The organism is Cupriavidus sp. D39 (assembly GCF_026627925.1).
GTDB classification, from domain to species: domain Bacteria; phylum Pseudomonadota; class Gammaproteobacteria; order Burkholderiales; family Burkholderiaceae; genus Cupriavidus; species Cupriavidus ulmosensis.
Map to the genome: position 1 here is coordinate 736,638 of NZ_JAPNLE010000009.1, position 112,366 is coordinate 849,003.

Sequence of the window (112,366 nt, forward strand, 5' to 3'; positions counted from 1 at the left end):
AATCAGCAGGGTATCGGTCGGGTTCAGCGCGCTGGCCGGAACAATGTCCGGCGCATAGAGGAACTTGCGCGCATTGGCCCCACTGCCGCCAAGTGAGGCCAGCAGCGTGACGGTCCAGTTTGCCGGAGAGGCGTCGCCGACGTTGATGCGCCAGATATTGGCCCCGGTATCGGCCCCGTAGATGCGGTCGATATAGCCGTCCCGGTCGGAATCGTACAGTGCGACACTGGCGGGTATGGCGTAGGCCATCGCGGAAACCGTGCTGTGGTCAACCTGCCAAAGTATCGAGCCGTCCCTTGCATTGAGGATCATCACTCCTCGTCCCACGCTGGCGGTGCCTTGCAGAGCCGTGTCATTCGCGACGTGGTCGTTGCCCATGCCGAAGATCAGGACTGGATCTGCCGAGGCCCGCAATCTGGCTACACGTAGCTCGGACCAGGTGTCACCCATTTCCTTGAATGCGGTTTCCGCACTGCTGTGTTTCCACAACAGCTTTGGCGCGATCGGGTTGCTGACGTCCAACGCGTAGAGATACGGGCCGCCGCGACGCATGCTCAGAAAGAGATAGGCCTTATCGTTACGTGTGTAGTCGATCGTGCCGTCGCCAGCGGATGAGTAGGTGTAGACCGTGGCCGAGCCATCGATAAAATAGGGCTTGGGGCTAGACGAGGAGATTGTCGGGAAATGGTTGTACATCCGGCTGAATTGAGGGAAATGCTCGGACGCGATGAAACTCCACAGTTCGCTGCCGCCGGCCGTTCCCTGGCCGCCCTTGACCGCATGCAGCATCCCATCGTTGGCGCCGTAGAAGACCACCACGTCGTCGGCGCTCCGGTTGTAGTTGATTACCGCGGGGCGGGAATGCAGTACGTCGCCGTGGGAAAAACCGCGGATATTGTAGATAGGCGGGCTTTTCGGATTGACCACCGGCGGGTCGTCAGGCAAGTTCGTGGTGCTATCTGTCTTGCTATTGCCCCCGCGCACCCAATTAATGACCGGCTCGGCAAGATCCGTGCTTTGCAGGCCAAGCATCGTGTTGACGATCGACGCATTGCCAGTGCTGAACAGCGTTCCGGACAGATACGAGCCGGCGCCACAGCTACTGGTGCAGGTGTAGACGTTGCGGCTCGCCTGACTGCTTGCGAAGGTGGTGCGCAGGTATTGACCTGCCCCTCCCTTTTCCACCAAATCGCCGTCCGGTGAATCGGAGTTGCCGCCCAGGCCCTGCGAGTTCACATAATAGTTCGGATCCCAGAAGGTCGAAGCCTTGGTCCAGAAGCTGACAACACTCGGGTTGACGAAGCCCGTGGTCTTGTTCTCCACTGTGGCGCCAAGGCTGTCGGCCAGGAACACGACGGGCGGCGAGACCGAGGTATCGGCGCTCAACTGGTATTGCTTCAGGTTACCGACCCAGTTCGGCCTGGCATCGGCATCGGGCCGGAACATGCCCAGATAGACCTGGTTTTGGTAGGTGCCGCGCACGCTCACCGAGACCGGTAGCGATACCGAGGCGAACACGGAGTTCACCGCCTGGATCCGGCTCAGGATATCGTTCAGTGCCGTCGTTATCGCTGCCTGGCTGCCGGCCTGGAAATAATCGCCACCGCCGTTTCGGGCCATATTCTTCATCATGGCCGTGAAACCGGCATTCGGCTGTGCATTGTAAGTGTCGATGGTGTAGGTGGTAACCGACCCGATGACGGCAGCGGCGCTTCCCGCACCCAGGTCAGGGCGCAGGTGCAGGAAACGGGCCCACGCTGATGGAACATCGGGCGAAGATGAGTATTTGTATTTTGTGAGCGTCGTCGACGCCGGATCCGTGGCGCCTGGCGTGGGCGGCAGCCCCCTCTTACATTGTTGCCAATAAAAATGACGTAGGACTTCGCGCAGCCAGTACCGATCGGGCCGTTGTAGCCCGATCCGTTCGCGGAACCCTTGTAGGCGAATCCACTGGACATGCCCTTGGCATAGGCGGTCAGCTTGTCCTGGTTGGTGCCTGCGTTGCCAGCGTAGTCGGCAAGTGGGTCCATCCCGGCCCAACTGGCCGAAGCGCCGGTGAAGTAGAGCCAGGTCTCATAGAGTGCGTTGGCATAATCGCCACAGTTCTGGCAAACTTTCTCGTCGCTTTGGTTGGGATTGATGCTGCTCACGATAGCCTGAAACGCCAAGCTATTGGCCTGCACACTCAGATCGCGCACGCCGAAGCGCACATAGGCGCCATCCACCTTGCTGCCTAGGTTGGTGAACATCATCAGACCGATATTGGCCTGCTGCTTAAGGCCTGCGACAAACTGCTGGATGGCCGCCAGCTCCGCACCGCCCTGGGTTGAAGTGGCCCATTGTTGAGAGTTTCTTGCCCAGTTCGGGGTATTGTCCAGGATGATGAGGATATTCGGCGCCGGCGATTTTACCCCTGGCGGCTGATTGTAGATAAAGGTGTCGTCTGAATAATCAATGCTGGCGCCGTTGGCTGTGGAGAGCACGGCCAAGGCGGCCGTGATCATCAGCCGTAGTAGTTTCAGGATGGTCACGATGGCCCCGAGTTCTGTGTGCTGCGAGTCACGGACAGGTCGCCGTTGAAGCCATACGCACCTTGGCGCCCTGGTGCACGGTAACAGTGGTGCCGGTGCGGTTATCGGTTGCCACCGCGCTGATGTCCCAGTAGGTGTCTTGCGGCGCCGACGCGGCGAAGTCAACACTGTAACCATCCGCGGCGACCATCTGCAGACAGACGGGTGCGGCGGTCTGGACCGTATAGTCCGCCACGCCGTCGTTATTGATATCGATACTGAAACTCTGCGCGATGGGCGTGGCGAAACTGCTCACGGTGCCCATCACCTTCTCGATCGCTTGTCGCGCTGCCGCAGTGGCCTCGTTCTTGACTTGCTGGTTGCCCACGATCCTCAGATTCAAGTTACCCAAGCGAACCGCCGAGACTGCCAGCAGGCTCAACACGACGAGCATGACCAACCCTACCAGCAGGCTCACGCCCGCCTCTTTACCGCTACGACGATTGGGGCGGCGCAGCCTGTTCATTCCCGCCTGCTGCTCAGATTGATGACCTGCACGGTGCCGGTATAAACGTGGCGCTTGAACTTATCCGAGAAGGGCCCGACCGAGCCGGACACGCCCATATTGAATGTCCTGGCTGACAAGGTGCTGTCGACAAAGCTCGATGCCTCCGTGTTGCGTGCCAACAGGCTGACATGCACCGTCATCACATTGGGCCAGTCGGCCAGCGCGGGCGCGGTGACAAACGGTGTAGCTGGCACGCCCGTGCCGGTGGCATCGATGCCGTAGTCCAGTTGCAGGTTCTGGATGCCGTCCACCAACGGCGTCGTGACAAAACCGGTGATGCCGGCCACGGCCGCGATCTCCAGCCGCTTGAGCGTCGGCACCGGCTTGCCGCCGTCCGCGCCGGCGGTGCAGGTGGTAGCGCCGGCGGCAAAGCGGTTACAAGGGCTGACGAAGTAGATGCGCTCGATATAGCGGCGCAACGCGGCCGGTGTCACCCCGTCCTTTTGCACCAGAGTGTACGTGGACGCAGCGCTGCGCAGCGCAGCCATGTTTGTCAGCGAAATTCAGTACAGGTTCGCGATCTGCAGTGTTGTGCTGACCACGCGCCGCAGAGCCTCGTCGCCGTACAGCCCCTTGCCGCAGCCCAGCCCGGCGGTCGGGGCCGCCGTCTTCCCTTTACCCTGCCAAGCCACACTTACCAGATAAATACCCGAGGCCGCGTCGAAGCTGACACAGCCGCGCGCGCCAATCATGGCGCCAGAATTTCCTGCGCTACTGCTCTCTGCAGCGCCGGCAAGCAGATTGCTCCAGGCAGCGAGGTCACTGTTGGCCAGGGTGTAGGCCTGGACCGTGCCGAGCGCACAGGGGAGCGCCGCCGCCGCCCCGGTTCCGAGATAAGGAAGACCATTGACGGTATCCGTGGTAACCGCATAGCAGCCTGCGGCCGAGCGATTGGCGTTGATGCGCTCGACCATGTCCTGCAACAGGATCAAGGCCTGCGCGCGCTGATAGGACTCAATCTCCGCGCGCTGGCTTGCTAGCAGCAAGCCCACTGGACCAAGCAGGCCTACCAACAGCACGATCAGCGTGACTAGCGCCTCGATCAGGCCGAAGCCCGCTTGGCTGCGATGGGGGAGCGGCCGGCGCATCAGCAGCTCCCGGCCAGGCTGCTCGCCAGCCCGCTCAGGTCGACGTTGACGCAGCGCGGCGATGCTGTACTGCCCGCCGCACTGATGCCGAAGGGATTGACCGCGGCAACTAGGCGGCCGCTACCGTTATAGACAACCGCGCCAGCCGGGCCGATGATGGTCACGCCGGGCAGTGCCTCGTGCTGGCTGAGCGTGGCAGCACCAGTGCTGACGGTCCAGCCGTATTGCCAGCCGCCCGATGCCTGTGCGATGGTGACGCTGTTATTTCGCTTGATCGCCTCGCTGCGCGCATATGTTAGCGTTGAGGCAATATCGTAGGAGGCCGCGCGGATCCGCTGGCCCAGGACAAAGTCGCGAAAATACGGCGTTGCGACCGCCATCAGGATGGCGGCAATCGTCACGGTGGCCATCAGCTCGATCAGGGTAAATCCGTTGACCAAGGTATGCTGCAAGCCCAGGGCGTCTGGTCGGCGGGGCATGTTGCGCGCGTCCATGATGCGCCCTTACCAGCAGTCGGCCACCGAGCCGGTGCCGCTCATGCCCTTGGTGCCAGCCTGGTTCACGGTAAGGTTCTGGCACTTGGTGTCGCTGGCAGCCTGCGCGCCGATGGGCGTGGCGGTAACGGTATAGCTAGGCGGTACCGCGACATTGTTGGCGGTTACCGTTACCGTGTAGTTCTTCGCTACCTCGGTCGGGAGGGTGGCGTAGCCGAGCGTTGCCATGGTGGTGGCATACTGGCGCGCGTCGAGACTGTACTGCTCCTGCTGGCTGGCAACCGCTAGAATGAAACTCTCGGCTGCGGAGCGATTGCTCCGGATCACGTATTGCGTATAGGACGGATATGCAATAGCCGCAAGGATCCCGACGATGACCACCGTGATCAGCAATTCCGTCAACGTGAAGCCACGAGGAAGGCCTGCCGCGCCTGCAGGCGCGGCAGCCGCCACCTTTCTTGCACGCCTCGCAGCAAACGGCCACATAGGCACCCCTGCTACCCGCCGGCAAGACCGACCCATGATTGTTTCCACCCTAACGAGGTTTTTCTTCGGAAACTATTCTTCTATTCACCCTACATCTTCAAGATTGACCCCTACTCCTTGCGTAACTCTGCGTAACTCTGCGTAGGCTGCTTTCTCCTTGGACGTACGTGCCGCACTGGTAACGCAATCCAGCCGCTTCCCATTGCCGATCACACCGCGCATAAATGCTGCGTCTGTCGGGTGAGACATCGTTGAAGAGATGCAGGCGACCCGATTTTGGACCGCCTGCCAATCTGACGATGGCCCACGGGGATGAGTCCATGTACAGCAGTATCGGCGAAGTGATTCGGTGCGCCACCCAACGTTGTGGGGGTAACGTAAAGCTGGTAATTTATTCCTTCCACTATAAGGCGAGCGGAACATTTTGCATTTAACAAGAACGTATTCTTGTATTTTTTACTAACAGACGCGCAATGAATATTCACATGCGCGTCATAATTCATTGCGCACATTGCATTGATGTGCCAAATCGATGTTATTTATGTTCCAATATGGTGCAACGATAGATATGATTCCAATTTCATTCCCTACCAAATGGTGGATCGCCAGCCAATCAGCGTGGTATATGCTTTCTTATGGGGTCACAATAGGTCCATCTTTGGCCTAGTAGGCGAACCGAAAAGCTCGGTCGCCTTTCTTTTTTATATTCAGCATACTGGACCACGCCAGGGGCAATCGTGGCGCGAGATCGCCTCCAAGACCTGTCAAAGCTGAGTCATCTGGCTTGGCGGGCCACTGGCGTTTCGCGCAGTTCGCGATCGCCACCCGCATCAATCAGCACTTCGACGCACGGACCGCTTTGTTAGCCACTTGCGTCCACCTTCCGCATAGAAGTCACCGTACCGATCAATCTATCCGATCCAGACCATGCTGCGAAGTGCATAGAACCACCAAACAGATGCAACGTCTTCTGCGATCACTCCCTTAGAGAGGATCGTCGACACAACTTAGTGACAGCGACCTGATGACTTCGTGGACATGAAATTCATTGATTTCGCAAAGTCCAAACCACTTGCAAGGAGAACTGCATGTTCAAGCATTTTCTGTTGCCGGTTGATGGCTCGCCACTATCTGATAGCACGTTCCAAAAGGTCATCACATTTGCCCAAGAAACGGATGCCAGAATGACAGTGCTTCATTGCGGCTCCCACGCCTTCCCGGTCGGAGCGCCAGCGCCCATCAAAGATCGCCTCGCGCAGGACGCGCAGCATCATGCCGACAGGTACCTCAAGGGGGTAGTAAGGAAGGCGAGCGCAGCTGGGATCAAATGTGAAACGGCCTACGTCAACAGCGATCGAATCGTAAAAGTCATCATGGCGACCGCCGAGGAAAGAGGGTGTGACCTAATCCTCATTGCGCCTCATGGACGGTGGGGTGTGCAGCCGCACACAATTGAGAGCCTAAGGGAGAGCATCCTGTCAGTCAGCGATATCTCGCTGGTGGTCGTCTAAGAGCCACCCCTTTCAAGGTGACGAAAGTTCAGGCACCCTCTGGTTTTATCAACTCGGAATCGGAGGCAATGGCGTGGCATTGGAGGCAGTGATGGAACGCTTTCTCGAGCACAGCCCGGTCACAGTGATGGCGCGCCTGGCGAGGCAACGGGGGGCTTGCAGCAGAAAACAGACCGAAACACAGATCACGAACTGGAAGCGGGTCGGCGGCCGAGATGTCCCTATTCAGGTCCTGGCAGACGAAGCCAACCGGAGATCGTCCGAACTGTTCGTGCGATAGCTGGGCATCCAGTATGAAGATATTCAGCCACAGCGATTGGATCGGCGATAACGCACTGCGCATCAAGGCGATTGCCGATACACCGGGTGCGTTAGTCTACGTCTTTGTCGGCGAGGCGGAACGCAAGGCGAAGGCCGGCGCGTCAATCAAGCTGCTGCCGGTGGACGGTATCGAGGCAACCAGCCAGAACGTGCGCCCGGGCAGCTTTCCCATTTCCCGCCCTCTCACGCTGATCACCCCCAGACTGCCAAAAGGGCTGACCAAGACGCTGAGCTTTGCAGGCTCAGGTCGGCGATACGGTCATCGCGGTCGAAGTAGGCATCGGACGGCAAGGGCGGAATCCGGTGATGGTTTCTAGCAGGAGGCATCCTGAGACACCACCCCACCGAAGAATGGGGCATGAAGAGTCTCAGCTGTTTCCGATTGCGAGCCGGCCGCCACCACGACAAAACCCGCTAGCAGCTTCGTCATGCTCCACTACCCAACTCGCTGGCCAGACGGTATGCCTGTCTGCTTGATCTTGGTTGACGACGGATGCACATTTCCCCGGTCCGCTGCGGCGTGGTCGGTCCGCGATCCGGCGTGCCGTGGTAGCATCACCGCTACAGGCCTCACCTACCGGTCGACTGGGAGGAAAGGATGCGTAAAGAAGACTCTCATGAGGATGCGCCAGCGTTGAATCTCGACGCACGGGCGATTCCCGCGGCGGATGCGATGCCGTCGTTTCCGGTTGCTGACGACGAGCTGGAGCGCTTGCGCTCCCTGTACAGCACGGGCTACCTTGAGGCGCCCCCCGATCCACGGTTCGGCGCCTTTACTCGACTTGCTGCCCGTATGTACGATGCGCCGATGTCTGCTATTTCGCTGATCGCGGGGGAGCGCGCATTGACCCTTTCCGCCGTGGGGGTGCCGCAGGGAATGAGTACGCCACGTGAAGATTCCTTTTGCGCTCGTTGCAGTTTGAGGCCAGGTGGCGTGATGATCGTAGAGGATGCTTCTCGACATCCCGACTTCGAAAGTAATCCTCTCGTGACGGGTCCCTTTGGCTTTCGCTTTTACGCAGGCGTCGCTTTGAAGGACACAGAGGGTCGAGCGCTAGGTGTGCTATGCGTGATCGACACCAAACCGCGGTCTATGTCCGAGCAGGACCTGGGCCCTCTGCAGGATCTTGCGATCGGCATATCGGCGATCATCCAACGCGATCAAATGCTCTCCTATGGAGCGAATCACGAGCTTGTAACCGGGTTGCCCAATCGCCAAGCATTGCGTTTCTACCTCTCGCAAAAACTGGACCAATATCGTATTGGAGGCTCCTGCCCGGTGCTGGCACATATTGACATAGATGAATTCAACAAATTGCGCGACTCATCGGATCACCGTGACATCGATGTGCTACTAAGGCAATTCGCCGATCGTCTTAGCCTGGCTTTTCCAGGTGCTGACATGCTCGCCCACTTCGGAGCGGATGAGTTTGCCGCATTGCTGCCCGTGACGGAGTCGGTGGATACACTAAGTTTGCTACTGAAGCACGCGGTGGAAACGCTTCACGAACCATATCTTGTGAACGGGACGAGTGTGGTCCTCGAAGTAACTATAGGGCTGGCCATTGCTTCCTTCCGACAGCTTAGCGTTGACGGCTTGTTACGGAATGCAAATATCGCTAGATGCAGTGTTGAATTTAACTCGCGCGAAAAATGGCGAATATATTCACCATCGATCGATACGCGTGTGGCTATTGAGAGTTCCCTTCCACAGTTGAATCTCAAAAATGCCCTTCGATTCGGTGAGCTATCACTCGCCTATCAACCGATCGTCATCGTTCCAGAACGAAGGATCACGAGCTTGGAAGTGTTGTTGCGATGGAATCATCCGCAACTCGGCCCAATCCCACCTGCGGAATTTATTCCACTGGCAGAAAGAAACGGAATGATTGTCCCCATTGGAATGTGGGCACTGCGCGAAGCTTGCCGGGAAGCTACTGGCTGGTCGAGCGACGTCAAAGTATCGGTGAATATTTCACCGTTGCAGATTACTTCTGATCTGCCGGAGCATGTATCAGAGATCCTTGCGGACAGCGGCTTGCAGCCCGAGCGGTTGATACTCGAAGTGACTGAGACGACTTTGCTTGAGCCTTCTGAAGGCAATGTTGAGATACTTAAAAAGCTACGTAATCTTGGCGTACAGATCGCGCTGGACGATTTCGGGACAGGCTTTTCTTCGCTGAATTATTTGTTACGATTTTCATTTGACGAGATTAAAATCGATCGCACGTTCGTAAGCGGCGTTCTCGGTCGGCATGAGAGTCAGACTATCGTGCATGCTGTCATTGATATTGGGCGATCGCTAGGGATTCCAGTTGTGGCAGAAGGAGTTGAGACTGCAGAGCAATTGGCATGGTTGATTGATAACGGATGTGACCAGGTACAGGGGTATTTTTGGGGAGGCCGATGCCGCGTGAGGCCGTCTTTGGTCTCGTGGGCGGCCGCGCCGTAGCCGTATGATTGCCTCGATGCCCGCCAAGTCAGTCAGTTCGTGGCCAATCCCTCTGGCATTTGACCATCCAGCGCGCGGATGATCGCCACGAGCTTGTCACTCAGCGCCGACAGGCGCGGATCGGCTACCGACCACCTGCCGTTGTCGCAAGCAGCTGCCGAGACCGCACCGCTGGGCTGGTCCCATGACATCACGCCGTAGTGGCGACCGGTCAGGTAGTGGTCCCCGAGCTCGCGCCGCATACCAGGGCGCGGGTCCGCCACGGCATAGGCGCCCTGGCCTGTGTCGCTGCGCGCGATCACGGTGGCGGTCGGCTCGTCGAAGCGAGTAACGCGGTACTTGCCGGCGCCCAGGAAGCCGGTCGACGCACGCGGGTCCTGCACGCACTGGCCGGTGCCGTGGGCGCTGGTGACGGCGCCGGCGGCCTAGTCCCACGGCACGATCCGGAAATTCGTTGTTATGCTTGGCCGGCCCGGGGTGGCGCGGGTCGGCCACGCTGAACTTCCCGTTCGTCGGCAGCGACTCGCCAGCCACAGTGCCTGCCGGCTCGTGCCAGTCGATCACGCCCAGATGGCCGGATAGGCTGGATATCATGCATGTCCCATACAAAGGAGCCTCTGCCATGGCCATGGATCTACTTGGTGGGCAGGTCGATCTAGCCGTCATGGTCTTGTCATCAGCACTCCCGCACATCGTAGCTGGCCGGGTCATCGCTTACGGCGTCACGACCGCTCGTCGCGCTACGGTTGCGCCCGCCGTACCAGCCTTGGCAGAAAATCCAACAATGAAAGGCGTCGACATGGACGTCTGGTTCGGACTCATGGCGCCAGCGGCAACGTCCTCCGCTGTGCTTGCACGACTCAACACTGAGATGATGGCGGTACTGGCTACGCCCGGGGTCGTGAGCACGTTGGCGGATGCCGGTGTGGAAATCGCGACGGGTAATCCAACGACGTTCTCATCGTTTGTGCGGTACCGGACTAACCAATACCGAGCCATTGTCCATCTAGCTGGAATCGAGGTAGTGCGCTGATATAGGCAGCACGTGTGACCACCCTTCGCCGACCCGATGGAATCACCGATTGGTTGCCTGCACGCCTGCATCCGCAAGGCGTGCAGACTTCAACTCATGGCGCTTGGCACAGCACCCAACTTGGCCAGCGAAACACATCGGGAAAATGTCGTCGCTCTTAAAGCATCTGTTGATTCGCGCTGCGCCACCTCGACGCTCGCACAGATTTCATATGGGTAGATTACGGCTCCCCAGCATTTTGCTGACCTCCATCGCATGTGCGGTGCCCCACTCGCATAGCGGCGCGAGAGCCTTTGCCAGCGTCAGCCCGAATGCTGTCAGCGAATACTCGACTCGCGGCGGAATCTCCTTGTAGTCGACGCGGTGGACAAGACCATCCATCTCCAACTCTTTCAACTGCTGGCTCAGCATCTTGTGGCTGACCGCTCCGATCAGTCGCCTCAATTCACCATAGCGTCGCGTGTCGTGAGCGAGGTGAAAGAGGATCAGGGGCTTCCATTTCCCCCGATCACGGCCAGCGCCGCGTCGAGCCCGCACGTGAACAGATCTGTCTTCATGCATCACCTTCCTGGTACTTACCAAAAAGTGCATACTAGCTAAAAGTAGAGTAAAGTTCTACCATGCCTGTCCACGATTTATGTTTTGCAAGGAGTACGTAATGGGCAGACTGACGGGCAAAGTCGCACTGGTGACCGGCGGCAATAGCGGAATTGGACTGGCCACCGCGAGGCGCTTCGTTGAGGAAGGTGCCTTTGTGTTCATCACAGGTCGCCGCCAGTCCGAGTTGGACAAGGCCGCGACGCTCATCGGGCACGACGTGCGGGTCCTTCAGGGTGACGTCACAAAGCTTGATGATCTCGACCGAATTTTTGCCGCAGTGCATGCGGAAAAAGGACGCCTCGACGTGCTGTTTGCGAACGCGGGATTAGGCTCGTTTGCACCGCTCGGAGAGATCACGGAGGCTCAATTCGATCTGACATTCGATGTCAATGTAAAAGGAACGCTGTTCACGGTACAGAAGGCGTTGTCGCTGATGAACGCTGGGGGGTCGATCATCCTGACCGGGTCGACGACAGGCTCGAAAGGGACGCCGGCCTTCAGCGTCTACAGCGCAACGAAAGCGGCCATCCGCAATTTCGCACGCAGTTGGGCGCTTGATCTGAAGGGCTCCGGAATCCGCGTGAACGTATTGTCGCCAGGCGCGACGGCGACGCCGGGCCTCATGGAAACGCTGGTCTCGGGTGCTCAACTGGATGCGTTGCTCGGCCTGTTGAAAGAGCAGACGCCGCTCGGACGCATCGCGAACCCTGATGAAACGGCCGCAGTGGCACTGTTTCTTGCGTCGGACGAGAGCAGTTTTATGACCGGCAGCGAAGTGTTTGTTGATGGAGGTCTCGCGCAAGTTTAATCGCGACTGAGCGCCACAGATATTCATTCGGCAGTGGCCGATACGCTATTCCTGGCGCTCATAAGCAGCATCTCTCCACATCGGACGAGCTACTGCTGCTTCAGTACTTCGCCGTTTAGACAGAGCGGATCGGAAATTCTTGGCCGGACTCGCTCGTTGTTTTGCACGTAATGTGTCGTCATTCCTGTCGACCATCCGCCACACCGTTTTCGTCCACGACGCACGCAGCGTGGTGAGCAAGGCTAAAGTTCGAACGACCGCTGCGGAACTCTTCGCAGTCATTGTGGCCGATGCGGGCGACCGTCTGAAAGGGGTCGGGGGACTAAACCGCTCGCACGGTAACCCTCCGGCGAAGCGCCAAGTGACTTAACCGCCAGCGCTGGTTCCTATGTTGAGGACCGAGGCAATTCGCCTCGAGCCTCGACAGGAGGACAGCCATGTCAGTCGCCACGCCTGCCATCAGCCCGCTACGCCAGCGCATGATCGAAGACATGCGGATGCGCAAGCTTGCGGACAAGTCTCAGAGCCAATACATCCACGCCGTGTGCCAGTTCACGGCCTTTCTCGGCCGCTCTCCCCACACGGCCAGCATCGAGGACCTACGGCGCTATCAACTCCATCTGGTCGATCACGGCATTTCCCCGGTTTCCCTCAATGCCGCGATCATGGCCTCGATGACTTTGCCGACCCTGTGGTTGCCTTCTTTGGTCCAGAACGTCCGAAGACGGTTCGCCTTTGAAGTGCCCTCTTCCATATAGGGGTAATCGTACTTTCCGTGCAAAATCTGGCGGTGAGGCAATAATTATCCTTACAAATCAAAGTGTTAAGAAACCATCAAATTCACCAGCTTGCATCCTTTCGATGCAAAATTTGGCGCCAGCCTTGCCAGCCTTGCCGGCCTTGCCGGCAAACGCAGCCCTCGAACCCTCGAACAATGCAGAAAGGCGCGCTGCATGTTTGTGTGCGATAGAGCACATGTGCCTAGTCGCCAGCGCGGACGAAGTATTTCGTGAACAACCGCTCGGCCTCGCCTAGGCCCTCGTCGGTTAGCCACACCGATTTCGCCCGGTTCACCGGATCCCCGATGAGCCCCTTCTCGTGCAGGCGGTTCAATGCGTCCCAGTCAAAGCTCCTCCAGGCACGATTTTCCCCGCACAAATTTAGGTAACGACTCGCTGCCCCTTACCGCGCCAGGCGTCGACCGTCGCCTGCATGCGCTGCGTGTTCCATGCGATGACCAGGTTTGTCAGTAGCGTCAAGGAGCCAGAAATCGCGATCATTTCGTCACGACGACGGCCTCGCTCCGGCGCGACCTTACCCGTGTATGTCGTACGCTGGAGCTCGTGCACCGACTCATCGCGACTGAGTAGCGCATGCAGTTCTCGGCGAAACTCAACATTGCTGAAATAGTCGCACAGGAACAGGGTACGCAGCAGCTTGCCAAGCTGTTCCGCCGCCCGATAAATCGGATCCCCTTGGGCTGCGCTGCCGAATCGCTGCAACGCGACGACAGCGCTGACACGCCCTGACTTGATTGATGCAACGAGCCGTAGCAGCCCGTCCCAGCCGTCGCGAATGGGCTTCAGTGAGATACCATGATCCACTATGGGAGCAAGATCTTTGGCCATCTCCATACCCCGTGGCAGATAGAGCTTGCGCTCCGACAAGTTGCGTAGCCGCGGGCATAGATCGAAGCCGAGCAGCTTCGATACGGCCATCCCCACGTTTGTATACCCATGCGTATCAACGGCAAGCGCGAGCAGGCCGCCATCTTCTCGCGTGTCGGTGCGCTGATGGCACACGGCACCGAGATCGATGCAAAAGGCGTTGCCGCCATGATTCAACAAGTCGATGCTGCGGCGATTTCGAGCACAATGCGTGTGCTCGAGATGTCGGGCCGGCTGTCGCGCGCCAACGCGCGCGTGGTTGAGTTTCAACGTACACACCCCATCACAGAGTTGTGGGGAACTGGGCAGCGAGCCTCGAGCGACTCGATGAGCCTGGATACTTCACCTCATCTGTTTTACGCTCGTGTCGTTGTGGCGCACTGTCCCTTCAATTGCGACCCCCGCCTGGCGCTCGTTAAGGACGATGGGCTGGTTGTAAACGATGCCGTGCTGGTCTAGGACGTGCGTGTAGATACCGACTGCATGGGTGCGCCTGCGCGGATCCATAGAGCGAAACAAGTTCGTTGGCATCGCGTGCCTTCCGCGCCAGCAGTACTTCGCTAAAGCCCGTGCGGACATCCACCTCCATCATCACATCCGCAAACTGAGCTGTGCCGATCGCCTTGAACAGCAGGTCTCGTGTGCGCCTCGGTATCCCGTCCGTCGGTAGCGCCTCAAGTGCCGAGAGGTGCAGAGCGCCATCCCTGCCGATTGTCACGCGGCCGGCTTCGCGAGCCTCCTCCAGCGCCGCGAGGCCGGCCTTCAGGTTCTCCGTCAATCGCTCGATAAAGGGCTCCGCCGTAGCTGGTAGACCCAATAACGATAGGTGCCGACCTCGCTCCGACTCCCAATCTGACGGCGGAATCAGCATCTGGTCACGCTCACGAAAGGACAGACTGTGGTTGATCCAAACCGACCCGCGGCGCAGATCTTTGCGCAAGCTCGTGATCGCGGCGGCTTCCAGAGCGCGCAGTGCACGCTTGCGATCGTCGCAGTCGACCATGGCGCGCCAGTTGGCACTAATCGGCACTCCGTGGTCAATGGGCAACTCCGTCGCGCCGCTATCGTGCAGCCTGGCGATAAGCTCGAGTTGCTGCAGGCTTGGTTCTGTGTCCCGGCCCGAGAATTCCAGTTCACATAGGGGTGCAAGGAGACTACGGATGCGCCGGTAATCATCAGTCAGCGTTTCGCGCACGCTGGCTGCATGGCTGGCGGGAGGTTTGTCCGGTAGCTCCCCAAGCAGTGTTCCAATCTCTGCAAGTCGGGCCTCAGCCGGGCGCGTGTTGTCACGAACGAGCGCTTTGATCACGACCAGTTGTTGTCGATATTCAATTGCCGATCGAGCCTGTTTCGTTGTGGTCTTGTTGTAGGCGTGCCGAACCAGATCGGAAACGCGGCGCCCTGTTTGATAGAGCAGCGAATCGGTCAACTCGAGCAGCGTCACGCGCAGGAAAAATACCAGCTCAAGAGTGCGCGTCGTTACCTTGAGCTCGCGAGTCTTCACCGGACGGCGCGCCTGAATTCGCTGTGCCCAGGCACCGGAACGTGTCAATGACTTTGCGTCACCTGGCCTCATGAATTTACTGTGCCGGGCTGTGGTGTGTTTGGGGTAATGGCCTCCGATGGCGGCGGGTTGATCCAGACTGCTGTGGGCAGCCGCGGTGGTTCAGGGCGATGCCCTTTAAACCTGTTTGGGGACGCCCTGAATGCTGTGTCGAGTGCTGCCTGACGGGTGAGGTGCAACTCCTGGGCGAGCCCATAATGAACGCTGTGCGGCGTCATGAATCCGATGCCCGAGTGCCGATGCACGGTGTTGTACCAGGCGAAGAATGCCTGGCAGTGGGCGCGCGCATCCTCAATGCAGCCGAAGCGCGCGGGGAAGTCCGGACGGTACTTCATCGTCTTGAACTGCGACTCCGAGAAGGGATTATCGTCAGATACGTGAGGCCGGCTGTGGCTTTTAGTAATGTCCAGGTCGACCAGCAACGCGGCCACCGGTTTAGAGCGCATGCTGGCACCGCGATCGGCATGAAGCGTGAGCACGCCGGGGGCGATATCGTGGCGTGCCACGCTGTCGGCGATGAGCTGTTCAGCGAGCTCCGCGCTCTCGCGCCCGGCGATCAACCAGCCCACGACATGGCGGCTGAAGATGTCCAGGATGACGTAGAGGTGGAAGCACGTCCACCTGGCTGGCCCTTTGAGTTTGGTGATGTCCCACGACCACACCTGGTTAGGCGCGCGCGCCAGCAACTCAGGCCTGACGTAGGCCGGATGGACAAGCTGGTTGCGTCGCTCGCGCGAGCCGCCATTGGTTGCCAGCAACCGGTACATGGTGCGCACCGAGCCCAGGTAGCGGCCTTCGTCGAGCAACGTGGCGTGTATCGCCGCCGGCGCGGTGTCGGCGAAGCGCTCGCTGTTAAGGGTGTCCAGCAGCACCTGGTTTTCCAGGGCATCCAGAGCCAACGGTGGCCGGGGCCTGGCAGTGGACCGTGGCAGTGGACCGATGAAGGCCATGCGACGCAGGTGGGCCCGCTGCCGGGCAGGCGTGCCGCGCGGCACGCCCAGGGCATGGCAGGCCGCGCTCGCGCCCAGGGCCGGAGTGAGCTCTTGCACAGCCGCCATTACGGCTTGTCGGTGTCGTCGTCGATCGGATTGCCCAGCAAGGCTGCAAGTTTTTTTGGACGTCGATCACCAGCAGCGCCTTGTCGAGTCGCCTCCTGAGATTATCGCGCTCGCGCGTGAGCTGCGCGATGTGCCGCGCCTCGGCCCGAGTCTCGTCGAATTTGGGTCCGCGCTTTTGTGGGGCAAGGGCAGCCAGTTCGGCAGCCTCGCGCTGGCGCCGCCACGTGCTCAAGGATGACGAGTACACGCCTTCATGGCGCATCAGCGCGCCGATCTCTCCGGGCTTGGTGCAGCGGTCAGCCGCCTCCAGTATGCGGCGCTTGTCGGCGTTGGAAAATTGCCTGCGCCGAGCGCGAGCAACGACCTCTGAATCGGTGCCGGACGCTGACGCCAGCGTCGCCGATCCGGGCGCCTCTTCAGTCGCCCTACGGGCTCCTTGCGTTGCGCCCGGATCGGACACATTTCTGACGGCGGCCATCGTTGCCTTGGATGAATTGTTGACGGTCATACCTACCTCGTTGCTCACTAATCTATCAGGGATAAGTGACGCACGTCATATTGGCACGGGGGCACGCTGCTTGTCGATCGGCACGGTGTCCAGCGTCCATGTGTGTACCCCGATCTCCTTGAGAAACCGAATCTTCTCCAGCGTTTCCGTGAGCGTCGTCGGACTGTGTCGGGCCGGCGGCGTCTTGAGCCAGTCGAGAACGGTCATGCCTGCGGCGTCGTGTTGGCTCGATAGTGCTGCGTCGGCGCGCCTCAGTTGCGCCTCAGGGACGGTCGCCTCGATCAGGGCGAGAGTGTTGCGCACGATCTCAGCCCAGACCGATCGTCCGAGATCCCGCAACGTCCGGTCGGCGGGAATCAGAATCCTTCGTTCGTACAGCCAGCAGTTCGTGTGCTGGAGCAATTCGTCGAGCGTGAGCGATTCCTTGGCATCCAGGCGCATCCATGCTTCGAGGTCCGCCCACTGGTCCGGTCCGATCGACTTCAAGCCCAGATACCCGCAGGCCCAGATCAGGTGGTCATAAAGCGTCTTGTACCGGCGATATAGAGTCCGCAGCGATGCGATCGTCGGCGTCGGTAGGCCGAGCCGCTGGCCGACATAGTGCAGCAACTGGCGAGGCAGCGTACCGACCTGGCCGAGGCTATGCCCACTTGCGCGCAGAAATACCAGTTGGATGGCCGCCCCAGCGCGCCGATCGGGCCGAAAGCGCTCATTGATCGCCGCGACGTCGCTGTCAGTCAGTGCGAAGTACCGCTCCACATCGAATTCCGACAGCCGCATCGGCAACCGGTCACTTCCCACATAGCGAAATCCCAAGCCCGGCATCTCTTGCCCCCATCGAGATGGCGCGATCCGAATCGCGGGCAGATATGTTACGCCCTCCTCTCATTCGCAGCGGCCAACAGGTGTGGGCTTGTCGGAAAGTGTTGTCGACAAAGGCTTTCGGGGAAACCGCCAGAATTTGCACGAAAAGTACGATTACCCCAAGAAGGGGCGATGGACGTGGGCAGCGAGACATCTCGAAAGCCCAGCGTCCCACCCGGCGTGATAGATCCTTGCTACTCGCCGACTGCGGCGATCCAAGGAGGTTAGTAAAGACCGCGCCTAGTGCGCCGCATTTGCGTTAACAGACTCCGTCGCTCTGCCGGATAGATCGTCTCGCTGATTTCAAGAATCTCGTTTCGGATATTCTTATAGTGGCGAACAATACGCAGGCCAGCCGAATTCTCGTCAACCTTGAGTGCCTGACTCGTAGGTTTGTCGATCAGCACGGCATCTGCAATCTGTACCAGATCGGTAATCCCCTCGTTGCATGCGGTTTCGATGATCGAACTGATCAAGGTCTGCGGGCGCGCTAGGACTTCCTCGCGAATCGCTGCAAAGCGCGCATCCACGTAGAAGTTCGCGATCGCCAAGACCTTGCCATCGCGTGCATCAACACGCGTGCCACCGAACAACAACCATCGGCTTCCCGGAGGCGCGTGCAGCCGCCGCGCGGTACTGCGGTCGAGCAATACCTCCTTGACGGATTCAATCTCTCGACGCTCGTTCGCGGCGATGCGCACGAGGTCGTCCACGGATGCCACCACCTGAACGTAGGGAGAGGAAGCATCCATGCTCTCGACCCGAGTTCCAACCGACTTCTTGCGTGACACGTAACCACGCTCCTGCAGAATGTCCAGCGCCGCGCGAACCGTCTGCCGACTCACACCATATTGCTGTGCCAAGTCCACCTCCGTGGGAAGCAGGCTTCCCACGGCATAACGACGGCTTGTGATTTCCTCGGTCAGCTTTCGCGCGAGGTCAATATACCGCGACGAGGCAGTGGCGGGCTTTGGCATCTATGGCAGTTAACAGTGCGTGCTATTTAACGGATTAGCTCCAGACGAAGTCAGGCGAAGAATTGCTCCAGAGCAGACGGAGGGACCGCCATACCGGTCGCCTTTGCCTTTTCGAGGACGATCCAGAAGTAACGGTATGTCGCTCGATCATGCAACTCGCCATTATACTGGGTTGGGCCCCAATCCGCCTTCTGGGCGGCAAGCAAGATCGCCGCGGCATCGTTGACCTCATCAAAGTCGGGCTGCATCGCTTCGACAATGGGCTTGATCTGCGCGGGATAGATGCTCCACATCCGCAGGAACCCAAACTCGCTACGAGCACGCGCAGCATCCTGACGTACCACGTGGGCGTCCTTCAGGTTCAGGCAAACATTGTGGGCGGGTACCACGCCGTTTGCCAGCGCTGCCGCTGCGACCTCCGCCTTTGCCCGCGCGATCAGGCGGTGCTCGAACTGGCCGGGGCTACGCATCTGCGAGGCAGCGATCGCTCCGTGGTGGCCACTCACGAAGTCCATTAGGCCAAAGTCAAGGACTTCAAGATTGGGAATGGTCGCGATCTGAGCCACGTCGCGCAGCGCACCATGGGTTTCGATTAGGATGTGCAGCGGGATGGCGCGGTCGAGGCGGAGACGCTTGGCCGTCGCCTGGATATAGGCAGCGGTGCCCTGCAACTTGCTCGTAGGACGTGGCCTTCGGGATGGTGATATAGGCAATCTCGCGGCCGCACTTCGACAGGAGGATGTCCACATCCTCCTTGCAGGACGCATGCGAGGGATCGTGAATGCGGGCGCCGATCTTCTTGTGAACGTTCTGCGCTGACGCTACAAGCTCCGCCACCATTTCCGCGTGAGCGACCTCCTCGCCTGCTCGGGCGCCATCCTCGCAGTCTGCCGTGATGTCAAATATAGGGCCGTACTCGATCTGCAGCGCCAGCGCTTTGTCGATGAGCTTTCGGCTGCCCGCGAAGTGCTCGCAGGCAGAAAGGACCGGGAATGCCTTTTCGCCAGCAAAGAGTGCTTTCTTGGGGTGTATCAGTTTTTCCATGAGATTCCTTTCAATTCAATGTTGCTTACGTGGAATAACGACGGTGTAGTCGAGATCGAGAATGACGTCCTTGGAGTACGTCGCCTTGCCGGTGCCGGCCTCTGGAGCCACTATGGCATCGGCCCCTCCAACGTTCTTGGCTCCGATGGTGCGGAGGCGGAGCGCGCCGACGCCGGCATCAAGGGGATAGGTGTCAACGACCTCCGTCATGCATGAAAGCGTGTCGCCTGAGTACACGGGCGACACATGGCTGCCTGCGTTGATCGCGAGCATGCCGAGGCTGTTTTCCAGGCCGTCGTATGCGAGTGCGCGGCAGATTGACATCACGTGGCCACCGTAGACGAGGCGCTTGCCTGCAGGACTCAGTGCCATCAACTGAGCGTCGAAGTGGGCCTTCGCGTTGTTCTGATAGAGCCTTGCGGCGATGCTGTGATCGCTCTCATTTACGGTCATCGAGCTCGGGTGCTCGATTCGTTCGCCTTTTTTGTAGTCCTCCCATAGATCACCGAAGCCGGTAACCGCAGTAACTTGACTGGGTCGTGAGTAGGCTGGGGTTTCAAGCCTCTCAGGCTCGACAAAGGGAGGAAGCTCCGGTAGTTCGGCCAAGGCCGCCGCGGGCTGCCCTGCCTCGCGCTTATGAACCATAACCCAGCGGACGTACGAAAGCACTTCGATCCCATGCTGGTTCTTGGCCGTGGAACGTACGTAGACCACCCCGCTCTTGCCGTTGGAGTTCTCCTTCTTCGCCAGCACTAGGCTGGCAACGGACAGGGTGTCACCTGCGAAAACGGGGGCGAGAAACCGTCCATCCGCATAACCGAGGTTTGCTACCGCATTTAGCGAGAGTTCCGGAACTGTCTTACCGAACACAATATTGAAGACCAGTAGATCTTCGATGGGCGCGCCCGAGAGGCCCAGCACCTTCGCAGTTGTCGATGCAGTATTCAGCGCCGATCGGCTGCCGGTCAGTCCAATGTAAAGCGCGCGTTCGCCCTCACCAATCGTTCGAGGCACACCGTGCTGAAAGGACTGCCCCACACGGAAATCCTCAAAAAAGTTGCCACTCCTGCTCTTCGACATGCCGCTGACCTCCTTTGCTCTCGTTTGATCAGAAAAATCTTGTAGGTACGTACATAGTATATGTATGATTCCATCACGGTCAAGAACTGGCGCAAAATACGCGACTTTTGTGGCTATTAACCGTCAACCACCATGGCAACGCCGTGAAATTAGGTACGTACTAAGGAGACTCGATGTTCAGTTCTGGCGCACTGTCCGATGTGAAGGTGATAGACCTCACGCAAATGCTCGCTGGCCCCTTCTGCACCCAAGTTCTCGCCGACCAAGGTGCTCGGATCGTCAAGGTCGAACCCATAAACGGCGAGGGCATGCGACGCACCGGCCCATTTCTTGCTGATGACAAGCTCCGCTCGTTCGGCGGCTATTTCCAGAGTGTCAACCGCAACAAGGCATCGATTGCCCTAGACCTGAAGAATCCGGAAGGCCGAGAAGTGCTCAAGGAACTCGTCGCCACTGCGGACGTGGTGGTGGAAAACTTTCGCGGTGGCGTGATGGAGCGCTTGGGCCTGTCCTATGAGGAGTTGGCCAAGATTAACCCGGCGTTGGTTTACGCAACGGTGCGTGGCTTTGGCGATAGGCGTAGCGGGGAGAGCCCTTACTATGAGTGGCCGGCATACGACGTAGTCGCGCAGGCCATGGGTGGCATCATGGGAATCACCGGACCGTCCCCTGAGCAGCCTACCAAGATCGGGCCCGGCGTTGGCGATACGGTGCCAGCGCTAATGCTGGCGATCGGCATACTCTCGGCCGTGCACCATGCACGCAGGACAGGAGAAGGACAGTTTGTCGACGTGTCGATGGTCGACTGTATCCTGGCGCTGACGGAGCGCATCGTCTATCAACACTCCTATGAAGGACACAGCCCGGTCCCCGAGGGCAACAAGCATCCGCTTCTTTGCCCTTTCGGCCTTTTCCGCGCCAAGGACGGCTGGGTTTCAATCGCTTGCGCCACTGACGAACTGTGGCGTGAACTGGCGCATGCATTCGGACGTGCGGATCTTGCCGAGTCAGCAGAATGTGCCACCAACGCAGCCCGAGTGCGGAACGCTGGTCTCGTCATCCAGTCGCTGGAAGAGTTCACCCGCCAAAAGACCAAGGACGAACTCAAAGTCATTCTGGGCGGAAGGGTTCCCTTCGGTCCAGTCTACACAGCAGATGACGTGTTCCACGACGAGCACTTCCGAAGCAGAGACATGCTGGTGGAGATTGATCACCCGGGTAGCCAACAGCGAGTAACGATCACAGGTGTGCCGATCAAGCTGAGCAAAACCCCTGGTGGCATTGGCCGTCGTGCGCCAACGGTAGGTGAGGATACCGACGCGATCCTTCGAGAAATCGGCATGTCTTCAGACAGGATCGAGCGACTGCGCAAGTCTGGAGCGGTGGCCGGCGCGTGAACTACGCATCATGCACACAGTCGGCATCATCGTCGCTAGGACAAAGCGCACTGATATTGGCTTCGACATTCGCCCCGGCACGACGCTGACACGCATCCAACTGGTCAGCCCGCTTTAGTGCTTTCTGACCTAACACTTCCTAAAAGATCATGACGAACCACCATCCGTTCATAGCGCGCAGCTCCCTTACCGTTCTCGCAGCAGCCCTTGCACTCGCCGACTATGCCAATGCGGCACCATACCCTGAGCGAGCCGTCACCTGGGTTGTACCGTTTTCGGCCGGAGGCCCGGCCGACGTTCTCGCGCGCAACATTGCAGCGAAGGTCGCTGAAAACCTGGGGCAACCAATTGTCATCGACAATACCGGCGGCGCAGGTGGCACCATCGGTGCTGCGAAAGTAGCGAAGTCCAAGAACGACGGGTACACATTTCTTCTGGGACATGTTGGCCAGATGGCAGCCGCGCCGTATCTGTACAAGAAGCTTCCATATGACCCGATCAAGGACTTTGAGCCGGTCTTCCGGCTTCCCTACACCCCCTTGATTCTCCTGGTGGGCGTAAATTCGCCTTTCAAGAACGTCGAACAGTTGATCGCCGCGGCGAAAGCCAAGCCGGGCAGCATCAATTTCGGCAATGCGGGAGTTGGCTCGACTTCTCACTTGGTTGCAGCCCTCTTCGCCCAGCAGGCAGGCATCAACATCACGTCCATTTCCTATAAGGGTGCAGGTCCTGCCATGGTCGACGTCGTGTCCGGGCGGATCGATGCTATGTTTGACCAGAGCAATTCGTCCCTGCCGCAGGTAACTGCAGGGCGGGCGCGTGCGCTCGCGCAGTCGGGAGCCAAGCGCATGCCGCAGTTCTCTGCTGTTCCGACGGTCTCGGAGTCGACAATACCCCATTTCGCTGCAGTCACCTGGTACGGCCTTTACGCTCCTCACGGTACACCAGTGGCTGCCCTCGCTACCATGAACACTGCTTATCGAAAGGCCATCGGCGATTCTTCCTTGCGCGACCGTCTCTCCAAGCAAGGCGTGCAGCTCCTGCAGGACGAAGAATACTCCGCCGCAGCGCTAAAGAAACTCAATGCCGACGAGCTCGTTCGTTGGAAGGATGTGATCACCCAGACTAGGATCACGGCCGAGTGAGTCTAAAGATGACACTCAGAGCTCAGTATGAATCGGGGTCACCGGTGCCGCTGCGGGATTCGGTGCTTTCGGATGGGTCTGCACTTCGTTCGCAAAGGGCAAGAGCCTTTGCCTCGGTCATCCTGACGGACACGGAGCTCGAGATTTGGAAGCGCCCAGGTCACTGCATGGGATGGGGCGCCCGGTCGCGCGTGTCAAGGTATCGGAATAGGCGGTCGCGATGTCCGCAAAGCTGGAGGGAAAATACGAGAATAGACATGCCGGGCCATCTGCGCTCACTACTGTTCGTACCTGCCGATAGCGACAGGAAGCTGGAGGCGTCCTTGCGCTCCGGCGCGGACGCGCTGGTGTACGACCTCGAAGAGGTTGTACCCGAAGAAGGCAAGGCGGACGCGAGAAAAGCGGCTTTCCGCTTTTCTCGCGACACATCGGGAGTCGACGGCGGCCTCGTTCTTTGTGCGTATCGACGGCCTGTCCACGGCCCACGTTCTAGAGGACCTTGCCACCGTCGTGCGCCACTGCCTGGAGGCCATCGTTTGCTCGATGGCCGGCAGCAGACCGGCCTCATCGCCATGGCGACGGACACATCGGAGGGCGTGTCAGGCCTGCCGTCGTACCGCAATGCCCAGTTACGGGTTCGTGCGCGGATGTGGGGCGCGGACGACCTGGATGCGTTTTCGTCGCATGCCGGGCGGGACCTTACCCCGCCATTCTCCGTTGCGCGAACGCTGTGCCTGCTGGCGGCCGCGCAGGCTGGCGTCGACGCGATCGACGCTGTCAGCACCAAGCCTGGCGACGAGGAGCAGAGCGTGGCAGAGGTCGCCCAGGCGCGACGCGATGGGTTCGCCGCCAAAGCGGCGGGGCTGCAAAGCCCCCACTGAAGCCCAAGCAACCATGCCCTGTCTCCCCTGCTGGCCGCTGGCCGTCATGCTGGCCAGGCACAGCTGGCGAACCTACCGGCGCGGCCACATCACCCTGCGCGATGGCCGCCGCCGGGACCTCGCGACGGTACCGATTCGCTTCTGGATCGACGTCGCAGGCAGCCTCGTCCTGGCGATTGCGCTGGCCGCGGCGGGCTCAACCCCGCAGGCTGATTCGCAAAGAGGACGGAGATCGCATGGCGACGCGTCAGCGGCACGCGTCATGACGAAGCCCATGAAGGCATCTTGCAATTTTCCACAGTGGCAAACGAGTTGACGTCGCTTTGGCACGCTCTCCGGAACGATTCCGACTAGCGGGCGGCAGGTCTGCCCGGTTGACATCGGGCTGGGCGGCTGCGGTTCCAGAGGCGCGGTGGAATGCGGTCGATCTCGGCGTTGACCCACGACTCGAGCTTCCCTTCCGCGTCCGGGTGGTGGTCGGTGAACTTGCCGTGCTTCGCCAGCACCTCGGCGCGCATGGCCTCGTGCTCGGCTTCCACGCCCGACTCCGTGTACCAGCGCGCGGCGAACTTGTGGAGAGCCGCCTTCTTCTTCCCCCGGCGTATTCAATCCGGATCGGACTGCCGTCGGCGGCGTCGTAGATCGAGGCCACCTTCTGCTTGGCGAGGTAGACGTCGGCTTCGAGGCCGTATCCGTCGTAGCCGATGAACGTCTTGATGTCCTTCAGCGTATACGCTGGGGCTGCAGCGGGGGTCGTGTTCTTCGCTGTCATCGTCTGGTTCCCCTGCGGGACCGGAGGCCTTTGGCGGGGGTGGGTTGCGGAAAAATTATCCAAACCGGTTCGGTCCGAGAAGGCGCGAAGCCGGATATGTGCCATTCCAGACTGGGATTAATATCGGCGCTGACTGCCTACCCTCGGCCAACACGAACCAGCGCCCGGCACCTCCCATTAACCGGGCGCCGTTAAACTGAAGATGGCAAACTCCGGGGCGGCGTTTAGCCAGTACCGATCGATCACCCAGCCCGCCGATACGGCCAGTGCGCTGAACGACTCGACGCTGAATTTGTGTGAGCTTTCGGTGTGCAGTCGCTCACCGGCCTTGAAAGCGAAGCCGCGGCCAGCAACGTGTACCAGCTGATCGATCCGGCTTACCAGATGCATCTCCATGCGCTGCAACTGCGCGTTCCATATCGCATGGTGATCAAACGCGTCCAGATCGAAGTCGCCATGCAACTCACGGTTGATGCGAGCCAGCAAATTCTTGTTGAAGCGGGCGGTTACGCTCATCGAATCGTCATACGCCGCTACCAGCATCGCGGGATCCTTGATCATGTCCACGCCGATGATCAGCTGGGCTTTTGCGCCAAGCAGACTCCGCACTGAGCGCAGAAACCACATCGCCTCTTGCGGCGTGAAGTTGCCGATCGTCGAGCCGGGGAAGAACCCCACGCGTGGTGCGCGGCCAACGTGTGCCGGCAAGGCCACGGCACGGGTGAAGTCGTCGGCCAGCGGCGCAACCTGAAGCGCCGGGTAGTCGCGGGAGATGCGCTCGGCAGCCTGATGCAGGGCGTCGGGACTAATGTCGATGGGCACATACGTGCCGATCTGCGGCGCTGCATCGAGGATCAGGCGTGTCTTGTCACTAGCGCCGCTACCGAATTCGACCAGCACCGCCTCGGCTGCAATACCCGACACAAGTTCGTGCGCCACGCTTTGGAGCAACGCTGTCTCGGCCCGCGTCACGTAGTACTCGGGCGTCACGCAGATTTCCTCGAACAGAGCCGAACCCGCCTCGTCGTAGAAATACTTTGGCGGGGTCGTCTTCGGATGCACCGAGAGGCCAGCGATGATGTCTGCCTCGAATCCATCGGCTTCCACGTCTGCCTTTGGCCCGGGCTCCAGATCGCGCGCAAGGCGCAGCCCGGAAAACATCCAGCGTTGCCCGGGGCGGAAGAAATTCCGGTAACTGTGTCGTGCGTGGCCTGGCGATGTGACACTCGCGCCGCCGCGCAGCACCATCTGCCCGACCATGAACTTGCCGTTGTACTCGCCGACTGCATCGGCCGATGCGCGAAACCCCGGGTACGCACCATACGCGCTTTGCGTCCATTGCCACGCGACATCCTCGGCCTGCTCAAGCAGACCCGCACCTGCTGCGGCTTCCCACTCGGCTTCGGTCGGCAGCCGTGCGCCGGCCCAATTGGCGAAAGCGACCGCTTCGTAATAGCTTATGTGTGTGACAGCGGCGTCGGGGTCGATGCCACGAAGGCCGCCGAGCGTTATCGCTCGCCAATCCGTGCCGTTTGCTGCGCGCTCCCAGTAAAGGGAGCTTCCCACTGCTCAGCTTGAACTAGCGCCCAGCCATCGGACAGCCATAGAGCAGCGCGGGTGTACCCGCCGTCGTTCATGAACCGTAGCCACTGGCGATTCGTGACCAGGCGATCACCGATTTCGAATGGCTCGATCCACGTTTTATGGCGAGGCCGTTCGTTGTCGAACGCGAACTTTGACGCGTCGTCGCCAAGATCGCGCAAGCCGCCGGCATGGAACCTGAATCGGCCCGGGCGGCCGGATTCGTCCGCAGGCCAATCGGCCTGATATGTGGGTTTAAGTGGCGACTGCGCGAACAGATGAAGGACATCCATTAGCAGCAGTTCCTGATGCTGCTCTTCATGCGCGATTCCGAGCAGGACGAGCGGCTCGAGATCAGACGCCGGCTCCGCAGCCAACAGCCTGGCCATGTGCGTATCGACGTGCCGCCGATACGCATCGATCTGCTGGCTGGTCGGGCGCGTCAGCAGCCCTCTGTGCCGCCGGGGCTGGCGCGGACCCAATGCCTCGTAGTAGGAGTTGAAGAGGTACGCATAGTTTGGATCGAACACCTCGTAACCAGGCAGGTGCTCGACGAGCACAAAGGTTTCGAAGAACCAGGTGGTATGCGCAAGGTGCCACTTCACCGGACTCGCGTCTGGCATCGACTGGGCCACCCTGTCCTCGTCCCCGAGCGGTGCGACGAGACGGTCGGTATAGGCACGAACGCGCCTGAAGCGCGCCTGCAAATCTGCAGAGGCGTCAGCGACCGATCGCTTGAACGTCTCCCCAGACTCGGACGGGTAGATGCGTGCTTCTCTGGAAGAGTTGTTCTGGCTCATGCTTTTGTTCACAGGATTTCAAACACGCTGTAGACGGGTCCGTACACGAACCGATGGCCCACACCGACCGCGATGACCTGGTTCAACCACGCATACTTTCCGGCCGGCGCCTCGAACATGGGGTTGATCCGGAAGTAGTAGCTTGCAGGGTCGACTTCTTCGCCCTTCTCCAGCCGCTGTATGACTTCAGTGGCACCGCGGCGGATACCGCGGTAAGACATCGTGATGTTGGTGCCGTCGTCGGTTTGGAGGAGCAGACGCACGTCGAGCATGGTGCTTCCGTCACTGCGCACTGTTTGCCAGTCGCTCCCGCCGTCCAGCACATTGCCAGACACTCGCTCGCCGGCGAACGTCCCCGATGGCACGATGCCTGCGCGTCGAAACGGGCCCGGCGTGTCGCCGACGACAACCATCGGCTTGACGTCCAGGCGCATGACGAACAGCGGCCGCGTTTGTACGCGCGTGAGCGGTGCAGGGAGATCCTTAAAAAGGGGGGGACATCGTATTCACCATTGCCGTTGATGGCATGGGCTCGGGTCCCACGCCAGTCATTTGAGGTTCCAACCGGGGCAAGAATTTGCCGCGATGGGGCTGCTGCGTGCTTGCGCCTACTTCAGCGGTGAGAAGTCCGTCGGGCGCATGATCCGCGACTCCATGCTCACCAAGATGTCTAGCGCCTTTACCTTGTGACCGAATTCCTGCCAGCGGCTGTCGGCGGCCATCCTGTCCCGACGCGCAAGCCGATCGTCAAATCCTTTGTAGGCCCAGATATGGACGATCTGGCTGATGTCGCCAATTTCAGTCACGAAGAATCCAATCAGGTCGCCGAGGAATTCCTGCTGTAGCGCCAGCCCCTCGCTCTTGTACAAAGCGAGCCAATCGGCGCCACGCAGCGGCTTGAAGGTGTAGGTTCGGATTTCGTAGAGCATTGGATATCTCACCTGGTGGTCAGAAGATCGCTGCGCCGTTCGTGAATTCCTCGATTGCATCGATCCGGTCGGTGTAGAAAGCAAGGTGATCCCTGATCGGTGCGACAGCCGCGAATGGGTCTTCGTAAGTCCAGACCGCATTGACCGAGCGCTCGCCGCCGATCGGGATCGAGAAGTATGCGCAGTCGCCCTTGTAGGGGCAATAGGTGATGTGGTCGTACCTCTCGAGGAGCGTCATGTCCACATCCTTCCTCGGGATATACAGGACGGCCGGGTAGCCGCCCTCGCGAAGCGTCAACGCGTCGCATGCATCTGCGATGACTTGGCCGGCTAGCGTTACCACCACGCGAGACGGGTTGTGCTCGATGGTGATCGGATGATCGGCATCCGGAACCTTGACGGTCCGGGTTGCGGCGGTGGCGTTGTTTAACATGAAAACTCTCCTTTGGATTGACGCGTCGGCCTACGGCCCCGCTTCCCCCTCTACCCCTGCGTAGCCCTGGAAAGCCCCGCCTCTCAGACCAAAATGTCTATGCCACGGCCACCATCGCAGTGATGTCGGCAACGGAGAAGCGATCACCGGCCACGAATGGGACTTGTTCCAGTCGGGCATCGAGATCGGCGAACAAATTCTCCACCCGCAGCTTGCTGCGCTCCGCCAGTTCAGGGATCTGCTCGTAGTCGTGGGGGCCAGCGATCGCGCGGCCTTTGAGACCTGGCGCGGCATTGCGGATTGCCTCCATGACCGCGGCGAAGCCTTCTAATTCGGTGCGCCGATCCCACATCGCCACCAGCGCCTTTTCCTTTGCCGTGTCACCGAGTAGGGGTGATTTCGGGTGAATTTCTTCGATGTACCTGCAGATCGCCGGCACTTCGCCGATTGCCGTACCGTCCTCCAGCACCAACGTCGGCACGACCCCGCGAGGGTAGATCGCCCGATATGGCTCGGAATGCTGCTCGCCCTTGCTTAGATCGACGGGAACGAGTGGTATTGACAACCCCTTCTCTGCGAGGAAGATGCGCACGCGTCGTGAGTTGGGTGAGGAAGCTGTGTGGTGGAATCTGATCAGGTCGGAGGTCATAGTTGATTTCCTTTATTGAGAATCGAGATGCTCCCGGGGCGGAGGTCGGGACCTGCGTTTTCGGAGCGCGTGGGAAGTGCAGGTTCGGTGGAATGCAGGCTCACATTCGCTGCATCAAGAGCAGCGCGATCGTTGCGAGGCTGAGCAAGGCGATCACGCCGGCGCCAAGGTCGACCGCCAGGCCTAGTCCCTCGTGCGTGGCCACGACGCACAGGCCGAGGGCGACCACGCCTAGCGAGAGATAGCCGAACAAATAAAGCGTCGAGAGCACTCCGCCGCGGTGTTGCGCATGGGTCAAGTCATTGATCAAGGTGAGACCACCCAGAAAAAGCATGGCATAGCCGATGCCCGCCATCGTCGTGGCCGCCAGGAATATCCACAGTCCGTGCCAAGCCGTGGACAGAGCCAGCAATGCCATGCCGGCCGCTGACGCGAGTGCGCCCAAGGTCATGGCAAGGCCAGGGTTTAGCCTACGCGCCACAATCCCGAGCACGCCAGACGTGACGGCGAACAACGCCAGCGCGGCGCCGTTGACCAGGGCATTCGGTGACCCCACCAAGTCACGGGCTACCTGGGCCCCGAGCGACAAGATCAACACGCCATGCGTATATGCAGTGGTCACTGCGAGCGCCGCAACTGCAAACGCGGGCCGCAAGGCGCAGGGGATGGACGGCGCCCTGGGGCGCCACTTGCAAGCCACCGGCTCACCCGCGCGACGAGGCAAGTGCCAGGCCGCGGCGAAAAGCAGTGCTATGAGGACAAACAGCACCCAGAAGCTGAGATGCAGCGGCCATGGCGCGTATTGCGTCAGCGCACCGCCTACCAGCAGCGCGGCCGCGAAACCGAAAGCTTGTGCAGCCGCCATAACGGATGCGGCGCGCTTCCCCTGCCCCTCCGAGTTGAACTCCACCATCGCAGCCGTCGAGGCGCCCGCGCTGAGGCCAACGCCGATGCCCATCAGGGCGCGACCAGCGAACAGCCACGACACGCTCGGTGCAATGGCAAACAGCAGCACACCGAGCAACGACGCGCCCAGCTCGAGCAACATCGTCGCTCGACGGCCAAAATGGTCGGAGAGATCACCGAATGCAATCAGGACAATCACTACGACGATCGGATAGACGGCGAATATCCCGGTGGTCACCGTGTGGGTCAGTTGCCACTGCTCGGCATACAGCCGATAGGTCATGGCGGGCGCCGCGCTGGTCCATAGCGTATGTGCGACCACCCCCGCCGACACCCAGAAACTGGTCCGTGGCCCCAGCTCGAATGGCCGAGAGCCGTCCGCAGGATGGTTCGACATCTGGCGCTCGATGGTCACGAAGCGGTCTTGCCGCCGTTGACTCGGATGATCTGGCCCGTAATGAAGGTCGCCTTGCCGGATGCGATGAACACGATGGCATCGGCGATTTCCTCGGGAGTTCCCGCGCGCTTCAGGGGAACACTCGCGAGGAAGGCGGCTTTCCTGTCGGCCGAGCCGGTGAGCCGGTCGAGCATGGCAGTCTGAACCGGACCCGGGGCAATGGCGTTGACCCGCACACCGGATGCCGCGCCCTCAAGCGCGGCCGATTTGGTCAGGCCCTCCACCGCGTGCTTGCTGGCGGTGTAGAGGGATGCGTTCGCCGCGCCACGCTCACCCATCGTCGATGAGATATTGACGATGCTACCGCTGCCTTGCGCGAGCATCGCACGCATCTCATGCTTCACGCAGAGCAATGTGCCTAGCACGTTGGTATCGAAAGTGGCTGCGTAGTTCTCGGGAGTCAGTTCCGTTACTGGTGCGAACTGGCCTTCAGTGCCGGCGGCGTTGACTGCCATGTCGAGTCGACCAAAGCGCGCGACAGTGTTATCGACCAGGCTGCTGACTTCGTCCTCATGACGTACGTCGGACTTGAGAAATTGCGTCTCTGCACCAAGCTTTTGAAGTTCAGCAACCAGCTTCTGGCCTTCTTCATCGTGCCGTCCGGAGACGACGACGAATGCGCCGTCACGAGCGAAAGCCAGCGCGGTAGCGCGGCCTATGCCGGTCAGTGCGCCTGTAATGAGGACAACGGGATGTGTGGACATTACTTTCTCCTGGACGGGCGCGCCCGCCATGCTGAGACAGAAACTTCAACCTGCGGTCTTGCCACCATCGACGGTGACGATCTGGCCAGTCATGAAGGACGACGCTTCGGAGGCAAGGAAGAGTACGGCGCTGGCGATGTCGCCCGGCTTGCCGACGCGGCCCAGCGGTACGGTAGCGGCCAGCGCGGCCTTGTTCTCGGGGGTGCCGGTAAAGTGGTCCAGCATGCCGGTGTCGACGGGGCCGGGGGCAACAGCGTTGACGCGCACGCCCGTGGTTGCGACTTCCAGCGCGGCCGATTTGGTGAAGCCCTCGACTGCATGCTTGCTGCCGACATAGACGGAAGCGTAGGCCGCCCCTTCATGACCGTAGGTCGAGGAGATGTTGATGATGCTGCCGCTCTTTTGGGCAGTCATCACGCGCAGTTCGTGCTTGAGGCTCAGCAGCGTGCCCAGCACGTTTGTGTCGAAGGTGGCGGCGTAGCTCTCGGCGGTCTGGTTGACAACCAGCCCCGGCTGCCCTTCCGTGCCGGCGTTGTTCACGGCCACATCGAGACGGCCGAAGCGGGCCACGGTCTGATCGACCAGGTCGCGAACCTGATCGTCGTGGCGGACGTCGGCCTGGATGAAGACGACCTCGGCACCAAGTTGCTGAAGCTCGGTTTCGAGTGCCTGCCTTCGGCCTGCCGGCGGCCAGAGACAACCAGATGAGCACCATTCCTGGCAAAGGCCAGAGCGGTGGAGCGGCCGATGCCGGTCAGGGCTCCGGTAATGAGGACTACGGGCTTGGTCATGATTCAAAAACTCCGGTGCGATATGATCTGCGGGGTATGGGAATGCGCCTTGCACTAAGATCCGAGGGCGGACAGGAGCCCCCCAATACGCTGCCACGCGGGAGAATCTACAGTCTCGCGACAAAATTGGAAAAGACTTTAAAAGCAGACTCACATACCTCCCAGGCATGGGGGTCGCGATACATGTACAATGGAACTTCGACACCTTCGGTATCTCATAGCGGTCGCCGAGACAGGTAGCCTGACGGTGGCGGCCGAGCGACGGCTGCACACCTCACAGCCATCACTGAGTCGGCAGATCCGAGACCTGGAAAATCAGGTCGGGGTCGAACTATTGAGCCGCAGCGCACGCGGCGTGGAGCTGACCGCAGCGGGCAAGGCTTTTATCGATCACGCGCGGCTGGCCCTTAGCCAGGTGGACGCTGCAGTCGAAGCGGCCCGCAGGGCCGCGCAACCAGCCAAGCAGCGGTTTGCGCTTGGGTTCCTCACCGGGCAGGAAATGACCTGGCTGCCCGAGGCCATGCACATCCTTTGCGACGAATTGTGCAATGTCGATGTCACTGTTTCCAGCGACTACTCGCCGGACCTTGCTGAAGGACTTGCACGGGGCAAGCTGGACCTGGCGCTCCTGCGCGTCGAGCCGGGCTTCGATCTCGCTTACAGGGTCGTGAGCCAGGAACCGCTTGTGGTGCTTATGCCCAGCGATCATCCGCTGACGTCACGCGACGCTATCCGCCCACAAGAGCTTATTGGCGAGCCCTTCATTGCCATGGCGAACAAGGCCAAGGTGCTACACGCGGTGATCGACGACTACCTTGATCGCTCGGGTGTTCAGATCAAGCCGACGCAAAGTGTTGACAACCCTGCGATGGTCATGTCGTTGGTGGCCTCTACACGAGGCTTGACGCTGATCCCAGCCTATGTCGAAAATCTGATGCCCCTTTCGGTAGTCAGCCGCCCCCTTGCTGGTGAGGTGCCGACGATCGACCTCGTCGTTGGCTACAGCAAGGCGAACCGTTCCCCCATCCTGAAGCTGTTCCTGTCCCGGCTGGATGAACTGATTGCTCGCGTATCAATGCGGTGACCGACAGCAAAGGCCAGGGGCAATCTCTCAAATGTCGGCCTCGGCGGCCTTCTTGAGCAGGAATTCAATAAATAGTCGGGTGCGCGCGGGAAGCTGCTTGCCGAAGCCATGCAGCGCATAAGCGGGAATGCGGGTCAGCGCGTGCTGGGGCAGGATCTGGACCAGATCTCCTGCGGCGAGGTCCTCCGCGACGGTCACCCGCAGCAGATAGGCAATGCCAGCGCCGGCAAGCGCGGCACGGCGTATGGAACCGCTGTCGTCCGTATCGAAGCGGCTCTCCAACAATAGCGTCGTTCCATCGGCGAATGCAACAGGCCATGGTTTGCCTCCCACGGCGTAACGAAGGCCCGTGTGTGACGCCAATTCCTCGACGGTTCGCGGTAAACCATGTTTTCGGATGTAGCTCGGAGAAGCCACCATCACCCAGTTCAAGTCGGTGATCTTGCGGCTGATCAGTTCGCTGTCGTTGAGCGCGCCCATCCGTACGGCGACGTCGTAGCCTTCGCGGATGATATCCACGAAACGATCGGTCACCTGGAGCTCGATCTTCACGTCAGGGTAATGCGCGAGAAACTCGGCGGCCCAGCAGGCGATGAGCATGCGCCCGAACTCCTGAGGAGCCGATACGCGCAGCAGGCCCTGAACGCTGGCGGCTCCCACCGCGATATCGTCTGCCTCGTCTATAGCTCGCAGCAAGGGGGCCACTCGCTCGTAATAGGCCTGGCCCTCGGCGGTCAGACTGAGCGTACGCGTCGAGCGCTGGAAAAGTCGTACACCCAGTCGACTCTCCAGCCGCGCCACGCTCTTTGATACCGCAGACTGGCTAGACCCGAGCACGCGGCTACCTGCGCTGAAGGATCCTTCTTCAGCCGTTCGAACAAACGCAACCAGGCCGGTGGTCTTTTCCAGGATTGTCGTCAACTTACCCTCCGAAGCGTCACATGGTCTTGATATGGCGAGCCCGATTGCCCACCATACCATCCCCTGGCTCGGCCGTTACCCAGATCTAGACGACTGTGAGACCCGCCACGACACGGGACGCTTCTCTCGGATCGACGCCGCGATGCTCGGGGTCTTGTTCATCGGAGCCGCCTCTTACACCAGGCTTTGCCGCTCGGCCTAGCGCCGCCCGGCCCGCCATGAGTTCCTGCGCGACCTCGGCCACCCGTTCACCGAGTAGAAACGCAGTGCGAATGTCGGACGATGGGGGCGCGACGTCGCCGCCTTGGTCCATGTTGGCCTGCGCCGCCATACCCAAGGTGTAGCTGTCGCGGTTGAGGATATCCTCGTTGGTATAGGAGCGATTATTACCATAGTTCAGGCCAAGATTTACCCAGTGCATCTGGTGCTGGGCGGCAAAAGTCACCAGTTGGACGAGAGAATTTTGCTTGTCGCCGCCACGCGATGCACCATTGGTGAAGCCCGCCGCGATCTTATTGGCCCAGCGCTTTTCGACATACTGCAGATGCGACGTCGCATCCATAAAGGCTTTAAAGGGTGCGGACAGACTGCCCATGTAGGTTGGTGCCCCCATGATGATGGCATCTGCGTTGTCGAGCAGGCTCCAATCGAGGTGCGCCTCTTCGGCTTTGACGAGATCAACGGCAACACCGTTTACGCTGGCTGCGCCCTGGGCCACCGCCTGGGCGACTTTCACGGTATGTCCGTATCCGCTGTGATAGAGCACGGCCACTTTAGTGGAATATGACATCTGAACCTCCCAATTCATCTTTGAACGGTCGCGGATGCGCCGTGAACTCATGGTAGGTTGAAGCGTCGGTCCCAGTTACCCCCCAGCGTAATGGCACTCATGCCCATTGTTCGCAAATTACCCCGGAAGCCTGAGTCATTTGTAGGTGCCTGCTGTGCCCACTCAAGTTGGCCGCAAAGAATCTTTGGACTCTGTCTCTGCGGCATCGCAGCAGCAGCCCTCTTCCGGAGACGCATGCTGCCGCTGCTCGATCACTCGAATTCGCTGCTCGAGATCGGTCACGTTGCAGGCTTGCGCAAGGTACTCATTGATCTCGCTGATGCACAGCGAATCGCGTGTGCTCGCGAACCAACTGGACAGCCTCGGAAAGAGGCATTGCAGCGCTTGCGCCCGGCGAGCGGCGAGATGCGGATTCGGGATGAATACGGACCCGAAGGCTTCCTCCGGCGTGCTGCTGCGAACCGCGGTGTTCTTGCGCGTTGACGGGGTGGTCGGCGTCGAAGACTGGCGCCGGAAAAGGCCGGTCAGCTTATTCAGTGTCCAACTAAGCATGGTTGACTCCAGATTTCGGACTGGGCAAATCTCCCCGCCCGAACAACCTTGCCGGCGTCCTCACGCCGACCGGCAGCGACCGCACCGCCAGGAAGAATCTAGAGATTCACGACCCGAAAGAAAAAGACTTTGTAGGCCGGTGGGCATACCTTCCGGGCATGGGGCAGCTCTGGCGTTGAGGCACCTTCGCTATTCCCGAGTCGTGGTCGGAAAGGGCGACCTATGGAACCAGCTTCATTTCACGCAGCCGCAGGAGTTGTCGGCGAAGACTGTCATGCGTGTCGATGACTTCGGTAAAGCCGGCTTGGGTCAGCTTGATCGTGCTGAGGACGATGTCTTCCTCCCAATTCAGGCACGCGTCAAGGAATCCCCAGTTTGCGATCTGCTCGTATGGCGTGTGGACCAGTTCGTATTTATCAACAAGCCTTTCCCACACTGGCTTCATGGACTCCATTTGCGTGGCGAGATTCATTGGCTGCGGCTCGCCCGTCTCCATGCCATAGACCTCTGAGATCACGCCCCACATATGACGCCAGCGGAACGAGTCACCGTTGGTGATGTTGAACACCTGATTGCGCGCGCCTTCGGCATCCAGAGCCCAGAGCGAAGCGCGGCCGGACAACTGGGCATCCATGGTTTGATGCAATGCCGACCATGTGCCCCAACTCCCCGGGAAGCGGAGCGGAGCGCCGAGTTCCCTGCAGATGGCGGCAAAGGTGGCGAGCCCGGTCACCAGATTCATGGGCGAGGCGATGCTGGGGCCAAATACCATGTGTGGGCGAAGCACCGTCCAGGTCGCACCGTGGCGCTCCGCCCACTCAGCCAAAAGATCCTCCTGCTGGTGATAGAAGATGGGTGCAGCGAGGCGGGGGTCGCCCTCTCGAGCCGGAGTCTTCATCGAACCCAGGTGGAAACCATAAGATTTGGCGCCGCCCATCAATACAACGTTACCCACCGGCACATCTCGAGCCGAGAGCGCTTCGAGGGTGTTTTGCAGGATCGCGATGTTGGCGTTGATCGACTTTTCCATGCTGCCGCCATCGACATAGGCCGCGAACGCCAGGTCGATCTTCCCGTCGATGCCCGCCAACGCGGCACGCGTAGCGTTGCCATCAAGCAGGTCGACAGACAGGCTGAGCGGAGCTTGGTGGCCGGCAAAATGGTGCGAGGGAGGGGCGCGGCGAGCGGCGGTGATGACCCGCCGCCCTGAATCTGCGAGAGCGGCGTCGGTGATGCCCGTGCCGAGTACACCGTAGGCGCCGGTGATGAGCAGGTTGCGCGGTACAGCTTCGTTGGTTCTCATTAGGGAAATCCTTGAATATCAGGGAGATAGCCGCTGTTTAAACGGAGCGTGCCATCAGCCTATGCCCCATGAGGTTCGTCAGCTACGGGGTACCTGGAACAGCAGCTATGCCTGAATGTCGTCGTGCCTGACGGCAAAGCCGGAGACGGCAACCGTTCAACTGCTGGACGTGGCGGACTTCTTGAGCGGAAATTCAATAAATGATCGGGAGCCGGGAATCTACCTGCCGAAGGCGTGCAGCGCATAAGCGGGAATGCGGATCAAGAGCGCTGCAGGCACGCTCGCCGGTGGCTCGATCTCGGACATCTTTGTCCCATATATTCGGAACCCCAGCCTCTTTTTAGTATTCGGATCTGTCCATACACTCTCCTCAAGGAAAGCCTGCTGTTCACCGAAATTCATCGGCAACTCATCCTCGAGGAAATCATGTTCAGACTTCATTCCCCCGTCAAAGTAGGTCCCTACGAACTCTCCCACCGCGTGGTGCTGGCGCCGCTCACCCGCATGCGCGCCGAGGAAGGTGCGCGGCCCGGCCCGCTGATGGCCGAGTACTACGCCCAGCGCGCTTCCGCAGGCGGCTTACTGATCAGCGAATGTGCCATCGCCGCACGCAACGGCAACGGCTACCTCGGAGCACCTGGCCTGTACGACGACATCCAGATTCCCGGCTGGAAGCTGGTGACCGACGCCGTGCACGCCAAAGGCGGCCGCATCTTCCTGCAGCTCTACCATGCCGGGCGCCAGTCCAACAGCCAGTTGCAGCCGAACGGCGCTCAGCCGGCGGCGCCATCGGCAGTCCCGCATGGCGGGGTCGCCTACACCGAATCGGGCTGGGTTCCGAACACACCGAGCCGCGCGCTGACCCTCCCGGAGATCGCCGATTTGATCGAGAGCTTCCGCACAGCAGCCATCCGCGGCAAGCAGGCCGGCTTCGACGGCGTTGAAATGCACGCCGCCAATGGCTACCTGTTCGATCAGTTCCTGCAGGACGGGAGCAACAAGCGCACCGATATCTACGGCGGCTCGTTCGAGAACCGGGCCCGCTTCCTGATCGAGGTCACCCAGGCCGTCATCTCGGTTTGGGGTAGCGAACGCGTGGCTGTGCGCCTCGGCCCCAGCGGCACCTGGGGCGATATGTCCGACAGCAACCCGGAAGGACTGTTCACCTACGTGGCGCAGGAATTAGCCGGGCTCAACCTGGCATACCTGCACCTGATCGAGCCACGTGTGTTTGGCAATGTCGACGATGAGAGCAAAGACCCGAACCCGGTCGCGGCACAGCTGATTCGCAAGCATTACAAGGGCACTATCATCGCCGCCGGCGGATTCAAGGGCCACACCGCGGAAGCCGTTCTGCAGGCGGGTGACGCCGATCTCGTCGCATTCGGTCGCGACTTCATCGCCAATCCCGATCTGCCCGCGCGCCTGCGCCACAAGCTGCCACTGAATCCGTACGACCGTCAAACCTTTTTTGGCGGCACAGAAGTCGGTTACACCGACTATCCGTTCTATCGCAACGACATGGTATCCGCGTAAACGAAGCATCCCTTCAATATCATCGGCGGGGAAATCGGAATCCCCGACCTTAAATTGGTCAAGTTTACGGCGAGCGACTTCAAACAGGTCCTTCTTGGCTCCGGGTTCGCCGAGGGCGCGGCCAACGACTACGTCGAGATGTTCGATACTCTCGACAAGGGCCTACTGTTCGAGCACATTCAAGAAACCAAGCCCAAAATGGCGGGGCTTTCCATCGAGGCGTTCGCAAAGCAGTTCGCCACTGCCTATCGCTAGAACGTTATACCTGCTCTGGCTATCCCCAAGGCAGGTATCGCTGGCCGGCCACTGTACACCCATCGCTCTCATCAATGATGACGCCATGAGAAATCGAACATGATCAAAGTCAGCGTGATGTACGCCAATGAGCTTGGTGCCCGTTTTGATCACACTTATTATCGCGACAAGCATATGCCGCTGGTACAGGCGCGCCTGGGTGATGCCTGCAAATACTACACGATAGACAAGGGGCATTTCAGCCGCCAACGCCGGCAATACCGCCGCCTATGTGGCGATGTGTCATATCTTCAGTGTCATATCTTCAGTGAGTCGGTCGAAGCCTTCGAGACTGGGCTCGGACCTCATGCTGAAGAATTCAACGCAGCCATGCGAAGAGCATGGCTGCCTTCGACTTCACCATGGGCCCCGCGGCGCAGTAGCTTGCTCGTGTCTAGATCTGCAAATTCCGGCTGATATAGTCGAAAAAACACGCAGCTTGGGTGAGGCGTAACGGCTCGCCGGCCGCAAGAGCCATAAGGTAACGATCTGGTCTATGAAATCATCGAGTACGATCTGCAACGCACCACTCGCCAGCGCATCCCGCACCAGGAAGGTTGGCAGGAAGGCCAAGCCCTTATCCTGAAGTGCCAGAAAACCCAGGACTTCAATCGTGTTGCTGACGAAGGTTTGCGGCAGTTCCGGTTCCGCTTCCGAGGCAGCGAGCTGGAATGGCCAGCGTTCCAGCTTGCCGGTAGCTGGAAATCTATGTAGCAAACAGGCGTGCCGAACGAGTTCGGACGGATGTGCGGGGACGCCCTGCCGCTGGAGGTAGCCGGGCGAGGCGACCAGCACCTGGCCGCAGGAACCCAGACGGCGCGACACCAGTCTTGAGTCGTGCTGCTCGCCCGTGCGAATGACCGCATCGAAGCCCTCCTCTACGACATCCACCATCCGATCGGAGAGATCGACATCCAGCTCGATTTCTGGGTATTGCGCCATGAAGCCGTCCAGCGCCGGTATGATCAACCCTGACAATTGCGGCGTGCTGATCCGTAGCCTGCCGCGCGGACTGCGGGCGGCATCAGACAGTTCGGCCACCGCCGCTTCGGCTTCGCCCAGGATGCGGCGGCATCGCTCCAGGAACAAGGAACCTTCGGCCGTAAGCGTGATGCTGCGCGTGCTGCGGTGAAACAGCTGCACCCCCAGGCGCTCCTCGGTGCGCGCGACGCTCTTGCCGACAGCTGAAGACGATACGCCGAGCAGCCGTCCCGCCTCCGTAAAACTGCGGGTTTCCGCCACCTGCACAAACGTCGAAATCCCACTGAGGCTATCCATTAGACTTCCGGACACCCGGTCCAAAGCCGTGCAAACAGAACACGCTTGAATCGATTTACCGGCTCGGGGCTTCTCCGCACTTTCGCCACCAGGAATGCGCCTTGAAGCGACGACAAAACGAATCCCGCAAGGTCTTCGATATCAGTGTCGGGAGGAAGCTCACCTGCCTCCACAGCCGCCCAAAGGCAGTAGGCAATGGATCTCTCATCGTCGGCGAATGCTCGTACCACTCGATCGACGATTTCATCGCTGTGTTCGTTGGCTTCTGCGCTGATGTTTCCACAGAGGCAGCCATCACACATTTGATTCTGGTTGAGAAAGTCGCGAGCGCTGTCGATGTAGGCAGACAGCCTGTCGAGCGGGCGCAACTGGTCATTGAGCAAAGTTGCTTGCACCTCCGCTTCTGAGCGGCTTCTATAGCGCTCCAACACCTCCAAACCGAAAGCGTCCTTGGAAGGAAAGTGGTTGGTAAATGATCCCAAAGGCACACCTGCAGCGGTTGCTATGTCCCGAACACTGGTCGCAGACAACCCGTGCTTATGAACCACCCGCGCGCCCTCAATAAGGAGCTTTTCCCTGTTGTTGAGCCTATTCATTAGCCTAATTTAGTCGTACATCTTTTTGATATCAAACTCGGGGGCTTGCTCTACGCTCCCCAACGCACTTTTGAGCCAGAGGGTTATAAGGGCTTGCACGGGCGTTGAGCGAGCGTGGTTTGGCCGACGCGCGCCTCACGCGTCGCATCCATGAGAGTTTCGAACTCAGTGACCGAACCCTACGGCAGCCCGCGGACTTGCATGACCTGCGGGCTGCCAGCGAGTCATGCGTAGCCCGGCTGAACCAGCCCACCAACCTGCAAGCCCGACGCAGGCACTGTATGCCGCCCAATGACGATTCGACAAGACTGGAAAACCACATCGCCCCGACCCACCTCTAGCATGCGTTCAAAGCAGACGCGCCAACCAGACCAGAAGCGGGTCACAGACTTCATCTACATCTCGACGGCCGAGGGCTGGTCAAACGCAGCTGCAGTAATGGACCTCTATTCACGTCGCGATGTTGGCCGGGCCATGACCGGAACGCTAGCCTACTCCAGTTTGAACAACGCTTAAAGGGGCAAGCAAAGCGTCCTGGAAACTGCCGGAAGCTCTCATCAAATCCTGCAAGCCAAGCCGCGCGTGGCGCGACTTGCTTCTTCTCGAGAAGACTGATCTGTTCAGCGCAGCCCTAACCCCCGCTTAGACAGCGCTATGCCCGCCATCAACGTTAAGGCTATGGCCAGTAATAAACCTAGCTTCGTCCGAGGCGATGAACACGATTCCATCGGCGACCTCCTCCGAACGACCAAGTCGAGCAAGCGGTACTCCCTCGACGAGGATTGCCTTGTTCTCGTCTGTGCCGGTGAAGCGGGTTAACATCCCGGTGTCGGTGGGACCAGGAGAAACGCAGTTCACACGAATCCCAGAGCTCGCGAGTTCAAGCGCAGCGGATTTTGTGATCCCTTCTACCGCATGCTTAGCGGCAACATAGACCGACGCGAATGCTGCTCCCTTGTGACCATAGGTCGACGAGATGTTGATAATGTTGCCCTTGTTGTTGCCACCGTTGGCTTGCATCGCAAGGATTTCGTGCTTCATACTGAGCAGCACGCCAACGACATTCGTGTCGAACGTTGCAGCAACACTTTCCGCAGTCTGGTCTGTAATCGGCCCAACTTGCCCTTCGGTCGCGGCATTGTTCACAGCAATGTCCAGTTTGCCAAATCGTGTAATCATCTTTGCCACCAGGTTCTTCACTTCCTCTTCATTCCGAACATCCGCGTGGATGTATTCGGCCTCTGCGCCTATTTTTTTGAGCTCGTGTGCAAGCGCGTAGCCTGCCTCCTCACGCCGGCCAGACACAACCACTCGCGCCCCTTTTCTAGCGAAAGCGAATGCGGCCGCTCGGCCGATGCCTGTAAGGGCTCCCGTGATGAGAACGACTTGGTTTTTCATTTTAGTTCCTTATATCTGACTAGGTTACATGTATGAACGTACAGCGTGAAATACGAGGAGCCACGATACGTACATCCAACAACGGGATTCCCGGGCGGTGCGAAGTAACCGGTTACGAATCATCCGCTGCTGGGTTTCTGAGAGGTGGCATTGCAATGGGTCACATGGCTACATCGTTATAGAAAGGCAGGTCGGAATAGCCGCGACGATCTCCGCCGTAAAAATAATCACGATCGTAATTGGCAATCGGTAGCCCTCGCTGAAGACGTTTAACCCATTTCCTTATACAGAAGTCATGACTCTTCCCGCAGTGCTTGAATGGTGAGGGCCGCGTCCATGGTTCGCTGCATACCGATCCAGATCGTCTTAGCGCCGGGCTCGCCATCGCTCTTGCGCCCAAGGAACCCACCCAGGGAAGCAACCAGCCGAATCATCTGATTGAGCGTGACCGGTGTCTTCGGGCGAGCTTTCTTGGCAAGCACGTATGCTCCCCGAATTTCGTCGGCGTCGAAGAACACGGACGCATCCAGATCCGGGCAGGTTCTGCCCAACCGCATCAAGCGGGCAATGCGCCACGCCACCACCATATACAACGCCAAGGCCCGCTCCACACGATCCATGTGCGATAGCTGTAGCGCTTCGACCTTGCAGCCAGTCTTCAGGACATGGAAGAACATCTCAATCTCCCACCTGGCCCGATACCATTCAACCAGCTCGATGACCGCATCGGCATCCTGTGCTTCACGGTTCGTCAACAGCCGCCAAACCACTGGCTTGACGCCTGCGGGCGCTCCGATCTCCCTTGCCTCTACACAGGTGAGCTCCGCGCCGACCAGACCCGGCAGCTTCACACGTTTTGCGCGTAGCTCCTGTTTGACCTCGCGCGCCTTCTGGCCTGCACGCCCCGGCAAGATAAAGGTGATTTCCCCAAGTACCGGGCTGGCTCCGACGCTATCCCACAACTTGCCGCCCTCGGCAAGGTTGCGGTTGTGTTGGCTGCGGATCAGCCAGTCGGCCGGCCGGCCAAGTTCCTGGGCGCGCGCCATCAACTCGGCGATATCACCCTCGCGGTCCGTCACATACACCAGCCGCGTCTGGGGCAATAGCACGGCTTGCTCCGCAACCCGTTCATACCCTTCAATCCAGCGTACGCTTTCCTTGATCCCGCCGCGGTTTCCGTCGGCGTCCTTTGGCTCGCGAGCCCACATCCAGGCATCGATCACCCCAAGCGGTTCACGGTCAGGCGTCACCGCGTAGGTCGGATGCAAAAACATGCCCCGCTGGGCTTCGTAGCTCAGCGGCCCCAGCCCCTCCATTTCCTGCCCATTGAAGTTCAGCTCGGTCGAATCAGCGATGCACAGCACCACCGGAAACTGCGCGGCCCTCGCTGCAGTGCGCTCCCAATGGGGCTGCATCACGTCCCGCCAGTCGATCTGCTCATTGCCGAGAAACCGATACGCCCCAATGGTTTGCGACCAGTCATCGCATGCGCCAGGGATGCTCGCCGTAGGCATGGCCGCAAACCGCTTGAGCAACTCCTTGGCGCGCCGATCCCGCCGCGGATCACCAAGATCCAGACTCTCAAATTCCTCGTCCACCCATGCCCCCGACTCGTTGCCCATTGCAGCCTGAAAATGCAAGAGTAAACGCGAGTCTGGCGAAGTTAACAACCCCTTACGTCGAAATTTCCGCGGCCTCAGGCTCCATGCCCCGCTGCGGGGACGGTCCTACTTCTGTATAAGGAGATGCGTTTAACCAGGTCGGGATTTGATGTGAAATAGCGACCAAATGCCACGGCATCGGCGTCTCCGCGCTCTAGGATTTCATTTGCCGTATCGCTAACAAAGCCACCCGCAGCGATGATCGGACCACGGAAAATCTTGCGCAAAGATGCCGCAGCAACAGGCGCTTGAGTGCTCGGATCCTCGTTGTCATGGTCGCCGACAATGCGCGGCTCGATGATGTGCAAATAGGCTAGATTGAAACGATTCAGTTGTTCAGCAACATAACCAAATATCGCTTGCGGATTGCTATCCAAAACATCACCGTGCTTGCCACTTGGCGAAATGCGAACCGCGACGCGGTCGCCGCCCCAAACATCGACAATCGCCTCGACTATTTCAATTAGAAAACGTGCCCTATTCTCTACCGAACCACCGTACGCGTCGGTTCGTTTGTTAACGCCATCGAGGAGAAACTGATCGATCAAGTAACCGTTCGCGGCATGTAACTCGACACCATCAACTCCAGCAGCCTTAGCGTTCTTTGCCCCTCTGCGGAACTGGTCGACAAGGCCGGGAATTTCCTCAATCCCAATCTCTCGATGCGGTGACGCCCGGAAAACGCCCCTGGGTGTGATAGCGACACCGTTGAAAGGCACTACCGATGGCGCCAAGGGTGTTGCGCCGTCCGTAAGATCTATGTGGGCCATACGGCCGCCGTGCCATAACTGGGTAAAGAAGACGCCACCTTTCTGGTGCACCGCGTCAGCCACTCTTTTCCAGCCGGCAGTCTGCTCGTCAGACCAGATGCCAGGGCTGCGGTAATAGACGCGGCCCCCGATTCCGACAGCCGGTCCTTCCGAGATGAGAAGACCGCCAGGAGTGGCCCGCTGTGAATAATATTCGACCATCAGATCACCGGGGACATCCCCATCGTCCGATCGCATTCGGGTCATAGGCGCGTGCACCACACGATGGGACAGGTTAATAGCACCGAGTTTTACGGGAGAGAAGAGTTTTGTCATGTTGCAGCGCAGCGATGCGCGAATGAGTAGATCGGCCCGCGCCCTCATTTTTGAAGTCGCTGGCCGGCCTCGCTCTGGCTAGATACACCCCAGGAAACGACTGAGGTACGACGTAGTGATTTGGCCCCTAGAAATACGGTGTACGTCCATCTTTTACGTAGGCGATGACGCGATCAACATCGACTCGCCATGTGGCCAATGTAGGCGTCCGTAGCGCACATGGAAAATACTTTGTAAGCTGGGGGTATACCTTTCAGGCATGGAATGGCTATGGAATTGAGGCATTTACGGTATTTCGTTGCCGTGGTCGAGGAAGGCAGCCTGACGACGGCCGCCGAGCTCCGGCTGCACATCTCCCAGCCTTCGCTGAGCCGGCAGATTCGCGACCTGGAGTATCAGGTCGGGGCCGAGTTGCTGTCTCGCAGCGTTCATGGCGTCGAGCTCACCGCCGCAGGCAAGGCCTTTCTGGACCATGCCCGTCTGGCGCTGGCGCAGGTGGATGCCGCGGTGGAAGCGGCGCGCAGGGCCACGCAGCCCGCAAGGACGACGTTCGCCATCGGCTTCCAGACCGGTCACGAGATGAACTGGCTGCCGCGGGCCATGTATGTGCTGCGCGACGAACTGGAGAACATCCAGGTCACGGTATCGAGCGACTATTCGCCAGACCTCGCCGAGGCGCTCGTCCGCGGCCGGCTCGACGTGGCCTTCCTGCGCGCTGAGCCGGCCTTCGACCTGGACTACGAGGTGGTGGACCACGAACCGCTGATCGTCCTGATGCCGAGCGACCATCGCCTCACCAGCCGCAAAGCGATTCACCCGCGGGAATTCATCGGCGAGATCTTCATCGGCGGTTCGAACAAAGCCACATTGCTGCGCGCCGTGACCGAGGACTATCTGCGCCGCTCCGGCCTGGACATCAAACTGGATCATGGGGTGGACAACATGGCTATGGCCATTTCCCTAGTTGCGTCGACCCGCGGGTTGGCGCTGATGCCCGCCTATGCGAAGAATCTGCTGCCGCAGTCCGTGGTCAGCCGTCCGCTGGAGGGCGAAGGGCCAACGATCGATCTGGCCGTGGGTTACAGCAAGGCGAACACTTCGCCGATTCTCAAGCTGTTCCTCTCCAGGCTTGAAGAGCTGCGGGCACCGATGCCCGAAAAGGAGAATTGAATGCTTGCGGCCGGCATCAATCGAGCCCCTTTGCGACGAAGTCTGCCTGATCGGCCCTTTGCCCTCGTTGCCGCCCGGGCCCCGGCCTTGCAGGATCTCGCCCGCCAAAAAGTTGCACGAATTCGAAGGCGTTTATCGCATCGGCATCAACGCACTGCGGCGAAATTCGGTCGAAGGCAATTGGCTCATCCTTAAGCGCAGCGGCGGTCGGGAGCGCGTCTGGCATCCGGATGCCGCCGATGAATTTCCTTGGTCATCGACGGCGTTTCCACATTCCGGGCGATAGGAATTCTGCCGGTTTGTAAAGGTATAGAGTCTTTCGATTGCGGCGAGGGGATGCGCCGGCCGTTAAAGGCCTTGCCCGCCGCGGTCAGCTTCACGCCGTGCGCGCTGCGGCTCAATCGCGAGCCGGCATGCCTGCGAGGTATGACCGCCAGCTTATAAAGTCTTTTCCAATTTTGTCACGAGATCGTAGATTGTTTCTCCCGGCCGCGCATTGGGGGCGTCCCCGTCCAGGCCGGGATCTTGGTGCCGGCTCCCCTCCCCACACCCCGCAAATCATATCGAACGGAGCTGTTGAATCATGACCAAGCCCGTAGTCCTCCTCACCGGAGCGCTGACCGGCATCGGCCGCGTCACCGCTCTGCCTTTGCCAAGAATGGTGCCCATCTCGTCGTTTCCAGGCGCCGGCAGGCCGAAGGCAAGGCCCTCGAAACCGAGCTTCAGCAACTCGGTGCCGAGGTCGCCTTCATCCGGGCCGACGTCCGCCACGACGATCAGGTTCGCGATCTAGTCGATCAGACCGTGGCCCGCTTCGGCCGCTTCGACGTGGCCGTCAACATCGCCGGCACGGAGGGCCAGTCTGGACCAGTGACGGAACTGACTCCCGAGACGATGCGGCCACTTTCGACACCAACGTGCTCCGCACATTTCTCAGGGTGAAGCACGAGATGCGCGTGATGCTCGAGTGCCCCGACCGATGCGGAACAAACGAAATGTCGTCATCGACCTATCCCTTCCAGGGATAAATCCAATCGATCTCCGGGCTCCCGTCAACTACTCGACCTGTGCGTTTCCACGTGTTCAGAAAGAGCAGCTTTGCGTCCGATCAGCGGACCGGCAGAATCGCGGCGACCGCCGCTCTGCCGTAGTGGCTCCCGTGAACCGCCCTACCCAGTCTGCCGTCATTGCCACCTATGAACTTCTCCCGGTTTTTCATCGACCGTCCCGTCTTCGCCGGCGTGCTTTCCGCGCTGATCTTTCTAATCGGTGCGATCGCCATGTTCCGGCTTCCTGTGTCGGAATATCCAGAGGTGGTGCCGCCGGCGGTGGTTGTCAAGGCACAGTTCCCAGGGGCCAATCCGAAGGTCATCGCCGAGACAGTGGCCACGCCGCTAGAAGAGCAGATCAACGGTGTCGAGGACATGCTCTACATGTCCTCGCAGTCGAATAGCGACGGCCAATTGACATTGACCGTCACATTCAAACTGGGCACGGACCCCGACAAAGCACAACAGCTTGTCCAGAATCGAGTAGCACAGGCCGAGCCACGCCTGCCCGAAGATGTCCGCCGACTCGGTGTTACGACCGTCAAGAGCGCCCCGGATCTGACCATGGTCATCCATCTGGTGTCGCCAAACAACCGATACGACACGACATATCTACGCAATTACGCGCTAATCAATGTCAAGGACAGGCTTGCACGGATACCCGGCGTTGGCCAAGTGCTGCTACTGGGCTCAGGCGACTATTCCATGCGCGTCTGGCTCGATCCGGCCAAGACCGCTGAGCGGGGACTCACGGCAAGCGACGTCGTCAAGGCCATTCGAGAACAGAACGTACAGGTAGCCGCCGGCGTGATCGGCGCATCGCCATCGACCCCTGACAACGATCTCCAGCTGTCGGTAAACGCGCAGGGGAGACTGAACACAGTCGAGGAGTTCGGTGCGATCGTGGTTCGGACTTCGGCTACGGGGGCAGTGACATCCTTACGAGATATCTCCAGGATTGAATTGGGTGCCTCCGAATACAACGTTCGGTCGTTGCTCGACAACAAGCCCGCAGTCGCATTGCTCATCTCGCAGGCGCCTGGATCGAATTCGATCAACATTTCGGACGCTGCACGCGAAATCATGAAGGATGCCAAAGCCGGTTTCCAGGATGATATCGATTACAAAATCGTCTACGATCCCACCGAGTTCGTCCGTCACAGCATCAATGCCGTTGTGCACACGCTATTCGAGGCGATCGCGCTCGTTGTCCTGGTCGTGATTCTGTTCCTTCAGACCTGGCGCGCGTCGATCATCCCGTTGCTGGCTGTGCCGGTGTCGATCGTCGGAACGTTCGGGTTGATGCATCTGTTCGGCTTCTCGATTAACGCGCTTTCCTTATTCGGTCTCGTGCTCGCGATCGGTATCGTGGTGGACGATGCAATCGTGGTGGTCGAGAACGTCGAACGCAACATCGCGGACGGCCTTGCGCCAAAACAGGCTACGTACAAGGCGATGGAAGAGGTCAGCAGTCCCATCATCGCAATCGCGCTCACCCTCATCGCTGTCTTCGTCCCGCTAGCGTTCATGACTGGGCTGACGGGCCAGTTCTACAAGCAGTTCGCACTGACCATCTCGATTTCAACAGTCATCTCGGCGGTCAACTCGCTAACGCTCTCGCCGGCGCTTTCCGCACTCCTGTTGCGCGGCCATGATGTCCCGAAGGACCGGTTGTCGCGCGGGATGGACCGCGTTCTGGGCGGCTTCTTCCGCCGCTTTAACCGATTCTTCGCACGCAGCTCCGATCGTTACGCACGTGGCGTCAAGGGCGTGGTCGCCCGCAAGACCACCGCATTCGGTGTTTACGTGCTCATGCTCGGATTGACCTGGGCAATGTTTCAGCTCGTCCCCAAGGGCTTCGTAACCGCTCAGGACAAACAGCATCTTGTGGCCTTCACTCGCCTGCCGGCAGGCGCCACGTTGGACCGCACCGAGGACGTCATCCGGCGCATGTCCGCGATTGCGCTAAAGCATCCCGATGTCGAGGCGGCGGTGGCGTTCCCCGGCCTCTCCATCAACGGGCTGACCAACAGCCCGAACTCGGGGGTGCTATTCGTCACGCTAAAACCTTTCAGCGAGCGCAGCCGCGATGACCAGACCAGCTTCGCGATCGGACGAGAACTAACCCGGCGCTATGGCGAGGTCCGCGATGCGCTCATCGGGGTAGTGCCCCCTCCCCGGTGAGACTCGGTACAATCGGGGGCTTCAAGATGATGATCGAGGACCGAGCCGCGCTCGGTTACGAGGCTCTATTCAACGCCACGGCGGCATTCACTGCTGCGGCGCGGACCCGGCCCGAGCTCGCAGGCCTCTTCAGTAACTACCAGGTCAATGTCCCTCAACTCGATGTTAGCCTTGATCGTGTCAAGGCGAAGCAGGTCGGTGTAGCGGTTACCGACGTATTCGATACTCTGCAGACTTATCTCGGCTCAGCCTACGTGAATGACTTCAACCAATTTGGTCGAACCTATAAGGTAAGGGTCCAAGCTGATGCCAGCTACCGCACTCGCGCCGAGGATATTCAGCAACTCAAGACCCGCAGTCTCTCCGGCGAGATGGTGCCGCTATCTTCCCTTGTTCGTGTGCAACAAGGATTCGGTCCGGATAGTGTAGTCCGGTATAACGGCTTCACCGCTGCAGATATGAATGGTGGCGCGGCGCCGGGCTACTCGTCCGGGCAGGCCCGCGACGCGGCCGAACAGGTCGCATTGGAAACATTGCCCAAGGGCATAAAGTTTGAATGGACCGAACTGACCTATCAGGACATTCTGGCCGGCAACACCGGGCTTTGGATATTTCCGCTATGTGTACTTCTGGTCTTCCTGGTCCTCGCGGCACAATATGAAAGCCTGACGTTGCCATTGGCGGTCATCCTGATCGTGCCGATGAGCCTCCTGGCCGCGATGACGGGCGTGTGGCTCACGAAAGGCGACAACAACATCTTCACCCAGATTGGCTGCATCGTGTTGGTTGGGCTGTCGGCGAAGAACGCAATCCTGATCATTGAGTTTGCCTGGGAACTGGAGCATGAGGGTCGCACGATCGTGGAGGCGGCAATCGAGGCCAGCCGACTGCGGCTGCGCCCGATACTAATGACGTCCTTCGCATTCGTGATGGGCGTTCTGCCACTGGTCACCTCGCACGGTGCAGGCGCAGAGATGCGCCGGGCCATGGGCGTAGCGGTGTTCGCTGGAATGATTGGAGTTACCGTCTTCGGATTGATACTGACGCCTGTCTTCTACGTGATCTTCCGGAAGCTGGCGACGCTCAGCTTCCGAGGTACGCAAGCCCAGCATCTTGCCTCCGGGCAAACCGGACCAGCGGGCACGCCATGATCCTTCTGCCAAGCTCGTCGTCGAAAGCACTCCTTGGCGCCGCCTCCTGCGGGCCTACGCCCATGATCCATGACGCGAACGCGATGCCAGAGCGGGCTAACGACTCCATTCCGAATCAGACAGCCAGGACCCTTTTTATCGGGCGCTACCTGGAAGTCGTCGCCTCTAGCCAGTCGCCACGACGTCACCCGCGGCTTCCTCGCCGCTGAATCGGTTGCCTCCATGGGCTCGGACACGCACTTTTATCATCCGGACGATGGCCACGGGCTTCTCAGAGACCCGTTTAAGGCCATCGTGGCGCCACGCGTAATCGGATGGATCTCAAGCCACGACGCCGAGGGACGGCCAAATCTCGCTCCATACCCACCATGCTGCTGACCCGCCTGCTCCATGTTTGCCACCACTTCCCCGGCTTTGTGTATGAAAGCGCTCGCTTGTGTCGGGCGTCCTACACCATCGAGATCGATGTGCGTCTGCGGCGAGGACCCAGACCGCACTGCTCGGGCTGCGGCCACCGTCCGCCTCGTCGGTGACGATCGCCCGGAACGATTGCCCGGAGTCCTGCGCCCGGTAGAGCGCAATCCTCCGAGTCAGGCACTCGTTGATCCAGATCTTCTGCCCCCCGGACATGACAGCGAAGTTCTGGCGCTGGCATTTCAATCGCGACGTGGTTTTTTAGCGGACCTGATATGACCGAAAGAAGGCTGCGAGGTGATTCAGCGCGTAGGTAAAGGCAGCGCAAAGCACGCGTTCCACCCGACCGCATGCCGCCGGGCGGAACGCCATCCCTTGTGCCACCGGCTTCCTGCTTCAGAAGCATGGCGCCATGCGCACAAGGTCTTTCTCGGCCAGCCGGCCTGCTGCTACATTTAGCCGCAATGCAGCCGACACGAACCGGATGTATCGGGCGGACACCGGACTCGCGTGCCACGGCGCGTCGGATACATTGATCTCACCTTTACTCGCATCAGGTCGCATGACGACCAAGGTTCTTGCCAAGCCATCCCGCACGCGGCGTCCGCTACTAATCCCGGTATGGAATGACACATATCCGATTCGGAGTCTTCTCGAAGCGGGACGGAATAGATAAATTCTCCACTAACGCATCCAGTTAAGAGGCTCTCATGTCACGCATTATCAAGTTCGCAAAACCCGGTGGCCCGGAAGTTCTCGAATTCATCGAGACGCAGGTACCGGCTCCCGGTCCGGCTGAAGTTAGAGAAAAACGGACAGTTCGGCAAGATCGTCGTGACGGTGTGACGGTGTGACGGTGTGACGGCGGATGAGGCGCAAGTGCACCCCATCTAACCCCACGAACACTCACCGGCAAGCACGCCTGTGAGGCATGTTCGCCAACCTGCAAAGCCTTGTTGGTGCATAAGTTACTCATCAAGGCCTGCCCACGTTGACGGGCCAACGTAAAGTACGTCACATCATGGGTACTTGGAAGTGCCAACAACCGGCATGTCTCGGCCCCCGCTCGAAACCTCTCATCATTGGAGCTCCTAATGTTCTCGACCGACGAGCAACCCAAGCGTTTCTGCGAAAGTCATGGAAAAAAGATGGCGTATGTCGATGTGGGCGACGGGAAGCCGGTAGTTTTCCTCCACGGAAACCCGACGTCGTCTTACATCTGGAGGAACGTGATACCTCACGTGGCGCCCTACGCACGCTGCATTGCGCCGGACCTAATTGGCATGGGCGACTCCGAAAAGCTCGAAGAAGGCGGTGCCGATCGATACAGCTTTGTGGAGCACCGGCGTTTCCTTGATTCGTTCCTGGAAAGCGTCGATGCCGCTCATGAAGTGGTTATGGTCGCGCAAGATTGGGGTGGCGCGCTTGCCATGGACTGGGCACGGCGACATGCCCGCGACATACGCGGCATCGCGTACATGGAGACCATGGTGCGCACCAGGACATGGGATGAAATGGATCCGATCGTCCGCGGCACGTTCGAACGATTGCGGTCTTCGGAAGGCGAGGATATGGTGTTGCGCGACAATGTCTTTATCGAAAAGCTACTTCCCGCCCGCATGTTGCGCGAGCTTACGGAAGCCGAAATGAACGTGTACAGGCGGCCCTATCTTCGCGCCGGAGACGATCGACTGCCTACCTTGACGTTCCCTCGTGAGATACCGGTTGACGGGAAGCCGGAACTGGTGGCCCGAGTTGTCAGTGACTATTCGCGGTGGATGGCCGAGGCAGACGTTCCGAAGCTGTTCATCAACGGCGAACCGGGTGGCGTCCTCGTCGGAGAAATGCGGGATCTGTGCCGCACCTGGAATAACCAGGAGGAAGTAACCGTACGAGGCAGCCACTTCCTGCAGGAGGATTCCCCTCACGAGATCGGGATCGCGATAGCAGAGTGGCTCCGGAAATTGCCTTAGAACTCGTTTCAAAATGAAGACTCCCCGCGCCGAAGGGTGCGCCAGCAAATGAGGTAGCAAGCCAGCTTGAGGAAAGCTTCGTGAATGTCAGCTCGCTACCCGAAAGCACTGGGCGAAGAGCTGCGGCAAGCTTGTCAATAAAAGGGCAGAATTTGATAGGCAGTCCGGGGCGAGCCAGCGATATGCTTCAACACGGAAACCGCCGTATGACGACACCTGGTCGCCGATCCGCGGATGAATGGTAAGGACAGGGATAGATGTTGAGCTACACGGTTTCAATCTACGATATGATTTTTCATACTCATATCGCTATGAGTATGAGTATGAGAATCCTTTCCGTGTCGGTCTTGGCGCTGGAGGGGACGAAAGGATGCTCGACGAATTGCTCAGATTAGCGCCATCCAGATTAGTGAGCGTGACGGATCCCCTATATATACAGGGGTCCAAATCGTAGCTAGCTCATAAAATTTTGGCGGTTCACGGAGCGAGGGTATTTCGCGGGTTCATCTTTGCCTTTCGTGCGGACGGATGTGTTTTCGTCCAATGCGTCTATTATCTTTTTCGAGTTAATGCGAAATAATCAACCAGGCCCCCATGGAGAAAAATGAGCAAGAAGGCAGAACGCGATGAGCAAAGCTGATTCCGTTGCTAATAACACGCCTGAGCAGTTTGACTACATCATCGTTGGTGCAGGATCCGCCGGATGTGTACTTGCCAACCGGCTTTCAGCTGATCCAGCGCGCTCGGTGTTGTTGCTCGAGGCCGGACCGGACGTCGAAACCTTCTGGGTTCGAGCGCCGGCCGGGTTGCCATTTCTGTTCCAGAACTCGAATCTGAACTGGAAATCTTCCAGCGAACCCGTGGCGAACCTTTGTGGCCGTGAGATCTATTGGCCGCGAGGCAAAATCGTAGGCGGCTCAAGCGCCATCAATGGTATGCAGCACGTGCGTGGAAACGCTCTTGACTACGACGATTGGGCCGCCGCGGGCAACGACGGATGGGCTTACGCGGACGTGCTGCCGTACTTCAAGCGCATGGAGAATAATCTGGATGGCGGTGACGGGTGGCGCGGCGTTGGCGGCCCCCTTCAAGTTTCTCGTGGCTCTTACCGGCATCCAGTCACCCGACAATTCGTCGACGCGGTGGCCGCGTTGGGAGTTCCCCTCAACCCGGATTTCAACGGACGGCAGCAAGAAGGCGTGGGTTACAGCCAGTTCACTATCGCGCGCGGCGTACGATCCTCCGCCGCTCGTTCCTACTTGGCTCCGGCGCGTGCGAGGCCAAACATGGTGGTGCGCGATCGTTGTCTGGCCCATCACCTGCTGTTGGTTGGCGGCGAAGTGGTTGGTGTGTTGTATGAACGCGATGGCGCGTTGTTTCGCGCCTTTGCGGCGCGCGAGACTTTGATTAGCTGCGGCGCCGTTGGGAGCCCGCAGCTGCTGATGCTGTCCGGTATTGGACCCGCTGATGAACTGCGCGTACGCGGGCTGTCGATTCAAGCAGACTTGCCTGGGGTCGGCAAGAATCTGCAGGACCATTTGGCCGTCAACGTCGGTTACGAAGTAAAAGCGGGTATGTCCATGAATGCGGCGCTCTCGGGCTGGCGCAAATACATGCGCGGCGTACAGTACCTGGTGACGCGTGGTGGCCCGCTAGCAATGGGCACTTCTCACGCGCTAGCGTTCGTGCGTACTCGCGCCGACCTCGACAGGCCAGACGTACAGATCAGTTTCCGGCCATGGAGCTTCACCTTCGAAAGCTCGAAGCTACGTGTGCACCCGTATCCCGGCATACAAATCGCCTCCCTGCAGTTGCGCCCTCGCTCGCGAGGCTCGGTGGCATTAAATGGGACGTCTGCGCGAGATGCGCCCGCGATTCGACCGAACTATCTTAGCGACCCCGAAGATGTTCAATGCGCTCTGCGGGCCTTACAGTTCGCCCGCGATATTTCATGTACCGCCCCGCTGCGCGATTCCATCGTGCGCGAACACTTGCTCGATGCCGAAGACCGTACCGAAGAGCGAACCATCGAGTTTCTGAGGCGCACCGCGCAGTCGCTATACCACCCAGTAGGCACGTGCAAGATGGGATGTGACGCGGATGCAGTCGTCGACAGTCGCCTGCGAGTGCGCGGCATACGACGGCTGCGAGTCGTCGACGCTTCTGTCATGCCGACTCTTGTCGGCGGCAACACCAACGGGCCGACCATAATGATCGCGGAGAAAGCGGCAGATTTGATCCGTGAAGACGAGATGCTCGGCTAATTGAAATCTGAATGCGGAGATTTAGATCGTGAGACATGAGCAGCACTTCATTAACGGTATGTCCGTCCCTGCGGGCACCTCGCAATATCTGGACGTTTTTAACCCCGCCACTGGCGAAAAGACCGCCACTGTGGCACGGGGTAATGCTCAAGACGTTGATATGGCTGTCGAATCGAGTAAACGTGCGCTGCCCGGCTGGCGGGACGTACGTCCTGCGGAGCGCGGCCGCGTGCTCACCCGCATGGCAGCGCTCATCCGCACGTTCGCAGGCGAATGGGGCGATCTGGAAAGCGAGGAGACGGGCAAGCCACCGACGCAGGTAGCAATAGAAATGGAGAATACCGCCCAGTATTTCGAGTTCTATGGCGGCTTGGTCAACGCACTTCAGGGCGAGACAATTGATCTGGGGGCTGGATACCATTCGTACACACTGCGTGAACCGTACGGCGTGGTCGCCACGATCCTTCCATGGAACTTGCCGCTGAACCAGGCTGCTCGCGCGATCGCGCCCGCGCTGGCATCCGGAAATACTGTAGTGGCCAAGCCTTCCGAGGTGACGTCCACAACCCTGTTACGTCTGGCACGGATGGCCATCGAGCAATGCGGCTTGCCGCCTGGAGTGCTCAATGTGGTGACTGGTACTGGACCGGAGGTCGGTGCAGCGCTGGTCGAACATCACGATGTGCGCAAAGTGGCTTTCACCGGCTCAGTACGTGGAGGGCGTGAGGTGGCACGCGTCGCTGCGGAGCGGCTTATACCGCTGACACTTGAATTGGGCGGCAAGTCTCCCGACGTGGTATTCGCTGACGCAGACCTGGCTCAGGCCGTGCCTGGAGCCCTGCGCGGCTTCGTCTTTAACGCAGGGCAGGCGTGTGTGGCCGGGACAAGGGTGCTTGTACAGCGGTCCATTCACGACGCATTCGTTGAAGCCATGATCGATGCGATGCGAAATCTCAAAATTGGCAGTGGCCCCGATGCGTCGATCGGGCCAATGACGACCCGTCACCAGTACGACAAGGTGCGAGAATATTTTGAGGTGGCGCATAACGAGGGTGCTGTCGCGGCTGCTGGTGGAACGCTTCCCCAGGCACCTGAGTTACAAGGCGGTTGGTATGTGACACCGACTCTTTACACCGGCGTAACCAACAAGATGCGCATCGCTCGGGAAGAGGTCTTTGGTCCGGTTGCATGTGTCATCCCGTTCGACGACGAAGAGGAGGCTGTCGCTATTGCCAATGATTCGGACTTCGGCCTTGCCGCTGGCATTTGGACAAGGGATCTCGCGCGCGCCCATCGGGTAGCTGCGCGGCTTGAAGCAGGACAAATTTACGTCAATGAGTATATGGCGGGTGGTGTCGAGACACCGCTGGGCGGGTACAAACTCAGTGGATACGGGCGCGAGAAAGGTGTTGAGGCCCTGTACAACTATACGCAAGTCAAGTGCGTAACCGTGCGGTTGTAACCGGGTATTCTGGTGGAAAGCTGCGTTTGCACTCGGTGGAAGTGGCATTCCACCAATCTGGCGGAAGGAGTGCGCCGCTACAGCAACCGGAGTAGAGACTGACTGCAGCTTTCCGCTGCTCCGGCGGCTCGCGCTTTCATGATGTGTGATGGAGTTGGTGACGCACCTCGTTATGAGACGGCGTCGCCGTTTGGTGCCCTGACTGCAGCAGCATGTCGAGTTCGGCGCCATGATCGTCGACCGCCCGCCACAGCAGGTAGGGCTCGCCGCGCAGCGTCACGAACATCTCGTCGAGATGCCACGTGCTGCCTGGCTTGCGCTGTGCGGCTTTCACACGATGCGCGAACCCCGCGCCAAATTTATCGCGCCAGCGTGCGGATCGTCTCGTAGCTGACGATTACGCCGCGATCGAACAGCAATTCCTCGATGTCGCGCAGGCTGAGGTGGAAACGGAAATACCAGCGCACCGCACAACTGATGACGACGGCGGGGAAACGGCGACCGTGATAGAGCGAGTTCTTCTTCATCGCGCCATCTTACGCGACCTCCCCAACGTGACAGTGCCGGAAGAAGGCAGCAGCTGCCAGGATGGACCACGGACCCACATCAAAGACGGCGGAAACGCCCCCAACTATTGCCGCCACAGTAACGCAAATGAAGAACCCGGAGAGAGTGACGATCTCCAACAGGAACGACAGCAGCCCGATGCCCGCCCACACGGTGAAATTCATACACCCCCTACCGTTGCATATTTTGTTTTTCCTGTTTTCATGGTAATTACGGCGAGCAAGGACCAGTTTGATGTCAAACAAGTAAGTGAAGATTCCTGCGGCTGCCAAGGAAGAATGAATGATCGTGATCGTGCCGCGGGCAGCGTGGGATGACTGGCTGACCTGCCGGGAATCAGTGTCCGTCTTTGAGTAATGCGTCTTGTTGCTGCGCTTGCGGTCCTTGAAGTTACCGCCTCCGTCGTGGTTCTCGCCATCCTTGCGTACAAAGCTCTTTTGGCCGGCTCAGAGCTGTTCCGCTGGTTTATCGGTCTGTCCAACGCGACGACTCGCCTTCGGGCTTTCATTGCCTGACGAGCTTGCAGCTTTGCTGTTCGATGCGCCCGCCAGCCCTAGATTGCGTGACGCAGGCGTCAGGACACCACCCCGCTCCCGTCTGCCATCAGCATCTCCCCTCGCCGCTCCACAATCATCCCATACGCTTGCGGCTGCCGGTGTGCATCGAAGTTGAACGTGGTGCGCTTGTAGACCTCGCAGAAATCCAAGTCGCAGCGGGCGATGGCGACCTCGTCGCCCTTGGTGATGCAGTTGGCCAGCACTTCACCGGAGGGCGCGATGATGCAGCTGCCACCAATGCCGTCCACGCCCTCTTCCATCCCCGCCTTGGCCACGCCGACCACCCAGGTGCCATTCTGGTAGGCGCCGGCCTGCATGGAGAGCTGATTGTGGAAAAGCGAGAGGTCGTCGTGCTGCGGCGCTGGCGCATTGTGCACGGGCGTGTTGTAGCCGATCAGCACCATCTCCACGCCTTGCAGGCCCATCACCCGATAGGTTTCGGCCCAACGGCGATCGTTGCAGATGGCCATGCCGATCTTGCCGCCAAAAGCGTGGGTCACGCCGAAATGGTTGCCGGGCGTGAAGTAGCGCTTTTCCAGATGCTGGAAGCGGCGCCACGGTTCGTGCTCGCGATGGCCGGGCAGGTGCACCTTACGGTATTTGCCGACAATCTCGCCCTGGCGGTTGACGAGGATGGAGGTGTTGTAGCGCACCGCCTTGCCTTGTTCGCTGGCGAGTTCAGCGTAGCCGAGGTAGAAGCCCACGCCCAGCTCGCGCGAAAGATCGAACAGCGGCTGCGTGGCGGCGCTGGGCATCTCGCGCTCGAAGAAGCTGTTGATCTCCTCGTCGCTCTCCATATACCAGCGCGGGAAGAAGGTGGTGAGCGCCAGCTCGGGGTAGACGATCAGGTGCGAGCCGCAGGCATGGGCTTCGCGCATCAGGTCGCACAGGCGCTTGACCACTTGCTGGCGGCTGTCGGCGCGGGCGATGGGGCCGAGCTGGCCGATGGCGATATTCACAATACGGGACACGGGTAACTCCAGGATGCTTTCAGCGTAGTGGTTCAGGCTAGCGGCAGGGGCATGGCGTCGATCACGGCCGGTTGGCGAGTTTGAGCACCACCTGCAGCAGGATCTGCGCGCCGTCGACAAGGTCGTCCGGCTCGGTAAACTCGCGCACGTTGTGGCTCAGACCTTTCACGCTGGGCACGAAGATCATGCCGGCGGGGCAGACGCGGGCGAGCATTTGCGCGTCGTGACCGGCGCCGCTGGGCATGCGCATATGGGTGAAGCCGAGCGCTGCGGTTTCCTGCTCGACCAGGTCGATCACCATGGGATCGAATGCCACCGGCTCGAAACGTGCCAGGCGGCGATGGCTAAGAGATAGGGCTTCCGTCTCGCAGGTTTGCTCGGCAAAGGCGAGGACATCGGCTTCGGCCTGGGCGAGCAGCCGTTCATCGGTATTGCGCAGGTCTACGGTGAAGACGGCGCGATTGGGGATGACGTTGATCAGATTCGGCTCGAAGCGCATGGCGCCCACGGTGGCGATCTGCCGGCCGCCGTAGCGCAGCGCCAGGTCGTGCACGAAATTGGCGATGCGCACGGCGGCGTAGCCGGCGTCGTGCCGCAGCTCCATGGGCGTGGTGCCGGCGTGGTTGGATACGCCGTCGACCGTGAACTCGGTCCAGGAGATCCCCTGCACCCCTTCCACCACGCCAACCTGCAGGCCGCGCAGATCTAGCACCGGGCCTTGCTCGATATGCAGTTCCACGAAACTGTCGACGCGCGGCTTGCCTACGGGCGTCTGGCCGTCATAGCCGATGCGCCGCAGCTCGGCGCCCACCGTGACGCCATCGATGCCGGTAGTGGCCAGCGCGCCTTCCAGCGGCATGCCGCCCACATAGACCAGCGAGCCCATCATGTCCGGATGAAAGCGCGCACCCTCTTCATTGGTGAAAAAGGCGACGGCGATGGGACGACGAGGACGCAGGCCGGCGTCACGCAGCGTGGCGACCACTTCCAGGCCGGCCAGCACCCCGTAGTTGCCGTCGTAGCGGCCGCCGGTGCGCACGGTGTCAATGTGCGAGCCGATCATGACGGGGGCAGGTCTTCGCTGCCGGGATACACGGCCACGCCGTTGCCGATGGCGTCGATGGTGACGGTCATGCCCAGCGCCTGCATACGCGCCACCGTCCAGTTGCGGCCGAGTTCGTCGGCATCGGTCAGCGCCAGGCGGCACACGCCGCCCCCTTCGATGGCACCGAGTTGCGCGAGATCGTCCAGGCTTTGCAGCAGGCGCTCGCCGCGAATGCGCGGCGCGGGCTCCGCCTTTGGTGCGCTCTGCCCGCTCATGCCGCGGCTCCGGCGCGCACCGCGTCCGCACTGCGGCCAACCAGTTCGGCATACAGCGCGGAATCGGTGTCGGCTTCGCTGCAGATAAACAGCAGCCGGCTCTGGCGGTTGAGCCCGAGCGCCGCACAGGCCTGCGGGTCTTGCATGGCGGCGATGGCAGCGGCCAGCCCGGCAACGGCGGATTCGCCGGCCACGATCACGGGATCGTCGCCTTGTGGCTGGGCCAGCAAGCGCATGACTGCCACCGCCGACTCGTCATCGACTGTGCAGAACGCGTCGGCGCCCTGGGCGAGGATTTCCCAGGCGAGCAGCGAGACTTCGCCGCAGGCCAGGCCCGCCATCAGCGTGTCCAGTTCGCCGGTGACGGTGGTGACCTTGCCGGCGCGCGCGCTTTGCATCAGGCAATCCGCCTTGTCGGGTTCCACCACGGTGAAAACGGGGCGCTGCTTGTCCTTGCCGTTCTCGCGTTCCCAAAAGTAACCGCAGACGGCGGCGGCAAATCCGCCCACGCCGGCCTGGATGAACACATGCGTGGGCCACGCCGGCAGGGCATTCACGGCTTCGTCCACCATCAGTTGGTAGCCTTGCATCACATCGCGCGGCACATCCATGTAGCCGGGGTAGGAGGTGTCGGAAATCACGTACCAGCCGTTGGTGCGGGCATCGGCATCGGCTTGCTGCACGGCCTGGTCGTAGTTGCCGGTGGTGCGTACCACCTGGGCGCCGAAGCGTTCGATGGCGGTCTTGCGCCCGTCGCTGACGGTGGCGTGGATATAGATCTCACAGTGGCAGCCGAACAGCTGGGCGCCCCAGGCCACGGAGCGGCCGTGATTGCCGTCGGTGGCGCAGGTCACGGTGAGTTCGGCGCACATGCTGCGCAGCTCCGGCGTACCCAGGTCAGCGATGCTTAGCTCGCGGCCGATCCGGTGCCCGATTTCGCGGCACAGCAGGCGCCCCACGGCATACGCGCCGCCGAGCGCCTTGAAGCTGCCCAGCCCGAAGCGCGAGCCTTCGTCCTTGTAGTGGATCTGGCCGACGCCTAGCGCGGCCGCCAGGTTCGGCAGGGCTTTCAGCGGCGTGGGCTGGTAGCCCTCCCAGGCGGAGATCTCGCGGCGGGCGGCGGCCAGGGCCGGCTCGCTCAGGATGGCGACTCGATGTGCACCATAGGGTTCCGCGCGGCTCAGTGCCGGATTGGGGAGAAGATCGAGCGAGAGGTTGGGGAGCGTGGTCATGCGTGTGTCTTGGTCCAGTCAGAATGCGTTGTTGCGTGATGTTGATGACGGCGCTGCGTGCCGGTCAATCTCAGTGGCCGGTCTCCAGGTCCCCGAGCACGTCGTGCGCGCGCTCCACGCGGGCCATGCGTGCGCGCGAGCGTTTGCGGTAGCGGCCTGCCATGGCGGTGGCGAGGTAGTTCACGAGGCTGACGGCGCCCACGTAGGAATCGAAGACCTGGCCGCCGTGGTGCGAGCAGCGCAGCACGGCGTCGGCCTTGGCGGCCAGCGTGGAAACTGGGGCATCGCTGAGCAGGATGAGTTTGGCGCCGGCCTCCCGGGCCAGTGTCACCATGCCGTTCAGGCGCTTCGCACGGCGTCGGAAGTCCACCACCAGCAGTACGTCCTTGCTGTCGATTTCGGCCACCAGTTCGGCATCCTTGCCCGCTTGCTCATTGAGCAGGTACACCTCGGGGCGCACCTGCGAGAGCAGCGCATTGGCATAGAAAGCCAGCATGAAGCCGTTGCGATAACCCACCACCCACACGCGGCGCGCGTTGGCCAGTTGGGTAAGCGTGGTCTCCAGCGCGCGCTCGCTGAGTTGTTCCGGCAGGCTGGCGAGCCGGCGGCTGTCGAGCTGCACGTGCGCCTCTAGCCGAGCCACGACCGATTGCGCGCCCCGCGACTCGGGCGGCAGCCCGTCGTGTTCCATCAGGTACAGCGGCGATTGCTCGGACACCTGGTCCCGCAGCGATTGTCGGAAGGCGCTGAAGTCCGCATAGCCGAGGCGGCGGAAGAAGCGCGCCGCGCTCGCCTTGGAGACGCTCGCCAGCTCCGCCAGCTCAGTGGCCGAGTAGCTGAGCAGGTCTTTCTGCCGCATGAGCAGCACGTCGGCCAGCTTCTTGTCCACTGAAGAGAGTTCGCCGTAGCACTGATGGATTTGCGCTTCCAGCGCGGGTTGAATGGCCATGTCGGGTCCGTACCTCCGTTCCGCTTGCCCGCACCAAAGTAGTCCGGGCCTGCACAATGATGAAACTTAGATTTCATGTATTGGTGCATGTGAAACCTATGTTTCAGTATTGGCGGTCTTTCATGCAAGGGCAATGCCAAGTCAGTGGCGCTATCGGGGAGGCGTTCGCTAAGTGTTTGATTTCAAGGCAACGTCGTCGAAAAAATCTCATCGCGTTCGCCCGCGCAGCCGGCATCGCCAACAGTGGCACACAACTTGCCTTTCAGTCCCGCGTGTTCCCCGACCGACTGATAAAGGTGTTTTTATGAAACGCAGACAGTTCACCGCCATCGCCAGCCTGATCGCAGGCGCCGCACTCATCGCCATGGCACCCGCCAAAGCTGACGATTCCCTAAGCGCCGTGATGGGCAAGAAGTCGATTGCGATCGGCATCCCGACCGACTTCGCGCCGTATGGCTTCATGGGCACAGACCTGAAGCCGCAGGGCCTGGACGTGGCCGTGGCGCAGATGATCGCCGACAAGCTCGGCGTCAAGGCCGATCTCGTCCCCGTGAGCACGCCGAACCGCATCCCTTACCTGCAGACCAAGAAGATCGACCTGATCGTCTCGGCACTGGGCAAGAACGCCGAGCGCGCCAAGGTGATCGATTTCACGATTGCGTATGCGCCCTTCTACCAGGCGGTGTTTGGTCCGAAGGCAATGAGCATCAAGAGCTTTGCCGATCTTGGCGGCAAGACCATCGCGGTCACGCGCGGCACCATCCAGGACGATGTGCTGCAGCAAGTGGCGCCTCCCACGCTGAAGATCCAGCGCTTTGAGGACGACAACTCCACCGTGGCCGCCTTCGTCTCGCAGCAAACGCAACTGCTGGCCACCGGCGCGGCCGTGGCTGCCGCGGCGATTGCGAAGAACCCCAAGGTGGAGGCCGAGTACAAACTGCTCCTCAAGGATTCGCCCAACTTCATCGGCGTGCGCAAGGGCGAAACCGCGCTGCTGGAGAAGGTCAACGAGATTCTGCGCAAGGCAAAGGAGGATGGCACGCTCAATGGCTACGCGCAGCGCTGGCTCGGCCGCGGCATGGGCGATTTGCCGGACTGATTGCAAACGGGTAAACGGATCGCATCGTTTCCGGACCCGTGCGCGGGCCCCATGTTGCTAGCGCACCGGCCTGCCTCGCAGGCCAGTCCCGCCGAAGACAAAAAACTCTCTAGCTGCACTGCATGATCTCATTCGACTTTGCGCCGGTTCTCTCGCAATGGCCCATGCTGCTGCGTGGCCTGTTTCTGACGATTCTCCTGACGGCGTTCTCCGCGGCCTTCGGCACGCTGGTCGGCATCGGCTGCGCCTGGGCGCGCATCCATGGCACGGCATGGCTGCGCGCGCTGGTGGGCGGCTATGTGGAGGCAATCCGCAATACGCCGTACATCATCCAGCTGTTCTTTATCTTCTTCGGCCTGCCTTCGATCGGCGTGCGGATGCCGGCGGAAGTGGCGTGCGTGCTGTCGATGACGCTGAACCTCGGCGCCTATGCGTGCGAGATCATCCGGGCCGGGCTGGAGTCCACCCCGCGCGGGCAGATCGAAGCCGCGCAGAGCCTGGCGCTCAACCGCTGGCAGATCTTTACGCGCGTGGTGCTGCCGCCTTCACTGTCGCGCGTGTGGCCGGCGCTGGTGAGCCAGGTCATCATCGTGATGCTGGGATCGGCGGTGTGCAGCCAGATCTCCACCGAAGAGCTTTCTACGCGGCCAATATGATCGCCAGCCGCACGTTCCGCAATTTTGAAGCCTATATCGTCGCCACCTGCGTCTACCTGGGCCTGGCCGTGGTGCTGCGTGAGATCCTGAACTGGGTCGGTCCGCGCTTCATCTTTGGCCGCTGAGATCGGGAGGCATACACCATGGTCGACTTTTCCCTGTGGGACATTTTTCGCAACCTGCTGCTGGCGCTGCGCTGGACAGTGGGGCTGTCGCTGATCGCCTTCGCCGGTGGCAGCGTCGTCGGCATGCTGCTGCTGGTTGCGCGCATTGCGCGCTTGCCGGGCGCCGTGCGCGGCGTGGCGCTTTACGTGCAACTGTTCCAGGGCATTCCGCTGCTGATGCAGTTGTTCCTGTTCTACTTCGGGCTGGCGTTGCTGGGCGTCGAGACCTCGGCGCTGTTCGCGGCAGCACTGTGCCTCACGCTGTATGCAAGCGCCTATCTCACCGAGATCTGGCGTGGTTGCATCAACGCCATTCCCAAGGGCCAGTGGGAGGCCTCCGCCAGCCTGGCGATGAATCTGCGCGAGCAGCTTCAGCACGTGATCCTGCCGCAGGCCACGCGCATCGCGGTGGCGCCCACGGTGGGATTCCTGGTGCAAGTGATTAAGGGCACCGCGCTGGCCTCGGTGATCGGCTTCGTGGAAGTCACCAAGGCTGGCCAGATGATTTCCAACGCCACCTTCCAGCCCTTCCTGGCTTACGGATGCGTCGCGCTGCTGTACTTCGCCCTGTGTTTGCCGTTGTCGCTGTGGAGCCGCCGCCTTGAGCGCCGCCTGCAGCCCAAGCATTGAGCCCGTCATCCCATGTTCAAGCAAATCGAAACCACCAAGCCCTTTGCCCTCGTCGATATCCAGGGCCTGCGCAAGCGCTTCGGCGCCAACGAAGTGCTCAAGGGCATCGACTTGCAGATCGGGCGCCGCGAGGTGGTCTGCATCATCGGCCGCAGCGGCTCGGGCAAGAGCACCTTGCTCCGCTGCATCAACGGGCTGGAAGGCTTCGATGAAGGCGCGCTCAGCGTGGATGGCCAGGCACTGCGCCATGGCGACGCCCGCGCCATGCGCGACCTGCGCCAGAACGTTGGCATGATCTTCCAGAACTTCAACCTGTTCCCGCACCTGAGCGCCGGGCAGAACGTGATGCTGGCGCCTACGCTGGTGAAGGACACACCCAAGTCCGAGGCCGGTAAGCGAGCACAAGCACTGCTCGAGCGCGTGGGCCTTGGCGACAAGTTCCACAGCTTCCCCGACCAGCTATCCGGCGGGCAACAACAACGCGTGGCAATCGCCCGCGCGCTGGCCATGGACCCCGCCGTGCTGCTGTGCGATGAAGTCACCTCAGCACTCGATCCGGAGCTGGTCGGCGAAGTGCTAAGCGTGGTGGAAGGCCTTGCAGCGGAAGGCATGACCTTGGTAATGGTTACGCATGAGATGAACTTCGCCCGCAAGGTCAGCGACCGAGTGGTCTTCATGCATCACGGGAAAGTGCATGAGATGGGCTCACCGGAGGAAATTTTCGGGGAGCCGAAGACGCCGGAACTGAAGCAGTTCCTTTCGGGGCTGAATGGTTGAGCGCGTGCCGATCCAGTGCCGGCCTATTGAGACTTGCATAAATGCTGACATCGCCACGTTCGCGCGGGTCAACCGACCAGGCATTTCGAGTGCGCGCATGGCGGTGGAGATATGCGCCGGATCCCAACTCCGAAATCATCGCAGCAACGCTCTTTGCATCGAGATCCGTGCCGTGCGAGGGCAGTGCGGCGTACAGCGAACGAGCTCACGCGCGTCTCGCGCCCTGCGTGCAAGTAGCACTTCGCTGATACCGATGCAGGCGGCTACCTCCATGATCATGTCGGCAAACTGGACGGTACCAATCTCCTTGAACATCGTAAGCGGCCAGCGAACCCGTCTTGACGGTGATGATCGCAGCGGCTAGGTGGCGCTGGTAGCCGGCTTCCAGCGATGTGGTAGCGATTCGGCAATGTTACTGGGGGTAATCGTACCTTTCGTGTCAAATCTGGCGGTAGTTGCGCGCAGAACCGCCTGGCAGCAAGGCTCTGCGGCTTGACAAGAGTGACGGAGAGCCCGGTGCCAAAATGATCTGGATTGGCATGCAGCGAGCCGCCTTTATGATTCAGGCGCTGCGGGGCGGGGAATCATCAGAGCAAGTGCGTGATTAACTGCAACGATGGATGGATGCCCGCCGTGATGATTATCTGCTCAGGTTCACAGCGTACCCCGCGTGCGGTACGCAGGTAATCGGCGAGCGCTGCGCGCAGAGGGGGATAGCCGGCCAATCCACCTATAAGGAGCCTCGCCTTTTGACAAGATTGGTTTTTGGTGGGTTTCGAGGTGTGGTGTGGGGAGCTTTTCCTTGGGTGGAGGCACGAGTTGGGATGAAACGGCGGGAGAGACTGCACACCTATCCCAATATATCCAGCGTGAAGATCACACTCAGGTTGTTCTCGTCGTCGAAACTTCAGATGAACAATCGTCTCCGGCGAGACTGTCGGATTTCCCAGGACGCATCCGATGCCGATGTTCCTGCGATTTAGGTCCGGGAAGCCGCTGGCGTGATCCTCGTCGTAGTTGGTGCACACCAGCAGGTCAAGCCACTTAACGCCCGCGGCTTGAAGGTGCTTGCCCGGATGCCAGGGTGTGCCCATGAAGTTGACCGAGTGCCCGCAATCGATCAGTACGCGCTGAATGCCACCGAAGGCTGGCATTGTCAACAATGCGCACTGGCCGTGATCGACATTAAAAATCTGCAGCAACCCGTCATTGACCGGCAGGCTCACGATTTCCTCCATCTGGCTTCTTCTCGTTCGGGTAGGCCCAAGCGGTGAACAACTCGATAGCGAAGTGGCGATAGAACTTCAGGTAGCGAAGAGTAATACACTTCGCCAGGCTTTAGCCGACCCGGAAATGCTCCAGATTATCGGAACCGACCCGTTCTCGTGGGTACTGGATCCCATTGACGGGACGCGTGCCTTCATTGCCGGGCTGCTGCTCTGGGGGACGCTGACGCACTCAACAATGGCCAACGCCCGGCGCTGGGAGTCATGGGCCAGCCCTTCACGGGATAGTCGTACTTTTTGTGCGAATGCTGCCCCGCCAATGAGGGATCACTTTCCCTCAGCCGCGTCCGGTGCAACCGGCGTCGGAGTCGCAGTCGACAGGAGGTCTTGGGGCTGCGCCGACTTTGTCTCACGTTTGGTGTAGGCGAATACACCAATATTGCCGCTCAAGTAGGACTTGAGCATTTCGATCTTTAGATACGTCCTTGCCTCATAGAGCTCCTTGTCCGACAGCGACAGGCCGCTGGCCGAGGCCGAGGCCACGTCCTTGGCAACGATGCCGATCTTCGCGAAGTCCAGCCGCTCCGCATAGATTGCACTGATCCGATTGAACAGAAAGCGCAAGGCCGAATAGCACACGGTCAGAATCGAGAAGCACACCGCCAGATACGGTAGACGCGTGACGAACACCGTCATCAGGTCGAGGTTGGGCTCCTTGACGTATTTGACGGAGAGGTCTACGGCGCCCCAGAGCAACTGCGTCGTCAAAATCATGATGATCCCAAGGGGAACCACGCTCAGCCAGATGAACGTCCGCGCCTGCTTTGCTCCATGGTCGGAGAACGAGGAGAACTCCTCGGAGAAGAGATTCACATTGCTGGTCAACTCGCGCAAGCGCCGTTCTGCCCCCGAGGTATCTTCTGCGAGCGAACGCAGTTGCTCCTTACCCTTCGAGATTTCCCCCTCGATGTCGCGAACGGTCGCCTCCTTCGCGCTAATTAGATCGAGGACTGTTTGCTTGCGTGCCTCGCCGCGTGTGACTTCCTCTTTCAGGGTCGTCAGCTTGGCGGTCGTTTCTGCCGCGTCGGTCTTCGCTTCCTCGAGCTCCTCCTCCAAGGCAGCAAGCTCAGTTTTCTTCGTGGCTTCCAGCTGGGAGACTGCGACATCGCGTTGCTTCACTTTCTCCTGCAAAGCCAGGACGGCAGCCTTCTCCCGTCCGAGATCCGTGATAGCGGCCTCGCGCAGGCCCTGTAGGTGCGTCAGAGACTCGGACAGGGTTGCAAAGTCTTCCGGAAAGAAGCCCAGTATTCGGATCCGAGTAATCTGAAGCGTGCGTTTGCGAAACAACTCGAAGTAGCCAGGCGGTAGATAGATCGATACGCCACTGCTGACGCAGCGCACCTCGAAAGTAACCTTGCTGGCAAGGGAATTCTCCGCGCACTTCTTGCGAACTTGGCGACTTACTAGGGCATCAAATACAGAAAGCTCGATGCCGGCACCCGACGCCGACTTCGAGAACTCGGGATAACGGGTTGGTTCACAGGGGAGACAAGAATGACACTAGACGTCACTGATAGCTCGCTGCAGGCATTGGAAGCGACACCAGCCAAGGAACTGGAAACATTTCCAACGGAGTTCATCAGCAAACTGGGCGGCATTGCACGCTGCTTGAGCGATGGCAACGACAAGCCATTCGGGATCCGCTCGGGTGAGCCCTACGAGATAAATTTTCAGGAGCCAGCGTATGTTGCCTCCGTCGAGATCGACCGCGCTGACTCTCATGAAGCTATGGCGGATCGTTCAAACACGAACCTTGGATTATGCCCCGTACGGCACACAGAGACGAGTAGATCGGCGCCCGGGCGGGCTCTGCCGCCTATGACGCCTTCGGACCGCTCGGAGCGGACCTGGAAACCGTTGAACCTAAGCATGTTCCAGCGGATACCCCCTCAGGGCCCGGGCTTGAACATTTGTGACTTGAACTCATCAAGGAGGCCGTCATGGCTCGCCTGGAAGTCAACCGATCCGGCGAACTGGAAGTGTTCGTGCGCGTCATCGAACTGGGCGGATTCTCGGCCGCTGCCCGCGCCTGCGGGATGACGCCATCGGCGGTCAGCAAGCTGATCTCGCGCATGGAGCAGCGTCTTGGGACACGCTTGATCAACCGCTCGACGCGACAGCTCCAGCTCACTCCCGAGGGCTGCGCCTTCTACGAGCGCGGAGTGCGCTTGCTGGCCGATCTGGACGAAGCGGAGCGCTGCGCCAGCGCGCACGCGGCGCCGCGCGGGCGACTGCGGGTGAACGCCAACGTACCCTTCGGCCATCATTTCCTGTTGCCACTCGCTTCGGAATTCCTGGACCGCCATCCCGACGTGACGCTGGACATCGTGCTGACCGATGAAGTCATCGACATCCTGGAGCAGCGCACCGATGTGGCTGTGCGTGCAGGCCCGCTCATAAGCTCCAACCTGATGGCGCGCAAGCTGGGCCAGACTCGCATGGTCATCGTCGGCGCGCCCGACTATCTGGCGCGCAATGGCACCCCGGCCACGCCGGACGAGCTGGCTCAACACAATCGCCTGGGAGCCAACTACGTGCGTGCTCAGCCCGGTTGGCCGCTGCGGCACGATGGTGGGGATATCGTGGTTCCCGTGACCGGCAACGCACAGGCCAGCGATGGTGAAGCGCTGCACCGTCTGGCGTTGGCCGGCGTGGGTCTGGCTCGCCTAGCCGCCTTCCAAGTACGCGAAGACATTGCCGCTGGCCGGTTGCTGCCGGTGCTCGAAGATTTCAATTCGGGCGATGTCGAGGAAGTCCATGCTGTGTTCGTCGGACAAGGCGGCTACCTGCCGCTGCGCGTGCGTGCCTTCCTGGACTTCCTAGCCGAGCGGGTTGATATCGGTGCACGCTAATCCTGTTCGACATGGATGCCGAAAGCGGACTTCCCCGGCGCGAGGTCTGGTCGCAGGGGTGCGGGCTTGTCCGGGTCGTCGTACTTGAGGGCCAGCGCGGCGCGGGCGTTCCGATTCCCCGCCAGTCGCGCCTGATCGCCTGCATTCGCGGGATTCCTTCACGGGGTGATCGTACCTTTCGTGTGAAATCTGGCGGTCCCGCCCCAAAAACTATTGCGAATCAATGGGTTGCAATATCTCTGGTCGTGCGAAAGGCGGGAAGGGGCAGAGCCTTGCTGCAGGCGGCTCTCCGGTCGATCACCGCCACTTTTCACACGAAAGGTACGATCACCCCTCATCCTGGCGCTGGCGACGCTCTTTGTAAGGTTACGACCTGGTTGAACACCGCCACCACCAGACCGCCCACTGCCCCCACAGGGCTGGCTGCATGTCGTCTTGCGGAATTCGTGGCCGCCATTAGCGGAGATAGCGGGTCTGCAACAGAAGTCGCTACCACCATCGATATGGCCACCCACCCTTTTTTCGCTTCTCCTTGCTGCAAATAGGTAGAAAGGCATTCTTTCACTTCTTCGCTCAACTCTGGACTCAGTAATGCAGACTGCAAGGACTGAATTCCGCTGCGGCGGCGAACCTCTCGCGCTAGCGCTAAGACTTGGCCAGGATCCCTACTGAGCCTAAGTGCTCCACAGTCAGAGTGTGTGGTTGGCCATTTCGTGACCGCGCTACGTACCATTGCGTCTAATCCGTATGCGCTGCTGTTCCACTTCGCGAGTGAAGATTCCAGATAGCGCATTTCCCGACTTGTGAGGCGGTACGATTTGACCGCGCGATACAATGGCTCGAAGACGATGTGCCCAATCTGCAGTGCCAGCATGTCTTCAACCTCGAGTGCCACGAGATAGCCAACGATGAGAGTGGCATCTCCTGCGACACTTCGATGCTCCAAAGAACGGAAAAGCTGTAACCAGCCGTCAGTCAACCTGAACGGCGGTACCTGCCCAATTTCGGCAAGAGCCAGCGCCTCGAGCTGGTCGGACGTAACGGTGCTTAAGCTGCTTGCCAGCAACTTTAGTCTTGCGTCCTCACTTACAAACCACTGTGCGACGACATCCCTAACCTCGTCACTACGCTGCGCGAATAGCTCTATACCGAGTTGGTCGGCTCCCTCGATGAAAACATGAAGCAGCGCCGCCACGGTGCGTGGACCTAGCCCCGGCTTCAGTGCCTGCAGAACTGCGCTCCAGTCAACTTCGAGCATGCTCGGGAGTTGACTGAGCAGCTCTGCTCGAGCAGCGTCGTCCGACGGCCACCACTCTTTCATGGCCAGGATCTCTGGCCGCAGCTTAGCTATTGAAAGCCGACTACGCTCGCTGGCCCCACGCGCAACGGTGGAACCGGGCAACTCCAGCACAAGCTCTCTAAACAGCGAAGCCCCAAAGCTATGCGCGACATCGGACTGGCAAGCATCCAGCAAGATATTGACTTGCGGAGATGACAATGCACTTAATCGCTGAACCAGCGGTCCACACTCCGCGTCGACAGGGGTATCGCGCAGGATATGCGCCAACTCCAGGCATTGCTCGAAACCGTCTGCAGCTCTGACTGCGTCGGCTACGAGATCTCGCGCAAGGCGTGGCATCCGCCCTTCGATGATCAGCGTTTGGGCAGTCCTGAGGCGCTCGAGCGGACCAGCATCGCCAAGATCGAGATAAAAGCTCGCGAGTTGCACTGCAGCGCTACGAGGCCTGGGGCTTTCTATGGCATATCGCGCCAGAAATGACCTAAGTCCTGTCGGACCGGCGTACGGTAGGTCCTCCATCATGGCATCGAAGCCTTGCGAACTTTGCACGCGAACTCCGTCGTGCAGTTCGAAAGCATCGCTGGAAAAACGAAGGGTGCACCCAAAGTCGAAGCCTGACAGGGCGCCCTCTTCAGCAGTGGTAAAAGCGAATTCCCGCCGCAACGCTGGCCACATTTGGCGCCATACCGAAAGCGCCAGCGCCTCATTGTCGCGCTCGTGCATTGCAGGAACCACCACATCATTAACGGAATGGTCACCATAGAGCTGCAACAACGCACATGAGGCTTGCGCCATCGATAGGCTCGGGAGCGAATTCCCCTGGCCGCGAGTCTTTAAGGCTATTGGGCGCTCATAGTCGCTGAGCTCGGGCGCGCTCGACTGCCGAAGCAGTAGCCGCAACAGCATTAGGTCCGGCAAGAGCACCAGCGATTGGTAGTCAAGCACCAGCGAGTGGGTCCAGACACTGCCGGGGCGATAGCCTTGCCCGGCTGACCAGGTCCTAGCAAGGACATAGCGGGATGCGGCGCGCAACGGATAGGCCGTGAGATACGATTTCCCCCGTCAACGGCCGACGATGCAAGCAGGTCGCTCAACACAAGCATTTCGGAGCGCGACTGATCATCTAGCTCCAAAGAGCTGGCCAATTCACGGTGGCCCCTCCCGTATCCGTGCAAGGCCTGTTCAATGCGGATCTCAGATTTCGGTAGCATTGCATCAATCCGCGGTGGGGAGCAGCCACCTCAGCGGTGCCGAGATGTCATGCGCATCGGCATCATGTCCGACAATGCGGATCCGTTCGGAAGGCCGACCGATCTTTTCAAGGGTACTCTTATCTTGCGGCAACCGCCCTCCCTGAGCGCTTACGCCGTAGACACGCGCGTCCCAGAGGTCGTCATTGGTCGCAAGGAACTGTGAGAGCATGGGACGCCGCGTAGCTAGCCAGGCGTCAGCTGTCGCATTACCGTTGCTCGTTACTACATCCCATGCCGACACGATGACGGCGACCTTACGCCGGCGAGAGCGCAGCGGCCGCCTGTTGGCTAGCTGAAGAAACTCAACGAGCTTCACTTCTTCAGGCATTTCCTCTGGCCGGAAGCGAGTCGTCGACTCCTCAATGACGGCCTGCCCCTCTGCTTCCGTCGTCACGCCCGGCGACTGCCCATCCAACGTTGCAGCATGATCGCCAGTAATTTCGTCGACGGGTTCAAGATCGAGAATGTCGGCGATGTCATCGATCAACAAAGCATCATCTTCACGATCCGCGTTCGTGAACAACAGGATGCCTTCCGCCTCCGATAGGGCATCGAACAAATCGATTTGGCATTGCCCAATGCAGGCCGGCTGTTCAAAGGCCTCGCCGCGCAGGTCAGGAATCCGCAGCGTTGATTCCGCGCCCGTGACGCGATCCTGTACCTGCAATTCGACCCACCCCTCAGTCGCCGGCTTGGTCCTTTCGATCGTTTCGCAGGCCAGCCACTTGCCCTCGAGCTTGTTGAGGTGTGCTTCACTTGCCGCCAAGCCGGTAAGACGGAGATGCGTGGGCACTTCATCTGCAATCAACAAGTGGCGCAAAGCGGCGATGAACGTGCTCTTGCCAGAGTTTGGCATTCCCACCACGAGCAGGCTTGTCATGATTGCGCATCCCAATATGGAACCATGAGGGCATCCATTTCCGTCATCTGTGCCGGAACAATCTTCGATAGCCGGAACGATCCCGGCTCCTCCGCCGCCAAAATGTCATCCAAGAGTTCCTTCAGGCCCCGGCCGCTTCCTCCATTGCCCGGCCCTCTCCGGGACGCGGTCACAAGTGGCCTAATGGCAACATCACAGTTGGCGCGGCGAGTCAGATCGCCAGCAAGATCCATCAATGCCGCCGTCGTACGTTCGATCAACGCGGCGGAGTTCAGGCGATCGGCCTTGGTACCAACGACCCGAAGAATCTTGCCTTCCAGGAGTCCGCATTGGCTCATCGCCATGACCAGCCTCCGCAGGTACGATACACAGGGATGCGGCGTTGCGGCAAGTCGATCCAACTCAACGAGCAAGAGGATTGCGTCGGCGCGTGCGAGCTCCGCAAACTCGGCGATCTGCGTCGGGTAATCGAGAACGGTGTCGAAGTGCTCCCCTGACCGATCCGAAAAGACCAAATCGGCGATCCCCGCATCCGTTGCGACGCGCAAATGCGTGAAGTTGAGTTGGGCTCGTCTCGGCGTTCGCGGCGTATCCGGCGTTTCACGATTCGATGCAATTCGCGCCAAATGACACCGCTCCTCATATCCTCGCAATGTCTCCGAGCCTGCAAACCGATAACCGTCGAGTCTGCCGCGATGAAGCAGCTCATAGATTGTGGCGATCATGGTCGTCTTTCCGGCGTCCGGACCGGCCACAATCCCGATAACGATGCCCCCCTCTCACGCAGCAGCTTGTCGCAACTCAGCTCGTCAAGGCTTGCCGCTCCGCCGGTCCGCGTCATCGATCTCGCGGACTGTGACACGGCCTCGCCCTCGGGGGCGACGTCTGCCTGCTCAGCCTCCTCGGAAATCGGAACGACATCCGGGCACTCATTGAAGTTCAGCCCGTTGATACAGACACCTGACTTTGGGCCTCCGCACCCTGGCACCCTGCATTCAAAAGCGGCCGAATCCATGTCTTCAGTCATTTCAGTGCCCGCAGAAGCAGGCGCTCGCGATAGAGCTGGATGGCCAACTGCTCAGCCGAAAGCTCCATATCCACTGACAGCCCCGTCAGTCGCTGGAAGCGCGGTTGCCAGTCGGCGGCGTCTTCACTGGCTGCCGCCATTCCCATTGCTGTGGTAAGCGGCATCAGATTGGCACAATCGCCCTCCGCCACATCGGCACAGTGTTGCAGTCGCCACGCACGCTCGGGATTTACAACGGCTTCGGCCAGCGCCACCGGCTTCGACGCGTCCTCACGACCCCGCTCAAGCACCATGGCGAGCAAGGCTGGTGCCGAGAACAGCCCCACGCCGGCGCTTTTGTCCGCCAGCTCCTTGCCCGCGCGCAGGGCGGCTTCCATGAGGGGCAGAGTTTTGAACCCCTTAGCCGAGTCTGAACTCCAGCCGCTCGTGACCCACCAATAGACCCGCACTTCGCCTTCGAGCCGCCGTAGGTACCCAAGAATCAGATTGTCATTGGTAGCGGACGCACGCGCAGCAGCCTCCGCGTAGTCCCCCAACTCTTTCAACACGGAGTGGGCGTGTTGCAGGCCGTTGGCAGGGTTCTGCCTCGATGCAGGCTGCTCCAAACTCGCCATTGCTTCATTGAGCGCCTGTCCCCGGGCGTTATGTTTTCGGTTCGCGAGGATGCTGCTCTCTTCCGTCTGTATTTCGGCGAGCCTCTGTTCAGCTTGGGTCACAATCTGGTCGTCAGCGACTGCCTTGCGCGTTTTTCCAAAAGCTGCCGTAACCAAGCAAAGCGCTAGTGGATCTTCGATTTTAAGATTCTCTTCGAAGCAATATGCGATCGCGCTGCCGGCAAGCAATGCTGCTTCCTTGTCCGTTGTTGCAACGTCGAAGGTTGGATCTTTCTCCGCAAACGGTGACCAAAAGCTTTCGTCGAGTTCACCGCCTTTTAACCCAAGAACTTGCCTCACGAGCGCGGGCACGTGCTTGTTACTCAGGCTATCGCACGCCGCCATCAGCCCTGCGCCGCGCGCTTCAATCAACGCAGGCGCCGTGGCCAGGCCCAGCTTGCCGTACAGCACGCCCATTCGCTTGATAGCTTCCACTATTGTTTCTCCTGTTCTTGGATCATTTCTGCCAGTTCGTCCAACTGTCCGCGTTCTTTGGCACGCATAAGGGACAGCTTAAAGCGCTCCACGTCGGTAAGTCGGCTATCGCTTTCTTCGGCGAGCCGCAGATGCCCGACGATCTCTTCTTTCTTCGAAAGTGAGAGCCTAAAGAACCGATAGACAATTGTCCTGAAGTGACGTTGTGGGTCCATCTGTCGGGTGTCCGTGCTCAAGACTAGCTCGTTCTGCGTAGGGACGGGCTCGTTGGCGACAGGTGCAGCGGTTCGCCGCAGAAACGTCGCAGGCAGATCCGGCAGGTCAATGGACGCGCTGAACATCGGCTTGTTTCCTTTGTCTTCGACGTTGCGAAACTGCGGAGGATTGCCCTGCCATTCCCTTGCATGAACGTCCACCTTCAGTCGACGTGGCGAACCCGCCTCGACATACACTTCGATCAGATTGTATCCGGGCCGCCAGTTTGGCTCAGCTCTGTGCGGATTGATGGACCCAGCGAACAGCTTGACCCAATCTCGCCCAACCTGGACACGTTGATTGTGCTCATGACCAAATAGATGGATTCTTGCGGTTCCCTCGAACGCGCGCTCGGATTCCTCTTCGTCGGCCAGCCATTTGGGCGGATGGTGCGCCATGACCATGTACTCGACGCCGTCGAGCCTGGGCAAGGTCCAAGCCCGTGAGCCCAGGAACAAGCTTCCTGCGATGTCGGCGAGTCCAGAAAGCAGTGCCGTATTGAGACCGCGGATTCTCAGCGTGGAACCATCGTTAAGCTCGAAATCGTGCTCCCAAACAAACGTGTGTTCATCCGCGAAGAAGGAGGACTGATATCTGGCGGCGAAAGAGTTGTACTCGGCAAGGGAGGCGTAGAACAAGGCTCTCGCTTCGGTCTGCGTCAGTCGCCGGGTCAGCGCCATGTCGCGATCGTAGAACGTGGTTCCCTTACGAACAGCGTCATGGCCGTCCTGGATGAGTTGATTCCGTTCTATGACGGCTCGGTCCACATCATGATTACCAGGGCACAGAAGAACCGCTTCTTTGCCACACTGCGCCGCCTCGCAGACCTCGTCGAGCCATTTCGCCGCAACGTCGAATTCATCGCGCTTGCCCGCATAGGCAATGTCCCCGGTAACGAGAACAGCGTTCATGGGCCCAAGCGTATTCACCTTTTCGGCGATGTCCCTCTGGACCAAGCGCCGCAATTCCCGATCGGGGTCAAATCCGAAAGCGGCGGCTCGCCGGTTGAAGTGGATATCGGATAGATGGACAAATCGAATTTTTTCGACTGCTTCCATAGAAGTGCTGATCTCCTGGTTCTTCATAGTTCTGGTCAGACTCAAGTGGCGACACGATTCGGCGCAGCGCCCCAGATTGCGCTGCTGACACAGAGTGTATTCAAGGTGGGCCTACGAGTCGGGCATGGTACTTCGCCGCCTCGGCACGGACGCGCCGCTGCTCGGCCGTTACATAGGTGCTGGTGGTCTGCAGCGAGGCGTGCCCAAGCACGCGCTGCACCACGTCGAGCGGCATGTCGGCCGCGACCGCCTGGGTACCGAAGGTCCTCCGCCGCCAGCGACGACAGCGTCACGCCGCGCTCGGCGATGGCCCACAGTAGCAGACGTTCGAGTTCGAGCCGGTAGGCGCGCTGGGTCGCCTCCTGCCCGGCGAAGCCGGCTAGGTAGGCCCGCACCGCTTCGAGGTCATGGCGCGCGCGCACGTAGGGAAAGCTCGCCGCGCGGTTGTTGCCGCGCTCGCCGGACAACGCGTCTGGCAGCGCCATGCGCTCGAGCGGCACGAGCCGTCGTATCGAGCTGCCGCCCTGCCCGTCCGGTGCGAACTCGATGCGCTCGGTCACCGCCACGGCCAGTTCCGGCGGCGTGTCCTCGCGCACGTCGGCGTCCACTGCCAGACCAAGCGACCTTTCGTGCCGGCGCAAGGCCACGAACGCACGCGCGCGGCCCGGGCCGATGCGCGGCAGCGCGCGCCACCACGCGGGCCCGCGCTCGTTGATCCAGCCGACCAGGTCGGCCAGCGTCCCGAGGCCGGCGCCGGCCAGGCGCTGCGCAGCCAGCGGACGGAACCACAGACCCACCGCGTGCGCGGGCACCGGCACGGCCACCGCCAGGCGCGCGGCCTGCTCGACGAGCCGCAGCGACGCCGCACCCAGACGCGCGTGGCCGTGGCGCGCGATCGACGCCTTCAGGTGCTCAGCCAGCACCGGCGAGCCGTGCCGGATCGCCAAGCGTACCAGGTCGTCGCGCATCGCGCGCAGGAAACGCTCGGGATTGGCGTGGGGATCCTCCGCGTCGGCGTCGCCGTCACTCGCGGGCTCGAGGTACTGGCGCGCGAGCGTGGTCGCGGGCACGCCCTGCACCCAGGCGCGCAGCGCCGCGAACTCGGTGCGAGTGTAGGTGCGCGGCGGCGGCGCGGTCAGTGTCTGGGGGCGGTTGGCCATGGCATGGCGTGGTGGGGTCAGGCAGCTCGCCGACGGCGAGCTGTGGCATCAGTGGAACAGCAGCGCGGCATAGTTGCGGGCGCTGTGCAGCACGTGCAGCACGTCGATGCGGGCGGGCGGGTCGCCCATCACGCGGTAGAAGATCTGGTGGTTGCCGTGCACGCGGTGGCGGATGCCGCGGTCCTCGTAGCGTGGCACCAGCGGGAAGGCGAGCGGTAGGTCGGCGAGCGACTGGCACCGGTCGCGCAGCTCCTGCACGAAGGTTAGCGCCCGCGCCGGGTTGTCGCGCGCGATGTAGTCGGCAATGGCCTCGAGTTCGGCCTCGGCCAGCGGCGTCAGGCGCACGACAATCATGCGGCACGCCCAGGCGTGCCGCCGGCCATCGCGCGATACTTGGCCTCGAGGCGATCGAACACGGTGGCCGCTTCGGTGCCCTGGCCCGCGTCGGCCTCGGCCAAGCTGCGGGTGACGGCCGCGTCGAGCGCGGCCAGTTGCGCCTCGCGGTCCTGGATCAGGCGCACGCCTTCGCGCAGCACCTCGCTCTTGGAGCCATAGCGGCCGGAGGCGACCAGTTCGGTCACGTAGCGCTCGAGTTGTTGGCCGAGGTCGGCACTGATCATGGTTCGCTCCTTGGTTCAGACACGGCCGGCATTGGCGCGTCGGCCCCGAAATTGTATGCCGTTTGATAATAGTTATCAAACCGGACCTCCCAGAAGCAGCCAAGTGCCCCATACTTAATTTTATGATATTGAAGCCTCATCGCCAGAGACTAATTGGCAGCTTTCACCTAAGCTGCCGCTGGACGTCTCTGTTGGCTTCAACCGGCGTGGGCGTCGCGCTGGTGCCAAGTTCGATGGCGAACGTGCGCTTTCCTAGCATCGTCCACCGTCCGCTGCACACGCCCGCCTCCTTCGCACTCCACTGCTACTATCTTCGGGGCGAGGACTCCCCCTTGTTGGCCGCCATGCGAGAAACCATGCGAGCGATGTAGCGCAAGGATTCGGGAGATCAGCAGACGCCGACTCATGCCGATTGGATTGACTTCAGTAGGCAGTGGCTTGCGTCATGCGCCGGTGGGTACCGGCGGCGACGCCCCGACGGTAACGCAGCCGGCCGCCTGCAGGTCGGTCAAGGTCAGGCCGTGCCTGCCCATCTGCACACGGATCCACACCATGGCTGCGGCGCGCTCGATCTCAAGAGACATAGGTATCAGGTTTTGGGAGTCGGAAAGGTGGGGCATCCGAAAGGTGCAACGATTTGGGGCGGGCGATCAATCACCCTTGCCGGCCTTCCACACCGCCTGCATCGCACCACCTCCAGCGGCGCCCCGGCCGCCAGCGCGTGGGCAATATGGGTATGTCGCCTATGTACCCAACGACATAGGCGGCACTATGTGTCCTTCCTGACTATGTCTTGCAATCCTCCAATAGCCCGCATTTTGCGGGGCGAATGCTGGAATGGGAAAGAGATAGTCTTTATTCCTACAGCAGCCTCTTGGCTTCGTGGAAGGAGTGCGTCATTAGTTTCGTCATTCATAAGCGGGCGTTCTCTCACGACCGAGTGAAAGTCCGTTCGCGCCCTTGACGGAACACTTTAGAAGAATGCGCAGGCCCTTGAGAAGGCATCCGACCACACCGCAAATCAGGACGCTACTAGCTGGCAGACCAACTCCGCGGCTTTGTCAGAAGAGAAACCTATGTCGTGCGACTGGCTGGGTAGTCGGGCGTGGCGACGCATTCTTCAGGCACTGGTCCGTGTTACCCGACATAGTCCGGAAGGGCACATAGTGGCGCAGCCAGTGCGTGCTGGCTGCCTCCAGCCGCGCCGCGCCGCGCGGGTTGGCAAGGCGCAGCGTGCCCGCGCAGGCCGTCATGAAGCCCTTGATCTGCTTGGCGAGGGTGACGGCGCCGATGCCGGCGGCGGCATCGACGGGGCTGGCGGCGCGCGCACCGGCCCACGGCGCCCGCTCGCCCAGGTCGGTGGCGTGGCCGAGCAAGGCGACCCCGCCCGGAACCCGGATGTCGCCCGGGTCGGCCGGATGGCCGCGCGCCACCAGATCCGCGCCGAGCCGCGCGATCACCGCCGGCGGCACCGGCACGCGCCGCAGCTTGTTGCCCTTGCCCAATACTTCCAGCCACCAGCCTTCGATTCGTGCCCGGGTACCTGGCCGTGGCAGGCTGACCCACGCCAGATGGGCGGTGGTGGCGGCGACCACCTCGGGGTGATCGTACCTTTCGTGCGAAAAGTGGCGGTAAGGGCAAGAAAAACCCCAACGCCAAACGAGGACGTTGGGATCGGCGGCCTTTGATTCCCGAACTATTTCTTTGCAGCACTTCTTGCGGGTGATGCAAGTGGGATTCTTTTGCCGCAGGTCACGCCCGACAGGGAATCTGAGGCAATCAACTAAAATATGGTTGATCTCTCACCATTTCTTAACGGCTGATGCGTCGATAGCAAGCAACTCACGCAACGAAGGCTGCTCTAGCAACGGGCCTGACGAAAGCCGTGCTAGAACATGCCTAATACTCGGACAACGGCGACACCTATGACTGAGGCCGCGACTAGCAGCTTGTTATCGCCAATAAATATTACGAGCTTCTCGAATACCTCGTGAACTAGCGTGGATGCCTCTCGCAAATCCACCTCCACCGCGTGCTCCTTAGAGGAAATGAGTGGCAGCCAGTATGAACTCATAAAATTTTCCCCATCGAAATAGCTACTATGCCCACCGGTGAAATATCGGTTCATAAGTCTTTCATTATTAAATCCGTAAAAACCGCATTTTCCAGCCATTCCCATATCCGGAGCAGCAAGCTTCGCCAACCATAAAATGTAATCGCCGTCTGTACAATCATTCACGATACGGCAACCAAAATTATCGATCACTGGAGACCAATCGTAGTCGCTCGGTAATACACTTCCTGCAGTAACAAGCGTCGTTAGGGGTAAATTAACCCCCGTTTTTGCCATACCTTTCAGAACCTCAGCAACCAAATAGGTCCCAAAACTGTGGCAAAAAATTACGTATCCACCCTTCGGAGGGCTTTTTATTAACATGCGAAAGTGCTGGGATAGCCTTTCGACCTCACTCGCTCTAAGTAGAGGAATTAGGAAGGATATTGTTGAGAAATAGCCATACCGATAGGAGTTAAACTTAACCTTTCCAATGTTGCCCTCAACCAGCCGCTTGAGACGCAATTGCCACTGGCCAAACGTCCTAATTCCGTGAACGGTAATCACTTCACAGGGAGACACATCAATCGCCCGGGAAATTTCCGAGGACACCTGATAGGCGACTGCTGAAGCAAGAGGAGTAAACCAAACCTCAGAATTCTCCGGCGCTTCCAACACTGTCAAACAGAATTCCTGAAAACGCGAGCGGAAAGACGCACTATCCTCAAGGTGCGCGGTGATACCGATAATCCTTCCTGGCTTTCGCAAGGATGGCGACCTATTCAGCCTGGAAAGCAGGTCAAGACCATGCTGTGGAGTTGCCAACCCTGGATTCCTCTTCGGCAATACCACATCCAATATCAGAACATCGAAATACTGAAGTCGGAGTAGCCTTGTGGCATCATCCGTGCAATCAGCCTCGAGAATAGCCTCCTTAGCAGCAATCCCTTTATTAGCCAAAAGATTGGCAATCTTTTCTCTACGCCTCTTATCGTCATCAACTATTAGTAGTTTCATTCAGAATCGGATTCAAAAAATTCATTAGCTCGCTTTTCCATGCAGATTGCGAACTATCGAAGAAAATCACACCCCCAAAATTACCCCCACAATCACCAACTAACTCCTCAGTGAGAGTTTGAAGTGAATGAGACCCACCCTTATCACTAAATGCATCGTATTGCGTAACAAATACGATCTTCGATTTACTTTTTGATCGTACGATTTTTCTCGCAATTTCACGTCCACCGAACGTCCTGAACCGCCCCCTGCCTCCGTACCGGTCTTGTCATATGTCGGAAGACTCATATCGAGAATCACGACCGGATAGCTCCCATCTGCCAAGGCTTGGCATCCAGATGTAAAGGAGTAGGCCTCACGAACCTCCACGTTCGGATAGGTAGAAGACAGGAAGCTTGCAATGTGAACCCGCTTGTGTTGATTATCTTCAACGAGCAAAATCTGCATTTCCGTAGCTCACAGTTGTATGAAAGAAGCCACTATCAAAGTCCAACCTGATGTCCGAGGATGGATTACTTGCCTTCATATGGTGGAACGCTTTACTTAATCCCGATCCCCCTCCACACGCATGAGGCGAAGGGAAGCTTCATCGCGCATCTTCCCATCATCCGCGAGCAGAGTGCTTGCATTTATTCCCAGCGCACGTTCTTCGGTAACGGGATTTGAAATACGTATTGATGGGGTTCCGCGGTCAATCGAGGCTCTAATAGTGACAGGGGTTTCCAATCCGAGACCGCTGTGACGATAGCAATTATCAATGAGGTTAGTTAAACCAATGACAAACGGCTTTGCAGACTTACTCAGAACGACCAACTGCTTGAACTCAGCGCCGCATTCAAGCTGGATGGGAGAAGCAGCACGCCGCACTGCTCCGAACGAGTTAATAGCAATTTCTAACGCCTGGTCGAGCGTTTGGTCTGCTATTGCATTTCCTTCACTTCTTTCGAACCAACCGGTAACGGTCGAAATGTCTTCCCGTATTCCATTCCTTGCATGTGTGATGGCGCTCATCAATTCTACCAAAGCGGCCCTCTTCTTAGTTTCCTCAATCCGCTGCACAAGCTCATCGAACAAACTATCGACCTTTTCACGGAAGACACCATTGAGGGCATCACGCATTTGTGTCAAACACTCCTGGGTACGCCCCCAAATCCAATTAGATAAGAAGTCAGAAAGCTCGTCCGCATCAGTACAGGTCTCAGCTGCAGTTCGGATTTCCTCCACATCGCTCGTTGTTATGTCATACCTGAACAGGCGGGTATCTTGCTCTGGAGCGCTGGCAATCTTCATCCATTCCTGCGCCTCGGACAAAACCCGATTAAAGGAAGCCGAAAAATCGGATAGATTAGAATCAATAGCAGAGAGAATATCGTCAGTTATCAGCGAATTGAAATCCATCCAGTACTGATTTTTCTTGTACTTTCCATTATCACCGATTTCGGTGATTAGCTTATGCTCTTCAAGCTTCGATCTCATAAGATTGGGGAAAAATCCGTGACGAATTTCGCCGCTGAGATTCTTGTCCAACCCATACCTCTCATCGAAAAGAAAACTATCAAGAATCCCTGTGATCAGCCTCATGACCACGGAGTTCTTCGTCCCTGACAAAACTGCCCGCGCCTCCTCGTCGTCGATGCTGCCCAAGATAATATATTTATCCTCATCATCCTCCTTCGCACACCGAAATAGCGTGAGAAGTGAGTCGACCAAAGCAATATTCTTCTTTTTTAGAGCGCCATCGTTAACGTATATTTTTGCCCCATTCAATGCTTGAGTGCCTGCATCAATAATCACCTGACCAACAATTTCCTCAACTTCCGTCATACGTGTCGCGGGGTCGATCTCGCCAAACCGGTTAAGGACATCAAGTATCTTTATTCTCTCCGCCCGCAGATCATCGGTGTTATTGAAGCAGCTAAGAAAGTCCATTATTTCGAGCGAGCATATATCCCGAAAGAATATGACGTCCGCTTTTGTCAGTTCGTTCGCACCGGCGATGAGCTCAGTGGGCCTAGTTACGCCAGCTGACAAAAGATACTCGTCAAATGTTTCATTTAAGACGTAGTCTTTTTTCGCTGAGACATATCGCGAGTAGACATAAGCGACTAGGATCGCCTGCAGGGAAACCAACTGCTCCTTCTCAATTTCAGCTATTAACGCATCCATAGGAAAGCACACGTGTGTTCGCGGATCATCCACGATGTTCCGCGAACAGACGTCTATGAGTGCATGCAAACGATCGGTATAAACACAATACTCGGAATAAAGCTCGAGATAATCTCTCTTCAGAGGAGTGATTACCCTTAAGGCCTCCATCTGAACCTGGATCTCGTCATCCGCGGCACCATCGTTAACAAGCTGACATATCTTGCGCTTCAACGATCGATATTCTGGGCATGATGGGTCCATCTCTTGCCCATACTTAACGCCGAAATTGCCTGAGTCACCATCCGCTATTGACCGTGTCATCGGCGGGACGTCGGAATCTGTAAGAATGGCGCTCGCGGCCGATACTTGCCGTTCTTTAGGAGAATAGCGCTGCGGATGCACCTGGTATACAGCGCAATTGAAATGCACCGCATCTACCATGCCGTGCATCTTAATAATCCTTGAAACAATCTCCTCTTCAGACTGGGAATCTGAAAAATCGAGTCTATACAAGCTCGAAAAATCCCGAACATAATCGATCAAAGGACTTGATTTAAATCTAGAAAGATTATCTTCCCCAGCATATGCGAGCGATTTAGCTACAATACTGACATAGGCAGCTGGCGCATCGAAATTTTGGAGATTGGAAAAGTAGTGCTGAATCACCTCTCCATACTTCCCACATTCGTAGAGCCTCAATAGCTCTTGCCCAGAATCGGAAATTGGGGGCTTAAGGCTTCGCTCACGCTGGAGCGTCAACAGCATCGGATCGTCAATCACCTCGCTGAGTTCGCTAAGAAATCGTGGGATATCGGAACTTGCCGCATCGACGTCGTCAGAAATCGCCCTATTTGCGAGATGCAATCTGATGATTTCCAATATCATCAAATATTGATCAACTATTGGATACGCCTGAACTCGTGAGAACGCGCCGTAGCAGTCGCGCTCTGAAATTAATGGGCTAGGACAAAATATTAGCGCGAGCAAATCGGCTGGTTCATCTTGGCCAGCTTCTACCAGCTCAATGATGTTGTTAATAACCAGCTTCTTCAGATGCATTGCCGCATTATCCGAGTGCGCAATAAGCTGCACGCTGTTTACAACATATATGAAGAAGTACTCCTTACTTCTGCTTTTCACCTCCTCGCAGAATCGGTGCATTTCTTCCACCTGGCCTTGGTAAAATAAGATCAAAGCCTTAGTTCTTATATACCAAAGCGATTCACCAATTTCTGTTTTTGTATCTTCAAGCACCCGGAGTGCGGTGTCATATTGCCCGAAGAGAAACGCGCGCTCGACAATCTTCTTTTGGCGGGTCAAATAACCTAGTTTTTCCGCATCACGACGAAATATTGACCGATAAATGCTCCACATGCGGCTATCCGATACACCACTTCGCAAGAGTGGATGCTTCGAGATATCTTCAACGCGGCTCGCATACCCGTTGAATGCACTTCTGAAGCGAGGCCTGTCCAAGAGCCTGTCAAAGCGCTCGTTGAATTCACGATCGTCTTCGTACGCAAGAAAGTGCGCCACCCGGCTGAGATAGACACCAAATGGGAGCGTCTTCTCCAGTATCGGATTGCTCAGCTGGGCAAAATCAGATGGAACTGCATTCCGGCGATAGGTAGGGCGTCGAGATCTTGCCATTTGGATGACGGGACAAATCGGAAGTGATTAGCTTACCGCATCTTGGCAATCCCGCCATGGACGCTCGGTGTTGCACAACGACCGACGATGAACCGTGCAATCGGCATAGGGGGCAGCCCACTGGCTGCGCCCCTGCCACACCACCCGGCATGCGGGTCCGCACCGGGCGGTTCGAGAGGTTGAGGTTAAGTGAGACGGGGCATGCCCAACTGATCGAAGTAGGCGATGGTCAGGACCCGGTTCAGCGTGTCGCCGCTGTTGCGCCACCAGCACCGGCTACTCGCCGCTGCTTGCCTGGCGGCATCCGCTGTAGCACCCAGCGCACGCAGCTCTCGGTAAATGACCCGACCACGGCGCCAGTGCTTGAGCTGGATGGCCCTCAGCCGGTGGCGCATCCACTTGTCCAGCTCGCGCCAGACCTGGGGCGTTTGCGCCAGCCGGAAGTAGGCCTTCCATCCCAGAACATATGGCCTCACCCGATCCACGACTGCCTGCAGACTCCGCCCGCCTGAGCGGCGAGTCAGTTCGCGGATGCGTTGCTTGAACGTCAGCAGCGGCTTAACTGCCACTTTGCGCTTGACCACTCCCCCTGCGGCCACCCAGAAGCTGTAGCCGAGGAACTTGCGGCCAAACGCGCTCGCCACCGCGCTCTTTGCCTCGTTGACCTTCAGGCGCAGGCTGCCGTACAAGCGCCGCAATAGCGCCATCACCCGCTCGCCCGCCCGCCGACTGCGCACGTACACGTTCGCATCATCGGCATAGCGCACGAAGCAATGACCTCGACGCTCCAACGCCTTGTCCACCTCATCGAGCAGTACGTTAGCCAGCAGCGGTGACAGCGGCCCGCCTTGCGGCGTGCCCTCGTACCGCTGCAGCACTACCCCGCCATCCATCAGCCCGCTGTTCAGATACGCCCGGATCAGCCGGATGACCCCGGCGTCCCCGATGCGCTTCTGTAGACGGTCAATCAGGATGTCGTGGTTGACCCGGTCAAAGAACTTCTCCAGATCCACGTCCACCACCACTCGCCGCCCCGACTGCACGTACGACTGCGCGGCTAACACCGCATCGTGCGCACGCCGCCCAGGCCGGAAGCCGTAGCTGTGCTCGCTGAAGGTGGGGTCCAGCATCGGCTGCAGCACCTGCAACAGCGCCTGCTGGATCAGCCGGTCCGTCACCGTCGGAATACCGAGCTCGCGCTCGCCTCCTCCGTCCGGCTTCGGAATCGTTACCCGCCGTACCGGACTGGGCCGGTACGTCCCCTTGAGCAGTTGCTGGCGGATCTCCGGCCACGCCGACACCAGATAGCGGGCGGTCTGATCAATATCCAGACCATCCACGCCAGCGGCGCCTTTGTTGCGGCGGACCCGCCTGAACGCCTGCTTCAGGTTCTCTCGCGTCAGCGCCGCTGCCAGCAGCGCCGACCCCGTGTCCTCCGGTCCCCGCCGCGGACCGCCGGCTTCGTCGCAGGCGGGTTCACGGCCGGCTTCACCGCCCGCTACTCCCTCCCGCCCCGCTCGCGCGGGCTTCTGACGCAATGCCTTCGGTATCGACATGGCTTCGAACACTCCCTCTCGTTCGGTCCTTCGTCGGCGGATTCGAGCCTTGCCGGCGCTACCCCCAACTACTTCGACCTCTGCTGACTTCTCGCTCCGGCTCGACGCCGTCGCCCTTTCAGGCATGAGGCGAGATCTCCCCAGGTAAGAACGCACTCCTTCGCTGCACAACCGCCGGATTTACGCCGCCTCCCCTTGATCACGAGAACTTCGCGGTTTCATGCCCGCTCGTCCTGGTCGGCACCGCCTTCTATCCGGTTCGTGTTCCTCGGCTCGCAGCTTCGCTCCACGCTTCCTCCCCACGATCGGTCGCCCTTTCGCAGTTGCGCTTCGCTTCGATCGCTGTGATCAACTTACGGTGGGACTTGCACCCACAGGAGTGCGCCCATGCTGGGCGCAATCGAGTAGGGTGAGGGGTTACCCCCTCAGCCCTCTCACACCACCGTACGTGCGGTTCCGCATACGGCGGTTCACGAACGAGACTGCAAGCGCCGCTGAGTATCCAGCAGCGAGACCAGCCCCATGGCGTCGAAGTAGCGTTTCGGGAAGGCATCGCGCAGATGCATCGCGCCAGCATTCCACCACGGGCCGCGCCCGTTGTAGGCTGACTTGTACGCTCGCTCGTCCGATAGCCCCTGCCGACGCAGCATCACCACCCGGGTCCGACGACGTTTGGCTTGCCGCCACAATAAGCAGCGCAGCCGCCGTCTGATCCAGGCGTCCAACTCCTCCAGCGCACGCTTGCCTTCGGTCCAGCGGAAGTACCCCATCCACCCGCGCAGTACCGGATTCAACACTGCTATCGTGTGGGCCGGGTTCCCTCCTCGTCCCGGACGCACCAGTTCCCGCACACGCTCCTTCAGCCTTTGCAGGCTGTCCGGCGCAATGCGCAACCGCGCCTGACGGTGCATTGTCAGGCTATAGCCCAGGAACTTGCGCGCCCACGGCCGCGCACACGCGCTCTTGGCCTCGTTGACCCGCAGCTTCAGCCGCTCCGCTAGGAACGCTGTCATGCCAGCCAACACCTGCCGTCCTGCCGTCTTGCTACGCACATAGATATTGCAGTCGTCCGCGTAACGACAGGACGCGAGGCCCCGCCTTTCCAGCTCACGGTCCCAATCCGTCAGCAGGATGTTCGACAGCAACGGCGACAGCGGCCCGCCTTGCGGCGTGCCTTGCCTCCTTGCCTCGACCATCCCGCCACGCATCAGCCCCGCTTCCAGATACCGCCGGATCAGCTTGAGCACCCGGGCGTCCCTCACTTGCCGTGCCACCCGCGACATCAGGATGTCGTGGTTGACCCGGTCGAAGAACTTCTCCAGGTCGATGTCCACCACCCAGCGCCGGCCTTCCCGCACATACCGCTGTGCCTGCAAGACCGCCTGCTGAGCGCTGCGCCCCGGCCTGAAGCCGTAGCTCGACTCGGAGAATCCCGGCTCAAAGATCGGTTGGAGAACTTGCAGCAGCGCCTGCTGGATCAGCCGGTCCATCACCGTCGGGATGCCCAGTGTCCTCACCCCGCCCGCAGGCTTGGGGATGTCCACCGCGCGCACCGCCTGCGGGATGTATTGGCCGGCCAGCAGCGCCGCCTTGACGCTCGGCCAGTGCACCTTCAGCCAGTCCCGCAACGCCGTCACCGCCAGGGCATCCACCCCGGCCGCGCCACCGTTCCTGACCACCTTCCGGTACGCCAGCCACATGTTGCCCTTCTCGACCACCGCCTCCATCAGCGATGGCGCCCGCGCTTTCGTTTGCCCGACAGCCGCCGTGCCAGCCTCCGCACCCCCATCGGCCCCAGGCAGGTTCCGCCCGCCTTCCTCCGCTGTGGGCTGCACTCGTTCGTGCATTTGGGCTTCGTCGGTAAGCATCGAGGTCTGTCGTCCTAATCGCGCTCATTCATGTTTGGCCCTTCAGTGCCAACCGCGCACCTAATATGGCCTCTGCTGACTTCTGCACCGCCGTCCCGACGCCTCTCGACGTCGGTAGCACCGTGGCAGCGGTGCAGATCTCCCCGGGTATGACGCACCCACCTTCACGCTTATGCCTGTCGGATCTACGCCGCATCGTTCCGTGCAAGTATCGGGCTTTGGCAATTATGGCTACCTCACCCCGATACGACGCCTCATCCGCTTCCTGTTCGTCAGGCCAGCGCTTTGCCTCGGACTTCCTTCAGACTCCCAGTCGCCCGGGAAACCCTTGTCTCTGGCTAACACTTCCCCTTGCCGGGTGTGTAAGGGACTTGCACCCTCAAGTGAGTGCGCCCTGCCGGGCGCACCACGAAAAAGGGCCTGTGACTTGCGCCACAGGCCCTTCGTAATGCTGGTGGGTCGTGCGTGACTCGAACACACGACCAACGGATTAAAAGTCCGGCCCGGCGTGGATCGCCCGCTGCAGCCAGTCCGGCATGGCGCCGCGGCCGTCCCCGCCCTGCCCGTGCGCATTGCGGTAGCGCACCGCTCCTGGCGTTGGGGTCGGCGGCGGCTCGGCAAAGCAGCCGGCGGCCTGCAAGTCAGCCAGGCTCAGCCCATGCTGGGCCATCTGGATGCGAACCCAGGTGATCGCTTGCGCGCGCTCGATTTCGATCGACATGGTGTAGGTGAAGAAATTTGGGGCGACGCCGAATCCGGCATCTTGCCGTCGTCTGACAGCGTTGGACGTCCGGGTTGATTAGAGGATGGCTGTGACGAGCATCGGTGCCGGCGGGAGGACATGGCCGCCCTCGCTGCCTAAATTTTAGTCAACTCCGCTGACGCCGCCGGCACTCGGCCCCCGCGCGGCTTGTCCACAGGCTTGTGCCCTCGTGCGGTGGATAAATGCCATCCGACACCTCCCCCTCAGGCCGGCCCGGGCTTGAACTTGGTGCGCGTCACCGGCACCCGGCGCTTGGGCGAAACCAGGCGGCGCGTCGCGGTGGCTTCCGCGTCGGCCCGCTCGGCATGCCGTACCGCCGTTTCCAGTTGCGCCCGCAGCCCGTCTTGGGCCGCCTGCCCTCGCCCGAGCGCCTGCTCTGCCTCCGCCAGTTGCCGGCTGAGCGCCTCGCGCTCGGCCTGCTGCCGCGCCCGTTCCTCGGCACCGGCCACGGCGGCGTCCTGCGCCCGCGCCTGCACCGCCGCCAGCTCAGCGCGCAGGTCCGCCGCCGCCTGCTCGCCCTTCTGGCGCAGCGTGCGCTCCTGGTCGATCTCGCGCAGCGCGCGGCGCTCGGTGGCGCTGGCCCGCTCCTGCGCAACGGCCACCTGCTCGCGGGTGCGCTCCAGCTCGGTCGAGAATTGGGTACGCAACTCCTGCAACTGCCGCTCCAGCGCCTCGGCCTGACGCACGCCCTCCTCCTGGCGCGCCCGCGCAGCCGCGTGGGCCTGCCGCTCGGCCTCCAGCTCCCCTGTAGCGTCGCCCGCGCTTGCTGGGCAGCGTCGAATTCGGCTTGCACTGCCTTCGTCTCCTGCTCGGCCACCACCACCGCCGCGCGCGCCTGGTCGCGTTGCGCCTCCGCCTCGCTCGCCTGCAGCCGCGCTTCGGCCCGCAAGGCGGCCAGCTCACTGCTAGCGGCCTCGTTGGCGGCCTGCCAGATCGACTGCACGGCGTCGGCCGCGATTTGCTTGAGCGCCTCTGGGAGGGGTGATCGCTCTTTTGCTGCAAATTGATACGGTCGCGCTCCCAAATTTCTTGTGAATCAACGACTTGCGAAAGAGTCGACATTCTCGATAAAAGGGAAGTCGGAAAGCCTTGCTGCGAGCGGCTTTCCGGACGGTCACCGTATCAATCTGCAGCAAAAGGACGATCACCCCGGGTCACAAAGCGGAGAACGCTGCAAAGGAAAAGCCCACCACAATGGTGAAGGGCTTTCTTGTTTTCTGTAGAGGCGCAGCGGGAGTTAGAGGTTGCGAATCTGGGAAGCCTGCGGACCCTTTTGGCCTTGCGTGATCTCGAACTCAACTCTGGCACCTTCTTCCAGCGATTTGAATCCGGTGCCCAGGATTTCCGTGTGATGTGCAAATGGCTGTGTCGCAGTAGACCTCCAGTAGAATGGGCTGGTGTCGAATTCCGCATGTGCGCGCAGCGGTCATGAATCCGGAAATTGCAAGCGTTTGCACTACCCGCTGGAGGTGATGCTGACCTGCGTGCGCTGGTACGTTGCCTATCCCCTGAGCCTGCGCCATGTCGAAGAGATGATGGCCGAGCGCGGTATCTCGGTCGATCACTCGACCGTGCACCGCTGGGCGCTCAAGTTGTTGCCGGCGCTGCACAAGGTGTTTCGTCGTTGCAAGCGCCCGGTGGGAACAAGCTGGCGCATGGATGAGACCTATATCCTGGTGCGCGGTCAGTGGAAGTACCTGTACCGGGCGGTCGATAAGGCGGGCCATACCATCGACTTCCTGCTGCGCGCCCAGCGTGACAAGGCCGCGGCACGGCGCTTTTTCGAGAGGGCCGTCGACCACAACGGCGAACCCGATTCGGTAACCATCGACGGCAGCGCGGCCAACCTGGCGGCGCTGCACGACCTCAACGCCAACCGTGAGACACCCATCGTCATTCGCCAGGCCAAATACCTGAACAACATCGTCGAGGTGCGACACGAAGTCGCTTACAGAAGTTGTTCGCCCTTCTCGCCGTATAGAAGGAGTGAACCACCGGTGTCACCCGGTGAATCCAGGAGCCTGAATCAAGAGCGGCTCTGACAACGTAACGAAGCGCCGCAAGGCGCAGGGTATCAATCGCGAGAGGCGTACCCTTCTGGCAGCCATAAGCGGGATGAGTGCCAGATAGTCGGTATGGTGAAAACATTTGAATCTGCTTCGTGCTCACGCAGACCAAACGCCGTCAGAGCCAGCTCGCTTGCCACCGTGGAGAATTGCATGACGCCCTCGTGGGCTTCGCCGTAACGCCTGCCACGAATGGTGAACTGGTGCAGGTGTTCGTCCGTCCGCCCCATGACTACCTGGATGACATTGTGCAATTGCGCGAGCGTCAAGTGCTCGGGAACGATGACGCGCCGCCACCGGCGGGCTCAAGCCTCGCAGGCTGATTCGCAACTGGAGGACAGAGATCGCCGGTTGAGGATCGAAGGACATGAGCACATTGTAGGTGGCTCATTATGCTCTTGCGTGAAGACTGATCTCAGCCCCCGCTTTGGCGCGGTCTGGGGACGCGTGCGTGACCTGCCCTCCAAGGATCAAGACTGCCCGTGACTCGGCCCTGTGGGCCGAGTTGTTGGAAGGGGCAACACATGTCGGCGCGACCGGGAGCCTCGAATCGCATGCTTTCAGACCCCTCCTCTTGAGAATGCACGGGGAGATTGACGTGTGTTTGTTTTGCCAAACAGTGGTCATGAAATGAGCTGGCCAGGGCCCAACACCTTACCTCGCAGACCCTTGTCATCGGGAATCTGAAACGCGAGGATTCTAAATAAAACTGATATTTTTCAAGTACTTATGTTTTTTTGCGGCATCTCTCCTGGGGTGGCACGCCCTATGCTCTATACCCTTCGAGCGCAACAAGGTGCTCCCCCAACCGAACCCTTAGGAGACTTACCATGCAATCGACCCTGATGATCAAGGATCTGCCCCTCGACAAGAAGCTCGACGGCAAGACCATGTCCGCCGTTCAAGGCGGTAGCGCCTTCTCCGTTGTCGGCGGCAACTCGCAGAACGTGATCGGCGGCGGCGGTTTTGCCAGCCCGACCTTTGGTGTTCAGGTCGGGCCGACCGTGAACACGATTGACGCGAGCTCGCATCTCAGCTTGAAGATCCCCACCCTGCAGAATTTTGGCAACGGCACCCAGGTTGCCGCGCTGTAACGAGACGGGGGAGCCCCAGGAGGGTGCTCCCCAACCGAACCCTTAGGAGACTTACCATGCAATCGACCCTGATGATCAAGGATCTGCCCCTCGACAAGAAGCTCGACGGCAAGACCATGTCCGCCGTTCGCGGCGGTAGCGCCTTCTCTGTTGTCGGCGGCAACTTCCAGAACCTGATCGGCGGCGGCGGTTTTGCCAGCCCGACCATCGGCGTTCAGATCGGGCCGATCGTGAACACGATTGACGCGAGCTCGCATCTCAACTTGAAGATCCCCACCCTGCAGAATTTTGGCAACGGCACCCAGGTTGCCGCGCTGTAACGGGATGTGGGAGCCACCCTCCGCGGAGGGCGGCCACGCGTCTTTGAGTACACAGTGGAAGATACCGCTTGCGCTATCTTCCACTGAGTTCTCCTCCAAGTTTGAGCGAGGGATTGCTGCCCCTGGACTTGGATTCAAGAGCCCGCCCTATTCGGTGGGCTTTTTTTGGTGCGCCCGGCAGGGCGCACTCACTTGAGGCTGCGGCGGGTGTCATACCCGACAGCCGCGTCAAAGTTCTTCTCTGCGTTTGAAGACCAACGGATGTCACCGCGTTCAAATACCTCAGCCGGGCGCTCCATGCGGCCGATCAGACCGTGTCGGATTTGATCACCGACGAGCGTGCCAAATGCTGACGGAAAGGCTGTTCCGAAGCTCTTTGCCGAAGCTTTCTCCGCCAAGCAGAAATTTGACGGCGTTATGAAGGATGGGCCGGCAAAGCTGCGCCTTGCCGATAAGGCCTTCCGCTCATGACTGCGGAGCGGCTAGCGGCAAGAGATCCGGTCGGTGAGGTGGCGGGTTGGTTCCGCCGGATCGGCGGCATGCTATAGGGATGATCCGGGGCTCAAACACGGCGACGGAAATCCAGGCGGGTGGCGGTAGGCTGCCGCCCTGGAAACGCTGACACTAACCACGAGTTTTGGATGATGCACTGACAGAGCGGGAGGAAAGGTACCCAGCCATGGGAGGTCCATGCGACGACGGCTGTATATGCTATCGTTTTCGAGAGAAAAATTGGGGAATTCGATGGCAGAGGCTCAGGCAATCCACCCAAGATAAGCCGCCAAAAAATCGCGATTAGCCTACGAGATCCCTTGACAGGCGACGAGGTTTGAGCGCCGGCCATTAGAGATACTATGAAGGGCCGCGGAGGCAACTCCTGGAGTAAAACGAAGATTCGCACTCTCGTTTCTCGAAAGGAGCACGCAAATGGACGCGCCTGACACAGCCCTTCATGGGCAGAATACGCCGATCACCGGCTGGCTGTACATGGCCTTTGAACTGGGCGACAAGAGCTGGAAGCTGTCGCTGGGGGACGGCGTGCACGGACCGAGCCGGCATACGCTGGCGGCTGGCGACCTGAATGCAGTCCGGCAAGTCATCGCCAAAGCCAAGGCACGCTGCGGCCTGGCACCGCAAGCCCGGGTGCGCAGTTGCTACGAAGCTGGGCGCGACGGCTTCTGGTTGCACCGCTGGTTGGCCAAGCAAGGAATCCATAACCTCGTGGTGGATTCGGCCAGCATCGAGGTCAATCGCCGTGCGAGACGCGCCAAGAGCGACCGCCTCGATTGCGACAAGCTACTGTCGATGTTGATGCGCTACCACGCCGGCGAGCGGCGGGTGTGGGCAGTCGCACCGGTACCAACTGAAGAGCAGGAAGATGAGCGGCGTTTGCACCGCGAGCTCGGTCGGCTCAAACAGGAACGCACGGCCCACAGCAACCGTGTTCGTTCGCTGCTGGTATTGCACAACCTGCGGGTCCCCCACATTGGTGACCGCTCCTGGAAGCAATGGTGGAACGCTCATGGCTCGCAACTGCCTGCTGGCTTGGGTGCCGAGATCCAGCGTGAAGTCGCAAGACTGGTGCTGGTAGTAGCGCAGATCAAAACAATCGAAGCCCAGCAGCGCGAGGCCGTGAAGGCTGGCACGCAGCCAGCCATCGCGCTGCTCGCGCGGCTCAGCGGGATCGGCGTGGGCAGCTCCTGGCTCCTGGTCAAGGAACTGTTTGGCTGGCGGCGCTTTCACAGATAGCAGGTCAGCGCGCCCGTAAACCGAGTACGGCGAGATTCCTACCGGCGCAAACCTCAAACCAGTAGTGAGGTGATGCCGACTTAAGTGTGGAGAGCAACGCGGTAACCAATCGGCGCGAAGTCGCAGGTTGCCTCGGACTGGCACCGACGCCCTACAGCAGTGGCGAAAGTCAGGTCGAGCAAGACATCAGCAAGGCGGGCAACAAACGAGCGCGCTGGCTGATGATTGAACTGGCATGTGAAATCCAATACTGAAGGGGTTGACATCCTTGCCCACAGAGCTGGCTACGCCACCAGCCAACGAGTCAGCTCACGCAATGGTTCAATAAGCGCTTCGCGCCCGGCAGCAAGCGCATGCGGCGCGTCGGTATTGTCGCACTTGCCCGCCGATTGGCAATTGCTTTGTGGCGCTATCTCGCCTTCGCGGAACTGACGCGGCGGCGAAGCCGAGGTCGGGGTGCTCAATGCCCGGGCTATTGCCCGGACTACCTTCTATCCGTGCCGGCGCGGAGCCGGGCACCACATACCACATGCGCAAAGCGCTGGGACCACCCCTGTTACCTGCGCGCCCCATCTCTAAGGACGGCTACCCGCGGGGTAGCCCGGATCAAGGATCGTTTCTCGATCTTCGCTTGGCTCTCATGCCCCTGTCTGATTTGCTCGCCCGCTGCCGCCCGCGCGCGTTCACCACTATTTGCGGCGGTCGCCTTCATAGTGTCTATCTTGTGAAGCCACGACCGCTATATTGGAAGTCAATCCTCCTCCTTCTCGCCAACCACAACCGTAAATATGCCCCCGCTCCCGAAGTTCTGATCTTGAAGGTAGAAATCGCCGAGGTCCGTGCGAATGGGCGTCGCCGGTGACGAGGGGCAAGCATCGGTAAGGTTGTAAGCTACAGCACACGCAGAGACGACTCCTGTCAGAAGGGTCGAGTCGGTCAGGCCCGTGGGCAGCAGCGCGCTGACATCTGCGGAGTAGCGCGACGCGTCTCCTGTCCCCTTAATGTCCGCGAGCGCGGCCACAAGTTCGTTGTAGGGTACGAAGTCCTGTTGTGGTTTTCCCACCGACGTGCAATCTTCACCAGAAAATTCGTCGCAAACTAGTGTGATCGGATAGGTTGGGCCCGTGGCAAAGGAGCCAAAGCCAACCGTGCCATTCTTCGTATCGTAGCGGACGTAGATCTGCCCAGCGGCGATATGGGCTACAGACTTGCTGGCACCTTGGATGAGCGTAACTGTCGCTTCGCCTTGATCGTTTCGATACACGGCTGTGCCCGGTGCTGTCTCCATCGAGACATTACGCGTGTCGCCTCTGAATGCAATTGTGACTTGTGCCTGCGAAAAGCTTTGCGAACCAAGCTTTCCGTCAGTGACGGCATAGAGCTTGTAAACAACTGGGGCCGCCCGCGCACTTCCGCTGACCGCGAGTCCAAAAGCGAGCGCGAATCCAACTGCGATAACCTGTTTCATGAGCACCTCTCATATTCAGAATTCAAATTCCGCTCCAGGTGCGAATCACTAGCGCAACGTTGGCGTCTTTTTCAGCTACTCTACTCTCGCTCGAAAGGAGTGCGGTTGAGCGACGGCCCACTCTCTTGCGGAACACCAGGCGCCGTCGGGAGCAGCACGACGGAAAAGATGCCGTTGTTGAGCGATCCGTTGTAGTCACCTTCAATCGTGCCGTCCGGCTTCAAACGCAAATACGGCTGTGAGATGAAGAAGTCTCCACGGTTCGTCTTGAGCGGGAAATCCGCTGGATCAGTGCAATGCCCTGTTTTAAAAACTGGCGGAAAGCCAATGCACGACCACGCGTGACCGGTGTAAGCACCGGGCGTGACAAGGTCCGCGTTGCCCCAAATTGACGCGCCGTCGATCGCGAGGGGATAGGCAGGCGCCACATGGCGATCAGCGCCGATCCGTGAACTGAACCCGCCACCACCATTTGCAGTGTCGCTCGAAACAAATAACTGATTCGGCAAGAAGTTGGCTCTCACGTGGTGCATGCCGCTAATGATTAAGACGCTCGCCTGGCCTTTTTCTATTCGGTAGCCTCCCGCTACAAAATTGGGGTCCCCGGGTATGGCGGCGGTGCGGCACCAACCACACATGGTGCGTTGGCAGGTGCGTTGGCAGGACAATTGAAGGACTGAATATCATTCGTATCGCCCACGAACGTCAGATAAACCTGCGCATTATGAAAGGGGCGCCCCCGAGACTGACATCGGTAACGGCGAAGATCGTGTACATAACAGGCGCCGCTGTGGCGCCGGTGCTTGCTCCTAGACACCCGACTACCGCGCTTGCAGTAAGAAAGGAACGGAGTGTGCTCGTTAGACTGGCAATCATCTTGTGCGTCATGGCTTCTCCTCTCCCGCCCCTTGACCCATCTCCTTATACAGAAGTCCAGCGTCCTGACCGGGCGCAGTGCGGCCAGAATTTGATGGGACTTGGGCGGGAGGGGTTGTAAACTCGCGCGGACTCGCGTTTACTCCTAGATTTTCGAGCGCGAATGAACGACGAGTCGGGGGCATGGGTGGACGAAGAATTTGAGGTGCTGGATCTTGGCGATCCAAGGCGGGACCGACGGGCGAAGGGGCTGCTGAAGCGACTGGCTGCGAGGCCGACTGCGAGCATTCCGGGCGCATGCGAGGACTGGGCAGAGACCATCGCTGCCTATCGATTTTTCGGCAACGAGGAAGTCGAGTGGACAGACATGATGCAGCCGCATTGGGAGCGCACGGCAGGGCGGGCGCGGCAATTCCCGGTGGTGCTGTGCATTGCAGACACGACCGAGCTGAACTTTAACGGCCAGGAGATCGATGGGCTCGGGCCCTTGAGCTACGAAGCGCAGAGGGGGATGTATCTCCATCCGACCTATGCTGTGACGCCGGATCGGGAACCACTCGGTGTGATCGACGCCTGGATGTTGGCCCGGGAGCCGCTGGATGCAAACGGGCAGCGGGTTGGTATTACAGAGAGCGTACGGTGGACTGAAAGCTACGAACGCGTTGCAGAACAGGCCGCGATGTTGCCTGAGACTCGCCTGGTCTACGTGGCGGATCGGGAAGGCGATATCGCTGCGATGATGGAGCGTGCTAATGAGCTCGGCAATCCTGCAGACTGGCTGATACGTTCCCAACACAACCGCAGCCTTGGTGAGACAGGCAAGCTGTGGGACACGGTAGACGCCAGCGAAGCTCTGGGGGAGATCGGCTTCATCCTGCCGGGGCGCGCAGGCCAGAAGGCGCGCGAGGTCAAGCAGGAGTTACGTGCGCAACGCGTGAAGCTGCCGGGTAAGACGGGGCCCGCCGTCACCTGCATTGTGGCCCAGGAGATCGGCGCCCCGGCAGGCGTTACCCCTGTCGTGTGGCGACTGCTGACCAACCGGGAGGCGCAAGATACAGATGCCGTCGTCGAGCTGATCGATTGGTATCGAGCCCGGTGGGAGATTGAAATGTTCTTCAATGTCCTGAAGAACGGGTGCAAGGTGGAAGCTTTACAGTTATCCCACATGGACCGCGTGGAACGGGCTCTGGTGTTTTACATGGTCGTGGCGTGGCGCGTTGCCCGGCTGATGCGTTTGGGCAGAACCTGCCCTGACCTGGACGCGTCGCTATTTTTTGATGCCGATGAGATACGAGGCGCGTATCTACTCGCGAAGAAGGCGCGTCCAAAGACGCCCGTCACGCTCAATCAAATGATTCGCTTGATCGCGTCACTGGGTGGTTTCCTGGGCCGCAAGAGTGATGGCGAGCCCGGCGCCAAAACGATCTGGATCGGCATGCAGCGAACCATGGATGCTGCGTTCATGATCCTGGCGCTACGGGCTGAGGACTCATGACTTCTGTATAAGGAGATGCCCTTGACCACCGTGGCTATTTACAATTACGCATCCCCCAGCATTTGAATTGTGCAGACACGTGTTGAAGCTCGACATGGGTCAACACCCGACTAACGCGATAGGGAAAACCATCAAGGATTCGCTTGACCAGGTGTGCATCGAAATGGTGCTTATCCGAACGGGCCCCACCTGGTGTGCAGCGCTTAGCGAAGCAAGGAATTTTCGGGGCGATTGTATTTCCCGGCAGGGTTTTGGGTTGGCCGGTTGGTCGGTTGACGTGCGGCCGTGGGTGCGATGTGGAGTGCATGGCGAAGATGACAGGGTTATCCACGGCGGTACCGGGCTGCCTCCAGTGTGACGATAGCCTCATCGCGACCGGAGCGGACGAAGTGGGGCACGGCGGCGAAGGCGCTGCCGTCGGCGCGCATGCAGAAAGGGACTTTTCGTTGGTTGAGCACGGCCTCCAAATCAATAATTTCCACTAAATGCGCTAGGAGGCCCCCTTACCGTCCGCCGGCTGGAGCACCTCGCCCGAGCGGCTCCGCCACCGGCGCCGATAAATCGTGCGCGTGTCGAACGCCATGTGTGAATAGGAGCGAGCGGCAGCTCGCCGCGGCAAACCGGGCGGCAAAGCGCGAACATCAACGACCGAGGTGGTCACCCCATCGCCAAAATCAGATCGGCTGGTCCGGGACAGCGCCCCGGACCGAATGCACGGGGAGATTGACGTGTGTTTGTTTTGCCAAACAGTGGTCATGAAATGAGTTGGCCAGGGCCCAACACCTTACCTCGCAGACCCTTGTCATCGGGAATCTGAAACACGAGGATTCTAAATAAAACTGATATTTTTCAAGTACTTATGTTTTTTTGCGGCATCTCTCCTGGGGTGGCACGCCCTATGCTCTATACCCTTCGAGCGCAACAAGGTGCTCCCCCAACCGAACCCTTAGGAGACTTACCATGCAATCGACCCTGATGATCAAGGATCTGCCCCTCGACAAGAAGCTCGACGGCAAGACCATGTCCGCCGTTCGCGGCGGTAGCGCCTTCTCCGTTGTCGGCGGCAACTCGCAGAACGTGGTCGGCGGCGGCGGTTTTGCCAGCCCGACCTTTGGTGTTCAGGTCGGGCCGACCGTGAACACGATTGACGCGAGCTCGCATCTCAGCTTGAAGATCCCCACCCTGCAGAATTTTGGCAACGGCACCCAGGTTGCCGCGCTGTAACGAAACGGGGGAGCCCCAGGAGGGTGCTCCCCCAACCGAACCCTTAGGAGACTTACCATGCAATCGACCCTGATGATCAAGGATCTGCCCCTCGACAAGAAGCTCGACGGCAAGACCATGTCCGCCGTTCGCGGCGGTAGCGCCTTCTCCGTTGTCGGCGGCAACTCGCAGAACGTGATCGGCGGCGGCGGTTTTGCCAGCCCGACCTTTGGTGTTCAGGTCGGGCCGACCGTGAACACGATTGACGCGAGCTCGCATCTCAGCTTGAAGATCCCCACCCTGCAGAATTTTGGCAACGGCACCCAGGTTGCCGCGCTGTAACGAAACGGGGGAGCCCCAGGAGGGTGCTCCCCCAACCGAACCCTTAGGAGACTTACCATGCAATCGACCCTGATGATCAAGGATCTGCCCCTCGACAAGAAGCTCGACGGCAAGACCATGTCCGCCGTTCAAGGCGGTAGCGCCTTCTCCGTTGTCGGCGGCAACTCGCAGAACGTGATCGGCGGCGGCGGTTTTGCCAGCCCGACCTTTGGTGTTCAGGTCGGGCCGACCGTGAACACGATTGACGCGAGCTCGCATCTCAGCTTGAAGATCCCCACCCTGCAGAATTTTGGCAACGGCACCCAGGTTGCCGCGCTGTAACGAGACGGGGGAGCCCCAGGAGGGTGCTCCCCAACCGAACCCTTAGGAGACTTACCATGCAATCGACCCTGATGATCAAGGATCTGCCCCTCGACAAGAAGCTCGACGGCAAGACCATGTCCGCCGTTCGCGGCGGTAGCGCCTTCTCTGTTGTCGGCGGCAACTTCCAGAACCTGATCGGCGGCGGCGGTTTTGCCAGCCCGACCATCGGCGTTCAGATCGGGCCGATCGTGAACACGATTGACGCGAGCTCGCATCTCAACTTGAAGATCCCCACCCTGCAGAATTTTGGCAACGGCACCCAGGTTGCCGCGCTGTAACGGGATGTGGGAGCCACCCTCCGCGGAGGGCGGCCACGCGTCTTTGAGTACACAGTGGAAGATACCGCTTGCGCTATCTTCCACTGAGTTCTCCTCCAAGTTTGAGCGAGGGATTGCTGCCCCTGGACTTGGATTCAAGAGCCCGCCCTATTCGGTGGGCTTTTTTTGGTGCGCCCGGCAGGGCGCACTCACTTGAGGCTGCGGCGGGTGCTGCGCGAGGCGGCCGGGCAGGGCGACCTGGACCAGGTCGAGCAGGTTGCTAGTCTAGGCAGGTCGATTGGGCCACCGTGGTGGACGAATTCGAATCGGTGGCGGCGCGCTCCCGCCATGCGGTTGTCCCAGGAGAAGCCCATGAAGCAAGTTGCCCGCAGCTTCGCGCTGCTTGTCGCCCTGGCCAGCGCGGCGGCGAGCTTGGTCGCCGCGCTGGCCAGGGGCGCGGCGACCATCGATCGCATGTTGGCCGCTACGCGCTCACACATCGACGGGCAGCGCAAACGCCGCAAAGGCGTCGGGTCGGCCATCCGACGCAGCATCCCGGTACGCACCTTCGTCGACTGGCGCGATCCGCCACCCGGCTACTTCGAGATCGACATGGTCGAACACTGCGGTGGCCCGAAGACCGACGGAAGACTTCGTCCACACCCTCACGTTGACCACCGACATCCCAGCGGCTGGACAGAATGCGTGGTCATGAGGACGTGCAACCAGATGCTGGTAATCGAAGGGTTCGACAAAGTGGCTGCCGATCTGCCATTCGCGATGCTTGGAGTGGACTCGGATAACGATGGCGCCCGAGTGTCTACGACTACTGCAATGGCCGTCGCCTTGAGCAGACCCGTTCGCGGGCCTACAAGAAGAACGACTAGGCCTGGGTTGAGCAGAAGAACGGCGCCGCGGTGCGGCGGTTGGTCGGCTTTGGGCGCCTGAGCGGCGCCGATGCCACGAGCGCCCTGGCGCATTGTATGCGTCATCGCGGCTGTACATCAACTTCTTCCAACCTTCGTTCAAGTTGAAGTCGAAGACGCGCGACGGCGCGCGTGTGCACAAGGTCTACTTCGCACCAGCGACGCCATGCGATCGGCTTCTGGCCCACGGTAGCGTTGAGCCTTCGATCAAAGAGAAACTGACAGCGCAGTTTAAAAGCCTGGATCCTGTGCGGCTGCTGCAAGTGATCCGGCTTGCTCAGCAGACGTTGAGCGACATCGCGGCCCACGGCGTGCGTACCGAAGCGGCGCCAGCGGGCGAATCAGACGTTGCCGTCTTCTCGCGAGCCTGTCTTCGGCGTGGATAGACAGGGAGGCGCGTCCAACGCATCGCAAGCGGCCCACCGCAAAGCACTGGTGGAGGAGTCGGGTGGATCCGTTCGCCGACGCGTGGCCGCTTGTCGAAGGGTGGTTGGTTGCCGAGCCCTCTGCGTCGGCCACCGAATTGATGGATCGGTTGGTCGCGATGGTTCCGGACGCGTATGCCAGCAAGGCACAACTGCGGACGTTGCAGCGCCGAGTCAAGGCGTGGCGCGTCGAGCGCGCGAAAGAAATGGTCCTGGGCAGCCTGCGCAAGTCCGCCGTCATGCCGACTGAAGTGTAGAAACCGTCGCGAAAAATCTGGAGGTCGAGGGGCCGGGCGCTTCGCGCCCGGCAAGCCATGAAAAAGAGATGAAGAAGAAGGCAAAACGACAACAAATCGTCGGGTAACATTCCTTCGTGAGGCAACACGACCGGACATCCTGCTTGACGCTATCCACCTGGATGCCGGCCGCGTGCCACTGCACGATCTGTTCGCGCCAGGCTTTCAGCGGCGACACGCAACTGGGCGGCAACGGTGCCGCCATGCTGTCGCGGCTGAAGACCTCGGCCAGGTCAGCGTCGGTGGGCAACGGCGTGTCGGGAGCTAGCCAGCCCCGGTTGATCGCGGTCTCTCGGACCAGGGCCAGCTTGCGCCGACCCATCGTCTTGGATCGGGCGATGTCCCGGTCAGAATCGCCCTGGCGCATCCGCACCAGGACCTGTCGGTAATGAAACATCTCGAACCTTCTGTTCATGCTCCCTTCCGGTTAAAAGCCGGAAGGGTAGCGGTCAATGAAAGTTCGAGCCCAGGCCAGGCGGTCGCTCCATTGCGGCGGCGATCTGCTGGCGCCTTTATGCCGAAGATTCGCCGGCGCCATTACGCCGGTGAATCCCTGGCACCATTACGCCGAAGATCTGGTGGCGCCTTTACGCCGGCGACGGATTGGCTCCATCATGCCGGCGATTCACAGATGCAGGGGCAACGCAGACGGGTTGAGGAAGCGTCAGTGTGCCGGCTGGTTGGTGCTCGAATGGGCGGGCAACGTGCTGTGTGAGGAAATGGGCGCGAGCGTCTTCCGTCGACGGCGGTGTGTGCGGAGCTGACGGTGGGGATGGAGATCGCGTGGCGCGGGTGTTCATGATGGAAGTGGCGCGATGGGCGGCGCGCGGATCGGGGAGTGGCGCTCGAGAATCTCGACGATGATCATCGGCGCGCCACAGTGATGGCCGATGTAGGTGGAACGGACAACGGCATCGGTGCGGTCGGCTGGTGTGTCGAGCGTAGGTACGATGTTGAGCAGGTGTTCTCCGCCGCATCCCTGTCCTGATTTTTTCCAAGAGTTTCGTCAGTTCCTGATGGAGCAGCACGTCGCACAGCACGTCACGCATCTCCAGGACGTGGCAGGTAAAGGCTGCGACCCAGTAAAGGCCTGCAGCAGCTACGAGGCTCCGGCGCATGCGTCTATGAGGCATTCTTGGCTGCTTGCGCTCATTCGGAGAAGCCGATTGCAGCTTGTACTACAGCAAGCCGATCCTCGAGCAGCGGCCCCAGCTTGCCAATCGGATGACGTCGGCCTTGCTGCAGGAGACTTGCGAACGCTTCATTGGAAGCGCCAAGACATCTGTTAGGATAGCCGGCGAGGCCTATCGCATTTTGATGGCGGTCCCAGGGCAGTTCCAGAGTCTGGTCGTCAAATTCAAGGTTAGATGACCGGCCGCTTACGATCATTCCGCCGACGGATACCGACTTGAAGCCGGCATACTGCATTGCCGTCGAACAGAACAATCTCGCTCGATCAACTCGGGGACACCGAACAAATGAAAGCGATCACAGGCGTCGATGGGTGCGGACTCGGAACCGAGTTTGGCGTTCCGAGACTTCATGCCCTATTCGCCAACTGAAACGTCGCATGGGATTCAATAAATCACTTTCCCTCCGCATCTTCCTCCTTGACAACCACAACCGTAAAGATGCCTTTGTCTTGGTAACCCTGATCTTGAAGATAAAAATCTCCCAGGTCCGTGCGAATCGGCACTGCCGGAGGCGACGGGCAAATATACGAGTTGATGGGGTAACCTGCCGCGCACGCAGAGACGTATCCTGTCAGAAGTGTCGAGTCGGTCAGGCTCGTGGGCAGCGCGCTAGAAAAAGAGTAGAGGATCGATTGGTTGGTGTCTGCGAGCGCGGACACAATTTGATCGGCGTGTGAATATTCGGCGTGTTGGGTGTATCCATTCTCGCCGAAGCAATCGGTGATAGCGTAGATTGCGGTCTGACAAGACAGGGCGAGCGGATACGTGGGTCCCGTGGCAAGGGAGCCGAAGCCAACCACGCCATTCGTCGTATCGTAACGGACGTAGATCTGACCAGCGGCTATATGAGCTAAAGACTTTTTGCCGTCTTGGATGAGTGCAACCGTTGCTTCGCCTTGGTCGTTTCGATAAACGACTCCACCCGACTCCGTCTGTATCGTGACATTTCTCGTGTCACCCCTGAATGTCAATACGACTTGGGCCTGCGAAAACGCTTGCGAGCCAAGCTTTCCGTCAGTGACGGCATGGAGCGTGTAGACAACGGGCTCCGCCCGCGCAATTCCACTGACCGCGAGTCCAAACGCGAGCGCGAGCGCGCCTCCATTGGCTAAAAGCGGTTTCATATGCGCCTCCTACAATGAGATATTTACCCCACGTGCGAAGCACCGACGCGCGTCTTCCGACGGGCTAGCGTATCGCCTCGACGGAAAAGATGCCGGTGTTGAGGGATCCACTGTCGGAACCCTGTGTACCATCCGAACGGAAATCCTGATATGGCTGATAAATGATGAAGTCCCCGCGGTCCGTCTTCAACGGGAAAGCCGCCGGATCTGAGCAACGCCCGCCAGCATTAAGAAATGGGGGAAACCGATACACGACCATGCGTGCCCGGTATATGCTCGGGGCGAGATAAGGTCCCGCGCGTTATTCGCGTCATTAATAGAAGTGCCGTCGATCGCGAGGGGATAGGCAGGCTCCAGATGGTGATCGGCGCCAACATAAGAACTGAATCCGCCACCACCATTGGACGTATCGAGCGAAACCAGCAACTGATGCGGCTTGAATTCCGCTCTTATGTTGCGCCCGCCGGTGATGATCAAAAGAGTTGACCGGCCTTTTGTGATCTTGTAACCGGTCACTCCATCTACCGGCGGATCCAGTTTCTTAATATCAATTGTATCGCCTACGAATTTCAGATGGACCTGGGCATTATGATAGAAATGCCCGTCAAGGCTGACATCGGTAACGGCGAACATCGTATATGTTACCGGCGCTGCGACGGCGTTTATGCTAACCCCTACACACGCGAATACCGCGACCGCAGAAAAAAGTAAACGCAGGAGATTAACTAGACCGGCAATTTTCTGGCACATCATGGCTTCACCCCTCCGAATTGATCTGCTTAATAGCGGCGCCGCGGCAACCGCGCACACTGCAATGGACAAGCGTTGTCGATCGCTCACGTCACAACGGACGTCGGCGGGGACGCAGGCCCGAAAACAAGGGCGTGAGATGGGGTCTCTGCAGGCCCGTAGTCGGCAGGCCATGAACAGGCGATTGGAATCAGTCATCGCGCGAAGCGGTGACACCCCTAAAACCACAACAACGTTGGCGTTGTGGCGCGTTTAGCTGAAGTGGTTAGCTGGTTGGTTCCCCACTGGCTTTTAAGCGGCGCTCATTGAAGTCGCCTGCCCATAAACGCATTGCTTCAAGATAGACTGCGCGCCTTGCAAATGCAACCTTGCGCGAAGAGGTGCGAGCGTAGTGGGCAACTCGGAACAGACGTGCACCAAGTTTTCCCGCTACGGGGTCGGCAGCCAATCCAATTCAAGATAAGCGTCAGGTTTATAGGCGGCACGTCGATGAGGATTGCGACGAGGCGGTCGAGGCTTGGCGCGATCCGGTCGCACGCGATGGGTACGCCTTGCAATCAGTGCCAGTGTGTCGTTGAGAGCAGTGTTGGCCCAGCGCAGGCCGAGTCCCGCTGAGTTCGCTTTTCGACCGCTTCCAATGGACTCTCCTTCCTTGCAAGGGAAAAAGTGTCAACCTTAGTCAGGACGGGTCACGCACCAAAAAAAAGCCCACCGAATAGGGCGGGCTCTTGAATCCAAGTCCAGGGGCAGCAATCCCTCGCTCAAACTTGGAGGAGAACTCAGTGGAAGATAGCGCAAGCGGTATCTTCCACTGTGTACTCAAAGACGCGTGGCCGCCCTCCGCGGAGGGTGGCTCCCACATCCCGTTACAGCGCGGCAACCTGGGTGCCGTTGCCAAAATTCTGCAGGGTGGGGATCTTCAAGTTGAGATGCGAGCTCGCGTCAATCGTGTTCACGATCGGCCCGATCTGAACGCCGATGGTCGGGCTGGCAAAACCGCCGCCGCCGATCAGGTTCTGGAAGTTGCCGCCGACAACAGAGAAGGCGCTACCGCCGCGAACGGCGGACATGGTCTTGCCGTCGAGCTTCTTGTCGAGGGGCAGATCCTTGATCATCAGGGTCGATTGCATGGTAAGTCTCCTAAGGGTTCGGTTGGGGGAGCACCCTCCTGGGGCTCCCCCGTCTCGTTACAGCGCGGCAACCTGGGTGCCGTTGCCAAAATTCTGCAGGGTGGGGATCTTCAAGCTGAGATGCGAGCTCGCGTCAATCGTGTTCACGGTCGGCCCGACCTGAACACCAAAGGTCGGGCTGGCAAAACCGCCGCCGCCGATCACGTTCTGCGAGTTGCCGCCGACAACGGAGAAGGCGCTACCGCCTTGAACGGCGGACATGGTCTTGCCGTCGAGCTTCTTGTCGAGGGGCAGATCCTTGATCATCAGGGTCGATTGCATGGTAAGTCTCCTAAGGGTTCGGTTGGGGGAGCACCCTCCTGGGGCTCCCCGTCTCGTTACAGCGCGGCAACCTGGGTGCCGTTGCCAAAATTCTGCAGGGTGGGGATCTTCAAGCTGAGATGCGAGCTCGCGTCAATCGTGTTCACGGTCGGCCCGACCTGAACACCAAAGGTCGGGCTGGCAAAACCGCCGCCGCCGATCACGTTCTGCGAGTTGCCGCCGACAACGGAGAAGGCGCTACCGCCGCGAACGGCGGACATGGTCTTGCCGTCGAGCTTCTTGTCGAGGGGCAGATCCTTGATCATCAGGGTCGATTGCATGGTAAGTCTCCTAAGGGTTCGGTTGGGGGAGCACCCTCCTGGGGCTCCCCCGTTTCGTTACAGCGCGGCAACCTGGGTGCCGTTGCCAAAATTCTGCAGGGTGGGGATCTTCAAGCTGAGATGCGAGCTCGCGTCAATCGTGTTCACGGTCGGCCCGACCTGAACACCAAAGGTCGGGCTGGCAAAACCGCCGCCGCCGACCACGTTCTGCGAGTTGCCGCCGACAACGGAGAAGGCGCTACCGCCGCGAACGGCGGACATGGTCTTGCCGTCGAGCTTCTTGTCGAGGGGCAGATCCTTGATCATCAGGGTCGATTGCATGGTAAGTCTCCTAAGGGTTCGGTTGGGGGAGCACCTTGTTGCGCTCGAAGGGTATAGAGCATAGGGCGTGCCACCCCAGGAGAGATGCCGCAAAAAAAACATAAGTACTTGAAAAATATCAGTTTTATTTAGAATCCTCGTGTTTCAGATTCCCGATGACAAGGGTCTGCGAGGTAAGGTGTTGGGCCCTGGCCAACTCATTTCATGACCACTGTTTGGCAAAACAAACACACGTCAATCTCCCCCGTGCATTCTCAAGAGGAGGGGTCTGAAAGCATGCGATTCGAGGCTCCCGGTCGCGCCGACATGTGTTGCCCCCTTCCAACAACTCGGCCCACACAAAAAGGAAGTTACTCGTGGCGGTGGATGGTTTAGCTGGACAGCCATGGCGCCGCGGCCGTCCCAGCCCTGCCCGTGCGCGTTGCGATAGCGCACAGCGCCAGGCAATAGCGCCGGCGGCGGCTCGGTAAAGCAGCCTGCGGCCTGCAGGTCGGCCAGGGTCAGCCCGTGCTGGTCCATCTGGATGCCGTCTGGTGGGAGCGTTGGATTTCAGGGTTGTTCTAGGCGATGGCTGCGGTGGGAATCATTGCCGGCGGGAAGACGTGACCGCCCTCGTTGCTTAAATTTTAGTCAAATCTGCTGACGGCACTCGGCCCCGCGCGGCTTGTCCACAGGCTTGTCCCCTCGTGCGGTGGATAAATTCCATCCGACACCTCCGGCGTCCCCCTCAGGCCGGCCCGGGCTTGAACTTGGTGCGCGTCACCGGCACCCGGCGCTTGGCACCTACCAGGCGGCGCGTCGCGATGGCTTCCGCATCTGCCCGCTCGGCGCGCCGTACTGCCGTTTGCAGTTCCGCCCGCAGATCGTCTTGCGCCACCTGCCCTCGCTCGAGCGCCTGCTCTGTCTCCGCCAGTTGCCGGCTGAGCGTATCGCGCTCGGCCATCAGCCGCGCCCGCGCCTCCGCGGCGGCCACGGCGGCGTCTTGCGCCCTCGCCTGCACCGCCGCGAGCTCAGCGCGCAGGTCCGCGAGCGCCTGCTCGCCCTCTGGCGCAGCGTGCGCTCCTGGTCGATCTCGCGCAGCGCGCGGCGCTCGGTGGCCCCGGCCCGTTCCTGCGCCACCGCCACCTGCTCGCGGGTGCGCTCCAGGTCCGTCGAGAATTGGGTACGCAACTCACCGAGCTGCCGCTCGAGCGCCTCGACCTGGCGTGCTGCCTCCTCGACGAAAGCATCCAGCGGTGTCTGAACGCGCTGGAGACCGCCGATCGCACGCAACCTGCCGAGCTGGAGGCGAAGACGAGTCGATTGCCAGCTTGCTCAGCGTCACCGGCCTGCGCATCACCGAAGCGCTGAACCTCGACGCTCCTGGGCGGCTATGGGTGGGTGATGCCCCTATCTCCGGGAGCCGTTGGTGGATTTCCTGTAGCCATAGACCGACGTGGTCACGTCGGCTGCTGTTCTGAGCGGAGGTTTGCTCCTGGCAGCAAGCCGCCGAAGTGCATATGCGATGGACCACCGTCAGGCAACCATCCAGTTATCCTAACGTGTCCAGCAGATTCCTTGCCTGCTGCCAGTCAGCGGTGTCGAACCCTTCCACAAAGGCTCCATGGACCCCGGCCAGCATCTGCCGTGCCTCTTCCGTCTTTCCCTGAAGTTGCCATAGCCGCGCGAGGCTCACCGCGGCACGCAGCTCAAGCGATTTCGCACTTTGCTGCCTGGCAATCGTGATTGCCCGATGAAAACACGCTTCCGCTGATTCGCGCTCGGAGGACAGGTCGGGCTGCACCTTCGAACGTTGGAGGAGCAGTTCTCCCTTGAGCCGATGCAACTCCGCTTCATAGTTGCGCTCCCTAGTGATGTCCACGGTGGCGAACGAGTCGGCTAGGACGTCCAGTCCCGCCTGGGCTTGGCCCGCGTTCGTATAGGATTGGGCCAACAGGGCCAGGTAATAGGGCCGTCCGAACTCGGCGCCGGTGGCCTGGTAAGCGGCGACGCCCTGGCATATCTGAGCGATGCCCTCCTCACGGCTTCCCTGCTCGGCCATTGCCCAACCCCGCAGGATGGTTCCCCATGCCAGCCAGAACGGAAACCCTTGTTCGACCGAAAGCGCGATGGCTGCTTCGGCGTGCTCGCGGGTCAGTTCCACCTCATGCCGGAGCTGATGCAACTGAGCCGCGTAGACTAGGGCTAATGCCATGCTGAAAGGGTGAGAGACCTCACGGGCCAATGCCAGCGCCTCCTGGCTGTGTTTGCTGGCCTGAGTCGGGAAGCCCAGATACCACCGGGCCCATGCCAGGAAGCTGAGTCCGCGGACCCCAGGGTCCTGCCCATAAAGCGCGGCATGGGTGGGATGCTGTTCAGGCCTATAGTAGGCAATCCCCTGCTCCAGGTGCTCCCTGGCGGTGCCGAAATCGCCCATGAAGAGTGCGGCTCCGCCCAGTGCAATATGCGCCTGTCCGAGCCACACCGGATCTTGCGTGTTCTCAGCGAGGCCGAGCAGCGCCTCACCCAGTTGATACGCTGTCACGTGCTGTGCGCGAATCAGGAAAAACATCCGCAATCCCAGCTTCACCTGGAAGAGCTGCGAATTATCTCCACCCTTTTCACACAAAGTCAGCGCCCGCGCATAGTTTGCCTCCACCTCGGACGCGGCATAGCCTCGCGCGGCAATCAGGGCTTGACCAAGGGTGACGCGCAGTGTCAGTTCCAGGTGCGCGCGTTGCGGCGTGTCAGGCAGCCCGGTGAGCAGTCCCAAAGCCTTACTGAGCTGACGGACTGCATCAAGATGGGCCGAACGGTCAACAGCCTGACGCCCGGCGCAGTGCAGGTACTCCACCGCCTTGGGGATGTTGCCGCTGAGACTGTAGTGGTGTGCCAGTTCGCTGCAGCGGTCTTTCAACTGGTGATGGAAGAGAGCCTCGATGGCCCGGCCCGTGCGTTCATGCAGCGCGCCGCGCTGTTCCGAGAGCAGGGAGTTGCCGGCGACTTCCTGGGTCAGGGCGTGCTTGAACGCATACTCCACCTCCGGAAAGGCAGGCTGACTGTAGATGAATTCTCCCGCCTGCAGGCCGGTCAGCAAGGGATAGAGGCGCTCATCCGACTGCCCGGCGACTTGCCGGACCAGGCTCAAGGAAAACTCCTTGCCGATGATCGCCAAAGTCTGCAGCAGTTCCTTTTCCGCCAGCGGCAGCCGGTCCATGCGTGCTGCGAGCACGCCTTGTACCGTGGTCGGAATATGCAGCGCGGCTGGGGTCGTCTCGATGCGGTAATGACCAGGTTCGCCGAGCAGTGCCTTTTCTTCGACCAGGGTCTGGACGACCTCTTCCATGAAAAAGGGATTGCCCTCGGTCTTTTGCAGGATGAGATGCTTGAGGGGCCCGAGCCCGGGGGCATCGCCCAACAACGCAGTGAGCAGGCCTTGCGCCTCGGCTGGGCCAAGGGGATCGAGCCGCATTTCGGTGGCATTATCCTTTTCTCTCCATGCGGACTGATACTCTGGCCGGTAGTTCAGGAGCAGGAGGATCCGGGCATCCGCCACGCGTTCGATGAGGAAGGCGAGGAACGCTTCAGTCTCGCCATCCAGCCATTGCAGGTCCTCGAACAGGACCTCCACGGGCTGATTGCGGCTCTCGTGCACCAGCAGGCGTGTGATGGCATCGAACGTGCGCTCGCGCCGAAGGCTGGCGCCCATGTCCACCAGCGTCGCGCCGACATCGCTGATGCCCAGAAGATGGAGCAGGTAGGGCAGGTGGTCTTCCAGGCTGCGGTCCAACGTGAGCACCTTACCTGCGATCTTTTCGCGGCAATGCCGCTCGTCGTCCTGGGCAGTGATCTGAAAATAGTTCCGCAAGAGTTCGATGAGCGGCAAGTAGGCAAAGGCCTTGCCGTGCGATACCGAGAAGGTCTCCAGCACCAGGCAACCGCGCGGCGCGCGCGCCTTGAACTCGTGAAACAGCCGCGACTTGCCGACCCCGGCCTCCCCCACCACCGCGACGATCTGCCCGTGTCCGGCCGTGGACTGCTCCAGTGCGCGGTGGAGCGCCTCCAGCTCGGCCTCGCGGCCCACGAAGCGAGCCAGCCCGCGATGTGCTGCCACTTGCAAGCGCGTGCGCAGCGCGCCGAGCCCGAGCAGCTGATAGACCGCGAGCGGCTTGGGGATGCCCTTGACCTGCGCGATTCCCAGCGCCTTGAACTCGAAATAGCCCTCCGCGAGCTTGTGGGTGGATTCGCTCACGAGGATGGAAGAGAGCGCCGCCATGGTCTCCATCCGCGAGGCAATGTGGATCGTGTGCCCCACTGGGTCATAGTCGGTGTGCAGGTCGTCCTTACGGATTGAGCGCACGACCACCTCGCCCGTGTGGATGCCTACCCTGATCTGCAGGGAAATGCCTTGCTCCAGCCGAAGCCTGTCACTGTGACGCTGCATCGCTTCCTGCATGCGCAGCGCGGCGTACAAGGCGCGCTGGGGGTGGTCCTCATGGGCGATGGGCGCGCCGAACAGCGCCAGGATCCCGTCGCCCAACGACTTGGCCACATAGCCCTCGTAGTAATGCACGGCCTCCATCATCAGTTCGATGACCGGCGTGATCAGGCGGTGAGCGTCTTCCGGGTCGCGGTCGTGGATCAGGGCGGTTGAGCCCGCCATATCGGCGAACAGGGCGGTGATGGTCTTGCGTTCGCCGGCGCTTTCGCCACGGGCTTCCAGGGCCGCCTGCTCGGCCCGGATGCGTTCGGCGAGGTGCGATGGGGTGTAATGAACGGGAGCGGCGGATGATGCCTCCAGCAACTCGCTGACGGGTGCGCCGCATGCGCTGCAGAAGCGCGCCGTCGGGCTCAGTTCTTCGCCGCAACGCGCACAGATTAGCGCCAGCCTGGCGCCGCATTGCTCGCAGAATTTGGCTCCAACGGCATTCTCGAACCCGCAGTTTGCGCAGTGCACCATGGGAGCCTCCTCCGGGACTTCCTGCAGCGAATTAGACACCCCGATGCCTTTCGTCGCAAGACCAGTGCTGTCATGCCACGCGACCGAACTTGGCAATTCGTATGCAACACATTCCGGCTGGGAAACGCCGGTATCGACTGATACCGAGGGATGGTCGGGATTCGTCAAAAATCCGCCGCACCTCCGGCTAACCGTTTGATTTCAAATCGGAACTCCCCTTCACGGCGGGCCCCGTGACTCCCGCGACGGGCACGCGGAAATGTTCCACCGTTTGCCCGGCGTGGATCGCGCGCTGCAGCCAGTCCGGCATGGCGCCGCGGCCGTCCCAGCCCTGCCCGTGCGCGTTGCGATAGCGCACCGCCCCAGGCAACGTCGCCGGTGGCGGCTCG

The 112,366-nt window shown here is 60.0% G+C and carries 109 protein-coding genes and 20 pseudogenes (2 of these 129 only partly in view); 43 read left to right on the top strand and 86 right to left on the bottom strand.

Going from position 1 to position 112,366, the window contains the following annotated elements; translation table 11 throughout:
* The 7 genes in view from OMK73_RS15045 to OMK73_RS15075 are tightly spaced (at most 28 nt apart) and all read right to left on the bottom strand, a layout consistent with a single transcriptional unit that may run on beyond the window.
* A protein-coding gene (locus OMK73_RS15045; RefSeq protein ID WP_267602745.1) for a pilus assembly protein crosses the window boundary here: on the bottom strand, positions 1–1,632 show its 5' portion. Its footprint begins 612 nt before the window's first position; only the first 1,632 of its 2,244 coding nucleotides appear in the window; its start codon is at positions 1,630–1,632; the stop codon falls past the left edge of the window.
* Positions 1,629–2,531, bottom strand: a complete 903-nt coding sequence (locus OMK73_RS15050) for a hypothetical protein (RefSeq protein ID WP_267602746.1) — start codon at positions 2,529–2,531, stop codon at positions 1,629–1,631. The genes OMK73_RS15045 and OMK73_RS15050 overlap by 4 nt, the downstream gene beginning before the upstream one ends.
* A 28-nt stretch (positions 2,532–2,559) precedes the next feature.
* The gene (locus OMK73_RS15055) at positions 2,560–3,036 is read right to left on the bottom strand and encodes a hypothetical protein (RefSeq protein WP_267602747.1); all 477 of its coding nucleotides are present in this window, start codon (positions 3,034–3,036) and stop codon (positions 2,560–2,562) included.
* Positions 3,033–3,566, bottom strand: a complete 534-nt coding sequence (locus tag OMK73_RS15060; RefSeq protein WP_267602748.1) for a PilW family protein — start codon at positions 3,564–3,566, stop codon at positions 3,033–3,035. Before OMK73_RS15060 ends, OMK73_RS15055 begins: the two co-directional genes overlap by 4 nt.
* A 15-nt stretch (positions 3,567–3,581) precedes the next feature.
* Positions 3,582–4,166, bottom strand: coding sequence for a type IV pilus modification protein PilV (gene pilV, locus OMK73_RS15065; protein ID WP_267602749.1), 585 nt, complete (start codon positions 4,164–4,166; stop codon positions 3,582–3,584).
* Positions 4,166–4,660 (bottom strand): GspH/FimT family pseudopilin, encoded by a 495-nt coding sequence (locus tag OMK73_RS15070; RefSeq protein WP_267602750.1) that lies wholly within the window; start codon positions 4,658–4,660, stop codon positions 4,166–4,168. The genes pilV and OMK73_RS15070 overlap by 1 nt, the downstream gene beginning before the upstream one ends.
* A gap of 9 nt (positions 4,661–4,669) precedes the next feature.
* Entirely contained in the window at positions 4,670–5,062 is a 393-nt protein-coding gene (locus tag OMK73_RS15075) for a type IV pilin protein (protein WP_267602751.1), read from the bottom strand.
* Positions 5,063–6,234: 1,172 nt separating this feature from the next.
* Between OMK73_RS15075 and OMK73_RS15080 the strand changes: the two genes are divergently transcribed.
* The 3 genes from OMK73_RS15080 (at position 6,235) to OMK73_RS15090 (ending at position 9,430) form a co-directional block, all read left to right on the top strand.
* Positions 6,235–6,657: a universal stress protein gene (locus OMK73_RS15080; RefSeq protein ID WP_267602752.1), complete on the top strand. Its 423-nt coding sequence runs from the start codon at positions 6,235–6,237 to the stop codon at positions 6,655–6,657.
* Between the two features lie 293 nt (positions 6,658–6,950).
* Entirely contained in the window at positions 6,951–7,295 is a 345-nt protein-coding gene (locus OMK73_RS15085; protein WP_267602753.1) for a hypothetical protein, read from the top strand.
* A gap of 281 nt (positions 7,296–7,576) precedes the next feature.
* Complete coding sequence (locus OMK73_RS15090) at positions 7,577–9,430, top strand: putative bifunctional diguanylate cyclase/phosphodiesterase (protein WP_267602754.1); 1,854 nt, start codon at positions 7,577–7,579, stop codon at positions 9,428–9,430.
* 32 nt (positions 9,431–9,462) lie between these two features.
* On the opposite strand, the gene OMK73_RS39195 is transcribed toward OMK73_RS15090, so the two are convergent.
* Complete coding sequence (locus tag OMK73_RS39195) at positions 9,463–9,813, bottom strand: hypothetical protein (RefSeq protein WP_420715535.1); 351 nt, start codon at positions 9,811–9,813, stop codon at positions 9,463–9,465.
* Between the two features lie 197 nt (positions 9,814–10,010).
* On the opposite strand from OMK73_RS39195, the pseudogene OMK73_RS15100 reads away from it, so the two are divergent.
* A pseudogene (locus OMK73_RS15100) lies at positions 10,011–10,463 on the top strand (tripartite tricarboxylate transporter substrate-binding protein); the annotation flags it as partial.
* Positions 10,464–10,670: 207 nt separating this feature from the next.
* Here the strand turns inward: OMK73_RS15100 and OMK73_RS15105 are convergent.
* Positions 10,671–11,024 carry a winged helix-turn-helix transcriptional regulator gene (locus OMK73_RS15105; RefSeq protein WP_324291732.1) on the bottom strand — a complete coding sequence of 118 codons (354 nt, stop codon included), beginning with the start codon at positions 11,022–11,024 and terminating at the stop codon, positions 10,671–10,673.
* A gap of 97 nt (positions 11,025–11,121) precedes the next feature.
* On the opposite strand from OMK73_RS15105, the gene OMK73_RS15110 reads away from it, so the two are divergent.
* Positions 11,122–11,871, top strand: a complete 750-nt coding sequence (locus tag OMK73_RS15110; RefSeq protein WP_267602755.1) for an SDR family NAD(P)-dependent oxidoreductase — start codon at positions 11,122–11,124, stop codon at positions 11,869–11,871.
* 437 nt (positions 11,872–12,308) lie between these two features.
* Positions 12,309–12,629 carry a phage integrase N-terminal SAM-like domain-containing protein gene (locus tag OMK73_RS15115; protein ID WP_420715536.1) on the top strand — a complete coding sequence of 107 codons (321 nt, stop codon included), beginning with the start codon at positions 12,309–12,311 and terminating at the stop codon, positions 12,627–12,629.
* 57 nt (positions 12,630–12,686) lie between these two features.
* Here the strand turns inward: OMK73_RS15115 and OMK73_RS15120 are convergent, their stop codons facing one another.
* From OMK73_RS15120 to OMK73_RS15130, 3 genes and pseudogenes are all read right to left on the bottom strand, one after another.
* Positions 12,687–12,848, bottom strand: a complete 162-nt coding sequence (locus OMK73_RS15120) for a hypothetical protein (RefSeq protein ID WP_267602756.1) — start codon at positions 12,846–12,848, stop codon at positions 12,687–12,689.
* A 4-nt stretch (positions 12,849–12,852) separates the two neighbouring features.
* Complete coding sequence (locus OMK73_RS15125) at positions 12,853–13,029, bottom strand: DUF6429 family protein (RefSeq protein WP_420715537.1); 177 nt, start codon at positions 13,027–13,029, stop codon at positions 12,853–12,855.
* Positions 13,030–13,040: 11 nt separating this feature from the next.
* A pseudogene (locus OMK73_RS15130) lies at positions 13,041–13,655 on the bottom strand (Tn3 family transposase); the annotation flags it as partial.
* A gap of 3 nt (positions 13,656–13,658) precedes the next feature.
* Here OMK73_RS15130 and OMK73_RS15135 point away from each other — a divergent pair.
* Positions 13,659–13,904 (top strand): annotated as a pseudogene (locus OMK73_RS15135) (Tn3 family transposase); the annotation flags it as partial.
* On the opposite strand, the pseudogene OMK73_RS15140 reads toward OMK73_RS15135, so the two are convergent.
* The 7 genes and pseudogenes from OMK73_RS15140 to OMK73_RS15175 all read right to left on the bottom strand — a co-directional run.
* Positions 13,902–14,042 (bottom strand): annotated as a pseudogene (locus OMK73_RS15140) (Tn3 family transposase); the annotation flags it as partial. The pseudogenes OMK73_RS15135 and OMK73_RS15140 overlap by 3 nt on opposite strands.
* 1,068 nt (positions 14,043–15,110) lie before the next feature.
* Positions 15,111–16,554 (bottom strand): IS3 family transposase gene (locus OMK73_RS15150; protein WP_420715652.1). Its coding sequence is split into 2 segments (ribosomal slippage): positions 15,111–16,218 and positions 16,217–16,554, totalling 1,446 coding nucleotides; the frame shifts between segments, so codons are not numbered across the junction.
* 174 nt (positions 16,555–16,728) lie between these two features.
* A pseudogene (locus OMK73_RS15160) lies at positions 16,729–17,493 on the bottom strand (DUF4158 domain-containing protein); the annotation flags it as partial.
* A gap of 263 nt (positions 17,494–17,756) precedes the next feature.
* On the bottom strand, positions 17,757–18,509 hold the full coding sequence (locus tag OMK73_RS15165; protein ID WP_267602760.1) for a GntR family transcriptional regulator: 753 nt from the start codon (positions 18,507–18,509) through the stop codon (positions 17,757–17,759).
* 50 nt (positions 18,510–18,559) lie between these two features.
* On the bottom strand, positions 18,560–19,075 hold the full coding sequence (locus OMK73_RS39200; RefSeq protein WP_420715538.1) for a hypothetical protein: 516 nt from the start codon (positions 19,073–19,075) through the stop codon (positions 18,560–18,562).
* Entirely contained in the window at positions 19,044–19,553 is a 510-nt protein-coding gene (locus OMK73_RS39205; RefSeq protein WP_420715539.1) for a hypothetical protein, read from the bottom strand. Before OMK73_RS39205 ends, OMK73_RS39200 begins: the two co-directional genes overlap by 32 nt.
* A gap of 15 nt (positions 19,554–19,568) precedes the next feature.
* The gene (locus OMK73_RS15175; RefSeq protein WP_267602761.1) at positions 19,569–20,633 is read right to left on the bottom strand and encodes a MaoC family dehydratase; all 1,065 of its coding nucleotides are present in this window, start codon (positions 20,631–20,633) and stop codon (positions 19,569–19,571) included.
* A 173-nt stretch (positions 20,634–20,806) separates the two neighbouring features.
* Here OMK73_RS15175 and OMK73_RS15180 point away from each other — a divergent pair, with 173 nt between their 5' ends.
* From OMK73_RS15180 to OMK73_RS15195, 4 genes are all read left to right on the top strand, one after another.
* Positions 20,807–22,030 (top strand): CaiB/BaiF CoA transferase family protein, encoded by a 1,224-nt coding sequence (locus tag OMK73_RS15180; RefSeq protein WP_267602762.1) that lies wholly within the window; start codon positions 20,807–20,809, stop codon positions 22,028–22,030.
* A 149-nt stretch (positions 22,031–22,179) separates the two neighbouring features.
* A complete protein-coding gene (locus OMK73_RS15185; protein WP_267602763.1) occupies positions 22,180–23,175 on the top strand; it encodes a Bug family tripartite tricarboxylate transporter substrate binding protein in 996 nt (331 codons plus the stop codon).
* Positions 23,176–23,747: 572 nt separating this feature from the next.
* Complete coding sequence (locus tag OMK73_RS15190) at positions 23,748–24,056, top strand: aldolase/citrate lyase family protein (protein ID WP_267602764.1); 309 nt, start codon at positions 23,748–23,750, stop codon at positions 24,054–24,056.
* A 13-nt stretch (positions 24,057–24,069) separates the two neighbouring features.
* On the top strand, positions 24,070–24,372 hold the full coding sequence (locus OMK73_RS15195) for a hypothetical protein (RefSeq protein ID WP_267602765.1): 303 nt from the start codon (positions 24,070–24,072) through the stop codon (positions 24,370–24,372).
* A 34-nt stretch (positions 24,373–24,406) separates the two neighbouring features.
* On the opposite strand, the gene OMK73_RS15200 is transcribed toward OMK73_RS15195, so the two are convergent.
* The 10 genes and pseudogenes from OMK73_RS15200 to OMK73_RS15245 all read right to left on the bottom strand — a co-directional run bounded on the left by OMK73_RS15200 (position 24,407) and on the right by OMK73_RS15245 (position 32,078).
* On the bottom strand, positions 24,407–24,595 hold the full coding sequence (locus OMK73_RS15200; RefSeq protein ID WP_267602766.1) for a hypothetical protein: 189 nt from the start codon (positions 24,593–24,595) through the stop codon (positions 24,407–24,409).
* Positions 24,596–25,005: 410 nt separating this feature from the next.
* Positions 25,006–26,394, bottom strand: a complete 1,389-nt coding sequence (gene egtD, locus OMK73_RS15205) for an L-histidine N(alpha)-methyltransferase (protein ID WP_267602767.1) — start codon at positions 26,392–26,394, stop codon at positions 25,006–25,008.
* On the bottom strand, positions 26,337–27,209 hold the full coding sequence (locus OMK73_RS15210; RefSeq protein WP_267602768.1) for a DinB family protein: 873 nt from the start codon (positions 27,207–27,209) through the stop codon (positions 26,337–26,339). The genes egtD and OMK73_RS15210 overlap by 58 nt, the downstream gene beginning before the upstream one ends.
* 8 nt (positions 27,210–27,217) lie before the next feature.
* The gene (locus OMK73_RS15215) at positions 27,218–27,715 is read right to left on the bottom strand and encodes a DUF3237 domain-containing protein (protein ID WP_324291814.1); all 498 of its coding nucleotides are present in this window, start codon (positions 27,713–27,715) and stop codon (positions 27,218–27,220) included.
* Between the two features lie 102 nt (positions 27,716–27,817).
* Positions 27,818–28,138, bottom strand: a complete 321-nt coding sequence (locus tag OMK73_RS15220) for an NIPSNAP family protein (RefSeq protein ID WP_267602769.1) — start codon at positions 28,136–28,138, stop codon at positions 27,818–27,820.
* A gap of 19 nt (positions 28,139–28,157) precedes the next feature.
* Entirely contained in the window at positions 28,158–28,571 is a 414-nt protein-coding gene (locus OMK73_RS15225) for a DUF427 domain-containing protein (RefSeq protein WP_267602770.1), read from the bottom strand.
* Positions 28,572–28,668: 97 nt separating this feature from the next.
* The gene (locus OMK73_RS15230; RefSeq protein ID WP_267602771.1) at positions 28,669–29,220 is read right to left on the bottom strand and encodes a glutathione S-transferase family protein; all 552 of its coding nucleotides are present in this window, start codon (positions 29,218–29,220) and stop codon (positions 28,669–28,671) included.
* A gap of 100 nt (positions 29,221–29,320) precedes the next feature.
* Positions 29,321–30,523 carry an MFS transporter gene (locus OMK73_RS15235; RefSeq protein ID WP_267602772.1) on the bottom strand — a complete coding sequence of 401 codons (1,203 nt, stop codon included), beginning with the start codon at positions 30,521–30,523 and terminating at the stop codon, positions 29,321–29,323.
* A gap of 14 nt (positions 30,524–30,537) precedes the next feature.
* A complete protein-coding gene (locus OMK73_RS15240; protein WP_267602773.1) occupies positions 30,538–31,287 on the bottom strand; it encodes an SDR family NAD(P)-dependent oxidoreductase in 750 nt (249 codons plus the stop codon).
* A gap of 45 nt (positions 31,288–31,332) precedes the next feature.
* A pseudogene (locus OMK73_RS15245) lies at positions 31,333–32,078 on the bottom strand (SDR family NAD(P)-dependent oxidoreductase).
* Positions 32,079–32,268: 190 nt separating this feature from the next.
* On the opposite strand from OMK73_RS15245, the gene OMK73_RS15250 reads away from it, so the two are divergent.
* Positions 32,269–33,162: a LysR family transcriptional regulator gene (locus OMK73_RS15250; protein ID WP_267602774.1), complete on the top strand. Its 894-nt coding sequence runs from the start codon at positions 32,269–32,271 to the stop codon at positions 33,160–33,162.
* Between the two features lie 27 nt (positions 33,163–33,189).
* Here the strand turns inward: OMK73_RS15250 and OMK73_RS15255 are convergent, their stop codons facing one another.
* Both OMK73_RS15255 and OMK73_RS15260 read right to left on the bottom strand, forming a co-directional pair.
* On the bottom strand, positions 33,190–34,083 hold the full coding sequence (locus OMK73_RS15255; protein ID WP_267602775.1) for a LysR family transcriptional regulator: 894 nt from the start codon (positions 34,081–34,083) through the stop codon (positions 33,190–33,192).
* 85 nt (positions 34,084–34,168) lie between these two features.
* A complete protein-coding gene (locus OMK73_RS15260; protein ID WP_267602776.1) occupies positions 34,169–34,873 on the bottom strand; it encodes a flavodoxin family protein in 705 nt (234 codons plus the stop codon).
* 234 nt (positions 34,874–35,107) lie between these two features.
* Between OMK73_RS15260 and OMK73_RS15265 the strand changes: the two genes are divergently transcribed.
* Positions 35,108–35,356: a hypothetical protein gene (locus OMK73_RS15265; protein WP_267602777.1), complete on the top strand. Its 249-nt coding sequence runs from the start codon at positions 35,108–35,110 to the stop codon at positions 35,354–35,356.
* Positions 35,357–35,645: 289 nt separating this feature from the next.
* Here the strand turns inward: OMK73_RS15265 and OMK73_RS15270 are convergent, their stop codons facing one another.
* Complete coding sequence (locus OMK73_RS15270) at positions 35,646–36,728, bottom strand: SDR family oxidoreductase (protein ID WP_267602778.1); 1,083 nt, start codon at positions 36,726–36,728, stop codon at positions 35,646–35,648.
* Positions 36,729–36,947: 219 nt separating this feature from the next.
* Entirely contained in the window at positions 36,948–37,169 is a 222-nt protein-coding gene (locus OMK73_RS15275; RefSeq protein ID WP_267606650.1) for a hypothetical protein, read from the bottom strand.
* Here OMK73_RS15275 and OMK73_RS15280 point away from each other — a divergent pair.
* The 3 genes from OMK73_RS15280 to OMK73_RS15290 all read left to right on the top strand — a co-directional run bounded on the left by OMK73_RS15280 (position 37,155) and on the right by OMK73_RS15290 (position 38,975).
* Entirely contained in the window at positions 37,155–38,264 is a 1,110-nt protein-coding gene (locus OMK73_RS15280; protein WP_267606391.1) for an alkene reductase, read from the top strand. The two genes, OMK73_RS15275 and OMK73_RS15280, sit on opposite strands and share 15 nt — an antisense overlap.
* 54 nt (positions 38,265–38,318) lie before the next feature.
* Positions 38,319–38,519, top strand: coding sequence for a hypothetical protein (locus OMK73_RS15285; protein ID WP_267602779.1), 201 nt, complete (start codon positions 38,319–38,321; stop codon positions 38,517–38,519).
* 99 nt (positions 38,520–38,618) lie between these two features.
* Positions 38,619–38,975 (top strand): EthD family reductase, encoded by a 357-nt coding sequence (locus OMK73_RS15290; RefSeq protein ID WP_267602780.1) that lies wholly within the window; start codon positions 38,619–38,621, stop codon positions 38,973–38,975.
* Here the strand turns inward: OMK73_RS15290 and OMK73_RS15295 are convergent.
* The 5 genes from OMK73_RS15295 to OMK73_RS15320 form a co-directional block, all read right to left on the bottom strand.
* Positions 38,916–39,836, bottom strand: coding sequence for a LysR substrate-binding domain-containing protein (locus tag OMK73_RS15295; RefSeq protein WP_267602781.1), 921 nt, complete (start codon positions 39,834–39,836; stop codon positions 38,916–38,918). The genes OMK73_RS15290 and OMK73_RS15295 overlap by 60 nt on opposite strands.
* Positions 39,836–40,432: a TetR/AcrR family transcriptional regulator gene (locus tag OMK73_RS15300; protein WP_267602782.1), complete on the bottom strand. Its 597-nt coding sequence runs from the start codon at positions 40,430–40,432 to the stop codon at positions 39,836–39,838. Before OMK73_RS15300 ends, OMK73_RS15295 begins: the two co-directional genes overlap by 1 nt.
* A gap of 642 nt (positions 40,433–41,074) precedes the next feature.
* Complete coding sequence (locus tag OMK73_RS15310; RefSeq protein ID WP_267602783.1) at positions 41,075–41,830, bottom strand: SDR family NAD(P)-dependent oxidoreductase; 756 nt, start codon at positions 41,828–41,830, stop codon at positions 41,075–41,077.
* 293 nt (positions 41,831–42,123) lie between these two features.
* Positions 42,124–43,452 (bottom strand): IS4 family transposase, encoded by a 1,329-nt coding sequence (locus tag OMK73_RS15315; RefSeq protein ID WP_267602784.1) that lies wholly within the window; start codon positions 43,450–43,452, stop codon positions 42,124–42,126.
* Positions 43,453–43,526: 74 nt separating this feature from the next.
* Complete coding sequence (locus OMK73_RS15320; RefSeq protein WP_267602785.1) at positions 43,527–44,576, bottom strand: alkene reductase; 1,050 nt, start codon at positions 44,574–44,576, stop codon at positions 43,527–43,529.
* A gap of 270 nt (positions 44,577–44,846) precedes the next feature.
* On the opposite strand from OMK73_RS15320, the gene OMK73_RS15325 reads away from it, so the two are divergent.
* Positions 44,847–45,746 carry a LysR substrate-binding domain-containing protein gene (locus OMK73_RS15325; protein ID WP_267602786.1) on the top strand — a complete coding sequence of 300 codons (900 nt, stop codon included), beginning with the start codon at positions 44,847–44,849 and terminating at the stop codon, positions 45,744–45,746.
* Between the two features lie 191 nt (positions 45,747–45,937).
* On the opposite strand, the gene OMK73_RS15330 is transcribed toward OMK73_RS15325, so the two are convergent.
* The gene (locus OMK73_RS15330; RefSeq protein WP_267602787.1) at positions 45,938–46,126 is read right to left on the bottom strand and encodes a hypothetical protein; all 189 of its coding nucleotides are present in this window, start codon (positions 46,124–46,126) and stop codon (positions 45,938–45,940) included.
* Between the two features lie 203 nt (positions 46,127–46,329).
* On the opposite strand from OMK73_RS15330, the pseudogene OMK73_RS15335 reads away from it, so the two are divergent.
* From OMK73_RS15335 to OMK73_RS15350, 4 genes and pseudogenes are all read left to right on the top strand, one after another.
* A pseudogene (locus tag OMK73_RS15335) lies at positions 46,330–46,771 on the top strand (SDR family NAD(P)-dependent oxidoreductase); the annotation flags it as partial.
* Positions 46,772–46,942: 171 nt separating this feature from the next.
* Positions 46,943–50,130, top strand: a pseudogene (locus OMK73_RS15340) (efflux RND transporter permease subunit).
* A gap of 222 nt (positions 50,131–50,352) precedes the next feature.
* Positions 50,353–50,493, top strand: a pseudogene (locus tag OMK73_RS15345) (flavin reductase family protein); the annotation flags it as partial.
* 1,145 nt (positions 50,494–51,638) lie between these two features.
* Positions 51,639–52,517, top strand: a complete 879-nt coding sequence (locus OMK73_RS15350; RefSeq protein ID WP_267602788.1) for a haloalkane dehalogenase — start codon at positions 51,639–51,641, stop codon at positions 52,515–52,517.
* 8 nt (positions 52,518–52,525) lie between these two features.
* On the opposite strand, the pseudogene OMK73_RS15355 reads toward OMK73_RS15350, so the two are convergent.
* Positions 52,526–52,612, bottom strand: a pseudogene (locus tag OMK73_RS15355) (IS5/IS1182 family transposase); the annotation flags it as partial.
* 531 nt (positions 52,613–53,143) lie between these two features.
* On the opposite strand from OMK73_RS15355, the gene OMK73_RS15360 reads away from it, so the two are divergent.
* Both OMK73_RS15360 and OMK73_RS15365 read left to right on the top strand, forming a co-directional pair.
* Positions 53,144–54,781 carry a GMC family oxidoreductase gene (locus OMK73_RS15360; protein ID WP_267602789.1) on the top strand — a complete coding sequence of 546 codons (1,638 nt, stop codon included), beginning with the start codon at positions 53,144–53,146 and terminating at the stop codon, positions 54,779–54,781.
* 28 nt (positions 54,782–54,809) lie between these two features.
* Positions 54,810–56,243, top strand: a complete 1,434-nt coding sequence (locus OMK73_RS15365; protein WP_267602790.1) for an aldehyde dehydrogenase family protein — start codon at positions 54,810–54,812, stop codon at positions 56,241–56,243.
* A gap of 184 nt (positions 56,244–56,427) precedes the next feature.
* Here the strand turns inward: OMK73_RS15365 and OMK73_RS15370 are convergent.
* Positions 56,428–56,770, bottom strand: a pseudogene (locus OMK73_RS15370) (IS6 family transposase); the annotation flags it as partial.
* A 27-nt stretch (positions 56,771–56,797) separates the two neighbouring features.
* Between OMK73_RS15370 and OMK73_RS15375 the strand changes: the two are divergent.
* A complete protein-coding gene (locus OMK73_RS15375; protein ID WP_267602791.1) occupies positions 56,798–57,127 on the top strand; it encodes a hypothetical protein in 330 nt (109 codons plus the stop codon).
* A gap of 12 nt (positions 57,128–57,139) precedes the next feature.
* Here the strand turns inward: OMK73_RS15375 and OMK73_RS15380 are convergent.
* From OMK73_RS15380 to OMK73_RS15400, 6 genes and pseudogenes are all read right to left on the bottom strand, one after another.
* Positions 57,140–57,256: pseudogene (locus tag OMK73_RS15380) on the bottom strand (IS5/IS1182 family transposase); the annotation flags it as partial.
* A gap of 128 nt (positions 57,257–57,384) precedes the next feature.
* On the bottom strand, positions 57,385–58,338 hold the full coding sequence (locus OMK73_RS15385; protein ID WP_267602792.1) for an N-carbamoyl-D-amino-acid hydrolase: 954 nt from the start codon (positions 58,336–58,338) through the stop codon (positions 57,385–57,387).
* Positions 58,339–58,399: 61 nt separating this feature from the next.
* Complete coding sequence (locus OMK73_RS15390) at positions 58,400–59,401, bottom strand: hydantoinase/carbamoylase family amidase (protein WP_324291733.1); 1,002 nt, start codon at positions 59,399–59,401, stop codon at positions 58,400–58,402.
* Positions 59,398–59,658: a hypothetical protein gene (locus OMK73_RS38330; protein WP_324291734.1), complete on the bottom strand. Its 261-nt coding sequence runs from the start codon at positions 59,656–59,658 to the stop codon at positions 59,398–59,400. Before OMK73_RS38330 ends, OMK73_RS15390 begins: the two co-directional genes overlap by 4 nt.
* On the bottom strand, positions 59,655–60,890 hold the full coding sequence (locus OMK73_RS15395) for a diaminopropionate ammonia-lyase (protein ID WP_267602793.1): 1,236 nt from the start codon (positions 60,888–60,890) through the stop codon (positions 59,655–59,657). The genes OMK73_RS38330 and OMK73_RS15395 overlap by 4 nt, the downstream gene beginning before the upstream one ends.
* Before the next feature lie 70 nt (positions 60,891–60,960).
* The gene (locus tag OMK73_RS15400; RefSeq protein WP_267602794.1) at positions 60,961–61,839 is read right to left on the bottom strand and encodes a MurR/RpiR family transcriptional regulator; all 879 of its coding nucleotides are present in this window, start codon (positions 61,837–61,839) and stop codon (positions 60,961–60,963) included.
* A 304-nt stretch (positions 61,840–62,143) separates the two neighbouring features.
* Here OMK73_RS15400 and OMK73_RS15405 point away from each other — a divergent pair, with 304 nt between their 5' ends.
* From OMK73_RS15405 to OMK73_RS15420, 4 genes and pseudogenes are all read left to right on the top strand, one after another.
* Positions 62,144–62,938, top strand: coding sequence for a transporter substrate-binding domain-containing protein (locus OMK73_RS15405; RefSeq protein WP_267602795.1), 795 nt, complete (start codon positions 62,144–62,146; stop codon positions 62,936–62,938).
* A 122-nt stretch (positions 62,939–63,060) separates the two neighbouring features.
* Positions 63,061–63,719, top strand: a pseudogene (locus OMK73_RS15410) (amino acid ABC transporter permease).
* Between the two features lie 18 nt (positions 63,720–63,737).
* A complete protein-coding gene (locus OMK73_RS15415) occupies positions 63,738–64,388 on the top strand; it encodes an amino acid ABC transporter permease (RefSeq protein ID WP_267602796.1) in 651 nt (216 codons plus the stop codon).
* 12 nt (positions 64,389–64,400) lie between these two features.
* Positions 64,401–65,165, top strand: a complete 765-nt coding sequence (locus tag OMK73_RS15420) for an amino acid ABC transporter ATP-binding protein (RefSeq protein WP_267602797.1) — start codon at positions 64,401–64,403, stop codon at positions 65,163–65,165.
* Between the two features lie 33 nt (positions 65,166–65,198).
* Here OMK73_RS15420 and OMK73_RS39210 read toward each other — a convergent pair.
* The 3 genes and pseudogenes from OMK73_RS39210 to OMK73_RS15435 all read right to left on the bottom strand — a co-directional run.
* Positions 65,199–65,480, bottom strand: a pseudogene (locus tag OMK73_RS39210) (Tn3 family transposase); the annotation flags it as partial.
* Positions 65,481–65,752: 272 nt separating this feature from the next.
* Complete coding sequence (locus tag OMK73_RS15425; RefSeq protein WP_267606651.1) at positions 65,753–66,403, bottom strand: hypothetical protein; 651 nt, start codon at positions 66,401–66,403, stop codon at positions 65,753–65,755.
* Positions 66,404–66,718: 315 nt separating this feature from the next.
* Positions 66,719–67,792, bottom strand: a complete 1,074-nt coding sequence (locus tag OMK73_RS15435) for a hypothetical protein (protein ID WP_267602798.1) — start codon at positions 67,790–67,792, stop codon at positions 66,719–66,721.
* 599 nt (positions 67,793–68,391) lie between these two features.
* Here OMK73_RS15435 and OMK73_RS15440 point away from each other — a divergent pair.
* On the top strand, positions 68,392–69,303 hold the full coding sequence (locus OMK73_RS15440) for a LysR family transcriptional regulator (protein WP_267602799.1): 912 nt from the start codon (positions 68,392–68,394) through the stop codon (positions 69,301–69,303).
* A 334-nt stretch (positions 69,304–69,637) separates the two neighbouring features.
* Here the strand turns inward: OMK73_RS15440 and OMK73_RS15445 are convergent, their stop codons facing one another.
* From OMK73_RS15445 to OMK73_RS15520, 18 genes and pseudogenes are all read right to left on the bottom strand, one after another.
* Entirely contained in the window at positions 69,638–71,398 is a 1,761-nt protein-coding gene (locus tag OMK73_RS15445) for a hypothetical protein (protein WP_267602800.1), read from the bottom strand.
* Between the two features lie 114 nt (positions 71,399–71,512).
* A pseudogene (locus OMK73_RS39215) lies at positions 71,513–71,814 on the bottom strand (hypothetical protein); the annotation flags it as partial.
* 4 nt (positions 71,815–71,818) lie between these two features.
* Positions 71,819–72,736 carry a hypothetical protein gene (locus OMK73_RS15450; RefSeq protein WP_267602803.1) on the bottom strand — a complete coding sequence of 306 codons (918 nt, stop codon included), beginning with the start codon at positions 72,734–72,736 and terminating at the stop codon, positions 71,819–71,821.
* Positions 72,733–73,506 (bottom strand): TRAFAC clade GTPase domain-containing protein, encoded by a 774-nt coding sequence (locus OMK73_RS15455; RefSeq protein ID WP_324291815.1) that lies wholly within the window; start codon positions 73,504–73,506, stop codon positions 72,733–72,735. The genes OMK73_RS15450 and OMK73_RS15455 overlap by 4 nt, the downstream gene beginning before the upstream one ends.
* Before the next feature lie 253 nt (positions 73,507–73,759).
* Positions 73,760–74,851, bottom strand: coding sequence for a GTPase-associated system all-helical protein GASH (locus OMK73_RS15460; RefSeq protein ID WP_267602805.1), 1,092 nt, complete (start codon positions 74,849–74,851; stop codon positions 73,760–73,762).
* Positions 74,851–76,164 (bottom strand): metallophosphoesterase, encoded by a 1,314-nt coding sequence (locus OMK73_RS15465; protein WP_267602807.1) that lies wholly within the window; start codon positions 76,162–76,164, stop codon positions 74,851–74,853. The genes OMK73_RS15460 and OMK73_RS15465 overlap by 1 nt, the downstream gene beginning before the upstream one ends.
* A gap of 100 nt (positions 76,165–76,264) precedes the next feature.
* On the bottom strand, positions 76,265–76,399 hold the full coding sequence (locus OMK73_RS39220) for a hypothetical protein (RefSeq protein ID WP_420715653.1): 135 nt from the start codon (positions 76,397–76,399) through the stop codon (positions 76,265–76,267).
* A gap of 412 nt (positions 76,400–76,811) precedes the next feature.
* Positions 76,812–77,324: pseudogene (locus OMK73_RS39225) on the bottom strand (phage integrase family protein); the annotation flags it as partial.
* 48 nt (positions 77,325–77,372) lie between these two features.
* A complete protein-coding gene (locus OMK73_RS15475; protein ID WP_267602810.1) occupies positions 77,373–77,678 on the bottom strand; it encodes a type II toxin-antitoxin system RelE/ParE family toxin in 306 nt (101 codons plus the stop codon).
* Positions 77,675–77,944, bottom strand: coding sequence for a type II toxin-antitoxin system ParD family antitoxin (locus OMK73_RS15480; RefSeq protein WP_267602811.1), 270 nt, complete (start codon positions 77,942–77,944; stop codon positions 77,675–77,677). Before OMK73_RS15480 ends, OMK73_RS15475 begins: the two co-directional genes overlap by 4 nt.
* A 443-nt stretch (positions 77,945–78,387) precedes the next feature.
* On the bottom strand, positions 78,388–78,528 hold the full coding sequence (locus OMK73_RS15485) for a hypothetical protein (protein WP_267602812.1): 141 nt from the start codon (positions 78,526–78,528) through the stop codon (positions 78,388–78,390).
* A 477-nt stretch (positions 78,529–79,005) separates the two neighbouring features.
* A complete protein-coding gene (locus tag OMK73_RS15490; protein ID WP_267602813.1) occupies positions 79,006–79,539 on the bottom strand; it encodes a hypothetical protein in 534 nt (177 codons plus the stop codon).
* A 293-nt stretch (positions 79,540–79,832) separates the two neighbouring features.
* Positions 79,833–81,014, bottom strand: a complete 1,182-nt coding sequence (locus OMK73_RS15495; protein WP_267602815.1) for a response regulator — start codon at positions 81,012–81,014, stop codon at positions 79,833–79,835.
* Between the two features lie 543 nt (positions 81,015–81,557).
* Positions 81,558–84,812, bottom strand: a complete 3,255-nt coding sequence (locus tag OMK73_RS15500) for a hypothetical protein (protein WP_267602816.1) — start codon at positions 84,810–84,812, stop codon at positions 81,558–81,560.
* Positions 84,813–84,997: 185 nt separating this feature from the next.
* Entirely contained in the window at positions 84,998–86,368 is a 1,371-nt protein-coding gene (ltrA, locus tag OMK73_RS15505) for a group II intron reverse transcriptase/maturase (protein WP_267600714.1), read from the bottom strand.
* 470 nt (positions 86,369–86,838) lie between these two features.
* A complete protein-coding gene (gene ltrA, locus OMK73_RS15510) occupies positions 86,839–88,236 on the bottom strand; it encodes a group II intron reverse transcriptase/maturase (RefSeq protein ID WP_267602818.1) in 1,398 nt (465 codons plus the stop codon).
* Positions 88,237–88,726: 490 nt separating this feature from the next.
* The gene (locus OMK73_RS15515) at positions 88,727–88,957 is read right to left on the bottom strand and encodes an H-NS histone family protein (RefSeq protein WP_267602820.1); all 231 of its coding nucleotides are present in this window, start codon (positions 88,955–88,957) and stop codon (positions 88,727–88,729) included.
* Positions 88,958–89,202: 245 nt separating this feature from the next.
* On the bottom strand, positions 89,203–89,685 hold the full coding sequence (locus tag OMK73_RS15520) for a hypothetical protein (RefSeq protein WP_267602821.1): 483 nt from the start codon (positions 89,683–89,685) through the stop codon (positions 89,203–89,205).
* A gap of 77 nt (positions 89,686–89,762) precedes the next feature.
* On the opposite strand from OMK73_RS15520, the gene OMK73_RS15525 reads away from it, so the two are divergent.
* On the top strand, positions 89,763–89,984 hold the full coding sequence (locus OMK73_RS15525; protein ID WP_267602823.1) for a hypothetical protein: 222 nt from the start codon (positions 89,763–89,765) through the stop codon (positions 89,982–89,984).
* Positions 89,985–90,236: 252 nt separating this feature from the next.
* Here OMK73_RS15525 and OMK73_RS15530 read toward each other — a convergent pair.
* Positions 90,237–90,359 (bottom strand): annotated as a pseudogene (locus OMK73_RS15530) (cold-shock protein); the annotation flags it as partial.
* Positions 90,360–90,396: 37 nt separating this feature from the next.
* Here OMK73_RS15530 and OMK73_RS15535 point away from each other — a divergent pair.
* Positions 90,397–90,981, top strand: a pseudogene (locus OMK73_RS15535) (IS6 family transposase); the annotation flags it as partial.
* A gap of 92 nt (positions 90,982–91,073) precedes the next feature.
* Here OMK73_RS15535 and OMK73_RS15540 read toward each other — a convergent pair.
* Positions 91,074–91,334: an IS1096 element passenger TnpR family protein gene (locus OMK73_RS15540; RefSeq protein WP_267602826.1), complete on the bottom strand. Its 261-nt coding sequence runs from the start codon at positions 91,332–91,334 to the stop codon at positions 91,074–91,076.
* 561 nt (positions 91,335–91,895) lie between these two features.
* Between OMK73_RS15540 and OMK73_RS15545 the strand changes: the two genes are divergently transcribed.
* From OMK73_RS15545 to OMK73_RS15560, 4 genes and pseudogenes are all read left to right on the top strand, one after another.
* A complete protein-coding gene (locus OMK73_RS15545) occupies positions 91,896–92,159 on the top strand; it encodes a hypothetical protein (protein WP_267602827.1) in 264 nt (87 codons plus the stop codon).
* Between the two features lie 56 nt (positions 92,160–92,215).
* Positions 92,216–92,479: a hypothetical protein gene (locus OMK73_RS15550; protein WP_324291735.1), complete on the top strand. Its 264-nt coding sequence runs from the start codon at positions 92,216–92,218 to the stop codon at positions 92,477–92,479.
* A 339-nt stretch (positions 92,480–92,818) separates the two neighbouring features.
* The gene (locus tag OMK73_RS15555) at positions 92,819–92,950 is read left to right on the top strand and encodes a hypothetical protein (RefSeq protein ID WP_267602830.1); all 132 of its coding nucleotides are present in this window, start codon (positions 92,819–92,821) and stop codon (positions 92,948–92,950) included.
* A 456-nt stretch (positions 92,951–93,406) separates the two neighbouring features.
* A pseudogene (locus OMK73_RS15560) lies at positions 93,407–94,659 on the top strand (IS110 family transposase); the annotation flags it as partial.
* A 320-nt stretch (positions 94,660–94,979) separates the two neighbouring features.
* Here OMK73_RS15560 and OMK73_RS15570 read toward each other — a convergent pair.
* Together OMK73_RS15570 and OMK73_RS15575 are read right to left on the bottom strand one after the other, a co-directional pair.
* Entirely contained in the window at positions 94,980–95,696 is a 717-nt protein-coding gene (locus OMK73_RS15570; protein WP_267602832.1) for a hypothetical protein, read from the bottom strand.
* 80 nt (positions 95,697–95,776) lie between these two features.
* Entirely contained in the window at positions 95,777–96,205 is a 429-nt protein-coding gene (locus OMK73_RS15575; RefSeq protein WP_267602834.1) for a hypothetical protein, read from the bottom strand.
* Positions 96,206–96,735: 530 nt separating this feature from the next.
* Between OMK73_RS15575 and OMK73_RS15580 the strand changes: the two genes are divergently transcribed.
* From OMK73_RS15580 to OMK73_RS15600, 5 genes are all read left to right on the top strand, one after another.
* Complete coding sequence (locus OMK73_RS15580) at positions 96,736–98,067, top strand: IS4 family transposase (RefSeq protein WP_267602836.1); 1,332 nt, start codon at positions 96,736–96,738, stop codon at positions 98,065–98,067.
* 960 nt (positions 98,068–99,027) lie between these two features.
* Positions 99,028–99,291: a hypothetical protein gene (locus OMK73_RS15585; RefSeq protein WP_267602837.1), complete on the top strand. Its 264-nt coding sequence runs from the start codon at positions 99,028–99,030 to the stop codon at positions 99,289–99,291.
* 57 nt (positions 99,292–99,348) lie between these two features.
* A complete protein-coding gene (locus OMK73_RS15590; protein WP_267602838.1) occupies positions 99,349–99,612 on the top strand; it encodes a hypothetical protein in 264 nt (87 codons plus the stop codon).
* A gap of 57 nt (positions 99,613–99,669) precedes the next feature.
* Complete coding sequence (locus tag OMK73_RS15595; RefSeq protein ID WP_267602827.1) at positions 99,670–99,933, top strand: hypothetical protein; 264 nt, start codon at positions 99,670–99,672, stop codon at positions 99,931–99,933.
* 56 nt (positions 99,934–99,989) lie between these two features.
* Positions 99,990–100,253: a hypothetical protein gene (locus tag OMK73_RS15600; RefSeq protein ID WP_324291735.1), complete on the top strand. Its 264-nt coding sequence runs from the start codon at positions 99,990–99,992 to the stop codon at positions 100,251–100,253.
* A gap of 188 nt (positions 100,254–100,441) precedes the next feature.
* Here the strand turns inward: OMK73_RS15600 and OMK73_RS15605 are convergent, their stop codons facing one another.
* Positions 100,442–100,708: a hypothetical protein gene (locus OMK73_RS15605; protein WP_267602839.1), complete on the bottom strand. Its 267-nt coding sequence runs from the start codon at positions 100,706–100,708 to the stop codon at positions 100,442–100,444.
* A gap of 16 nt (positions 100,709–100,724) precedes the next feature.
* The gene (locus OMK73_RS15610) at positions 100,725–100,916 is read right to left on the bottom strand and encodes a hypothetical protein (protein WP_267602840.1); all 192 of its coding nucleotides are present in this window, start codon (positions 100,914–100,916) and stop codon (positions 100,725–100,727) included.
* Between the two features lie 346 nt (positions 100,917–101,262).
* Between OMK73_RS15610 and OMK73_RS15615 the strand changes: the two genes are divergently transcribed.
* Together OMK73_RS15615 and OMK73_RS15620 are read left to right on the top strand one after the other, a co-directional pair.
* On the top strand, positions 101,263–101,544 hold the full coding sequence (locus OMK73_RS15615; RefSeq protein ID WP_267602841.1) for a hypothetical protein: 282 nt from the start codon (positions 101,263–101,265) through the stop codon (positions 101,542–101,544).
* Positions 101,545–101,606: 62 nt separating this feature from the next.
* On the top strand, positions 101,607–101,840 hold the full coding sequence (locus OMK73_RS15620) for a hypothetical protein (RefSeq protein WP_267602842.1): 234 nt from the start codon (positions 101,607–101,609) through the stop codon (positions 101,838–101,840).
* A 160-nt stretch (positions 101,841–102,000) separates the two neighbouring features.
* On the opposite strand, the pseudogene OMK73_RS15625 reads toward OMK73_RS15620, so the two are convergent.
* Positions 102,001–102,276: pseudogene (locus OMK73_RS15625) on the bottom strand (IS21 family transposase); the annotation flags it as partial.
* Between the two features lie 441 nt (positions 102,277–102,717).
* On the opposite strand from OMK73_RS15625, the gene OMK73_RS15630 reads away from it, so the two are divergent.
* A complete protein-coding gene (locus OMK73_RS15630; RefSeq protein ID WP_267602843.1) occupies positions 102,718–102,867 on the top strand; it encodes a hypothetical protein in 150 nt (49 codons plus the stop codon).
* A 161-nt stretch (positions 102,868–103,028) separates the two neighbouring features.
* Here the strand turns inward: OMK73_RS15630 and OMK73_RS15635 are convergent, their stop codons facing one another.
* The 11 genes from OMK73_RS15635 to OMK73_RS15690 all read right to left on the bottom strand — a co-directional run.
* The gene (locus tag OMK73_RS15635; protein ID WP_267602844.1) at positions 103,029–103,307 is read right to left on the bottom strand and encodes a hypothetical protein; all 279 of its coding nucleotides are present in this window, start codon (positions 103,305–103,307) and stop codon (positions 103,029–103,031) included.
* Between the two features lie 157 nt (positions 103,308–103,464).
* Positions 103,465–104,196, bottom strand: a complete 732-nt coding sequence (locus tag OMK73_RS15640; RefSeq protein WP_267602846.1) for a hypothetical protein — start codon at positions 104,194–104,196, stop codon at positions 103,465–103,467.
* 186 nt (positions 104,197–104,382) lie between these two features.
* Positions 104,383–104,949 (bottom strand): hypothetical protein, encoded by a 567-nt coding sequence (locus OMK73_RS15645; RefSeq protein WP_267602847.1) that lies wholly within the window; start codon positions 104,947–104,949, stop codon positions 104,383–104,385.
* A gap of 863 nt (positions 104,950–105,812) precedes the next feature.
* Complete coding sequence (locus tag OMK73_RS15650; RefSeq protein ID WP_324291735.1) at positions 105,813–106,076, bottom strand: hypothetical protein; 264 nt, start codon at positions 106,074–106,076, stop codon at positions 105,813–105,815.
* Between the two features lie 57 nt (positions 106,077–106,133).
* Positions 106,134–106,397 (bottom strand): hypothetical protein, encoded by a 264-nt coding sequence (locus OMK73_RS15655; RefSeq protein WP_267602827.1) that lies wholly within the window; start codon positions 106,395–106,397, stop codon positions 106,134–106,136.
* 56 nt (positions 106,398–106,453) lie between these two features.
* Positions 106,454–106,717: a hypothetical protein gene (locus OMK73_RS15660; RefSeq protein WP_267602838.1), complete on the bottom strand. Its 264-nt coding sequence runs from the start codon at positions 106,715–106,717 to the stop codon at positions 106,454–106,456.
* Between the two features lie 57 nt (positions 106,718–106,774).
* Entirely contained in the window at positions 106,775–107,038 is a 264-nt protein-coding gene (locus tag OMK73_RS15665) for a hypothetical protein (protein ID WP_267602837.1), read from the bottom strand.
* Positions 107,039–107,765: 727 nt separating this feature from the next.
* Complete coding sequence (locus tag OMK73_RS15675) at positions 107,766–108,011, bottom strand: hypothetical protein (protein ID WP_267602848.1); 246 nt, start codon at positions 108,009–108,011, stop codon at positions 107,766–107,768.
* The gene (locus OMK73_RS15680; RefSeq protein WP_267602850.1) at positions 107,981–108,208 is read right to left on the bottom strand and encodes a hypothetical protein; all 228 of its coding nucleotides are present in this window, start codon (positions 108,206–108,208) and stop codon (positions 107,981–107,983) included. The genes OMK73_RS15675 and OMK73_RS15680 overlap by 31 nt, the downstream gene beginning before the upstream one ends.
* Positions 108,209–108,569: 361 nt before the next feature.
* On the bottom strand, positions 108,570–111,977 hold the full coding sequence (locus tag OMK73_RS15685; RefSeq protein ID WP_267606394.1) for an adenylate/guanylate cyclase domain-containing protein: 3,408 nt from the start codon (positions 111,975–111,977) through the stop codon (positions 108,570–108,572).
* Between the two features lie 187 nt (positions 111,978–112,164).
* A protein-coding gene (locus OMK73_RS15690) for an H-NS family nucleoid-associated regulatory protein (RefSeq protein ID WP_420715540.1) crosses the window boundary here: on the bottom strand, positions 112,165–112,366 show its 3' portion. The gene runs 107 nt beyond the window's last position; the window shows 202 of its 309 coding nt (coding positions 108–309); its start codon lies beyond the right edge, outside the window; it ends in the stop codon at positions 112,165–112,167.

Coding starts and splice junctions, on each gene's coding strand:
- OMK73_RS15055 (WP_267602747.1), bottom strand. CDS start 3,036: ATGAACAGGCTGCGCCGCCCCAATCGTCGTAGCGGTAAAGAGGCGGGC.
- OMK73_RS15060 (WP_267602748.1), bottom strand. CDS start 3,566: ATGGCTGCGCTGCGCAGCGCTGCGTCCACGTACACTCTGGTGCAAAAG.
- pilV (WP_267602749.1), bottom strand. CDS start 4,166: ATGCGCCGGCCGCTCCCCCATCGCAGCCAAGCGGGCTTCGGCCTGATC.
- OMK73_RS15070 (WP_267602750.1), bottom strand. CDS start 4,660: ATGGACGCGCGCAACATGCCCCGCCGACCAGACGCCCTGGGCTTGCAG.
- OMK73_RS15080 (WP_267602752.1), top strand. CDS start 6,235: ATGTTCAAGCATTTTCTGTTGCCGGTTGATGGCTCGCCACTATCTGAT.
- OMK73_RS15085 (WP_267602753.1), top strand. CDS start 6,951: ATGAAGATATTCAGCCACAGCGATTGGATCGGCGATAACGCACTGCGC.
- OMK73_RS15090 (WP_267602754.1), top strand. CDS start 7,577: ATGCGTAAAGAAGACTCTCATGAGGATGCGCCAGCGTTGAATCTCGAC.
- OMK73_RS15105 (WP_324291732.1), bottom strand. CDS start 11,024: ATGCATGAAGACAGATCTGTTCACGTGCGGGCTCGACGCGGCGCTGGC.
- OMK73_RS15110 (WP_267602755.1), top strand. CDS start 11,122: ATGGGCAGACTGACGGGCAAAGTCGCACTGGTGACCGGCGGCAATAGC.
- OMK73_RS15115 (WP_420715536.1), top strand. CDS start 12,309: ATGTCAGTCGCCACGCCTGCCATCAGCCCGCTACGCCAGCGCATGATC.
- OMK73_RS15120 (WP_267602756.1), bottom strand. CDS start 12,848: ATGTGCTCTATCGCACACAAACATGCAGCGCGCCTTTCTGCATTGTTC.
- OMK73_RS15165 (WP_267602760.1), bottom strand. CDS start 18,509: ATGCCAAAGCCCGCCACTGCCTCGTCGCGGTATATTGACCTCGCGCGA.
- OMK73_RS39205 (WP_420715539.1), bottom strand. CDS start 19,553: ATGGAAAAACTGATACACCCCAAGAAAGCACTCTTTGCTGGCGAAAAG.
- OMK73_RS15175 (WP_267602761.1), bottom strand. CDS start 20,633: ATGTCGAAGAGCAGGAGTGGCAACTTTTTTGAGGATTTCCGTGTGGGG.
- OMK73_RS15180 (WP_267602762.1), top strand. CDS start 20,807: ATGTTCAGTTCTGGCGCACTGTCCGATGTGAAGGTGATAGACCTCACG.
- OMK73_RS15185 (WP_267602763.1), top strand. CDS start 22,180: ATGACGAACCACCATCCGTTCATAGCGCGCAGCTCCCTTACCGTTCTC.
- OMK73_RS15190 (WP_267602764.1), top strand. CDS start 23,748: ATGGCGACGGACACATCGGAGGGCGTGTCAGGCCTGCCGTCGTACCGC.
- OMK73_RS15195 (WP_267602765.1), top strand. CDS start 24,070: ATGCCCTGTCTCCCCTGCTGGCCGCTGGCCGTCATGCTGGCCAGGCAC.
- OMK73_RS15210 (WP_267602768.1), bottom strand. CDS start 27,209: ATGAGCCAGAACAACTCTTCCAGAGAAGCACGCATCTACCCGTCCGAG.
- OMK73_RS15220 (WP_267602769.1), bottom strand. CDS start 28,138: ATGCTCTACGAAATCCGAACCTACACCTTCAAGCCGCTGCGTGGCGCC.
- OMK73_RS15225 (WP_267602770.1), bottom strand. CDS start 28,571: ATGTTAAACAACGCCACCGCCGCAACCCGGACCGTCAAGGTTCCGGAT.
- OMK73_RS15230 (WP_267602771.1), bottom strand. CDS start 29,220: ATGACCTCCGACCTGATCAGATTCCACCACACAGCTTCCTCACCCAAC.
- OMK73_RS15235 (WP_267602772.1), bottom strand. CDS start 30,523: ATGTCGAACCATCCTGCGGACGGCTCTCGGCCATTCGAGCTGGGGCCA.
- OMK73_RS15240 (WP_267602773.1), bottom strand. CDS start 31,287: ATGTCCACACATCCCGTTGTCCTCATTACAGGCGCACTGACCGGCATA.
- OMK73_RS15250 (WP_267602774.1), top strand. CDS start 32,269: ATGGAACTTCGACACCTTCGGTATCTCATAGCGGTCGCCGAGACAGGT.
- OMK73_RS15260 (WP_267602776.1), bottom strand. CDS start 34,873: ATGTCATATTCCACTAAAGTGGCCGTGCTCTATCACAGCGGATACGGA.
- OMK73_RS15265 (WP_267602777.1), top strand. CDS start 35,108: ATGCTGCCGCTGCTCGATCACTCGAATTCGCTGCTCGAGATCGGTCAC.
- OMK73_RS15270 (WP_267602778.1), bottom strand. CDS start 36,728: ATGAGAACCAACGAAGCTGTACCGCGCAACCTGCTCATCACCGGCGCC.
- OMK73_RS15280 (WP_267606391.1), top strand. CDS start 37,155: ATGTTCAGACTTCATTCCCCCGTCAAAGTAGGTCCCTACGAACTCTCC.
- OMK73_RS15275 (WP_267606650.1), bottom strand. CDS start 37,169: ATGAAGTCTGAACATGATTTCCTCGAGGATGAGTTGCCGATGAATTTC.
- OMK73_RS15290 (WP_267602780.1), top strand. CDS start 38,619: ATGATCAAAGTCAGCGTGATGTACGCCAATGAGCTTGGTGCCCGTTTT.
- OMK73_RS15295 (WP_267602781.1), bottom strand. CDS start 39,836: ATGGATAGCCTCAGTGGGATTTCGACGTTTGTGCAGGTGGCGGAAACC.
- OMK73_RS15300 (WP_267602782.1), bottom strand. CDS start 40,432: ATGAATAGGCTCAACAACAGGGAAAAGCTCCTTATTGAGGGCGCGCGG.
- OMK73_RS15310 (WP_267602783.1), bottom strand. CDS start 41,830: ATGAAAAACCAAGTCGTTCTCATCACGGGAGCCCTTACAGGCATCGGC.
- OMK73_RS15315 (WP_267602784.1), bottom strand. CDS start 43,452: ATGGGCAACGAGTCGGGGGCATGGGTGGACGAGGAATTTGAGAGTCTG.
- OMK73_RS15320 (WP_267602785.1), bottom strand. CDS start 44,576: ATGACAAAACTCTTCTCTCCCGTAAAACTCGGTGCTATTAACCTGTCC.
- OMK73_RS15325 (WP_267602786.1), top strand. CDS start 44,847: ATGGAATTGAGGCATTTACGGTATTTCGTTGCCGTGGTCGAGGAAGGC.
- OMK73_RS15350 (WP_267602788.1), top strand. CDS start 51,639: ATGTTCTCGACCGACGAGCAACCCAAGCGTTTCTGCGAAAGTCATGGA.
- OMK73_RS15360 (WP_267602789.1), top strand. CDS start 53,144: ATGAGCAAAGCTGATTCCGTTGCTAATAACACGCCTGAGCAGTTTGAC.
- OMK73_RS15390 (WP_324291733.1), bottom strand. CDS start 59,401: ATGATCGGCTCGCACATTGACACCGTGCGCACCGGCGGCCGCTACGAC.
- OMK73_RS38330 (WP_324291734.1), bottom strand. CDS start 59,658: ATGAGCGGGCAGAGCGCACCAAAGGCGGAGCCCGCGCCGCGCATTCGC.
- OMK73_RS15395 (WP_267602793.1), bottom strand. CDS start 60,890: ATGACCACGCTCCCCAACCTCTCGCTCGATCTTCTCCCCAATCCGGCA.
- OMK73_RS15400 (WP_267602794.1), bottom strand. CDS start 61,839: ATGGCCATTCAACCCGCGCTGGAAGCGCAAATCCATCAGTGCTACGGC.
- OMK73_RS15405 (WP_267602795.1), top strand. CDS start 62,144: ATGAAACGCAGACAGTTCACCGCCATCGCCAGCCTGATCGCAGGCGCC.
- OMK73_RS15415 (WP_267602796.1), top strand. CDS start 63,738: ATGGTCGACTTTTCCCTGTGGGACATTTTTCGCAACCTGCTGCTGGCG.
- OMK73_RS15420 (WP_267602797.1), top strand. CDS start 64,401: ATGTTCAAGCAAATCGAAACCACCAAGCCCTTTGCCCTCGTCGATATC.
- OMK73_RS15425 (WP_267606651.1), bottom strand. CDS start 66,403: ATGGAGGAAATCGTGAGCCTGCCGGTCAATGACGGGTTGCTGCAGATT.
- OMK73_RS15440 (WP_267602799.1), top strand. CDS start 68,392: ATGGCTCGCCTGGAAGTCAACCGATCCGGCGAACTGGAAGTGTTCGTG.
- OMK73_RS15445 (WP_267602800.1), bottom strand. CDS start 71,398: ATGGCGCAAGCCTCATGTGCGTTGTTGCAGCTCTATGGTGACCATTCC.
- OMK73_RS15450 (WP_267602803.1), bottom strand. CDS start 72,736: ATGACAAGCCTGCTCGTGGTGGGAATGCCAAACTCTGGCAAGAGCACG.
- OMK73_RS15465 (WP_267602807.1), bottom strand. CDS start 76,164: ATGGAAGCAGTCGAAAAAATTCGATTTGTCCATCTATCCGATATCCAC.
- OMK73_RS39220 (WP_420715653.1), bottom strand. CDS start 76,399: ATGCCGCTCGACGTGGTGCAGCGCGTGCTTGGGCACGCCTCGCTGCAG.
- OMK73_RS15475 (WP_267602810.1), bottom strand. CDS start 77,678: ATGATTGTCGTGCGCCTGACGCCGCTGGCCGAGGCCGAACTCGAGGCC.
- OMK73_RS15480 (WP_267602811.1), bottom strand. CDS start 77,944: ATGATCAGTGCCGACCTCGGCCAACAACTCGAGCGCTACGTGACCGAA.
- OMK73_RS15485 (WP_267602812.1), bottom strand. CDS start 78,528: ATGTCTCTTGAGATCGAGCGCGCCGCAGCCATGGTGTGGATCCGTGTG.
- OMK73_RS15495 (WP_267602815.1), bottom strand. CDS start 81,014: ATGAAACTACTAATAGTTGATGACGATAAGAGGCGTAGAGAAAAGATT.
- OMK73_RS15500 (WP_267602816.1), bottom strand. CDS start 84,812: ATGGCAAGATCTCGACGCCCTACCTATCGCCGGAATGCAGTTCCATCT.
- ltrA (WP_267600714.1), bottom strand. CDS start 86,368: ATGTCGATACCGAAGGCATTGCGTCAGAAGCCCGCGCGAGCGGGGCGG.
- ltrA (WP_267602818.1), bottom strand. CDS start 88,236: ATGCTTACCGACGAAGCCCAAATGCACGAACGAGTGCAGCCCACAGCG.
- OMK73_RS15515 (WP_267602820.1), bottom strand. CDS start 88,957: ATGTCGATCGAAATCGAGCGCGCGCAAGCGATCACCTGGGTTCGCATC.
- OMK73_RS15545 (WP_267602827.1), top strand. CDS start 91,896: ATGCAATCGACCCTGATGATCAAGGATCTGCCCCTCGACAAGAAGCTC.
- OMK73_RS15550 (WP_324291735.1), top strand. CDS start 92,216: ATGCAATCGACCCTGATGATCAAGGATCTGCCCCTCGACAAGAAGCTC.
- OMK73_RS15570 (WP_267602832.1), bottom strand. CDS start 95,696: ATGAAACAGGTTATCGCAGTTGGATTCGCGCTCGCTTTTGGACTCGCG.
- OMK73_RS15580 (WP_267602836.1), top strand. CDS start 96,736: ATGAACGACGAGTCGGGGGCATGGGTGGACGAAGAATTTGAGGTGCTG.
- OMK73_RS15585 (WP_267602837.1), top strand. CDS start 99,028: ATGCAATCGACCCTGATGATCAAGGATCTGCCCCTCGACAAGAAGCTC.
- OMK73_RS15590 (WP_267602838.1), top strand. CDS start 99,349: ATGCAATCGACCCTGATGATCAAGGATCTGCCCCTCGACAAGAAGCTC.
- OMK73_RS15595 (WP_267602827.1), top strand. CDS start 99,670: ATGCAATCGACCCTGATGATCAAGGATCTGCCCCTCGACAAGAAGCTC.
- OMK73_RS15600 (WP_324291735.1), top strand. CDS start 99,990: ATGCAATCGACCCTGATGATCAAGGATCTGCCCCTCGACAAGAAGCTC.
- OMK73_RS15605 (WP_267602839.1), bottom strand. CDS start 100,708: ATGCGATCGATGGTCGCCGCGCCCCTGGCCAGCGCGGCGACCAAGCTC.
- OMK73_RS15610 (WP_267602840.1), bottom strand. CDS start 100,916: ATGTCGGTGGTCAACGTGAGGGTGTGGACGAAGTCTTCCGTCGGTCTT.
- OMK73_RS15635 (WP_267602844.1), bottom strand. CDS start 103,307: ATGCAGTATGCCGGCTTCAAGTCGGTATCCGTCGGCGGAATGATCGTA.
- OMK73_RS15640 (WP_267602846.1), bottom strand. CDS start 104,196: ATGAAACCGCTTTTAGCCAATGGAGGCGCGCTCGCGCTCGCGTTTGGA.
- OMK73_RS15645 (WP_267602847.1), bottom strand. CDS start 104,949: ATGATGTGCCAGAAAATTGCCGGTCTAGTTAATCTCCTGCGTTTACTT.
- OMK73_RS15650 (WP_324291735.1), bottom strand. CDS start 106,076: ATGCAATCGACCCTGATGATCAAGGATCTGCCCCTCGACAAGAAGCTC.
- OMK73_RS15655 (WP_267602827.1), bottom strand. CDS start 106,397: ATGCAATCGACCCTGATGATCAAGGATCTGCCCCTCGACAAGAAGCTC.
- OMK73_RS15660 (WP_267602838.1), bottom strand. CDS start 106,717: ATGCAATCGACCCTGATGATCAAGGATCTGCCCCTCGACAAGAAGCTC.
- OMK73_RS15665 (WP_267602837.1), bottom strand. CDS start 107,038: ATGCAATCGACCCTGATGATCAAGGATCTGCCCCTCGACAAGAAGCTC.
- OMK73_RS15685 (WP_267606394.1), bottom strand. CDS start 111,977: ATGGTGCACTGCGCAAACTGCGGGTTCGAGAATGCCGTTGGAGCCAAA.